Origin of the sequence: Rhodococcus sp. IEGM 1366 (genome assembly GCF_033142425.1) — a bacterium.
Taxonomy (GTDB): Bacteria; Actinomycetota; Actinomycetes; order Mycobacteriales; family Mycobacteriaceae; genus Rhodococcus_F; species Rhodococcus_F globerula.
Window position 1 is genome coordinate 266,385 of the sequence record NZ_JAWLRZ010000006.1, and the last position, 115,343, is coordinate 381,727.

110 protein-coding genes, 2 tRNA genes and 1 pseudogene (1 of these 113 only partly in view) are annotated in these 115,343 nt (G+C 61.7%); 69 read left to right on the top strand and 44 right to left on the bottom strand.

What is annotated here, in order from left to right; genetic code table 11:
- Positions 1-54: 54 nt before the first annotated feature.
- On the bottom strand, positions 55-1,485 hold the full coding sequence (locus R4P64_RS19575; protein ID WP_045069219.1) for a gamma-aminobutyraldehyde dehydrogenase: 1,431 nt from the start codon (positions 1,483-1,485) through the stop codon (positions 55-57).
- A gap of 169 nt (positions 1,486-1,654) precedes the next feature.
- On the opposite strand from R4P64_RS19575, the gene R4P64_RS19580 reads away from it, so the two are divergent.
- Complete coding sequence (locus tag R4P64_RS19580) at positions 1,655-3,172, top strand: PucR family transcriptional regulator (RefSeq protein WP_033234223.1); 1,518 nt, start codon at positions 1,655-1,657, stop codon at positions 3,170-3,172.
- 33 nt (positions 3,173-3,205) lie between these two features.
- Here R4P64_RS19580 and R4P64_RS19585 read toward each other — a convergent pair whose 3' ends face one another.
- From R4P64_RS19585 to rpmB, 7 genes are all read right to left on the bottom strand, one after another.
- On the bottom strand, positions 3,206-4,567 hold the full coding sequence (locus R4P64_RS19585) for a flavin monoamine oxidase family protein (protein ID WP_095888441.1): 1,362 nt from the start codon (positions 4,565-4,567) through the stop codon (positions 3,206-3,208).
- 159 nt (positions 4,568-4,726) lie between these two features.
- Positions 4,727-5,191: a hypothetical protein gene (locus R4P64_RS19590; RefSeq protein ID WP_317540818.1), complete on the bottom strand. Its 465-nt coding sequence runs from the start codon at positions 5,189-5,191 to the stop codon at positions 4,727-4,729.
- A gap of 19 nt (positions 5,192-5,210) precedes the next feature.
- Entirely contained in the window at positions 5,211-6,146 is a 936-nt protein-coding gene (locus tag R4P64_RS19595; protein WP_045069227.1) for an AEC family transporter, read from the bottom strand.
- Between the two features lie 111 nt (positions 6,147-6,257).
- Entirely contained in the window at positions 6,258-6,515 is a 258-nt protein-coding gene (gene rpsR / locus R4P64_RS19600) for a 30S ribosomal protein S18 (RefSeq protein ID WP_003946414.1), read from the bottom strand.
- 9 nt (positions 6,516-6,524) lie between these two features.
- A complete protein-coding gene (gene rpsN, locus R4P64_RS19605; protein ID WP_317822298.1) occupies positions 6,525-6,830 on the bottom strand; it encodes a 30S ribosomal protein S14 in 306 nt (101 codons plus the stop codon).
- Positions 6,831-6,832: 2 nt separating this feature from the next.
- Entirely contained in the window at positions 6,833-6,997 is a 165-nt protein-coding gene (gene rpmG, locus R4P64_RS19610; RefSeq protein ID WP_003946358.1) for a 50S ribosomal protein L33, read from the bottom strand.
- A 4-nt stretch (positions 6,998-7,001) separates the two neighbouring features.
- Positions 7,002-7,238: a 50S ribosomal protein L28 gene (rpmB, locus tag R4P64_RS19615; protein WP_317822299.1), complete on the bottom strand. Its 237-nt coding sequence runs from the start codon at positions 7,236-7,238 to the stop codon at positions 7,002-7,004.
- A 105-nt stretch (positions 7,239-7,343) separates the two neighbouring features.
- On the opposite strand from rpmB, the gene mrf reads away from it, so the two are divergent.
- The 8 genes from mrf to R4P64_RS19655 all read left to right on the top strand — a co-directional run bounded on the left by mrf (position 7,344) and on the right by R4P64_RS19655 (position 14,105).
- Complete coding sequence (mrf, locus tag R4P64_RS19620) at positions 7,344-8,597, top strand: ribosome hibernation factor-recruiting GTPase MRF (protein ID WP_317822300.1); 1,254 nt, start codon at positions 7,344-7,346, stop codon at positions 8,595-8,597.
- The gene (locus R4P64_RS19625) at positions 8,594-8,848 is read left to right on the top strand and encodes a type B 50S ribosomal protein L31 (protein WP_317822301.1); all 255 of its coding nucleotides are present in this window, start codon (positions 8,594-8,596) and stop codon (positions 8,846-8,848) included. Before mrf ends, R4P64_RS19625 begins: the two co-directional genes overlap by 4 nt.
- Positions 8,848-9,021, top strand: coding sequence for a 50S ribosomal protein L32 (gene rpmF, locus R4P64_RS19630; RefSeq protein ID WP_092806957.1), 174 nt, complete (start codon positions 8,848-8,850; stop codon positions 9,019-9,021). The genes R4P64_RS19625 and rpmF overlap by 1 nt, the downstream gene beginning before the upstream one ends.
- Before the next feature lie 18 nt (positions 9,022-9,039).
- The gene (locus R4P64_RS19635) at positions 9,040-9,651 is read left to right on the top strand and encodes a trimeric intracellular cation channel family protein (RefSeq protein ID WP_033234231.1); all 612 of its coding nucleotides are present in this window, start codon (positions 9,040-9,042) and stop codon (positions 9,649-9,651) included.
- A 71-nt stretch (positions 9,652-9,722) separates the two neighbouring features.
- Positions 9,723-10,409, top strand: a complete 687-nt coding sequence (locus R4P64_RS19640; RefSeq protein ID WP_033234232.1) for a response regulator transcription factor — start codon at positions 9,723-9,725, stop codon at positions 10,407-10,409.
- A 68-nt stretch (positions 10,410-10,477) separates the two neighbouring features.
- Positions 10,478-11,857 (top strand): sensor histidine kinase, encoded by a 1,380-nt coding sequence (locus tag R4P64_RS19645; RefSeq protein WP_202025801.1) that lies wholly within the window; start codon positions 10,478-10,480, stop codon positions 11,855-11,857.
- Positions 11,858-12,048: 191 nt separating this feature from the next.
- Positions 12,049-13,527, top strand: a complete 1,479-nt coding sequence (locus R4P64_RS19650; protein WP_233363390.1) for a S1C family serine protease — start codon at positions 12,049-12,051, stop codon at positions 13,525-13,527.
- 80 nt (positions 13,528-13,607) lie between these two features.
- Entirely contained in the window at positions 13,608-14,105 is a 498-nt protein-coding gene (locus R4P64_RS19655) for a molybdenum cofactor biosynthesis protein B (protein WP_179300869.1), read from the top strand.
- Positions 14,106-14,349: 244 nt separating this feature from the next.
- Here the strand turns inward: R4P64_RS19655 and mscL are convergent, their stop codons facing one another.
- The 4 genes from mscL to R4P64_RS19675 all read right to left on the bottom strand — a co-directional run bounded on the left by mscL (position 14,350) and on the right by R4P64_RS19675 (position 16,747).
- Positions 14,350-14,772, bottom strand: coding sequence for a large conductance mechanosensitive channel protein MscL (gene mscL, locus R4P64_RS19660; RefSeq protein WP_033234234.1), 423 nt, complete (start codon positions 14,770-14,772; stop codon positions 14,350-14,352).
- Positions 14,773-14,869: 97 nt separating this feature from the next.
- Positions 14,870-15,613, bottom strand: a complete 744-nt coding sequence (locus tag R4P64_RS19665; protein ID WP_033234235.1) for an SAF domain-containing protein — start codon at positions 15,611-15,613, stop codon at positions 14,870-14,872.
- A gap of 91 nt (positions 15,614-15,704) precedes the next feature.
- On the bottom strand, positions 15,705-16,013 hold the full coding sequence (locus R4P64_RS19670) for an FmdB family zinc ribbon protein (protein ID WP_033234236.1): 309 nt from the start codon (positions 16,011-16,013) through the stop codon (positions 15,705-15,707).
- A 158-nt stretch (positions 16,014-16,171) separates the two neighbouring features.
- Positions 16,172-16,747, bottom strand: a complete 576-nt coding sequence (locus tag R4P64_RS19675; RefSeq protein WP_317822309.1) for a 5-formyltetrahydrofolate cyclo-ligase — start codon at positions 16,745-16,747, stop codon at positions 16,172-16,174.
- Between the two features lie 59 nt (positions 16,748-16,806).
- Between R4P64_RS19675 and R4P64_RS19680 the strand changes: the two genes are divergently transcribed.
- The 5 genes from R4P64_RS19680 to R4P64_RS19700 all read left to right on the top strand — a co-directional run bounded on the left by R4P64_RS19680 (position 16,807) and on the right by R4P64_RS19700 (position 20,941).
- Positions 16,807-17,718 (top strand): UTP--glucose-1-phosphate uridylyltransferase, encoded by a 912-nt coding sequence (locus R4P64_RS19680; RefSeq protein WP_033234238.1) that lies wholly within the window; start codon positions 16,807-16,809, stop codon positions 17,716-17,718.
- A gap of 125 nt (positions 17,719-17,843) precedes the next feature.
- Positions 17,844-19,103, top strand: coding sequence for a gephyrin-like molybdotransferase Glp (glp, locus tag R4P64_RS19685; protein WP_033234239.1), 1,260 nt, complete (start codon positions 17,844-17,846; stop codon positions 19,101-19,103).
- A 57-nt stretch (positions 19,104-19,160) separates the two neighbouring features.
- Positions 19,161-19,796 (top strand): GNAT family N-acetyltransferase, encoded by a 636-nt coding sequence (locus R4P64_RS19690; protein WP_033234240.1) that lies wholly within the window; start codon positions 19,161-19,163, stop codon positions 19,794-19,796.
- A gap of 243 nt (positions 19,797-20,039) precedes the next feature.
- Positions 20,040-20,777 (top strand): gephyrin-like molybdotransferase receptor GlpR, encoded by a 738-nt coding sequence (glpR, locus tag R4P64_RS19695; protein ID WP_033234241.1) that lies wholly within the window; start codon positions 20,040-20,042, stop codon positions 20,775-20,777.
- Between the two features lie 88 nt (positions 20,778-20,865).
- Positions 20,866-20,941 (top strand) — tRNA-Ala (locus R4P64_RS19700).
- A 335-nt stretch (positions 20,942-21,276) separates the two neighbouring features.
- On the opposite strand, the gene R4P64_RS19705 is transcribed toward R4P64_RS19700, so the two are convergent.
- Entirely contained in the window at positions 21,277-21,579 is a 303-nt protein-coding gene (locus R4P64_RS19705; RefSeq protein ID WP_219111438.1) for a hypothetical protein, read from the bottom strand.
- Positions 21,580-21,606: 27 nt separating this feature from the next.
- Here R4P64_RS19705 and R4P64_RS19710 point away from each other — a divergent pair, with 27 nt between their 5' ends.
- From R4P64_RS19710 to R4P64_RS19720, 3 genes are read left to right on the top strand one after another with little or no spacing between them, the layout of a single operon-like run.
- Entirely contained in the window at positions 21,607-22,419 is an 813-nt protein-coding gene (locus tag R4P64_RS19710; protein WP_317822314.1) for a hypothetical protein, read from the top strand.
- 46 nt (positions 22,420-22,465) lie between these two features.
- Positions 22,466-22,927: an ImmA/IrrE family metallo-endopeptidase gene (locus R4P64_RS19715; protein WP_045069236.1), complete on the top strand. Its 462-nt coding sequence runs from the start codon at positions 22,466-22,468 to the stop codon at positions 22,925-22,927.
- Positions 22,924-23,937 (top strand): hypothetical protein, encoded by a 1,014-nt coding sequence (locus R4P64_RS19720; RefSeq protein WP_033234243.1) that lies wholly within the window; start codon positions 22,924-22,926, stop codon positions 23,935-23,937. The genes R4P64_RS19715 and R4P64_RS19720 overlap by 4 nt, the downstream gene beginning before the upstream one ends.
- Before the next feature lie 49 nt (positions 23,938-23,986).
- On the opposite strand, the gene R4P64_RS19725 is transcribed toward R4P64_RS19720, so the two are convergent.
- Positions 23,987-24,403: a helix-turn-helix domain-containing protein gene (locus R4P64_RS19725; RefSeq protein WP_033234244.1), complete on the bottom strand. Its 417-nt coding sequence runs from the start codon at positions 24,401-24,403 to the stop codon at positions 23,987-23,989.
- Positions 24,404-24,904: 501 nt separating this feature from the next.
- Between R4P64_RS19725 and R4P64_RS19730 the strand changes: the two genes are divergently transcribed.
- The 3 genes from R4P64_RS19730 to R4P64_RS19740 all read left to right on the top strand — a co-directional run bounded on the left by R4P64_RS19730 (position 24,905) and on the right by R4P64_RS19740 (position 26,570).
- A complete protein-coding gene (locus tag R4P64_RS19730) occupies positions 24,905-25,060 on the top strand; it encodes a hypothetical protein (protein WP_165826315.1) in 156 nt (51 codons plus the stop codon).
- Positions 25,061-25,177: 117 nt separating this feature from the next.
- A complete protein-coding gene (locus R4P64_RS19735; RefSeq protein ID WP_033234245.1) occupies positions 25,178-26,026 on the top strand; it encodes an SDR family oxidoreductase in 849 nt (282 codons plus the stop codon).
- Positions 26,027-26,078: 52 nt separating this feature from the next.
- The gene (locus tag R4P64_RS19740) at positions 26,079-26,570 is read left to right on the top strand and encodes a DUF2505 domain-containing protein (RefSeq protein ID WP_033234246.1); all 492 of its coding nucleotides are present in this window, start codon (positions 26,079-26,081) and stop codon (positions 26,568-26,570) included.
- A gap of 7 nt (positions 26,571-26,577) precedes the next feature.
- Here the strand turns inward: R4P64_RS19740 and R4P64_RS19745 are convergent, their stop codons facing one another.
- The gene (locus tag R4P64_RS19745) at positions 26,578-27,063 is read right to left on the bottom strand and encodes an FABP family protein (RefSeq protein ID WP_092806975.1); all 486 of its coding nucleotides are present in this window, start codon (positions 27,061-27,063) and stop codon (positions 26,578-26,580) included.
- 61 nt (positions 27,064-27,124) lie between these two features.
- Here R4P64_RS19745 and arcA point away from each other — a divergent pair, with 61 nt between their 5' ends.
- A complete protein-coding gene (gene arcA / locus R4P64_RS19750; RefSeq protein WP_033234247.1) occupies positions 27,125-28,342 on the top strand; it encodes an arginine deiminase in 1,218 nt (405 codons plus the stop codon).
- Between the two features lie 3 nt (positions 28,343-28,345).
- On the opposite strand, the gene arsC is transcribed toward arcA, so the two are convergent.
- The gene (gene arsC, locus R4P64_RS19755) at positions 28,346-28,699 is read right to left on the bottom strand and encodes an arsenate reductase (glutaredoxin) (RefSeq protein ID WP_317822318.1); all 354 of its coding nucleotides are present in this window, start codon (positions 28,697-28,699) and stop codon (positions 28,346-28,348) included.
- Between the two features lie 95 nt (positions 28,700-28,794).
- On the opposite strand from arsC, the gene R4P64_RS19760 reads away from it, so the two are divergent.
- From R4P64_RS19760 to R4P64_RS19775, 4 genes are all read left to right on the top strand, one after another.
- On the top strand, positions 28,795-29,478 hold the full coding sequence (locus tag R4P64_RS19760) for an SDR family oxidoreductase (protein ID WP_033234400.1): 684 nt from the start codon (positions 28,795-28,797) through the stop codon (positions 29,476-29,478).
- Complete coding sequence (locus R4P64_RS19765; protein WP_033234249.1) at positions 29,478-29,840, top strand: GntR family transcriptional regulator; 363 nt, start codon at positions 29,478-29,480, stop codon at positions 29,838-29,840. The genes R4P64_RS19760 and R4P64_RS19765 overlap by 1 nt, the downstream gene beginning before the upstream one ends.
- 47 nt (positions 29,841-29,887) lie before the next feature.
- Positions 29,888-30,319, top strand: coding sequence for a DoxX family protein (locus R4P64_RS19770; protein ID WP_033234250.1), 432 nt, complete (start codon positions 29,888-29,890; stop codon positions 30,317-30,319).
- Between the two features lie 84 nt (positions 30,320-30,403).
- Positions 30,404-32,044, top strand: a complete 1,641-nt coding sequence (locus tag R4P64_RS19775; RefSeq protein ID WP_045069245.1) for a BCCT family transporter — start codon at positions 30,404-30,406, stop codon at positions 32,042-32,044.
- Position 32,045: 1 nt separating this feature from the next.
- On the opposite strand, the gene R4P64_RS19780 is transcribed toward R4P64_RS19775, so the two are convergent.
- The gene (locus R4P64_RS19780) at positions 32,046-33,605 is read right to left on the bottom strand and encodes a dolichyl-phosphate-mannose--protein mannosyltransferase (protein ID WP_287160189.1); all 1,560 of its coding nucleotides are present in this window, start codon (positions 33,603-33,605) and stop codon (positions 32,046-32,048) included.
- Between the two features lie 23 nt (positions 33,606-33,628).
- On the opposite strand from R4P64_RS19780, the gene rsmI reads away from it, so the two are divergent.
- Entirely contained in the window at positions 33,629-34,459 is an 831-nt protein-coding gene (rsmI, locus tag R4P64_RS19785) for a 16S rRNA (cytidine(1402)-2'-O)-methyltransferase (protein ID WP_033234253.1), read from the top strand.
- Positions 34,460-34,466: 7 nt separating this feature from the next.
- On the opposite strand, the gene R4P64_RS19790 is transcribed toward rsmI, so the two are convergent.
- The gene (locus tag R4P64_RS19790) at positions 34,467-35,636 is read right to left on the bottom strand and encodes a DUF2786 domain-containing protein (protein WP_317822324.1); all 1,170 of its coding nucleotides are present in this window, start codon (positions 35,634-35,636) and stop codon (positions 34,467-34,469) included.
- 151 nt (positions 35,637-35,787) lie between these two features.
- The gene (gene metG / locus R4P64_RS19795) at positions 35,788-37,386 is read right to left on the bottom strand and encodes a methionine--tRNA ligase (RefSeq protein ID WP_095888448.1); all 1,599 of its coding nucleotides are present in this window, start codon (positions 37,384-37,386) and stop codon (positions 35,788-35,790) included.
- Between the two features lie 21 nt (positions 37,387-37,407).
- Between metG and R4P64_RS19800 the strand changes: the two genes are divergently transcribed.
- From R4P64_RS19800 to R4P64_RS19810, 3 genes are all read left to right on the top strand, one after another.
- Positions 37,408-38,235: a TatD family hydrolase gene (locus R4P64_RS19800; RefSeq protein WP_033234256.1), complete on the top strand. Its 828-nt coding sequence runs from the start codon at positions 37,408-37,410 to the stop codon at positions 38,233-38,235.
- 77 nt (positions 38,236-38,312) lie between these two features.
- The gene (locus tag R4P64_RS19805) at positions 38,313-38,750 is read left to right on the top strand and encodes a DUF6578 domain-containing protein (protein WP_317540831.1); all 438 of its coding nucleotides are present in this window, start codon (positions 38,313-38,315) and stop codon (positions 38,748-38,750) included.
- On the top strand, positions 38,747-39,172 hold the full coding sequence (locus R4P64_RS19810; protein ID WP_095888449.1) for a DUF6578 domain-containing protein: 426 nt from the start codon (positions 38,747-38,749) through the stop codon (positions 39,170-39,172). Before R4P64_RS19805 ends, R4P64_RS19810 begins: the two co-directional genes overlap by 4 nt.
- Positions 39,173-39,208: 36 nt before the next feature.
- Here the strand turns inward: R4P64_RS19810 and R4P64_RS19815 are convergent, their stop codons facing one another.
- Positions 39,209-39,976, bottom strand: a complete 768-nt coding sequence (locus tag R4P64_RS19815) for an amino acid ABC transporter ATP-binding protein (protein ID WP_080711718.1) — start codon at positions 39,974-39,976, stop codon at positions 39,209-39,211.
- Positions 39,973-41,421, bottom strand: a complete 1,449-nt coding sequence (locus R4P64_RS19820; RefSeq protein ID WP_051730475.1) for an amino acid ABC transporter substrate-binding protein/permease — start codon at positions 41,419-41,421, stop codon at positions 39,973-39,975. The genes R4P64_RS19815 and R4P64_RS19820 overlap by 4 nt, the downstream gene beginning before the upstream one ends.
- Positions 41,422-41,657: 236 nt before the next feature.
- Here R4P64_RS19820 and R4P64_RS19825 point away from each other — a divergent pair, with 236 nt between their 5' ends.
- The 3 genes from R4P64_RS19825 to rsmA are packed head-to-tail and all read left to right on the top strand — an operon-like array spanning position 41,658 to position 44,852.
- Positions 41,658-42,782 carry a resuscitation-promoting factor gene (locus tag R4P64_RS19825; RefSeq protein WP_045069253.1) on the top strand — a complete coding sequence of 375 codons (1,125 nt, stop codon included), beginning with the start codon at positions 41,658-41,660 and terminating at the stop codon, positions 42,780-42,782.
- A 35-nt stretch (positions 42,783-42,817) separates the two neighbouring features.
- Complete coding sequence (locus R4P64_RS19830; protein ID WP_317822330.1) at positions 42,818-43,945, top strand: transglycosylase family protein; 1,128 nt, start codon at positions 42,818-42,820, stop codon at positions 43,943-43,945.
- Positions 43,946-43,955: 10 nt separating this feature from the next.
- On the top strand, positions 43,956-44,852 hold the full coding sequence (gene rsmA, locus R4P64_RS19835; protein WP_033234261.1) for a 16S rRNA (adenine(1518)-N(6)/adenine(1519)-N(6))-dimethyltransferase RsmA: 897 nt from the start codon (positions 43,956-43,958) through the stop codon (positions 44,850-44,852).
- A 60-nt stretch (positions 44,853-44,912) separates the two neighbouring features.
- Here the strand turns inward: rsmA and R4P64_RS19840 are convergent, their stop codons facing one another.
- Genes R4P64_RS19840 through R4P64_RS19850 form a run of 3 tightly spaced genes read right to left on the bottom strand, consistent with a single transcriptional unit; the run spans position 44,913 to position 47,529 of the window.
- A complete protein-coding gene (locus R4P64_RS19840) occupies positions 44,913-47,150 on the bottom strand; it encodes a heavy metal translocating P-type ATPase (protein ID WP_141486339.1) in 2,238 nt (745 codons plus the stop codon).
- Positions 47,147-47,314, bottom strand: coding sequence for a hypothetical protein (locus R4P64_RS19845; RefSeq protein WP_155276682.1), 168 nt, complete (start codon positions 47,312-47,314; stop codon positions 47,147-47,149). The genes R4P64_RS19840 and R4P64_RS19845 overlap by 4 nt, the downstream gene beginning before the upstream one ends.
- Positions 47,315-47,319: 5 nt before the next feature.
- Positions 47,320-47,529: a heavy-metal-associated domain-containing protein gene (locus tag R4P64_RS19850; RefSeq protein ID WP_233363404.1), complete on the bottom strand. Its 210-nt coding sequence runs from the start codon at positions 47,527-47,529 to the stop codon at positions 47,320-47,322.
- 313 nt (positions 47,530-47,842) lie between these two features.
- Here R4P64_RS19850 and R4P64_RS19855 point away from each other — a divergent pair, with 313 nt between their 5' ends.
- Positions 47,843-48,046, top strand: a complete 204-nt coding sequence (locus R4P64_RS19855) for a cold-shock protein (RefSeq protein WP_033234264.1) — start codon at positions 47,843-47,845, stop codon at positions 48,044-48,046.
- Between the two features lie 98 nt (positions 48,047-48,144).
- Here the strand turns inward: R4P64_RS19855 and R4P64_RS19860 are convergent.
- A pseudogene (locus R4P64_RS19860) lies at positions 48,145-49,115 on the bottom strand (helix-turn-helix transcriptional regulator).
- 98 nt (positions 49,116-49,213) lie between these two features.
- Here R4P64_RS19860 and R4P64_RS19865 point away from each other — a divergent pair.
- From R4P64_RS19865 to R4P64_RS19880, 4 genes are read left to right on the top strand one after another with little or no spacing between them, the layout of a single operon-like run.
- The gene (locus R4P64_RS19865) at positions 49,214-50,200 is read left to right on the top strand and encodes an ABC transporter ATP-binding protein (RefSeq protein WP_233363407.1); all 987 of its coding nucleotides are present in this window, start codon (positions 49,214-49,216) and stop codon (positions 50,198-50,200) included.
- Between the two features lie 26 nt (positions 50,201-50,226).
- On the top strand, positions 50,227-51,003 hold the full coding sequence (locus R4P64_RS19870) for an ABC transporter permease (protein WP_045069262.1): 777 nt from the start codon (positions 50,227-50,229) through the stop codon (positions 51,001-51,003).
- A gap of 58 nt (positions 51,004-51,061) precedes the next feature.
- On the top strand, positions 51,062-51,997 hold the full coding sequence (locus tag R4P64_RS19875) for a 4-(cytidine 5'-diphospho)-2-C-methyl-D-erythritol kinase (protein ID WP_317822333.1): 936 nt from the start codon (positions 51,062-51,064) through the stop codon (positions 51,995-51,997).
- Complete coding sequence (locus R4P64_RS19880; RefSeq protein WP_033234268.1) at positions 51,997-53,805, top strand: ABC-F family ATP-binding cassette domain-containing protein; 1,809 nt, start codon at positions 51,997-51,999, stop codon at positions 53,803-53,805. Before R4P64_RS19875 ends, R4P64_RS19880 begins: the two co-directional genes overlap by 1 nt.
- A gap of 195 nt (positions 53,806-54,000) precedes the next feature.
- Here R4P64_RS19880 and R4P64_RS19885 read toward each other — a convergent pair whose 3' ends face one another.
- A complete protein-coding gene (locus tag R4P64_RS19885; protein WP_317822335.1) occupies positions 54,001-55,332 on the bottom strand; it encodes an HNH endonuclease signature motif containing protein in 1,332 nt (443 codons plus the stop codon).
- A 212-nt stretch (positions 55,333-55,544) separates the two neighbouring features.
- The gene (locus R4P64_RS19890) at positions 55,545-57,032 is read right to left on the bottom strand and encodes an acetyl-CoA acetyltransferase (protein ID WP_317822337.1); all 1,488 of its coding nucleotides are present in this window, start codon (positions 57,030-57,032) and stop codon (positions 55,545-55,547) included.
- Between the two features lie 152 nt (positions 57,033-57,184).
- On the opposite strand from R4P64_RS19890, the gene R4P64_RS19895 reads away from it, so the two are divergent.
- Complete coding sequence (locus R4P64_RS19895) at positions 57,185-58,009, top strand: AraC family transcriptional regulator (protein WP_033234271.1); 825 nt, start codon at positions 57,185-57,187, stop codon at positions 58,007-58,009.
- Positions 58,010-58,032: 23 nt separating this feature from the next.
- Here the strand turns inward: R4P64_RS19895 and R4P64_RS19900 are convergent, their stop codons facing one another.
- From R4P64_RS19900 to R4P64_RS19910, 3 genes are read right to left on the bottom strand one after another with little or no spacing between them, the layout of a single operon-like run.
- Complete coding sequence (locus tag R4P64_RS19900) at positions 58,033-58,500, bottom strand: SRPBCC family protein (RefSeq protein ID WP_317822338.1); 468 nt, start codon at positions 58,498-58,500, stop codon at positions 58,033-58,035.
- Between the two features lie 25 nt (positions 58,501-58,525).
- Positions 58,526-60,283, bottom strand: a complete 1,758-nt coding sequence (locus R4P64_RS19905) for an ABC transporter ATP-binding protein (RefSeq protein WP_317822340.1) — start codon at positions 60,281-60,283, stop codon at positions 58,526-58,528.
- Positions 60,280-61,941: an ABC transporter ATP-binding protein gene (locus tag R4P64_RS19910; RefSeq protein WP_317822342.1), complete on the bottom strand. Its 1,662-nt coding sequence runs from the start codon at positions 61,939-61,941 to the stop codon at positions 60,280-60,282. Before R4P64_RS19910 ends, R4P64_RS19905 begins: the two co-directional genes overlap by 4 nt.
- A gap of 224 nt (positions 61,942-62,165) precedes the next feature.
- On the opposite strand from R4P64_RS19910, the gene R4P64_RS19915 reads away from it, so the two are divergent.
- The 7 genes from R4P64_RS19915 (at position 62,166) to R4P64_RS19945 (ending at position 68,817) form a co-directional block, all read left to right on the top strand.
- Positions 62,166-63,053 carry a siderophore-interacting protein gene (locus R4P64_RS19915; protein ID WP_245005955.1) on the top strand — a complete coding sequence of 296 codons (888 nt, stop codon included), beginning with the start codon at positions 62,166-62,168 and terminating at the stop codon, positions 63,051-63,053.
- A 2-nt stretch (positions 63,054-63,055) separates the two neighbouring features.
- Positions 63,056-64,138, top strand: a complete 1,083-nt coding sequence (locus R4P64_RS19920; RefSeq protein ID WP_045069828.1) for a Fe(3+)-siderophore ABC transporter permease — start codon at positions 63,056-63,058, stop codon at positions 64,136-64,138.
- The gene (fepG, locus tag R4P64_RS19925) at positions 64,135-65,184 is read left to right on the top strand and encodes an iron-enterobactin ABC transporter permease (protein WP_317822344.1); all 1,050 of its coding nucleotides are present in this window, start codon (positions 64,135-64,137) and stop codon (positions 65,182-65,184) included. Before R4P64_RS19920 ends, fepG begins: the two co-directional genes overlap by 4 nt.
- A gap of 42 nt (positions 65,185-65,226) precedes the next feature.
- Positions 65,227-66,075 carry an ABC transporter ATP-binding protein gene (locus R4P64_RS19930; protein WP_317822345.1) on the top strand — a complete coding sequence of 283 codons (849 nt, stop codon included), beginning with the start codon at positions 65,227-65,229 and terminating at the stop codon, positions 66,073-66,075.
- On the top strand, positions 66,072-67,100 hold the full coding sequence (locus R4P64_RS19935) for an ABC transporter substrate-binding protein (RefSeq protein ID WP_317822346.1): 1,029 nt from the start codon (positions 66,072-66,074) through the stop codon (positions 67,098-67,100). Before R4P64_RS19930 ends, R4P64_RS19935 begins: the two co-directional genes overlap by 4 nt.
- Positions 67,101-67,657: 557 nt before the next feature.
- Positions 67,658-68,161: a nuclear transport factor 2 family protein gene (locus tag R4P64_RS19940; protein WP_033234278.1), complete on the top strand. Its 504-nt coding sequence runs from the start codon at positions 67,658-67,660 to the stop codon at positions 68,159-68,161.
- The gene (locus tag R4P64_RS19945) at positions 68,158-68,817 is read left to right on the top strand and encodes a pyridoxal 5'-phosphate synthase (protein WP_317822349.1); all 660 of its coding nucleotides are present in this window, start codon (positions 68,158-68,160) and stop codon (positions 68,815-68,817) included. The genes R4P64_RS19940 and R4P64_RS19945 overlap by 4 nt, the downstream gene beginning before the upstream one ends.
- Positions 68,818-68,826: 9 nt before the next feature.
- Here the strand turns inward: R4P64_RS19945 and R4P64_RS19950 are convergent, their stop codons facing one another.
- The 3 genes from R4P64_RS19950 to R4P64_RS19960 all read right to left on the bottom strand — a co-directional run bounded on the left by R4P64_RS19950 (position 68,827) and on the right by R4P64_RS19960 (position 71,950).
- Entirely contained in the window at positions 68,827-69,429 is a 603-nt protein-coding gene (locus R4P64_RS19950; RefSeq protein WP_317822351.1) for a hypothetical protein, read from the bottom strand.
- 176 nt (positions 69,430-69,605) lie between these two features.
- Positions 69,606-70,256, bottom strand: a complete 651-nt coding sequence (pnuC, locus tag R4P64_RS19955; protein ID WP_317822353.1) for a nicotinamide riboside transporter PnuC — start codon at positions 70,254-70,256, stop codon at positions 69,606-69,608.
- Complete coding sequence (locus R4P64_RS19960) at positions 70,256-71,950, bottom strand: peptide chain release factor 3 (protein WP_033234282.1); 1,695 nt, start codon at positions 71,948-71,950, stop codon at positions 70,256-70,258. The genes pnuC and R4P64_RS19960 overlap by 1 nt, the downstream gene beginning before the upstream one ends.
- A 191-nt stretch (positions 71,951-72,141) precedes the next feature.
- Between R4P64_RS19960 and R4P64_RS19965 the strand changes: the two genes are divergently transcribed.
- Positions 72,142-73,776 (top strand): fatty acyl-AMP ligase, encoded by a 1,635-nt coding sequence (locus R4P64_RS19965; RefSeq protein ID WP_033234283.1) that lies wholly within the window; start codon positions 72,142-72,144, stop codon positions 73,774-73,776.
- A gap of 3 nt (positions 73,777-73,779) precedes the next feature.
- Here R4P64_RS19965 and pth read toward each other — a convergent pair whose 3' ends face one another.
- The 4 genes from pth to R4P64_RS19985 all read right to left on the bottom strand — a co-directional run bounded on the left by pth (position 73,780) and on the right by R4P64_RS19985 (position 78,058).
- Positions 73,780-74,352: an aminoacyl-tRNA hydrolase gene (gene pth, locus R4P64_RS19970; protein WP_033234284.1), complete on the bottom strand. Its 573-nt coding sequence runs from the start codon at positions 74,350-74,352 to the stop codon at positions 73,780-73,782.
- 108 nt (positions 74,353-74,460) lie between these two features.
- Positions 74,461-75,057, bottom strand: a complete 597-nt coding sequence (locus tag R4P64_RS19975) for a 50S ribosomal protein L25/general stress protein Ctc (RefSeq protein WP_033234285.1) — start codon at positions 75,055-75,057, stop codon at positions 74,461-74,463.
- A gap of 268 nt (positions 75,058-75,325) precedes the next feature.
- Positions 75,326-76,789, bottom strand: coding sequence for an FAD-dependent oxidoreductase (locus tag R4P64_RS19980; RefSeq protein ID WP_317822356.1), 1,464 nt, complete (start codon positions 76,787-76,789; stop codon positions 75,326-75,328).
- 87 nt (positions 76,790-76,876) lie between these two features.
- Entirely contained in the window at positions 76,877-78,058 is a 1,182-nt protein-coding gene (locus R4P64_RS19985; RefSeq protein WP_141486326.1) for an aminotransferase class V-fold PLP-dependent enzyme, read from the bottom strand.
- Positions 78,059-78,114: 56 nt separating this feature from the next.
- Between R4P64_RS19985 and R4P64_RS19990 the strand changes: the two genes are divergently transcribed.
- From R4P64_RS19990 to R4P64_RS20015, 6 genes are all read left to right on the top strand, one after another.
- Complete coding sequence (locus R4P64_RS19990; protein WP_317822357.1) at positions 78,115-79,347, top strand: APC family permease; 1,233 nt, start codon at positions 78,115-78,117, stop codon at positions 79,345-79,347.
- Between the two features lie 94 nt (positions 79,348-79,441).
- Positions 79,442-80,647, top strand: coding sequence for an ergothioneine biosynthesis glutamate--cysteine ligase EgtA (gene egtA / locus R4P64_RS19995; RefSeq protein WP_317540846.1), 1,206 nt, complete (start codon positions 79,442-79,444; stop codon positions 80,645-80,647).
- Positions 80,647-81,954: an ergothioneine biosynthesis protein EgtB gene (gene egtB / locus R4P64_RS20000; protein WP_317822360.1), complete on the top strand. Its 1,308-nt coding sequence runs from the start codon at positions 80,647-80,649 to the stop codon at positions 81,952-81,954. The genes egtA and egtB overlap by 1 nt, the downstream gene beginning before the upstream one ends.
- Position 81,955: 1 nt before the next feature.
- The gene (egtC, locus tag R4P64_RS20005) at positions 81,956-82,720 is read left to right on the top strand and encodes an ergothioneine biosynthesis protein EgtC (RefSeq protein WP_317822362.1); all 765 of its coding nucleotides are present in this window, start codon (positions 81,956-81,958) and stop codon (positions 82,718-82,720) included.
- The gene (gene egtD, locus R4P64_RS20010) at positions 82,717-83,682 is read left to right on the top strand and encodes an L-histidine N(alpha)-methyltransferase (protein WP_033234291.1); all 966 of its coding nucleotides are present in this window, start codon (positions 82,717-82,719) and stop codon (positions 83,680-83,682) included. The genes egtC and egtD overlap by 4 nt, the downstream gene beginning before the upstream one ends.
- A 52-nt stretch (positions 83,683-83,734) precedes the next feature.
- Entirely contained in the window at positions 83,735-84,874 is a 1,140-nt protein-coding gene (locus R4P64_RS20015; protein ID WP_317822547.1) for a PQQ-dependent sugar dehydrogenase, read from the top strand.
- A gap of 24 nt (positions 84,875-84,898) precedes the next feature.
- Here R4P64_RS20015 and R4P64_RS20020 read toward each other — a convergent pair whose 3' ends face one another.
- From R4P64_RS20020 to R4P64_RS20040, 5 genes are all read right to left on the bottom strand, one after another.
- On the bottom strand, positions 84,899-86,479 hold the full coding sequence (locus R4P64_RS20020; protein ID WP_317822365.1) for an SLC13 family permease: 1,581 nt from the start codon (positions 86,477-86,479) through the stop codon (positions 84,899-84,901).
- Positions 86,480-86,580: 101 nt separating this feature from the next.
- Positions 86,581-87,249 (bottom strand): hypothetical protein, encoded by a 669-nt coding sequence (locus R4P64_RS20025; protein WP_072782650.1) that lies wholly within the window; start codon positions 87,247-87,249, stop codon positions 86,581-86,583.
- 249 nt (positions 87,250-87,498) lie between these two features.
- Positions 87,499-88,479, bottom strand: coding sequence for a ribose-phosphate diphosphokinase (locus R4P64_RS20030; RefSeq protein ID WP_033234295.1), 981 nt, complete (start codon positions 88,477-88,479; stop codon positions 87,499-87,501).
- Complete coding sequence (gene glmU, locus R4P64_RS20035; RefSeq protein WP_045069304.1) at positions 88,476-89,975, bottom strand: bifunctional UDP-N-acetylglucosamine diphosphorylase/glucosamine-1-phosphate N-acetyltransferase GlmU; 1,500 nt, start codon at positions 89,973-89,975, stop codon at positions 88,476-88,478. Before glmU ends, R4P64_RS20030 begins: the two co-directional genes overlap by 4 nt.
- Before the next feature lie 10 nt (positions 89,976-89,985).
- Positions 89,986-90,056, bottom strand: a tRNA-Gln gene (locus R4P64_RS20040).
- 184 nt (positions 90,057-90,240) lie between these two features.
- On the opposite strand from R4P64_RS20040, the gene R4P64_RS20045 reads away from it, so the two are divergent.
- The 11 genes from R4P64_RS20045 to R4P64_RS20095 all read left to right on the top strand — a co-directional run bounded on the left by R4P64_RS20045 (position 90,241) and on the right by R4P64_RS20095 (position 104,135).
- Positions 90,241-90,873 (top strand): TetR/AcrR family transcriptional regulator, encoded by a 633-nt coding sequence (locus tag R4P64_RS20045; protein ID WP_219113189.1) that lies wholly within the window; start codon positions 90,241-90,243, stop codon positions 90,871-90,873.
- 188 nt (positions 90,874-91,061) lie between these two features.
- Positions 91,062-91,703: a ScbR family autoregulator-binding transcription factor gene (locus R4P64_RS20050; RefSeq protein ID WP_033234297.1), complete on the top strand. Its 642-nt coding sequence runs from the start codon at positions 91,062-91,064 to the stop codon at positions 91,701-91,703.
- A 335-nt stretch (positions 91,704-92,038) separates the two neighbouring features.
- Entirely contained in the window at positions 92,039-92,512 is a 474-nt protein-coding gene (locus R4P64_RS20055; RefSeq protein ID WP_317822369.1) for a holo-ACP synthase, read from the top strand.
- Positions 92,509-92,751 (top strand): acyl carrier protein, encoded by a 243-nt coding sequence (locus R4P64_RS20060; RefSeq protein WP_033234563.1) that lies wholly within the window; start codon positions 92,509-92,511, stop codon positions 92,749-92,751. The genes R4P64_RS20055 and R4P64_RS20060 overlap by 4 nt, the downstream gene beginning before the upstream one ends.
- A complete protein-coding gene (locus R4P64_RS20065; RefSeq protein WP_045069307.1) occupies positions 92,748-93,938 on the top strand; it encodes an acyl-CoA dehydrogenase family protein in 1,191 nt (396 codons plus the stop codon). Before R4P64_RS20060 ends, R4P64_RS20065 begins: the two co-directional genes overlap by 4 nt.
- Complete coding sequence (locus R4P64_RS20070; RefSeq protein ID WP_317540854.1) at positions 93,935-94,891, top strand: amino acid--[acyl-carrier-protein] ligase; 957 nt, start codon at positions 93,935-93,937, stop codon at positions 94,889-94,891. The genes R4P64_RS20065 and R4P64_RS20070 overlap by 4 nt, the downstream gene beginning before the upstream one ends.
- Positions 94,891-95,877 (top strand): DUF1839 family protein, encoded by a 987-nt coding sequence (locus R4P64_RS20075; protein WP_172937384.1) that lies wholly within the window; start codon positions 94,891-94,893, stop codon positions 95,875-95,877. Before R4P64_RS20070 ends, R4P64_RS20075 begins: the two co-directional genes overlap by 1 nt.
- Positions 95,877-98,420 carry a glycosyl hydrolase 2 galactose-binding domain-containing protein gene (locus tag R4P64_RS20080; RefSeq protein ID WP_317822373.1) on the top strand — a complete coding sequence of 848 codons (2,544 nt, stop codon included), beginning with the start codon at positions 95,877-95,879 and terminating at the stop codon, positions 98,418-98,420. The genes R4P64_RS20075 and R4P64_RS20080 overlap by 1 nt, the downstream gene beginning before the upstream one ends.
- Before the next feature lie 103 nt (positions 98,421-98,523).
- The gene (mfd, locus tag R4P64_RS20085) at positions 98,524-102,150 is read left to right on the top strand and encodes a transcription-repair coupling factor (protein ID WP_317822375.1); all 3,627 of its coding nucleotides are present in this window, start codon (positions 98,524-98,526) and stop codon (positions 102,148-102,150) included.
- The gene (locus tag R4P64_RS20090; protein ID WP_317822377.1) at positions 102,147-103,076 is read left to right on the top strand and encodes a MazG family protein; all 930 of its coding nucleotides are present in this window, start codon (positions 102,147-102,149) and stop codon (positions 103,074-103,076) included. Before mfd ends, R4P64_RS20090 begins: the two co-directional genes overlap by 4 nt.
- Positions 103,077-103,352: 276 nt before the next feature.
- On the top strand, positions 103,353-104,135 hold the full coding sequence (locus R4P64_RS20095) for a glycosyltransferase family 2 protein (RefSeq protein WP_317822379.1): 783 nt from the start codon (positions 103,353-103,355) through the stop codon (positions 104,133-104,135).
- A 271-nt stretch (positions 104,136-104,406) separates the two neighbouring features.
- On the opposite strand, the gene R4P64_RS20100 is transcribed toward R4P64_RS20095, so the two are convergent.
- Both R4P64_RS20100 and R4P64_RS20105 read right to left on the bottom strand, forming a co-directional pair.
- Positions 104,407-106,215 carry a hypothetical protein gene (locus R4P64_RS20100; RefSeq protein ID WP_317822381.1) on the bottom strand — a complete coding sequence of 603 codons (1,809 nt, stop codon included), beginning with the start codon at positions 106,213-106,215 and terminating at the stop codon, positions 104,407-104,409.
- A gap of 219 nt (positions 106,216-106,434) precedes the next feature.
- A complete protein-coding gene (locus R4P64_RS20105) occupies positions 106,435-107,370 on the bottom strand; it encodes an endonuclease/exonuclease/phosphatase family protein (protein ID WP_317822383.1) in 936 nt (311 codons plus the stop codon).
- 229 nt (positions 107,371-107,599) lie between these two features.
- Here R4P64_RS20105 and R4P64_RS20110 point away from each other — a divergent pair, with 229 nt between their 5' ends.
- The 6 genes in view from R4P64_RS20110 to R4P64_RS20135 are tightly spaced (at most 38 nt apart) and all read left to right on the top strand, a layout consistent with a single transcriptional unit that may run on beyond the window.
- Entirely contained in the window at positions 107,600-108,595 is a 996-nt protein-coding gene (locus R4P64_RS20110) for a glycosyltransferase family 2 protein (RefSeq protein ID WP_317822385.1), read from the top strand.
- A 38-nt stretch (positions 108,596-108,633) separates the two neighbouring features.
- Positions 108,634-109,866 (top strand): hypothetical protein, encoded by a 1,233-nt coding sequence (locus tag R4P64_RS20115; protein ID WP_317822387.1) that lies wholly within the window; start codon positions 108,634-108,636, stop codon positions 109,864-109,866.
- Positions 109,867-109,870: 4 nt separating this feature from the next.
- Positions 109,871-111,658 (top strand): glycosyltransferase family 2 protein, encoded by a 1,788-nt coding sequence (locus R4P64_RS20120; RefSeq protein WP_317822389.1) that lies wholly within the window; start codon positions 109,871-109,873, stop codon positions 111,656-111,658.
- Positions 111,655-113,430 carry a hypothetical protein gene (locus tag R4P64_RS20125; RefSeq protein WP_141486311.1) on the top strand — a complete coding sequence of 592 codons (1,776 nt, stop codon included), beginning with the start codon at positions 111,655-111,657 and terminating at the stop codon, positions 113,428-113,430. The genes R4P64_RS20120 and R4P64_RS20125 overlap by 4 nt, the downstream gene beginning before the upstream one ends.
- The gene (locus tag R4P64_RS20130) at positions 113,423-114,580 is read left to right on the top strand and encodes a glycosyltransferase family 4 protein (RefSeq protein ID WP_317822391.1); all 1,158 of its coding nucleotides are present in this window, start codon (positions 113,423-113,425) and stop codon (positions 114,578-114,580) included. The genes R4P64_RS20125 and R4P64_RS20130 overlap by 8 nt, the downstream gene beginning before the upstream one ends.
- Positions 114,577-115,343 carry the 5' portion of a glycoside hydrolase family 16 protein gene (locus tag R4P64_RS20135; protein WP_317822393.1) on the top strand. It continues 73 nt past the right edge of the window, so 767 of the gene's 840 nt are visible here — the first part of the coding sequence; its start codon is at positions 114,577-114,579; the stop codon falls past the right edge of the window. Before R4P64_RS20130 ends, R4P64_RS20135 begins: the two co-directional genes overlap by 4 nt.

Genomic DNA, 115,343 nt, shown 5'->3' on the forward strand with positions numbered 1-115,343 from the left:
CCTTTGTTAACCGCGGGCGGTTAACAAAGGCGCACAGCAGGAAGGGGCGGCGACTCAGTCGTGCGAACTCATGACGTGCTTGAGGCGGGTGTAATCCTCGACTCCGTAGGCGGAGAGATCCTTGCCGTAGCCGGAGTACTTGAAGCCGCCGTGCGGCATCTCGGCGACGAGCGGGATGTGGCAGTTGATCCACACCGCTCCGAAGTCGAGGGCCGCGGAGAGCCGTTGGGTGACACCGTGATCCTTGGTCCAGATGCTCGAGGCAAGGCCGAACCGAACGTCGTTGGCGAGGGCGATCGCCTCCTCTTCGTCGGAGAAGCTCTGGACCGTGAGGATGGGACCGAAGGTTTCTTCCTGCACGATGTCGTCGGACTGCGCGACACCGGTGATGATCGTCGGCTCGAAGAAGAATCCGGTTTCGCCTGAACGCTTTCCACCGGTCACGATCGTGGCCGACGCCGGCAGGTTCGCGATCTTGTCGCTCACGGTGTTGAAGTGGTTGATGTTGTTGAGCGGACCGTAGAACGCATCAGGGTCGGAAGGCGCGCCGGGGCGCAGCTTTTCGGCGTTACGCACCAGTGCGTCGACAAGCTGATCGTGAATGGATTCGTGGACGATCACGCGGGTGGCTGCGGTGCAGTCCTGGCCGCCGTTGAAGAACGCGGCCTCGGCGATGCCGGTTGCGGTCTTTTCGATGTCGACGTCGTCGAACACGATGGCCGGTGCCTTGCCGCCCAGTTCGAGGTGGGCGCGCTTGAGTTGCTGCGCTGCGGATACGGCGACCGCGATGCCTGCACGTACCGAACCGGTGATGGAGACAAGACCGAGGGCCGGATTCTCCACCAACGTCGCGCCGGTACTGCCGTTGCCGAGCACGACGTTGAACACGCCGTCCGGCAGGATTCCCTTGGACAGCTTGGCCAGTACCAGCGTGCTGCCCGGTGTGGTGTCGCTCGGCTTGAGGACGATCGTGTTGCCGGCAGCGAGTGCGGGCCCGATCTTCCACAGCGCCATCATGAACGGGTAGTTCCACGGCGTGACCTGACCGACGACGCCGATGGGCTCACGACGGACGTAGGAGGTGAAACCCTCCATGTATTCCCCGGCGGCCTTACCTTCGAGGAGGCGGGCAGCGCCGGCGAAGAAACGCATCTGATCGGCCCCGACCTTGACTTCCTCGTCGGCGATCATCTGGTGAGCCTGGCCGGTATTTGCGCTCTCGGCGGCGACGATTTCGTCGCTGTGCGCTTCGATCGCGTCGGCGAGTTTGAGAAGCGCGGCCTGACGGACACTCGGCGTTGTCTTGCCCCACGTCTCGAATGCGCGTTGTGCGGCTTCAACGGCGGCGTCCACATCGGCTTTGGTCGAGATCGGAGCACGCCCGACGATGCTTTCATCCACCGGGCTGATCAGGTCGAGCGTTTCCGTCGCGGACGAGGCGACAAATTCACCGTTGATGTAGTTCTCGAGTACGACGATCGACATCGGTACCGGTTCCTCTCGCGGTCGAACGAGTTCGCAGTCCAGACGAAGCGCCACGAACCCGCACTGTGTGGGGCTGTGTCAGCAAGTGTGCGCTGACTCACAGATTTCGACAGCTGCCAAAAAGTCGAAATCTTTTGGGATCGACGCGCCGAGTTGTACAGTCCAGCGCATGACGATCCCCGTGCGGTGGATGTTGGCGCAGGAAGACCTTGCTTTGGAACTCAAAGGCGGGGCAGAAGGCGTCGGTCGAGAAATCACGTTTGCGCACGCCACGGAACTGCTTGACCCGTTCCGTTGGCTGACCGGAGGTGAATTCATCCTCACGACCGGCATCAGATTGCCGTCGACTGCGCAGAAACGTGGGCGGTATCTCCGCATGCTCGACGCGGCCGGCGTGGCCGCTGTCGGATTCGGCACCGGGCTCTCGTACCCCGAGGTGCCGGTCGACCTGGTTACCGTCGCTGACGAAATCGGCCTGCCGTTGATCGAGGTGCCGTTGCCGACTCCCTTTGCCGCTGTGGTGAAACGAGTGATGAGCCGGTTGGCCGAACAGGAATACGAAGCGGTTCTGCGGGCATCGCGGGCACAGCCGAAGATGACGCGCGCCGTTATCGCCGGTGGAACCGCCTCGACGGTGCGTGAACTCGCCATCGCGACGTCGGCGACCGTCCTGTTGCTCGACGTGGCCGGTCGGGTGCTCGAGAGTTACCCCGAACTGCCGGCCGACGACGTGATCGAGGAACTGCGGGGGACTCTGGGCGGCGGCGCGTCCAGCAGCGTCACCCTCGCGAGTTCGGGGGCGTCCATCGCGGCGCAACGGATATCCGTCGGCCGAACACTTCACGGATACCTGGCGGTGATCAGCGCGTCGTCACTGAGCTACGTCGACCAGATCCTACTTGGTCACGCAAACTCGTTGCTGGCGTTGGACTTCGAGAAGCCGGCTAGGTTGCAGGCAACGCAGAATCAACTGAACTCGCACGCGCTTGGCCTGCTGTTGACCGAGGATCGCGATCCCGCGCCGGCGTGGCAGCAGATTCGGGCAGCGGCAGACGGGGACGGCATGATCCGTGGTCTCACGGTGCTGGCCGACACGCCCGACATTGCGACGCGCGTCGCGGGAGAAATTGCGTCGTTCCTGAACAAGGCCGGCCGGCAACTCTTCTCACGTATCCACGATGCCCGGGTCACGGTTGTTCTGCGTGGAACCGACGACGTCGACTTCGTTCGAGCGCTGCTGCGAGATGTGTCGACCGGTGACCGCCGTTCGTTGCGGGTGGGACTGAGTGGTAAACGTGAGGTTCTGGCACTAGCGGACACGGTCGAGCAATCACAGCTCTGCGCGTCGGCGGCGGAAACCGGTGGGGAGCCTTTGGAATTCGCAGCTCTCACAGGGAGCGTGCTACTCGCGTTCAGTTCAACCCGAGAAGTGCTGAACACGTTGGCGGAAACGATGATCGCCCCGCTCGATCGCTACGACCGCGACAACGGCACCGAACTGCTGGCGTCGTTGCGCGCTTTCCTCGAAGCCAACGGGCATTGGGAAGCAGCGGCTATCGCCATGGGCGTTCATCGGCATACGTTGCGCAGCCGAATTGCCAAGGTGGAGACGCTGATCGACTGCAGTCTGGACGTGGCACGGGTGCGAGCGGAGTTGCTACTCGCGATCATTGCCCGGCAGTCGTGACCGCTGAAACGAGCGGTCACGACTGCGATCGGGTTATCCCTTGACTCGGGAGACGATGTCGGCCGCCGTCCGTTGTCCCATCCGCACAGCGCCGTCCACGTGCTGGTAGCCTTCGGCCGCAATGTCGGAGCAGGAGAAGTGAATCGGGCCGACCGGTGTCCGTGAATCGGCGCCGTACCGGTGCAGACCACCGAGATCGAAGCTCGCGGCGTACGCGCCTCGGGTCCATTCCTCCGAACCCCAGTCGGATTCGTAGTACACGATCGGCTCTTCTGCCTTCGGGCCGAGGAAGCGGGCGATCGACCCGAGAATCGTGGCCTTACGCTCTTCGGCGGAAAGCTCGAACATCGCGTCCGCCTTCTCGTCGGAGACGAAGGCGACCAGGGTGCCTCGAGTGTCCTCGTGGTTGGTGTTGTCGTACACCTCCTGAACGACCTCGGACGCGCCGAAACCGGTGCCGGACAAGCCGTCTTCACGCCAGAACGGCGTCTCGTACACGGCGTGCACCTTGATGACCAGACCAAGGGACTGGTGCTGGTGCATCTGGTGCTGACGGCGCGGCAGCGGGGGATCGTAGGAGATCCGAGAGTAGAGATTGGGCGGGACAGCCAGGATGACCTTTTTTGCCTCGACGCGAACGTCACCGTCCGCCAACACAACTGCACCGTCTTCGGTCCACTGCACGGTACGCACGGGAGCGTTGAGGAAGACATCGTCGCCCAGGGCGGCGGCCATGCGGATGGATACCTGCTGCATTCCGCCGACCACACGCTTGTCGAGAATGAAGTCCTCGTCCACCAGGTTCGAGAACGAACCGGCGGAGGCGGCCATGAGAACGGCCTGCAGCGCGGAGAACGCGTGGGCAGGCTTGGTGAGCATGCCACCTGCAATGAAAAGTCCGATGTTGTCGCGAGCTTCGGCGTCGTCGGACTGATTGATCAGCCACTGCTTGAACGAGACGGTGTCGAGGTCACGGGCAAGTGGATGAGCCCACGGCTCCTCCGCGCCGATCTGTGCGGCGAGATCGTCCATCTCGTCGATGAGGCGGTCCATCTCTTTTTTGGTGGTGTCGTTCGTGGGGAAGGAGTCGCCGGTGTAGCGGGTGCGTTCGCCTGCGGTGGAGATGTAGACGGATTCGCCCTCGCGGTATCGGTCGAACGTAGTGAGGCCGAGTTCGTCGAGAAGCTCGATCAGCGCGGTCTGGTCGGGGGAGACCCACTGGCCGCCGATTTCCAGGACCGCGCCGTCGACGGTGTCGGTCCAGGTGCGGCCGCCGACGCGGTCGCGTGCCTCGAGAACAGCGACGGACAAGCCGGCTTTGCGCAGCGCGGTTGCGGCTGCCAGGCCGGAGGGGCCGGCGCCGACGATTGCGACATCTCTCTGAAGAGTAGGCACTTGCGAGCTCCTTCGTAGTTGAGCACCGCTCGAGTCGAATAGAAGCCGACGCGTGAACAGTGAACGGGTGACTGCTCACAGTCTGCCGCGAAGAGACCCACGCCACACCTGACAAAACGGAGTGTTAACCCGTGGAAGTTGTGACGAAAAGGCGTGCGACTATCCGTTGACCACGACGCGATCGCCGAGCGGTCTACTCAAATGCACATCGAGGGAACCGAACACGGCCACAAGAACGCACATCCTGTCCGCAGCTTCGGGCAGAGCCCCGGTGTGGAGCGTGATGACCACCGCGTCGTCCGTCTCGTCGAGAGTTGTGTACGCGCCGTAACATTCCGGCGTTCCGGTCACGAAATGAACGGCAACGGTGTTCTCGTCCACTTCCGACCACGACTCGAACATGGTCTCCCCGGCGCCGACGATGTCCGGCCGATCCTCGAACATCGTGCCGATATCGGTGTCGTCGACCTCCGTGGGGACAGGCGATTCTCGTGCCCAATCGGCGGGAACAGCACCCTGCGCTGCAAGCACTTTCGGGGTCCCGACGCCGGCATTGGTACTCGTGCCGATGGCACATCCCGCCAATGCCAGGGCGGCCAGAACGGCGAGGGTGATTACGCGCATGCATCCACCGTAACCCTGGTCATGCGAGTAGCGCCGTGACCAGCGCGATTGCCGGAATTGATGCCAAAGTGGTGACAAATGCGCTGTCTCGGGCCAACACCATTCCGCGACGGTAACGGCTCGCGTAGATGAAAACGTTCTGGGCCGTCGGCAAGGTGGACACGACGACGATCGCAAACAATTGATGACCGTCGATGCCGAGCAGGTAATGCGCCATCAGATAGGCGAGCACCGGTTGGACGACGATCTTGAGCGTCGAGGCCAGCGCCACGTCCCGGCGGGGACTCGAGCCTTTCTCGAGCACGCGCACGCCGTACAAGGACAGGCCGAAGGCAAGCAAGGCGCCGGGTACCGAGGTTGCCCCGATCAATTCGAACGGCTGCATCAGCGGTCTCGGCGGCACCCAGCCGATCAACGCGACGATCAAGCCCGCCGCACCTGCGAGCACGATCGGGTTCTTGAACGGAGCGGTGACAGTGTCGATCAGTGACAGTTTTTCGGCTTCGCCCCGCAATGCCGTGAGATCGAGGATCGTCAACGCGATGGGGGAGTACACGACAATCTGGAACAGCAGAAGTGGCGCCACGAACGTTGCGTCACCGAGGACGAACACTGCGATCGGGATACCGAGGTTCGCCGAGTTCACGTACGACGCGGACAGCGCGCCGATGGTCAGTTCGGGAAGCGGTCGACCAAGCCAGAGTTTTGCGATCACTACGTACAAGGCGCCGACGGCAAAGGCAGTGGCCGACGCGACCGCCAACGTAGGCGAGAAGATCACCGACAGATCGGACGACGCGAGGGTCGTGAACAGCAGCGCGGGGGTTGCGACGAAGAAGACGAGGCGGCCGAGAACAAATTGGCCTTGGCTGCCCAACGTGCCGAGGCGACCGAGGAGAAAGCCGACCGCAATGACAACAAAAATAACGGTGAAACCCGCAATAACTCCCGACACGCTGCGGGCACCTCTCGACTGGAATGAACGACTTCGGGAAATCTTAGTCCGGGCAACAAAAAGGCCGCGCAGTCGAGTGACTGCGCGGCCTTTCCGGTCTTCTACGTGTGACTACCGTGCGGCGGTGAAGGGAAGCAACGCCATTTCGCGTGCGTTCTTCACTGCAACGGCGACCTGACGCTGCTGCTGCGGGGTCAGGCCCGTGACGCGGCGGCTACGGATCTTGCCGCGGTCCGAGATGAACGTGCGAAGCAAGTTGATGTCCTTGTAATCGACATGCGTGATCTTCGCTGCGAACAACGGGTTCTTCTTGGGCTTACGTCCCTCTACGGGGCGTGGCTTCTTCGACGGTGAACGCTTGACTGCCATCCGACTTCCTTACCAGCTCGACTTGTGTACGCCAGGCAGTTCCCCACGGTGCGCCATTTCTCGCACGCGAATCCGGGATAGCCCGAACTTCCGCAGGTGGCCGCGCGGACGTCCATCCGCAGCGTCTCGATTGCGCAATCGTACCGGACTCGCGTCGCGTGGTAGACGTTGCAGGGTCGCTTGGGCCTGTGCGCGTTCCTCGGGGGAGCTTTTCGGGGAGCGAATCGTCTCCTTCAGGGCCGACCGCTGCTCGCGGCATCGCTCGACGATGACCCGTCGTTGGTTGTTCTTGGCGATCTTCGACTTCTTGGCCACGGCTATTTCTCTTCTCGGAAATCGACATGCTTTCGGAGCACTGGGTCGTACTTCTTCAGCACGAGTCGATCGGGGTCGTTGCGACGGTTCTTGCGGGTCACGTAGGTGTAGCCGGTGCCTGCGGTGGACTTCAGTTTCACGATCGGCCGGATCTCGTTGCGGGCCATCAGCTCAGATCTTCTCTCCGCGTGCGCGGATTCGGGCGACGACGGATTCGATGCCGTCGCGGTCGATCGTCTTGATGCCCTTCGGGGACAGAGTGAGGGTGACGCGACGCCCTTCGCTCGGCAATACATACGTCTTGCGCTGGATGTTCGGATTCCAGCGGCGATTCGAACGCTTGTGGGAGTGCGAGACGGTTTTTCCGAATCCCGGCACACGTCCGGTCACTTGGCAGCGAGCCGACATGGGTGTTCCTTTCTAATTGCAGATGACAATCGTTTTCGACAATGGAGTGACATCAATGTAGCGTTCAGTCTCGGTAATGACAATCATTCCCAGAAAGGGCGCGCTGTGAACACGATCCTGGACGGCAGGACTCCGCTGGTCCTGGTTGCCGGCATGAGCGAAACCACCACACCGACCGCGCGCGCACTACTGCGGGCCGGAACAGTGCTGGTGCATCACGACCTGAGTCACGTCCGCGAAGGAGTAGTGCGACGGACAATCACGACAGTGGCCGGGACGACAGTGGCCGGCAACACGGTCTCGGAACGGGAGACCATCCTCGAACTCGCGCACGGCTGCGTGTCCTGCACGCTCAGCCAGGATTTGCTACCGCTGCTGCGTCGGTTACACGCTCGCAGTTCGGTTGAGCGCATCGTCGTGCTGCTGGACCCGCAACTCGAACCCGAAGCGCTGTGCTGGGCGATCGAGCACGTCGTGGTGGCCGGAGTAGTCGGCCAACTGGACGGTCCGGCCGAGCGAGATGTTCGCGTCGACGCCGTTGTGACGTGCATCGACGCCGAAAGCTGGCTTTCGGACGCCCTCAGCGACGAAGCCCTCGACGACGATCGAACGCTGGCTCAGGTTGTTGTCGGCCAGGTCGAGTTCGCCGACGCACTAGTCGTGCGGGGAATGGCAGATCTCGACAGTTGGCGACACACGCGTCTGCGGGCTGTCCTGGCGCGGCTTGCGCCCCGGGCTCCCGTCGTCGATGCGGGCGGCGACATCGAGAAGGTGCTCCTCGCAGTGCCCGAGGATTCCAGGCGCGGTGAACTTTCCGACGCTCACTCACCGCTGCTGCGTTTTCAGCCACCGCTCGAGGAAGACAGCGGAGTGATGCTCGTGGAGTTCACCGCCAATCGCCCGTTCCATCCCGGACGTCTACATGACGCGATCGACGTCCTGCTCGACGGCGTCGTGTGCTCGCGCGGGCGAGTGTGGGTCGCGACGCAACCCGGGGAGGCGCTCTGGCTGGAATCCGCAGGCGGCGGCCTCCGGGTCGCAAGCGCAGACACGTGGCTGGCTGCCATGACTCCCGAGGAACTGGAGGGCGTGCCGGTCGAGCGACGCGCACTGGCCGCACTGAAATGGGACGACCGTTTCGGCGACCGCGACACCTCGATGGTGGTGCTGGTGTGCGACGCCAACCCCCTCGAGATCGACCGAACGCTGCAACATGCGTTGGTCACCGACGAGGAACTGGCCGACGAAAAATCGTGGTCTACCTGGGATGACCCGTTCGGCGAGTTCCACGAGGACCCATGCGACGAATCCCAATCACCCTACGCAGAAACCGAATCGACCCGAGAGGCAAACGAATGAAAAAGCAACTGCACCCCGACTACCACCCCGTTGTGTTCCAGGACGCCAGCACCGGCAAGAGCTTCCTCACCCGTTCCACCCTGACGAGTGACCGAACCACCCAATGGGAAGACGGCAACACCTACCCGCTGCTGGTTGTCGACGTCACGAGCGACTCGCACCCGTTCTGGACGGGAGCGCAACGCGTCATGGATACCGCTGGCCGCGTCGAGAAGTTCGAGCGTCGCTACGGAAAGCGCACGGCGCGCTGATGGCTGTTCCCAAGCGGAAGATGTCCCGCTCCAACACACGTAGTCGACGGTCCCAGTGGAAAGCGACGCCGCCCGATCTGGTCGAGGTCACCGCCTTCGGCCACACCCACAAGGTTCCCCGACGGTTGGTCAAAGCAGTTCGACTCGGGGTGATCGATCCTCATCGCCTCTGACCGTGCGATCCTTGGCCGGTGCTGCTGTCGATCCTCGAACTGGTGGGCATCGTGGCATTTGCCGCTTCCGGTGCTCTGGTGGGCGTCACCAAGCGTCTCGACATCTTCGGGGTGTGCTCGGTGGGCGTGTTCACCGGCATCGGCGGCGGCATCGTCCGCGACGTCCTACTCGGCGTTCACCCGCCGAGTTCGCTGAGTAGTTGGCCGTACTTCGGAACGGCCGCGCTCACGTCGCTTGCGGTGTTCTACCTGCACGAGCCGCTCAACCGACTGCGCCGTGAAATCCTGGCGCTCGACGCACTGGGCATGGGCCTGTTTGCCAGCACCGGAACCGTCATCGCCCTCGAGAACAACGCCAGCGGACTGGCTGCCACGCTGATCGGTGCCACCGCGGCGATCGGCGGCGGCGTGATCCGAGACGTCCTCGTCAACGAGGTGCCCTTGCTGCTCCACAAGGACCTCTATGCCGTCCCGGCGCTCCTCGGCGCTGCGTTGGTGGTCACAGTCTCGGCGTGGGGGTTGTCCACGAACGGGGCGCTTGTGGTCGGCACCGCGTTTGCCGCCGTCTTCAGATTGCTTGCGCTGTGGCGTCATTGGAGCCTGCCGGGACCACGCCGCACTGAAGACTGACCGCGACACGCCGAACCTCCCGAACGGGACCCTCTCAGCCCTATCTCAGCACTTCAGTCCAAACTGTCGGTATGCGTATTTTGGTGGTCGACGACGACCGGGCGGTTCGCGAGTCGCTCCGGCGCTCGCTCAGCTTCAACGGCTACACGGTCGAACTGGCGGTGGACGGACTCGACGCGCTCGAGAAGATCCTCGCGAACCGGCCGGACGCCGTGGTTCTCGACGTCATGATGCCGCGCCTCGACGGACTCGAGGTGTGCCGCCGGCTGCGCAGCGCCGGCGATGATCTCCCGATCCTGGTGCTCACCGCCCGCGATTCCGTCAGCGAACGCGTCGCCGGTCTCGACGCCGGTGCCGACGACTACCTTCCCAAGCCTTTTGCACTGGAAGAGCTGCTTGCCCGATTGCGCGCGCTGCTCCGGCGAACCGCACCGGATCCCGACGCAGACTCCGAGATGATGACCTTCGAGGATCTCACCCTCGACCCGGTGACCCGTGAGGTTCGGCGAGGCGAGCGATCCATCAGTCTCACCCGAACCGAGTTCTCGCTTCTCGAAATGCTGATGGCCAACCCACGTCGCGTCCTCACCCGTGGACGCATTCTCGAGGAGGTGTGGGGATACGATTTCCCGACCTCCGGCAACGCTCTCGAGGTTTACGTCGGCTACCTTCGTCGTAAAACCGAGGCCGACGGCGAACCGAGGCTGATTCACACCGTGCGCGGTGTCGGCTACGTCCTGCGGGAGACACCACCGTGATCGCTGCACCCTTCGGCAAGAACGCGGAGCCGAAGACCTCTCCCACATCGAACGGCTCGGCGGCCGGGATGCGCCCGCCCATGCCGTTGACCCGATCGGTGTCGCTGCGATGGCGAGTCACATTGCTGGCCGCGTCCGTCGTTGCGGTAGCCGTCGCCGTCATGGCCATCGCTGCCTATGCGGTGGTCTCACGTGCGCTGTACGCCGACGTTGATCACCAGTTACGCACTCGCGCATCGGTTCTCATCGACAGCAACATCGTGCGTTTCGATCCCCGGTACATCACCGGCGCCACCCTATACACCACCGATATCAGTGTGGCCCTCGTCTTTTCGAACCTCGATACGTATCAGCCGCCAGGTTCCGACGTGCCGATCGGCGAACCCGAACTCGCCGTCGCGCGGGGCACCGCAGAGTCGTCACTGCGGACCGTCGAAGGCCAGCGCGTGCTGGCACAACGAACCCACGACGGAAGCACATTGGTGATCGCGCAGCGGTTAGAGCCGACCGTCGCAGTGCTCGATCGACTTGCCTGGGTGCTGTTTGTCGTCGGTGGCTGCGGCGTCATACTTGCCGCGGTAGCCGGTACGACGGTGGGGCGCACAGGTTTACGACCTATCGCCCGGTTGACGGATGCCACCGAACGCGTTGCCCGCACCGACGATCTCACGCAGATCCCCGTATCCGGCAGCGACGAACTGGCGCGCCTCACCGAGAGCTTCAACACCATGCTCCGGGCACTTGCCGAATCCCGGGAACGACAGAGTCGCCTCGTCGCCGACGCCGGTCACGAACTGCGCACACCGCTGACGTCGCTCCGCACCAATATGGAGCTGCTGATCGCGTCGAGCCGGCCAGGGGCACCACAAATTCCGGACGAGGACATGGCGGAACTGCGAGCCGACGTCGTGGCACAGATCGAAGAGCTGTCGACTCTTGTCGGTGACCTCGTCGATCTCGCGCGAGAAGACGCACCCGAAACGGTGTACGAGCGCGTTGATGTCAGTGACGTCGTCGAACGATCACTCGAACGTGCGCGTCGACGCCGCAACGAAATTGAATTCGAGGCCGTGACAACGCCGTGGTTCGTCTACGGCGATCAAGCGGGACTCTCGCGTGCCGTACTCAACGTCCTCGACAACGCTGCGAAATGGAGTCCCAAGGGCGAGCAGGTGCGCGTCGAGATGCGCCCAGTCGGTCAAGGACTGTTGGAATTGACCGTCAGTGATGCGGGACCGGGCATTCCGGAGGAAGATCGGGAGTTGGTGTTCGATCGTTTCTACCGGTCCACCGCTGCGCGTTCCATGCCGGGATCCGGTCTGGGACTTGCGATAGTGCGCCAGGTGGTGATCAAGCACGGTGGCACCATTGCGATCGAGGAATCCGATCGTGGTGGGGCACTGGTTCGGATCGTGCTTCCCGGGGAGCCGGGTCCGATCGCCGAATAACTGGACACCGTGGGTAATGTGTTCAGCGAGAGCGCTTTTCGAAAAGTGAGCAGGGTGCACAGAATTATCGGTGCAAACTCTGGGCAAAGTGACAGGTGAGTCTCAGCGGCTTCTCAGCAGCGCAAGGCAGTCTTGTAGTCAACAGAGTTGTGACCAACCAATACGGTGGTCACCGAGACGAAAGCGAGCCGATGACCGAGGACCGTAACACTGGGCCTGACCGGCCCGAGCAGCCAAGCAACGAGCCCCAGCCGACGCAGGCTTACCCGACCCAGCAGAATCCTGCCCAGCCTAATCCTGCCCAGCAGAACCCCACGCAGGCTTACCCGACGCAGCAGCAGCCTTACCCGACCCAGCAGCATCAGGCGCCGGGCTACGGGCAGCAGCCCACGCAGTCGTTCGGGCAGCACTACGGCGCACATGAGGCTGCTCACCAGCAGCAGTCGCCCTATCAGAGTGCAGCGAGCCCGGCCGGCCCCGCCGGACCAGGTGGCGCTGCCGGACCCGGCGGACCCGGCGGACCGATCCCCGCTGCGCTGCGCGGACCCAACGCTGATCCCGAACCGGCCAAACCGAAGTCGAAGCGCATGGCACTGGTAGCCGGCGCGCTTGCGCTGGTGCTCGTCAGCGGCGGTGTCGGCGGTGCGGTCGGCGCGATTGTGGCGGACAACAACGGTGGCAGCGGAACCGTCACCAATTCGCTCAACGCTGCCAAGCCGACAGCAACCAACACGTCCAACGCACCGGCCGGTTCGGTGCAGGCCGTGGCTCAGAAGGTCGTGCCCAGTGTGGTCCAGATCGAGGTGGCCACAGCTCAGGGTTCCGGTGGGGAAGGATCCGGCGTGATTCTGTCCTCCGACGGTCTCATCCTGACCAACAATCACGTTGCCGGCGCCTCCGGTGCGCAGTTGAGTGTGTCGTTCTCCGACGGAAGCAAGGCATCGGCAACCCTGGTCGGTGCCGATCCGGTTTCAGATATCGCCGTCATCAAGGTCGAGGGTCGCAATGATCTGACGCCGATCGACCTGGGCAATTCGGCCGAGGTAGTGGTCGGTCAGCAGGTTGTTGCAGTCGGTTCACCGTTGGGGCTGGCCGGAACGGTCACCGAGGGCATCATCTCGGCGCTCAATCGACCGGTGTCCACCAGCGGCGAGTCGGGCAACCAGAACACGGTTATCGATGCCCTGCAGACCGACGCGGCCATCAACCCGGGTAACTCGGGTGGCGCACTGGTCAACATGGACGGACAGTTGATCGGTATCAACACGGCCATCGCGTCACTGGGAGCCTCGTCGGGCACGCAGGGTGGGTCGATCGGACTCGGCTTTGCCATCCCGATCGATCAGGCCAGGCGTGTTGCCAACGAGTTGATCGAAACCGGCAAGGCCACTCAGGCCATGATCGGCGTGACGGTGCCCTCGCAGGACAACGCGGATGGTGCGACGGTTATGGACGTCACCGCTGACGGTCCGGCAGCCAAGGCCGGAATCCCGAAGGGTGCCGTCATCACGAAGGTCGACGATCGTGTTGTCGCAGACGGTGATTCGCTCATCGCGGCAGTGCGGTCGCACGCTCCCGGCGACACCGTGTCGATCACGTACACCGACGGTGGCCAGCAGAAGACCGTCGACGTCACGCTGGGAACCGCCCCGGCGCAAGGTGGGCGGTGACAGTTGGCGACCGGCCGACGATCACCCCGATCTTCGGCCGGACCGCAACTGATTCGGGGCGCGGCACTACGGTAGGAGTCATGGAACTCGAAGCCACATCGGCCGGCCGCGCCCTGGTTGTCATCGTCGACGATCGCACCGCTCACGGTGATACCACCGACTCCATCGGTCCGTTGGTTACGGAACTGCTGAACGAAGCAGGTTTTCACGTCGACGCGACGGTTGCAGTTGCCGCCGACGAGGTGGAAATCCGGAACGCTCTCAATACCGCGGTGATCGGTGGTGTCGACTTGGTGATCTCGGTCGGCGGTACCGGAGTGTCACCGCGCGACGTGACACCGGACGTGACGGCCGAGGTGCTCGATCGGGAGATCCCGGGAATTGCCGAGGCGCTGCGGGCGTCCGGGTTGTCCGCAGGATCGCTCGAAGCGGGCTTGTCCCGCGGCTTGGTCGGTGTCTCGGGCAGCACCGTCGTCGCCAATTTGGCGTCGACGCGCCCCGCGATCCGTGACGGCATGGCAACGTTGACGGCTTTGGCGGGCCATGTGATCGCCGAACTGTCCAGCCTCGAGGGCTGAGTAGAAGTTGTCCGACGAACAGAGCGCAGAAAAGAAGCCTGTCGATAAAAAGGCTTTGGCGCGCATTTTCGGGGATGTGTTCCCGGAGACGACATCCGACGAGCGTGACCCGCAAGGACCTTCCGGTTCGTCGGATGACGAGTGGTTACGCAGGCAGGTTCCGCCGCATCACGGCGGTTGACGCATCAGACAGATCAGGCCCGTCCCGGAATGTCCGGGGCGGGCCTGATCTGTCAGGTGGACGCTAGTCGAAGCTCTTGGCGTGGGCGCCGGAGTCGGGGTCGGTTACACCGGAAGCGAGGATGTCGCGGATCTGGATGAGCAGATCGGTTTCGCTGGCTTCCTTGTCCTCGGGTTCGGTGACGAACTTCTTCTTGGCCGCGTTCGCGGGAACGATCAGCACGAAGTAGACAACTGCCGCGATGATGACGAAGTTGATGATCGCGGTGACCACGGCACCGATGTTGACGAAGGTTTCGGGATTGCCGGCAATGATCTCCTTTCCCCAGCCCAATTCGTCGGATCCACCAATGGCGGCGATGAGTGGGTTGATGATGTTCGACGTGAAGGCCGTGACGATCGCGGTGAACGCTGCGCCCACGACCACTGCAACGGCCAGGTCGAGCACGTTTCCGCGGAGCAGGAAGTCTTTGAATCCCTTGAGCATTTCGGTGTCCCCCGAATTGTGTGTGAGATGAACGTGTCGGTTCTCTGGAGAGAGCCGAATGCAAAAATCCTAAAGGAGCAAGCATCAATGTGTTTGCTTACTTGAACGTCACGGTGATGGCGTTGACCAGTGATGCGGCCGCGACGCGAGTAGCCGCCTCGGTGGGCAATGCCAGCATGATCACCTGTTCTTGCTGGTTACGTGTACTTTCCGCAGCGGTGACCATGACAACAACGGCGCCCGACGCAAGAATCGTGGGTTTGTTGTCGTTTGTCTGCTCGTTCGGAGTGTCGGGCTCAACTGTGAGCACATCGACAATGTCGCCGCTACGGACAATGTCCGAAACTGCGGCATCCGCTAGCCGGACCGGGACAATTCGCGCGTCGTCGGTTCCCGTGGACTCACGGGCCAGACGCGACCCGAGAACTCGGACGTCTGTGACGATTTCTCCGCGGCGAACAGGCCCGGCGACGGTGCTGCCCACAACGTCGGCGAACTCGGTAAGCGTCCCGTCGGGAAGGTGATCGGCAGAGAACTCGCTGATTCCGAGATCGTCGTCGGTGACAAGTTGTCCGGGAGCGACATCGCGGGCCGCGGTGACAACCCGGACGGTATCGGAGTCCGGATCGCCGCGAAACAGCAGCGCAATCCCGAGCACGGCAAGAGTGAGTGCGGCGATTTTTCGAACTGCCGAGCCTCGTGCGCGGTTGGGCTTTGCAATCGCAACCAGGCGGTCGACGACGCTGGGCGTGAGGTCGACTTCACCGAAATTCTGCGGTCTGGATCGGCCGTGACTCCGAGATCGTGCGCGGAACAGCCCGGACGGTGATGGTGGTGGCATAGACGAACGGTAGGGCCGAAAGCGTGCGTTTCGGCCCTACCGTTATCTGCCTGTGGACAACCTCGCGGTTGTGGAGAAAGTCGTGCTCGAACTAGCTGGCTGCAGCCTTTGCCGGAGCCGGAGTGCTGGTCGACGAAGAGGACGACTCGGACTTGGTCGACGACTCGGACTTTGCGGCCGGAGCGGAATCGCTCTTGGCGGGTTCGCTGGCCGTGCTGGAGCCACCTCGGCTGTCGGTGCGGTAGAAACCGCTGCCCTTGAACACGATGCCCACCGAGTTGAACAGCTTGCGGAGCTTGCCGGAGCAGGCTGGGCAGACCGTCAGCGAATCTTCGCTGAACGACTGGACGATGTCGAAACGGTTGTCACATTCCGTACATGCGTATGAGTAGGTAGGCACCGGGCTTCCTCCGCATTGTGATCTAAGTGCTTCATCAGGGCTGGCGAGTGCTGTCGAGCCAGTTCTGACACCGCAGCCCTTAGCACTCTACAAGTGACAGTGCCAACAGCGCTAATTACGTGTCTATTCCCACTGCGCGAGAAATGGTGGCGGCCGCCTCATCGGTCCAGTCGGGTCCAACCCGCAGTCGGGGTCAGCGCCCAGCCCATCGGAATGTCGTGCGGATCTGCGGGGAGCTGTTCGACGAGCTCCGAGTCGCGAACTACCACGACGAGCCTGGCAGTCGGCGACGCCAATCCCAGCGTGCGGTCGTAGTACCCGGCGCCGCGTCCCAGCCGAGTGCCTCGCCGATCCACGGCGAGGGCCGGGACGAAGACAGTGTGGGCGAGCGCGATCGTTTCCGGTGGTAGTACCGGTCCGACGGGTTCCCGTAGCCCGTACGCAGCGGGGCGAAGTGCGTCGACACCCGTGTACTCGACCCAGGACAGCGGGCCGGGTGCGCCGGTGATCGGCAGGAGAACGCGATCTACGACGGCTGCCAGCGCGTCCAGCAGGTCAGTGGTTCCAGGTTCGGTCCTGGTCGGAACGTAGGCGCAGACAGTCGTCCCCGGGATTGTCAGATCAAGCGAGTGCGCCGTGAGTGCCGACGATTCGGTGCTCCGAGTTTGCTCCGATATCGCACGCCGCTCGGCCAGCACTGTTTGTCGCCATTGCTCTTTTTCTCGAGGTTCCACCACTTCACGATATGCATCGTGCTGACCATCGGGTAACAAGCTGCCGTTAGGGTGTTGGCATGACAGACGTGGTCGCTAGCAACAAGAAGGCCTTTCGTACGGCCGTGGTTCCTGCTGCCGGATTGGGTACCCGCTTCCTGCCGGCCACCAAGACCGTTCCCAAGGAATTGCTGCCGGTCGTCGACACACCGGGTATCGAACTGGTTGCCGGGGAGGCCGCCGATTCCGGCGCTGAGCGCCTGGTCATCGTGACCTCGCCCGGCAAAGACGGGGTTGTCGCGCATTTTGTCGAGGATCTTGTCCTCGAAAGCAAGCTGGAAGCGAGTGGAAAGCTCGCTCTACTGGCCAAGGTGCGTAAGGCACCCGGACTCCTCGAAGTCGACTCCGTGATCCAGGATCAGCCACTCGGTTTGGGGCACGCGGTCGGTTGCGCCGAGGCTGTCCTCGACGACGACGAGGATGCGATCGCGGTTCTTCTGCCCGACGATCTCGTGTTGCCTAGAGGTGTGCTCGAAACCATGGCCAAGGTACGCGCCAAGCGCGGCGGTTCGGTTTTGTGCGCCATCGAAGTTCCCAAGGACAAAGTCAGCGCATACGGCGTCTTCGACGTCGAAATCGTGCCGGACGCCACCAACCCCGACGTGCTCAAGGTCATCGGGATGGTCGAGAAGCCGGCTATGGAGGACGCGCCGTCCACGTTTGCTGCCGCTGGTCGATACCTGCTCGATCGCGCCATTTTCGACGCACTGCGACGCATCAAGCCCGGAACCGGTGGTGAATTGCAGCTGACCGACGCCATCGCGCTTCTCATCTCCGAAGGCCACCCCGTGCATGTCGTCGTTCATCGCGGTACTCGACACGACCTCGGAAATCCCGGCGGTTACCTCCGCGCTGCGGTTGACTTCGCACTGGACATGGATGACTACGGCCCGTCGTTGCGAGAGTGGTTGGTTGCTCGTCTCGAACGATAGGGATAGTTCGGACATCTCCGCACAGCAGTTGACGCAGGATCGAGATGACCGGCCAATCGTGTGGCAAGGCATCATGGGCTGCGGGTAACACGAGTTTCGCGACAAAGTAGGAGGACGCAGTCCATATGCGGTCGGTTGAGGAGCAGCAGACCAGGGTCACAGCCGCTGCAGTTGCGCCCCGGCCGGTTCGTGTCGCCATTTCGGAGGCACAGGGGTTGCTCTGTGCCGAGGAAGTGGTCACCGAGCGGCCGCTGCCAGGGTTCGATCAGGCTGCCATCGACGGATACGCAGTCCGTAGCGTCGATGTTGCGGGTGCCGGCACGGATCTGCGTGGCGAGGACGGCGAGCCGATCGACTTGAGCCTGCCTGTCGTCGGTGAGGTCACGGCCGGTTCGCGTCAGCCGATCCGGCTACAGCCACGGCAAGCTGTGCGCGTCGACACCGGCGCGCCGCTGCCCACGTTGGCCGATGCGGTTCTCCCGCTGGAGCAGACCGACGGTGGCCGCGCCCGCGTGCGAGTCTTTGCGCCGGTGCGCTCAGGAGACTACGTACGACGCGCGGGTGACGACGTGCAACCGGGCGATGTCGCTGTTCGGGCGGGAACCATCATCGGCGCTGCCCAGGTCGGACTTCTCGCGGCAGTGGGCCGTGACAAAGTTCTGGTGCATCCGCGTCCACGGCTATCGGTCATCAGCGTCGGGGGCGAGCTGGTCGACATCGACCGAACTCCGGGACCCGGCCAGGTTTACGACGTGAATTCGTATGCTCTGGCTGCGGCTGCTCGTGACGCCGGAGCCGACGTCAACCGGGTTGGCATTTCCGGATCGGATGCTCGCCGGTTGCGTGAGGTTGTCGAGGGGCAATTGATCCGATCCGAGATCGTGGTCATCGCGGGAGCTGTCGGCGGTGGAGCGTCCGACGAGGTCCGCGATGCGCTGTCCGAACTGGGAACGCTCGAGGTCGAGCGGGTCGCGATGCATCCGGGATCAGTTCAAGGGTTCGGTCAGCTCGGGCGTGACGAGGTACCGACCTTCCTGCTCCCATCGAATCCGGTCAGTGCGCTCGTGGTGTTCGAGGTCATGGTCAGGCCGCTCATCCGGATCGCGCTCGGTCGTCGCCAGCCGATGCGTCGCATCGTGAAGGCCCGAACGGTGGGAACGATTACGTCGATCGCGGACCGTAAAGGATTCCTTCGTGGGCAGTTGATGCGCGACGAGGCAACGGGGGAGTACCTGGTCCAGGCTCTCGGTGGCGCCGCGGGCGCGTCGTCCCACCTGTTGGCGACGTTGGCCGAAGCAAATTGCCTGGTACTCGTCGACCGGGATGTCACCGAAGTGCAGATCGGTGAAGAAGTCGACGTCGCATTTCTCGCCCAACGTGGCTGAGTCACGGCTGGCTCACTTCCGGTGCGCCGCTTCGACTTTCCAACCGAATGAGGTGTGATGTCAGTCCATCCCGGATGGCCCGAGAAGCTGGGCCCGATTCGTGTGGCTGCCGGTGTGGTCACCGTCCGGCCGATTCGGTTGCGCGACGCGTCCGCGTGGAGCAGATTGCGCATTCGGGATAGAGAGCATCTCGAGCCGTGGGAACCGACCGGTGAATCGCCGTGGGATGCCCGGCATCACATCACCGTGTGGCCGTCGTTGTGCGGAAGTCTTCGATCCGAGGCGCGCAAAGGCCGGATACTTCCGTGGGTGATCGAGCTGGACGGCAATTACTGCGGGCAGATCACCATCGGCAACATCGTTCGCGGCGCGTTGCGTTCCGCTTGGGTGGGTTATTGGGTTGCGTCGGATGTCACGGGTGGTGGTGTGGCGACAGCTGCGGTGGCGCTCACGTTGGACCATGCCTTCTCGCAGGTGGGATTGCATCGTGTCGAGGCAACTGTTCGTCCGGAGAATTCGTCCTCGCGCGCCGTGCTCCACAACGTCGGCTTCCGTGAAGAGGGACTCCTACGCCGGTACCTCGACGTCGACGGGCAGTGGCGCGATCATGTGCTTGTGGGGATGACGATTGAAGAGATTCCCACCACAGTTGTGGATCGGCTTGTGCGCTCCGGTCGTGCGTCTTGGGTATGAAGTCCCTAGTTAAAAGGTAGTTACCGCCCGAATTGTCATCAAAATTGCTAGGCCGGGTCATTGCGAGTTCAACTTTTCCTCCGACAAATTCCGGCGGATCGGTCAGTTCGGTTCGGTACGCGTGTGACACATGAGTAAGGTGGGGTTCGGCGCGTCGGCAACGATGCGAGCCGGTCGGCCGTTAACCTTGATTCATCAACGGCTGGCATAGGTGCTGGTAGGTGATCGGGAGGAGGTCGCGGCATGCCTAGTTCATTCGTGTGGATCGGGCTCGTGGCCGTCTGGTTGTTCGTGCTCGTGCCCATGCTCGTGAACAAGCGCCCCCGGATCCGTCAGACCAGCGAAGCGGCTCTTGCGACTCGCGTACTTCACCGCGGCGACAGCAATCCTGTGCGACGCGGACCGGCAGCCGGACATCGAAGCGATCCGAACTGGCAACCAGAACCAGTGCGCAGCAGCTACGACGCGGAGGACCAGATGGACACTCACGCAGAAGACAGCGACTACAGCGGTGGCCGTGCCCCGGTCAGGGAGTTCGTGCCTGTCCGACGCGGCCGCGGTGGATTCGATCCCGAAGCCGATGCCGTCGCCCGAGAAGCGCGCTACACGTTTCGCCAGCGCACCCTTCTCGGACTTGCCTTCGTCTCGATCATGGCCGGTGCACTCGCGCTGATCGTCTCGCCCCTGGTGTGGTGGCTCTGTGCCTTGTCGTTTGCCGGTCTCGTCGGCTACTTGGCATATCTGCGCCGGCAAGTGCGCATCGAGCAGGAAATTCGCCGCCGTCGCACTGAACGGCTCAACCGTTCACGTCTGGGCGTCGAATCACACACAGACGAGGAATTGCGCCTGATTCCTTCTCGTCTGCGCCGACCGGGCGCAGTAGTCCTGGAAGTTGACGACGGAGACCCGGCGTTCGACCACCTCGATCACTACGAGGAAGTGCCGATGCAGTCGGAAATGCGACGCGCATCGGGTCAGTAAAACGTTCATCGTTTCGGAGGCGGGTAACTCGAGGCTCGGACTTCGGTCCTGCTAGAGTTGCCGAGCACACGCTTTCGGGCGGTGGCAAGGGGCTGTGGCGCAGTTGGTAGCGCGCTTCGTTCGCATCGAAGAGGTCAGGGGTTCGATTCCCCTCAGCTCCACCACGTAATCAGCTCCATCCAGTAATCAGTTCCACCCAGTAATCAGTTACCGATCAGGTCCTTCAGCTAGCGCTGAGGGACCTGTTTTGTTACAGACCGGTCGGTCGACAAATCGCCGCGACTCGCGAAGAATGTGCGGGTGTGTGCAGTTTCATACAGCCGCTGGGGCCCACCGAACCCGGTTTCGAACCGGTTGAGGCATGATCCTTGGTGGGCCAGTTATTTTCTGGACATGTAACGACCGTGACGTCGCGACGATAATCTCACTGTGTCGCTGCGCCTGTGCATGCAGCTAGAACGTTTTTGTCGGGAGGAATTTGATGAGCCAGCCACGACGGCTAGTCATGGCGCTTGTAGCTGTCTTGTGCCTGACGGGTGTGGGGTTCCTCGCTATTTCTGTATTTCCGACTGTCGTTTCGGCTCAACCCGGTGCAGGTGAAAACAGCGATGACAGCGCTGACACCACCGTCACCGACGCCACCGACATTCCCAGTGCTGATGCCTTGGATAAACACGGCAATAACGGCAACGGCAATAACGGCTGCGGCAATAACGGCAATGGTTGGGGCAACGGGTGCGGCAACGGGTGCGGCAACAACGGCAACGGCAATGGTTGGGGCAACGGATGCGGTGGTTGCCACCACCACTGCACGACGACGAGTCCAGTCGTGACCACGACGACCGATCCCGTTATGACGACGACCACTGATCCGGAAGTAACGACGACGGACCCGACTGAACCAGAGGTCCCGACCACGACTACTGATCCGGTCGTAACGACGACCACTGATCCGGAAGTGACGACCACGACCACTGATCCGGAAGTGACGACCACGACCACTGATCCGGAAGTGACGACGACTACCACTGATCCGGAAGTGACGACGACTACCGATCCGGTCGTAACGACGACTACCGATCCGGTCGTAACGACGACTACTGATCCAGAAGTGACGACCACGACTACCGATCCGGTCGTAACGACGACAGACTCGACGGAACCCGGGGAGCCGAGCAATTCGACTGAGGTGTCGACAAGTGCTGAGGCAACTACAAGTTCAGAACAGTCCAGCGAAACTTCGGTGGCGGCGGCTCCGGCCGGACCGGAAAATCCTCAGGGCCCGTCCGCCGAAAGTGGGTCGCCGGTGTCCGGGCCGTCCGGCGGCGTAGGCGGCGCCGCCACACCGGCAGCACCTCAAATCTTGGCTGCACCGGCACCGATCGCTGCTGCGGTGCAAACGGATGGCCCGAATTCCTCGGCTTCGGCACAAAGTGACGACCCGCAAGCTTTCCCGGTGGTCTTCACCTCAGGATTGCCACCAATTCAGAATGCTGCTGCGGTGGTAGGTGGCCTCGCGGGAATGACGTTGGTTGCGGCGGGTGCAGGCGCATTGACGTTCAGGGGCGCTTCGATGCAGAAGGCTCGATTGGCAGCGGCGCGGGCTGAGTTCCTGGCACCCCGATCAGGAAGAGGTGTGTAGGACAGTGCCGACAAACAGGCGTTCGCATCGTCGAGTTCTTGCTGCGGTGGACGCGGTGTGTGATGCTGCTGCGTCGTCGGAGGCGGTGAATTTGTTGACGGTGGTGGAGGCTGTGGCGCTCGAGCGTGAGCGGCCGATCGAGATCGATCTGCAGACTCCGTTGGCGACGGGTGTGTGCGGTCAACGGCGCGCGTTCGACGATCATGACGTTATCGTTCTGGCACCGGGCTTACCCAATGTCGAGCGAACTCTTGCACATGAGTTGGGGCACATCGTGTTTCGGCATGAAGGGGCGGAGATCGCGGAGGCGACGTTGGAAGCCAGCGATGATCTGATCGCGTACATGCTCAGCCAGCGATCGCTGCGCCGCAACGAGCCGGTGCCGATGGATGACCTTGCAGAGTGGGAAGCGGAGACCTTTGCGTCGATGCTGTTGATGAGGTTGAAGACGATGAGCGGTCGTGGGACCCCGTTGTCGGTGCTGCGGTACGACGAGGCGATCGGATGATCGCTTGGGCAATTGCCTTGGTGGTGTGGATTGCAGCAGGTGCAAGGCTTGGGCGCGTGGTGGCGCGAGTTGCCACGCCGCTGCGTACGGCCATGGTTATCGCCGGATTCGGTGTTGCGTTGATGGCTACGGTGCTTGTCCCCGGGGTGTGGGACATCGTGGACAGAATTGCGCCTGATCAGCACTTTTCAGCGATGGTTGTTGTCGTGTTGTGGGTGTTCTTGTCGGCAGCAAGCGCGGTTGGCGCGGTGTCTGCGTGGCCTGTGATGACGCGTTCTGCGATGCGCGTCGTGGCAATCGTGTTGTATACGGTCGGCTTGCTTGTGTCGATTTCCGTGGGCGTCGGTTATCCGATGCCGGCTTTGCTCTTTGTGGTTGTCGCGCTGGCGTTGGTTATCTCGACCGGACTGCGGCACGTTGCGTGGGCGCCGTTGGGCCGCGGAATCGGACTCATCGTCGTGGGTTCGATGATTCTGCTGATTGTTGTCGTGGTCATGCTGGTCGAGTCGGTGCGTGGGGCGAACGCACTCGAGTCGGGGATCTGGTCCGGCGCCGGCGTGCAATTCGTATCGGTGGCGGGGTTGCTGATCGCGCTGGGCATCACGTGGATGTTGACCGAGACATGGGTTCGAGCGCGCTTGGACCTGAAGCGTTTAGGGGGCATACACGGTCTGCTGGTGAAGCGATTCCCGGAGGTTGTGGATGTCGACAGTGCGGCAACTACAACAGTGCTCAAGGCGTCGGACATGATCGCGCAGATCATGGACGCCATGTACATCCAGGCAGGTGCCGGGTTGTTCGACGTCGGTGGAAGGGAGCCGCCGAGGTCGCTCGCCACGCATTCCGAGATATTGACGGAGTGGATTGTGAATCCACTGGAATCAGATGTTCTCGATACCCGTTGGATTGCGCCTCCTGACGGTATGTCCGCCAGGAGATGGGTCTTGGTTCTGGCTAGGGACTACGAAAAGTTCGAAGCCCAGCCGAATACGACAAAAGCAGGCCGATAGGTGTCGATCGACCTGCTCAGTGTCGTCTAGGGACAGCCCTAGCCTCGCGTCAACGTGACGCGTCTGGTGGGACTTCGGGTAGTCCTTCGCTTGCACGGAGCTTTTCGGCCATAGTCGTGAGAAGGTTCTGCGACTCTTCCGACAGATCGAACGCTCGGCTCGAGAGTCGACGCAGACCGTAACCCTGGAGCTGTGCGAGCAGTTCGAGGTCGTGATCGATCTTCGCGGCGTAGATGTCGTTGAAGAAGTAGTCGGGCTTCACCTTGAAGAAGCGCGCAAAAGCAGCGACAGTCTCGTCCGACGGGTTGGTGCGTTGTCCCGAGCGGAGCTGTGAGATGTACGGCTTGGAGATCTGGTGGCCGTCCTCGATCAACGCGGAGGCGACCTCGGCGTTGGTGTGGGGCTTGCGCCCGGGAGGATGGACACTGTCGAACAGTTTGTTCAGTCGTTCTGCAAAGTCAGCCATTGTGAACCGCCCCGTAATCCTCTCTATCAGCGATTGTTCGTTCAGCGAATCCCACGATATCACGCGGATAACCGATTGGTAGCTCGCTGTAGTCCATTCGGTGGGCTTTGGGTGCAGGGTTGAGTTCGGTATTTATGGGAACTCGGGGGATGCTTCCGTCGAGTTCGCGGGTAATTTCGGGCCGCTCGATATCGCAATAGGACCAATTATGTGGGCAGTAGAGACCTACCGCAGTGCTGCATATTGTCACCATAACGAACCGTTTACCCGTTTTGCCTGCAGTAGCTATACGTTAACCCGGTTTTGGTGGTTCTTACTGTGTGAATAATCGCAGTTCAGGCCTCGGTCGACTCCAGTTCACCTCTGGAGTGCGTATTGTCGGGACCTTTGCCCCGATTTGCTCAAATGTGGCACGAAGTTTGTCGGATACGGGGTGTCTGTGGCTCGTCGTAACGACGTTCGCCACTAGCCATGGCCTGATAGTTGGCGCAAGATTGTGACATGAAACACATCATGAGTGACGAAGAGTTACGCCGGGCGATTCGCGCGCTCCAGGATCGTGCCCTCGATGCGCGCAAGCGTGGAGACCGCGACGCGGCAGACGAAATCGAGCGCACCATGCGTGACTACCAGGATCAGATGGCGCAACGCCTGTAGCGCAGCTGGGCCGAGAACTTCGGCTTGGAATGAAGCGGACATAACCCCTGCCGGTAGATGCTGCGTGCGTACACTTCCCTGCATGTCCACAGTGCTACCGCGGGGGAGTGTAAAGCCATGTCGATAAGGTCGCTCGATGGAAAGAAGTGCCTGATCACGGGTGCGGGTAGCGGTATCGGTCGAGCTACAGCGATTGCGGCGGGCGCTGGCGGGGCAGAGTTGTTTCTCACGGATATCAACGGTTCCGGTCTTGATGAGACCGTCGAAATGGTGTCCTCGGCCGGCGGTACCGTCAGTGTGGCGGAGGCATTCGATGTTTCCGATTACGACGCCGTATCCAAATTCGGCGCAGAAGTGGCCGAGCAGTTCGGATCGATGGATGTCGTGATGAACATTGCAGGCATATCGGCCTGGGGAACAATTGAGAACCTCGAGCATCGTCACTGGCGATCAATGGTGGACGTCAATCTCATGGGGCCCATTCATGTCATGGAGACGTTCATTCCGCCGATGATCCGCGCCGGAAAAGGCGGTCATCTGGTCAATGTCTCGTCGGCCGCCGGCCTGCTGGCTCTGCCCTGGCATGCGGCGTACAGCGCCAGCAAGTTCGGGCTACGAGGCGTTTCGGAGGTACTTCGGTTCGATCTGAAGCGTCACGGCATCGGTGTGAGCCTCGTTGTTCCGGGTGGGGTGAAGACTCCATTGGTGGGCACCGTCGACATCGCGGGCATCGATCGGGACGACCCGCGAGTCAAGTCATTGGTGCATCGCTTCGAGAAGCGTGCGGTTTCGCCGGAGAAAGTGGCGGAGTGCATTGTCTCCGGTATCGAGAAGAATCGATATCTGGTCTATACATCCAATGACATCAGGTTCGGTTATTGGTGGGCTCGTAAGTTCTCTCCGCCCTATGAATTTGTTATGCAGAAAGCGAATGACCAGTTCGCCAAGCTGTTACCGCGCTCGTAATTAGCTGCCTTTCAGAACCAGTGCCAACTCGCATAGGGACCAAGGTCACCAAATGTCAAAGAGTTTTCGATTTGGTATCGAATTCAACTTTCCGCCCGAGAAGGTTCATGCGGCATTGACAGATACTCGGTATTGGATGATCAGACTTGGCGACCTGTATTCCAAGGCAGTTATCGAAGACGGAGGCGGAGCGATAGCGGTGTCGCTAACCGACGAGCTCGAATCGTCGGCACTGCCGGGGTTGGTTGCAAAGCTGGTTCCGGACCGCCTCGGTGTCGAGCGAGCCGATCGGTGGGGTCCGCTATCCGACGGCCGGGCGGTCGGATCAGTGACCGGGAGAGCGCACGGATTGCCTATTCGTATCGAGGTCGACCTGGAATTGGCCGAAGCAGGCGACGCTCGCTCCGTGCTGAACGTCGACGGCTGGGCAGAGGTGAAGATTCCGGTTCTAGGCGGCCAGATCGAAAGGCTGTTGAAGAATATGGCTCAGGATCTGTTGCGCCGCGATCACGACGCCGTCGAAGCGTTCCTACTCAATCCGTGAAAGAGCGTTAATCGTCGACGCGCTGGAGCTCGGCATGCAGATGATGAGTGAGCGGTGTCTGATCGTGTGCCATCCAGATGTCGTACGTCAGTGTGTCTTCGTGAACCCGCACTACGCGTCGCACATCGGTGACGGGCTTGGAATCCGGTGACGCCGCAAGTGTCAACAGTGTGAAGGCAAGAGTGCCCTCGGCGTCGATGCTGCCGCGGTGGATCTCCACAAAACCGGTCGGCTGGGTGATCAGCAACTCGAGCTTGTTGCCGGGGACCGGGCGCAGGTATCCAGATTCCATGTGAAGTGGGCGGCCGTCGGGCAAGCCACGTGTGCGTGAGCTGTACGTCAGGAACGGTTTGGGGGTCGGAGCGAAGACGATTTCCTCGGAGTACTCGAAATCGTCGATCGTCGGAAAGTGTCCGCTACCGGTGCCGGCCCAGCGTCCACACAACAACTCGACCCCTCGGTGTTCGTTCTCGGGTCGCTGTGGTGCCGTCATGGTGGTTCCTCTCACTGGTGTCGGCCATCAGATTACGCACCGACGGGAATACTGTTTATCCATGAACGGTTCTGGATCCGTCTCGCTCGGTGTCGACTCCGAGGTAGGTAGGTTGCGTTCGGTCATCTTGCATCGTCCCGGCGACGAATTGAAGCGGCTCACCCCGCGAAACAACGATCAACTGCTTTTCGACGGTTTGCCGTGGGTTGATCGGGCGCAGGACGAGCACGATCAGTTCGCGTCGGTGCTGCGTGAGCACGGTGTCGAGGTTCTGCTGCTTGCGGATCTGCTCGCCGAAGCCTTGACGGTCAGCGGTGCGGCCCGGATTCAGGGAATTTCGGCTGCGGTGGACACACGGAAGATCGGGCACTCGCTGGGGCAGCATCTGTCGTCGTACCTACGCAGTGTGCCGCCGGCGGAGTTGTCGTCCATCCTCACCGCCGGTATGACTTTCGACGAACTCCCGATCGACGCGTCGTCGACGTCGCTGGTGCGGCGGATGCACCACGGCGGGGACTTTGTGATCGATCCGTTGCCCAATCTGCTGTTCACGCGTGATTCGTCGTTCTGGATCGGGCCGCGGGTGGTGATTACGTCCTTGGCGTTGTCTGCGCGGGCGCGGGAGTCGTCGATCACCGATCTGGTGTATGCGCATCATCCTCGGTTTCGGGGGGTGCGGCGGGCGTACGAATCGCATACCGCTCCGGTCGAAGGTGGTGATGTGCTGCTACTCGCTCCCGGCGTGATTGCCGTCGGTGTGGGTGAGCGGACGTCGCCGGCGGGGGCGGAAGCATTGGCGCGCAGTGTGTTCGACGACGATTTGGCGCATACGGTGTTGGTGGTGCCGATCGAGCAGCGCCGCGCGTCGATGCATCTCGATACGGTGTGCACGATGGTGGAGGCCGACGCCGTAGTCATGTATCCGGCGATTCAGAACACATTGTCGGCCTTCACTATTCGGCGTGAGGATGACGGCGTGAGCATACGAGGTGCTGACCCGTTCCTCGAGGCTGCCGCCGACGCGATGGGGATCGGGAAGCTGCGGGTCATCGACACCGGATTGGACACGGTGACTGCCGAACGTGAGCAGTGGGACGACGGAAACAACACTCTGGCAATTGAACCCGGTGTGGTGGTCGCATACGAGCGCAATGTCGAGACCAATGCGCGGCTGGAGGCGTCGGGGATCGAGGTGCTCCGGATCGCGGGGTCGGAACTGGGATCCGGCCGGGGTGGTCCCCGGTGCATGTCCTGTCCGATCGCCCGCGATCCGTTGTGATGCCTAGAGGATTTCTTCGACCTTGTCTGCCGGGCGGGCGAGGACAGTGCCCTTGTCAGTGACGACAAAGGGGCGTTCGATGAGAATCGGGTGTTCGATCATGGCGTCGAGGATCTTGGACTCGGATGCGTCGGCGAGCCCGAGTTCCTTGTACTGCGATTCACGCTTACGAACTGCCTGGCTGGGAGTGAGGCCGGCGTCGGAGAGGAGTTTATCCAGTTCCGAACGGGTAGGCGGTGTATCGAGGTACATGACGACGGTCGGTTCGATGTCGTGTTCACGGAGCCGGGCGAGAACAGTTCGTGAGGTGTTGCACCGTTGATTGTGGAAGATCGTTGCAGAGGCCATGGTCGTCATTGTGCCTGGCGTGATCAGCTGCCCGGTCGGGAAGTGGGAACAAACGGCCCCTTCCGGTGCGCTGGACTGAAGTACCGACGTACGAGGAGTGGATGATGACGGAACATCGAAGTGTCGACGAACGGCGAGTGGCGATTGCCGGAGGTCACGGCAAGATCGCGCAGCACCTCATATTTTTGCTGGCCGGACATGGTGATCGGCCGGTTGCGCTGATCCGCAATCCGGATCACGAGGGTGCGGTCCGGACGTTGGGCGCATTTCCCGTAGTGATCGACCTGGAAACGGCCACCGTCGACGAACTCGCGAAGGTGCTGGCCGGGTGCGATGTTGCAGTTTTTGCGGCGGGAGCCGGTCCGGGGAGTGGAATTGCGCGTAAGGACACAGTCGATCGGGCGGCAGCGGTACGGCTTGCAGACGCGGCGGAAAAAGCGGGTGTTCGTCGTTTCATCCAGATCAGTGCGATGGGCGCCGGCGAACCGGTTGCGGAGGGGACCGACGAGGTTTTTGCCGCGTACCTCGAAGCCAAGACGGCCGCCGAGGACGATCTGCGTTCTCGCACGGGCTTGGAGTGGACGATCATTCGTCCGGGGCTACTCACCGATGACGATCCGATCGGTGAGGTAACTCTGGCCGAGCCTCCGGTTGCGCGTGGATCGGTCAGTAGGGCTGATGTAGCGGCGGTGATCGAGGCGTTGATCGATGCGCCCGCGAGTGTCGGCAAGACGTTGGTTCTGACGTCCGGCTCCGATCTTGTTCGCGACGCGGTTGATGCCTTGTGATGACCGGTATCGTGATCGACCACGGTTCGTCCGTGGCGCCGTACGACCAACTACGCCAACAGATTATCGAACAGGTGCAGACCGGGGGGCTGATAGCGGGGGCCAAGATTCCCACGGTTCGGGCGCTGGCAACGGACCTGGGTTTGGCGGCGAATACCGTCGCAAAAGCGTATCGGGTGCTCGGCGAGCAGGGGGTGATCGAGACCCGCGGGAAGCAGGGCACCTTCATTGCGTCGGGAAGTGATCCGGTACGAGCGCAGGCGGAGCAGGCGGCGACGGCTTTCGTGAAAGATGTGCGTGCGCTCGGATATTCGGATGACGAGATACTGACTATGGTCGAGGCCGCATTGAGAGGCGCGTGACGCAGCCTTAAGTTGACGCTTCAACTTAAAGCTGTCAGGCTTGCACCATGAATTCGTCGATCGTCCGTGACCTCGGACTCCTCATCGCTCGCATCGGCCTTGGCATCATCTTCATCGCCCACGGTTGGCAGAAGTTCTTCACGTACAAGATCGCCGGAACGCAGGCGTCATTCGAAATGATGGGCGCGCCCCTGCCCAAGGTGTCGGCGATTCTTGCAGCCACGATCGAACTCGGCGGCGGAATCCTGCTCATTGCCGGCGTCCTGACTCCGCTTGTCGGTGTGCTGCTGTTCCTCGACATGGTGGGCGCCTTCTTCATCGTCCACTCGGGCAACGGCATTTTTGTCGACGCTGGTGGCTACGAACTGGTACTTGCGCTCGGTGTCGGCTCGCTGCTGATCGCCACGATCGGAGCCGGTCGTATTAGCGTGGACGGATTGATTGGCAAAGGCAACGGTTGGTTGAAAACCGCAGCGTAAGGCGTATTTCGGGGCGGGTCCGGCAGGTGTCGGGCCCGCCTTCGCTATTGCTTTTGTTCGCGCGAGTGACCAACGTATTGTCCTATGGTGACGAAATCTGATCCTTCAGAGCAGAATTCCGGTGCCAACGAGGACCGACCGACGAATGGGTTCACACGAGTAGGTGTGCGAACCGATTACGTGGTTTTTTCCGTAACGGCAGTGGCGGTCTTGGCAATTCTCGTGTGGGGCCTCGTTGCCCCCGACAATCTGAACTCGGTGACGGGGAGCATTCTCGACTGGCTCGTCGTCAACATCGGCTGGCTCTTCGTTCTCGCGGCGTCGGCTTTTGTGCTGTTCTCCATCTACCTCGCCGTCAGTCGGTTCGGAGACATTCCACTCGGCAAGGACGGTGAGAAACCGGAGTTCCGGACCGTCAGTTGGATTGCGATGATGTTCAGCGCCGGAATGGGAATCGGCCTGATGTTCTTCGGTGTCGCCGAACCATTGGCGCACTACGTCAATCCACCACCTGGCACCGACGGCGGTATCGGAACCGCTATGGCAACCACCATGTTCCACTGGGGGCTTCATCCCTGGGCGATGTATGCCGTTGTGGGCCTTGCCATTGCGTACGGATCGTATCGGCGTGGACGCAAGCAGCTTTTCAGCTCGGCTTTCATCCCACTGCTCGGGCGTCGGGCTGAAGGTCCGATCGGCAAGATCATCGATATTCTTGCCATCTTCGCGACTCTCTTCGGCACGGCCGCATCACTGGGACTCGGCGCCCTGCAAATCGGCTCGGGATTCCAGGTGGTCGGGTGGATGCAAGAAGTGAGTGTCTTCCTCCTCGTTTCCATTGTCGCGGTGTTGACCCTGGCCTTTGTCGCATCGGCAGTCTCGGGCGTTTCCAAGGGAATTCAGTGGTTGTCGAACATCAACATGGTGCTCGCGTTGATCTTGGCGCTCTTCGTGTTCGTACTCGGACCGACAGTTCTGATCCTCAACCTTCTGCCCACCACCATCGGCGCCTACGCGTCGGATCTCGCCCAGATGTCGGCAAGGACCGGAGCGTCGTCGAATCCCGAGACAGGAGAGTGGCTGTCGTCCTGGACCATCTTCTACTGGGCCTGGTGGGTGTCCTGGACACCGTTCGTGGGAATGTTCTTGGCGCGCATCAGTCGTGGGCGCACTATTCGTCAGTTCATCGTTGGTGTCATTGTCGTCCCGACGACGGTGAGCCTGTTGTGGTTCTCGATCTTCGGCGGTGCCGGGATCGGTGAGGAGCGAGACGGAATCGATCTCGCGAGCCGGGGTTCCGAGGAAGCGCAGTTGTTCGGGATGCTCGACAATCTCCCGCTCGCGGGCGTCACGACCGTCCTGGTCATGCTGCTCGTAGCTGTGTTCTTCGTCTCGGGTGCAGACGCCGCGTCGATGGTGATGGGCACTCTCTCGCAGCGGGGAACTCTCGAGCCGAGTCGGTGGGTCGTGGTGTTCTGGGGTGTGTTGACCGGTGGCGCCGCGGCGCTATTGCTGTGGACCGGCGGTTCCGAAGCGCTCGAGGGTTTACAGACGATGACGATCATCGCGGCCGCGCCATTTGTCGTCGTGATGATCGGCCTGTGCTTCTCGCTCTACCGAGATCTGTCACACGACCCGATCATCGTCGCTGCCCGAGAACAGAAACGAGCGCTTCTCCAAACCCGACGGGTCCGACGAGGCACTCGCGCTCGGCGCGATACCTGAGCTATTTCCAGCTCGGCAACCACAGATGGTTCTGCCACGATTCCGGAGTGATCGGCATCGCGGTCAAGATGGGCCACAGGTAGACGAAGTTCGCGACAACCAGCCCGATGTACAGGCTGACCGCGAGCAATCCCGTGGTGCGTCGCTCGACGGAATCCGTTGCCTTGCCAAGTACATCGCCGAGTGTCAGCGCAAATCCCATGACCATGAACGGTGCGAGCGCAACGCCGTAGAAGAAGTACATCTGACGGTCCATCGTGGCGAACCAGGGGAGGTAGGCGGCGGCGTATCCGGTGAGAACAACGGCATAGCGCCAGTCACGCCGAACGAACGTCTTCCAGATCGCCCACGCCAACATGGGCAGCGCCAGCCACCACATCGCCGGCGTGCCGATCAGCATGATCGCCTTGACGCAGGTGGCCGCCCCACAGCCCGTCACCTGCTCGCCGTCGGCGTAGTAGTAGAGCATCGGACGAAGACCCATGGGCCACGTCCAGGGTTTCGATTCCCACGGGTGGTGGTTGCCCGCGGAGTTCGTCAGGCTCGAGTGGAAGGTGAGCACGTTGCCGCTGTAATACCAGAGGGAACGCAGCGCCGACGGTATGAAACTCCACGTTCCGCCCTCGCCGATCTCGTTGCCGACGGCGTGGCGATCGACGCCCGTCTCGCTCGCAAACCAGGCCCAGTAGCTGGCCAGGTAGACGCCGATCGGGATGACGACCAACGCGTACAGAGCGGGGCCGATGTCGCGGACCGCGGTGCCGAACCATGGCCGCTGCACACGGTAGGCGCGGCGTGCGGACAGGTCGAACGCGACGCTGAGGAGTCCGAAGAACAAGATGAAGTACATCCCGGACCATTTGGTGCCGCAGGCCAATCCGAGCAGGATGCCGGCGCCGAATCGCCACCACCGGAATCCGAGCCGTGGACCCCATTCGGAATCGCCGATCCGACCCTCGGCGTAAGCGGTGGCCATCCGTTGCCGAACCTGGTCACGGTCGACGATCAGGCAGCCAAGCGCGGCGAGAACAAAGAATGCGAGAAAAATGTCGAGCATGCCCAGGCGGGACGAGACGAACGTGACTCCGTCGACGATCAGCAGAATGCCGGCAATCGCGCCGATGAGCGTCGAACGTGTCATCCGTCGAACGATCCGAATGATCAGCAGCACCATCAAGGTTCCGACCAATGCCGACGAGAACCGCCAACCCCAGCCGTTGTAACCGAAGATCGCTTCACCGATTGCGATCATCTGCTTGCCGATCGGCGGGTGCACCACCAATCCGTAACCGGGGTTGTCTTCGATCCCGCCGCCTGTCAACACCTGCCAGCCTTGCGGCGCATAGTGCTTCTCGTCGAATACGGGAGTGCCGGCGTCCGTGGGATAGGCGAGCATCGTGAACCGGGTGATTGCGGCGATCGTGGTGATGACGGCGGTGACGATCCAGCCACGCAACCGGTCCGTGGGGCCGAAGTCCGGGGCGGGTACGAGCGGCGCTGGACTACGCACTACCCGATCGCCACTGGCGGGCGTTGGCCGCTCGTCCGTCTGCACAGTCACTCGGCAATCGTAGGCTGTCAGGTATGACTGGTCGCTTGGTACTCGCCGCAACACCCATGGGAGACGTCGGTGACGCGTCTCCGCGTCTGCGCGACGCTCTCGCAACCGCCGACGTCGTAGCGGCCGAGGACACCCGACGCACCAAGTCGCTGGCCTCGGCACTTGATGTCACGATCACCGGAAAGGTGGTCAGTTTCTACGATCAGGTGGAGATTGCGCGACTTCCCGCGCTGGTCGCCGACGTTGCCGGCGGCAAAACCGTCCTCCTGGTGACCGACGCCGGTATGCCGTCGGTCAGTGATCCCGGATACCGCCTTGTTGCTGCATGTGTGGCTGAGAACTTGAAGGTCACCTGCCTGCCTGGCCCGTCCGCAGTGACTACTGCCCTCGCGCTGTCAGGGCTGCCCGTCGAGCGCTTCTGCTTCGACGGTTTCCCGCCGCGCAAGGGTGGACAACGCAAGACCTGGTTCGCGGGACTGCTCACCGAGCAGCGCGCGTGTGTGTTCTTCGAGGCGCCGCATCGCCTGGCTGATTGCCTGGCCGACGCCGTCGAGGTGCTCGGCCCGGACCGGCGTGCTGCCGTTTGCCGCGAGTTGACCAAGACCTACGAAGAGGTGAAGCGCGGAACTCTCGGCGAACTCGCTGCGTGGGCTGCCGAAGGTGTGCGCGGCGAAATCACAGTAGTGCTCGAAGGTGCTGTTCTGGTGGCCTCCGATCCGGCCGATCTGGTCGAGGAAGTGGAACGCCTGGTCGAGGGCGGAGCACGTCTGAAAGACGCGTGCGCCCTCGTCGCCACCCCCGGTGTGTCGAAGCGCGAACTGTACGAAACGGTGCTGGCTGCTCGTAAGGACTAGCGCTGGGCTAACGGCGCACTGCCGGTGCTCCCGGCCGGAGGTTGGCGTCGTCGGCAGCCGCTTGGCCGGCGTGCCACCCTTCGGCGTCGACGGACCGTCCGCGAGCTTTGCGGGTTCGCGGGAACAACCGATCGAATTCGGTGTCGACGGCAGCCGACGTGGTAGCGAGAATCGGCAGGAGATCGGCCACATCCATCGACGCGGCGTCGGCGGCTTCTGCGGTGGCTTTGGTGCCGGCGTCGCGGAGACGTTGACCGATTCGATTGGCGAACCCGGTGAGGAAGCCTTTGCGGAACGACGTGGTTCTGGAGCCGCCGCGATTGCTGGTGTCGGCGAATTGCATTGCGCGGGTTGCCTGCACGAGCAATGACGTGAAGAGCATGTCGACCTGCTGGAGATCGACGGGCGTGCCGATGACCGTGGCGATGGACACCTCGCTGAACCACACGGCGCGCACGCGGTTGGAATCACCGATTGCAGTGAGGAGATGGACTTTCTCCTTCACGTACGGGTTGTCGAGGTGGATGCGACGCCCGTTGACGGCGGTATCGGTGATGCCGGTGCGATTGTGCAGAAGTGCCGCATCGATGGCGTACCGCGTCATCAACTCCTGCGCCTTCTCGGTGAAGGATTCGGCCTCTTCGGCGAAGTTGGTGGCCTCGGCTTTGGCGAGTAATCCACGAATTCGCTTGAGTACCTTGGCGTCAACTTCAGCGCCAGTGCCCGCGTAACTGGTGTCCGTTCGCTGCGGCGGCCAGGTGGACGGCGGCGCGAGCAACAGATTCCACGGCGCGAGTCGCGTCCAGTGCAACGACACCTCGGCAATTTGGGAGACGAGGAAATAGGGATCTTCGAACAGGAGTCCGGCCGCGAGGGATCGAAAAACGTCCTCGTCCAGAGTGATTCGTGACGCGATGCGATCGGCATTGGGGAACTGCTCCCGAATGGACGCAAGTTGCCCAACCCATTCGAGGGGTGCGCGGTCGGAGGCCCTGGTTCGGGCGGCGTCGAGTAGGACGGCGGTGGCAACAAGATCGGCGTTCGAGGGATCTTTGCTGCGACGGGCAAGGTGAACAAGATCGGCAGGTTGCCACCCTCGTTCGTAGACGCCGGCAAGTTCGGTGATCAAGGCCTCGGCAGCTGCGACAGATTGAGGACTGACTTCGTGAGAGGACACGCGGGTTCCGTTCCATGGCAGCGTCTGCGAGGAGGCAGCAGATCGAAAGTATGTTCTATCGGGTGTCATGGACGCAGTGTGCACGTGGGGTCCGACACAACTGGCTCAGGCCAGATGCGGCGGACCCCACGAAAGGCGTCACACGGCTACGTCACTCGTCGACGAAACGAGGGAAAACAGGTGCCGGAGCAGGCAGTTTACGGTTCGCGTCGATGCGTACCGCGATGTCGGTGAATTGACGGCTCTCTTCGCTCTGGCCAAGCAGATCGAGGATCCGCGACGCCGCGTCGGGCATGACCGGCTGAACGAGAATGCCGACGATACGGACCACTTCGATCGTCACGTAGAGGACGGTTGCCATACGCGCCGGATCGGTCTTGCGCAGGACCCACGGTTCCTGCTTGGAGAAGTACCGGTTGGTCTCGCCGAGCACGCCCCAGATGGCTTCCAGTGCGAGGTGTAGAGCCTGCACGTCGAACTCGCTGCGGCACTTGGCAAGCAAGGCGTCCGCAGACGCCAGCATCGCCAGGTCGTCCTCGGTGAACTCACCGGGGGTGGGTACCTGGGCGTCGCAGTTCTTCGCGACCATTGTCAGCGAACGTTGTGCGAGATTGCCGAGTTCGTTCGACAGGTCGGCGTTCATGCGTGTCACGATCGCCTCGTGGCTGTAGCTGCCGTCCTGGCCGTACGAGATCTCACGGAGCAGGAAGAAGCGGACTGCGTCGAGACCGTACTGATCGACCATGGCGATGGGGTCGACGACATTGCCGACCGACTTCGACATCTTCTCGCCCTTGTTGTACAAGAAGCCGTGAACGAAGACCCGCTCCGGCAGCTCGATGCCCGCGGACATGAGGAACGCCGGCCAGTAGACGGTGTGGAACCGCGTGATGTCCTTGCCGATGATGTGCAGGCTCGCGGGCCAGAACTTCTTGAACTCCTCCGAGTCGGCGTTCGGGTATCCGACGCCCGTCAGGTAGTTGGTGAGGGCGTCTACCCAGACGTACATGACGTGGTCCGGGTCGCCCGGAACCTTGACGCCCCAGTCGAACGTGGTGCGCGAGATCGAGATGTCCTTGAGGCCGCTCTTGACGAAGCTGACGATCTCGTTTCGGCGTGTCGTGGGGGCGATGAACTCGGGGTGCTCTTCGTACAGCGCGAGTAACCGCTCCTCGTACGCCGAGAGGCGGAACGTGTAGTTGGACTCCTCGGTCCACTCCACAGGGGTGCCGGTCTCGGTGGACTGGCGGGTGCCGTCCTCCAGAAGCGTGGTCTCGGCTTCGGTGTAGAAGGCCTCGTCCCGAACCGAGTACCAACCCGAGTACGTGTCGAGGTAGATGTCGCCGGATGCGGCCATCTTCTCCCAGATCGCCTTGCTGGCGACCTGGTGATCAGCGTCCGTAGTGCGGATGAACCGGTCGTACGAGATGTTCAGGACCTTGTCGAGGTTCTGGAACACGTCGGAGTTCCGAGCCGCGAGTTCCCGAACGTCGATGCCCTCTTTGATCGCAGTCTGCTGCATCTTCAGACCGTGCTCGTCGGTACCGGTCATGAAGAACACTTCATGTCCGTCCAACCGCTTGAAGCGGGCGAGCGCGTCCGAGGAGATGTACTCGTACGCGTGGCCGATGTGCGGAGCGCCGTTGGGATACGCGATCGCTGTCGTGATGTAGAACGGCGATCGTTCCGCGCCTTCCGGGGCGGCGGAGTCCGGGCGCGGGGTCTGGGAGGGCGAGGCAGGCACAGTCATGGTGCGCTTACTCTATCGGGCGTGAGCAAAGACCGTCCCGCCCCCGATGCCCCTGAGCCCTTGTCGCCTCTGATCGACGCCCATACGCACCTCGACGCGTGTGGCGCGCATGACGCTGCGAGCGTGGCCGAAATAGTCGACCGAGCCGAGGCCGTCGGCGTCGGGAGGGTTGTCACGGTGGCCGACGACCTCGACGCCGCCCGCTTTGCCGTCGACGCTGCGAACTGGGATTCCCGCGTGTACGCCGCCGTCGCAATCCACCCGACCAGGGCGAACGTTCTCGACGCCGATACTCGCGCCGAGATCGAGCGGTTGGCGTCGGATCCGCGGGTCGTCGCCGTGGGGGAGACGGGCCTCGACCTTTACTGGCCCGGCAAGCTCGATGGGTGCGCCACCATCGAGGAGCAGGTCGACGGTTTCCGGTGGCACATCGATCTGGCGAAGCGGTTGGGCAAGACGCTGATGATTCACAACCGCGAAGCCGACCAGGACTTGCTGCGCGTGCTGAACGAGGAAGGCGCGCCGGAGACAGTGGTGTTCCACTGCTTCTCCTCGGATTCGGAGATGGCGCGGGCATGCATCGACGCCGGGTACGTGCTCAGTTTTTCGGGAACCGTGAGTTTCAAGAATGCGAAGGCTCTCCGCGAGGCTGCGCTATTGGTGCCGTCGGATCAGCTGATCGTCGAAACGGATGCGCCGTTCCTGACGCCCCATCCGTTCCGTGGCGCCCCCAACGAGTCGTACTGCCTCCCGTACACCGTGCGCGCATTGGCCGATATCCGCGGCGAGGATCCGGAGGCCCTGGCAGCGGCGTCGACTGCGACAGCGGAGCGGGTCTACAAGCTCTGAGCGCTATTCTGAGCTGACAGGTAACTCCGCGCCCGGGACCGTCGTGTCCCGGCCCGTCTACTGCGCGGAGTATTCAGATGAATGACTGCATCTATCCCGGCGACATCTATCCCGGCGACATCTATCCCTACGACGTCGTCACAGTCCGCATCGAAACGTGGGAATTCGAGTGCTGTGCGCCGCTGCCGGTCGTCGGCGAAGAATCTTCGTGGGCTTTGCGCCCGATGCGTGACTCGTTGTGGTTCGACGGGCAGTGGTTCGACGGGTCGGTCCACGGCGGTATCTATCCAGATTTAGAACGCACGGCAGGGACCGTTCTCTCGATCAGACTCGAGCGTGGCGAATTTCTCGAACAAGGGTCCGGGCATTGGGCGCTGGTGCCGGGGACCCTCGATCACGTTCGCGTCGAGAAAGTCCCGAGCCACTTTCGGGGAATGCCGTCGCTGGTTAGTGGTAGTCGCGGATGGATGGAGACGGCCGTCGTCGTCGAGTTGGCTGTTCCTGCGAGGGCGTGAGGACGCACAGCTACACCGAGCCGACTCCGGTGGAATCCTCGGTCGAGATCCTCACCGTTCACATCGACATGGGTGAAATCGAATGTTGCGGGCCATATCCGGTTGTCGGAGACGAGTGTTCGTGGACGCTGACTCCGCGCGCCGACACCGGCAGGTTCGACGGTTGGGTTCACGGCGGGATGCCGGCGTCAGGAGTTAGGACCGCAGGCGTAGTCCTCGGGATTCTCGTGGTCACGACGACGTACGAGGAAGTCGGAAGCCCACGCGTGTGGTTGCCCGTCGCAGACAGTGAGACCTATCGACGGGTCGCTGCGAGTCCTCGGTGGTTCCGGAGGTTCGGTGATTTCGACGTCGGCCCACAGAACCGGATCGAGACTGGCGTGGTCGTCGAGTTGGCCACCCCCTGTGCGCCTTTCCGGTAGTCGGCGCTACCAGAAAGGCGCACAGGGGCGGAGCCCCTAAAGCACCTTCCCCAGGAAATCCTGGGTGCGCTTCTGCTGCGGATTGCCGAACAGGTTTTCCGGCTTCCCTTCCTCGACGATGTAACCGTCGGCCATGAAGATGACACGATCGGATACCTCGCGGGCGAATCCCATTTCGTGGGTCACGACGACCATGGTCATGCCCTGCTTCGCGAGGTCGCGCAACACCTGCAGAACCTCGCCCACCATTTCGGGGTCGAGGGCGCTGGTGGCCTCGTCGAAGAGCATGATGTCCGGGCTCATGGCGAGTGCGCGGGCGATGGCAACACGCTGCTTCTGACCGCCGGACAGACTCGCGGGCTTGGCGTCGGCCTTCTCGGCGAGACCAACCTGACCTAGCAGTTTCGCCGCGATCTCACGTGCCTGTTCCTTGGTGGAACGGCCCGTCTGGATCGGAGCGAGCATCACGTTTTCGATGACGGTCATGTGGGGGAAGAGATTGAAGTGCTGGAACACCATGCCGATGTGTTGGCGCACTTTGTCGATATCGACGTTCTTGTCCGTCAGGTCGAACTGGTCGACGCGCACGGTGCCTGCGGTGATGTCCTCGAGGCGGTTGAGGCAGCGTAGGAAGGTGGACTTGCCCGATCCGGACGGCCCGATGACGCACACCACTTCGCCGTTCTTGATGTCGACGTCGAGGCCTTTGAGGACCTCGTTGTCGCCGAACGACTTTTTCAGTCCCTTGACTTCGATCTTGATTTCGGTGTCTGGCTTGCTCATGTTGACGGCTGTTTCGGTCACTTGTTGATCCTCTTTTCGAGGCGGTTCGAGAACTTGGTGAGCGCCATGATGATGATGAAGTACATGGCGCCGATGATCAGCCACATGTTGAAGGACTGGAAGTTGCGCGCGATGATGATGCGCCCGGTCTGAGTGAGCTCAGCCAGTCCGATGACCGACAGGATCGACGTGTCCTTGAGGGTGATGACGAACTGGTTGATGTACGACGGGATCATCGTGCGAATTGCCTGCGGCATGATGACTTTCCGCATTGTCTTCATGTAGCTGATGCCGAGGCTGCGTGATGCCTCCATCTGGCCCTTGTCGACGGCCAGGATTCCGCCGCGCACGATCTCGGCCATGTAGGCGCCGGCGTTGAGCGAGAGCGTGATGACACCGGCGGTGAATGCCGACATCTGGAAGTGCAGAGCGGCCGGGATGCCGAAGTAGATGAAGAACGCTTGCACCAGAAGCGGCGTGCCACGGAAGATATCGACGTAGGCGGTACCGATTCCGCGGACGACGATGTTTGTCGATACGCGGCAGAGTCCGAAGATCGCACCCAGGACAAGAGCGATCGCGATCGAGACGACCGACAGAACGATGGTCAGCCACAGACCTTTGAGCAGTTGTGGGTATGTGCTCTTGATCAGCCCGATGATGGAGTTGTCGGACGAGGTGGCGTCCTGGCCGAGGAACTGCGAGAGGATCTCGTCGTACTCGCCGCTGTCCTGCAGGTTCGCAAGTCCGGCGTTGAACATCTCGAGCAGTTCGGCGTTCTGGCCCTTGTTGACGGCAAAGCCGTAGCTTGCGCCGGCTTCCTTCTCGGTCACGGTTTTGAGTCCGTTGCCCTGGGTGATGCCGTAGGCCAGCACGGGGTAGTCGTCGAACACCGCGACGGAGTTACCCGTGCGGACCTCGTCGTACATGCTGGCGGAGTCGGCGAAGTAGACAGTCGTGAATCCGTATTGATCCTTGATGGATTCGGCGAACGTGGCGCCTTCGGTGCCGTTCTTGACGGCGACGCGTTTGCCCTTCAGGTCCTCGTAGGACTTGACGTCGTTGTTCGATTCGAGCACTGCCATCTGCACGCCCGACTCGAAGTACGGGTCGGAGAAGTCGAAGACCTGCTTGCGGGCGTCGGTGATCGACATGCCTGCGATGACGCCGTCTGCCTGGCCGGCCTGGACTGCTTGCAGAGCGGCGTCGAATCCCAATTGCTTGATCTCGACGTTGAATCCCTGATCCTCGGCGATGGCCCGGATCAGTTCCATGTCGATGCCGGTGAGATTGCCGTTTTCGTCCTCGAATTCGAACGGGGCGAACGTGACGTCGGTGGCGATGATGTACGTCCGGCCCGGCTGCGCCGACGCGATGCCTGGAGCGAACAGCGCTGCGATGAGCGCCAGAAGGATGGCCAGGATCGGCCACCTCGGGTTACGGGGTTTGTCGACTTTTCTTCGCACTCTCGCCCAGCTTTCGTATGTCACGCCCGGGATCGCCGGACTGCTTATGACCAGACGAGAACATACTGCGCGCCGCGCTGAATCGGTACACCGTTAACTGAGGTAAAAAGTTACCGACCTGCGACACGCCGTGTTTATTCCGTGACAAAAGTCGCAATTCGTGACCGTTTGGTTGCCGAAGCGGTGTGTGGCCGTTACCGTATTGTGATCGAACGTCGTCTGCCTTGGGATTTCCTGTGTCGCCTTTTGCCAAGATCAACTCCACGAAGTCACCACTTCTCTATTCGATGGTGGCGGCGCTGCTCCTGACGCTTGTTGTCGGTGGGCTGCTCGTGGTGGTTCAGCACAAGACGATCACGCTCGACGTCGACGGCGAGATGATCTCGCTGTCCACCATGTCGAGCAGCGTCGGTGGCGCTTTGGACAAGGCCGGATACGAGGTGGATCCGAAGGACGCACTTGCGCCCAGCTCCGACGCCTCTCTGGCCGACGGCGACACTGTCGTTCTGCGACGCGCACGTGAGCTGGACTTGACCGTCGACGGCAAGCAGCAGACGGTGTGGACCACTGCGCTGACCGTGGACGAAGCGTTGAAGCAGTTCGACGTGGCCGACGACTTTGCCGTATCGGCGTCACGCTCGCATCGTTTGCCGCTCGAACGCACGGAACTCGACGTGATCAGCCCCAAGGTAGTCAACGTTGCGGACGGCGGTGCGCCCGCTACGGAAATCAAGCTTGCCGCCGCTACTGTCGGTGATCTTCTGGCCGCACGAAATGCTCCGCTCGAGCAGGCCGACACCGTTGTTCCGCCCGCCGAGACGCCTGTCACTGACGGGCTCACCGTCGAAATTACCCGGTCGCGCACCGACACCCGCGTCGAGAACCAGCCGATTCCCGCGCCGGAGAACAAGATCGACGATCCGTCGCTCGAGAAGGACTCGACCGTCGTCGAAAACCCGGGAGTTCCCGGTGAGCGCACGGCGACCATCGAGGTCAAGACCGTCAATGGTGTCGAGGCAGCGCGTACGGAGCTTTCTGCGACCGTGGTCAAGGAACCTGTTGCCGCGGTAGTGAAGGTCGGCACCAAAGAACCTGCGGTACCGGCAATTTCCAATGCGGCGACCTGGGATGCGATTGCGCAGTGTGAGGCCACCGGCAACTGGGCGATCAACACCGGCAATGGCTTTTACGGCGGATTGCAATTCACCCAGAGCACCTGGCAGGCATTCGGCGGTGGCGAGTACGCATCGCGTGCCGACCTCGCAACCCGTGAGCAGCAGATCGCGATCGGCGAGAAGGTTCGCGCCGGTCAGGGCTGGGGCGCATGGCCTTCGTGCACAAGCAAATTGGGTCTGCGCTAACCGCGCACTGACCCCGGACCAGAAGTCAGGAACCTATGTCACCGCTTGCGAAGCTCAACTCGACGCGATCACCGCTGTTGTATTCGATGATCGCCGCGTTGCTTCTCACGCTGGTGGCCGGTGGAATTCTGGCTGTGGTCAACCACAAGACCATCACTCTCGATGTCGACGGTGAGCAGATTCGCCTGAGCACCATGGCGAGCAACGTCGACGGCATTCTCGAAGATGCGGGCTATTCGATTGGTGACAAGGACGCTGTTGCACCGGCATCCGACGCGTCCGTGTCCGACGGCGACACCGTGGTGCTGCGTCGTGCCCGCGAGATCACCTTGACGGTCGACGGTCAGCAGAAGTCCGTGTGGACAACAGCTCTCACAGTCGAAGATGCCTTGAAGCAACTCGATGTTGCTGCAGATGTTCATGTTTCGGCTTCACGTTCGCAGCGTCTTCCGTTGGACGGCACAGCGCTCGATGTCCTCACACCTGTTGTCGCAAAGCTGACTGACGGAGCACATGCGACGACGGATGTCCGGCTCGCAGCTCCCACTGTCGGTGAGTTCTTGACCGCAAACGGAACTCCGCTCGCAGCTGCGGACACCGTTGTTCCCGCCGCAGATGCGCCGCTCACCGAAGGCCTCGAGATCACGGTGACGCGCAATATCACCGAAAGCCGAGTGGAGACCTTGCCGCTCGATCCGCCGGATCAGCGCATCGAGGATCCGACCATGAATCAGAGCCGAACGATCGTCGAGAACCCGGGAGTGCCCGGCGTTCGTGACGTCACATTTGCGGTCAATCTGGTCAACGGTGTCGAAACCGGTCGCACGCCTGTTGCCGAGACGATCACCACACCCGCGCAACCCAAGGTTGTCCGCGTCGGTACCAAGCCGGGCACCGAGGTGCCGCCGGTCGAGAACGGCAGCACGTGGGATGCGCTCGCTCAGTGTGAGGCCACCGGCAACTGGGCTATCAACACCGGCAACGGTTTCTACGGCGGCGTGCAGTTCGACCAGAACACCTGGGAACGACAGGGCGGGCTCAAGTACGCTGCCCGCGCCGACCTCGCGACCCGCGAGGAGCAGATCGCCATTGCCACGCAAACCCAGCGTACCCAGGGCTGGGGCGCATGGCCGTCGTGCTCGGGTCGTCTCGGACTGGGTTAAGTTCTTACCTGTGTCAGACGCCGAATCGAACCAACCCATCGCCACCCCTCGCGGGCAGGCAGCGCTGCTCGGCCCGGCCGAGGTGCGCGCTCTTGCCGAGGAGTTCGGTGTGCGCCCCACAAAGCAGTTGGGGCAGAACTTCGTTCACGACGCCAACACCGTGCGACGCATCGTCACTACCGCCGGCGTCACCCGTGACGACGTGGTTCTCGAGGTCGGACCAGGTCTCGGCTCACTGACCATGGCCTTGATGGACGTCGTGGATCGTGTCATCGCGGTGGAGATCGATCCGAATCTGGCGGCTCGTCTGCCCAAGACGGTGTCCGAGCGCGCTCCTGAACTGGCAGATCGTCTGACGGTGGTGGAGGCCGACGCCATGCGTGTGTTGCCGTCGCAGATCCCGGGGGAGCCGACGGCTCTGGTCGCGAACCTTCCGTACAACGTGGCGGTGCCGGTGCTGCTGCACCTGTTCGCGTCGCTGCCGAGCCTGCGTACCGCGCTGGTGATGGTGCAAGCCGAGGTCGCTGATCGCCTGGCTGCTGATCCGGGAAGCAAGATCTACGGCGTCCCGAGCGTCAAGGCCAATTTCTTCGGTGAGGTCCGCCGTGCCGGCGCCGTGGGACGCAATGTGTTCTGGCCGGCGCCCAAGGTGGAGTCCGGTCTGGTACGGATCGACCGTTACGCCGAGCCGCCGTGGCCGATGGACGAGCAGCACCGCAAGCGTGTTTTTGCCGCGATCGACGCAGCTTTTGCTCAGCGTCGCAAGACCTTGCGAGCAGCGCTCAGTGGTTGGGCGGGTTCGCCGGCTGAAGCGGAGCGCAGGCTCCTTGCTGCCGGAATCGAGCCGCAGACGCGTGGCGAGATGCTCGACGCAGCGGCGTTTGTGCGTTTGGCAGGAGTCGAATAACCCTGTGCGCCTTTCTGGTAGCCATCGCTACCAAAAAGGCGCACAGGCGCCGAAGGCCCCTTACTTGAACCGGCGTAGCCTCAGGCTGTTGCTCACCACGAACACGCTGCTGAATGCCATCGCGGCACCGGCCAGCATCGGGTTCAGCAGTCCCGCCGCCGCGAGGGGGATAGCTGCCGTGTTGTAGGCAAAGGCCCAGAACAGGTTGCCCTTGATTGTTTTCAGTGTCTTGCGAGACAACCTGATTGCATCCGCTGCCGAGCGAAGGTCACCGCGAACCAGTGTGATGTCGCTGGCTTCGATTGCGACATCGGTACCGGTACCCATCGCCAGACCGAGATCGGCCTGAGCCAAAGCCGCCGCGTCGTTGACGCCGTCGCCGACCATGGCCACGACGCGTCCCTCCGCCTGCAGTTTCTTGACGGCGTCGACCTTGTCGGCTGGCATGACCTCGGCAAATACCGTGCTGATGCCCACCTGGTCTGCGACGGTCCGGGCGACGGTCTTGTTGTCGCCTGTCAGTAGGATCGGTTCGAGGCCGAGTGCCTTCAACTGCGCTATCGCCTCGGCGCTGGTGTCCTTGACGGCGTCGGCTATCACGAGGACGCCGCGCGCCGCTCCGTCCCAGCCGACTGCGATGGCGGTGCGGCCCGCCTTTTCTGCTTCGGTCTTTGCAGCCCGCAGGTTCTCGGGCAACGTCATAGCCCAGTCTTCGAGCAATGCCTCACGGCCGGCTACTACAGCGTGGCCGTCGACCATTCCCTGAACGCCTCGTCCGGCGACGTTCACGAAGTCGGAGACCGCGGGAAGTTCGCCCACTGTTTCCTTGGCACCCTTGGCAATTGCCGCAGCAATCGGGTGCTCGGAGCGATGTTCGAGAGCGCCCGCCAAACGCAAGACGTCATCGATACTCGTTCCGTCGGCTGCGATGGTGTCGAGCAGAGTCATCTGGCCGGTGGTGACGGTGCCGGTCTTGTCGAGGACGATGGTGTCCACTGCGCGAGTCGATTCCAGCACCTCGGGGCCCTTGATCAGGATTCCCATCTGGGCGCCTCGACCGGTGCCGACCAACAGCGCGGTGGGTGTTGCCAATCCGAGCGCACAGGGGCAGGCGATGATCAGGACGGCGACGGCCGCGGTGAACGCCATCTCGATTCCGTTGCCGCTACCGAGCCAGTAACCCAGTGTGGCAACGGCAATCGCGATGACAATCGGAACAAAGATGCCTGCAATGCGATCGGCGAGACGCTGAACGTCAGCCTTACCGTTCTGTGCGTCTTCGACAAGTGCTGCCATTTGGGCGAGTTGCGTGTCGCTGCCGACTCGGGTGGCCCGGACGGACAGGGTGCCGCCTACGTTAACGGTGGCTCCGACAACGCTGTCGCCGACGCCTACCTCCTCGGGCACCGATTCGCCGGTCAGCATGCTCAGGTCTACGGCGGAGCGGCCTTCGGTGATGACTCCGTCGGTGGCGATCTTCTCACCTGGGCGGACGATGAAGACGTCGCCGGTGACAAGATCTTCGGCCGGGATTCTGACCTCGGCACCGTCTCGCAGGACTGCAACGTCCTTTGCGCCGAGTTCCATGAGTGCACGCAGCGCCGCACCCGAGGTGCGCTTGGACTTGTGCTCGAAGTAGCGTCCGGCCAACACGAAGGTGATCACACCTGCGGCGACCTCGAGATAAATGTTGGCGGTGCCGTCCATTCGGTCGACGGTGAGCGAAAACGCGTGTTTCATCCCGGCTTCGCCGGCTGTGCCGAAGAACAGCGCGTACAGCGACCACAGGAACGCGGCAATGGTGCCGATGGAGATGAGGGTGTCCATCGTGGCTGCGCCGTGTCGGAGGTTGATCCAGGCGGCGCGATGGAAAGGCAGAGCCGCCCAGACGATGACAGGGGCCGCCAGTGTGAGGGAGAGCCATTGCCAGTTCGTGAACTGAAGTGCGGGGATCATCGCCATCGCGATGACGGGAACCGAGAGTAGGGTCGAGACGATCAGCCGGGCGCGCAGTTCGCGGAGGTCACGATCCTGTGGGGTCTCCACGTCTGCGTCGGCGGTGCTGGCAGGCGGCGTGGGGAGCGCTGCCGAGTAGCCCGCATTTTCTACGGTGGCGAGCAGTTCATCTACCCCGACGGTGTCGGGGTACGAGACCTTGGCCTTCTCCGTGGCGTAGTTGACCGTGGCACTGACGCCGTCGATCTTGTTGAGTTTCTTCTCGATTCGAGCGGCGCACGACGCGCAGGTCATTCCCGTGATGGCGAGTTCGACGCTACCGACGGTGGTGGGTGTACTCATCGGTGACCTTCCTCATGGGGTGCGGGCGTGTTCGATGTGCTGGACGCCGGCGCGTGGCTCGGGCTCTCGACAGGGTTTCCGACGGCCGCCCCCACGCCGAAGGCGGCGCCGAATACGACGACAAGGCCTCCGGCGTAGGCGGCAAGTGTTGCCGATGTGCGCATGGCCGTCAGCTGTCTACGACGGCGTAGCCGGCTTCGTCGACTGCCGCGGCGATGTCGGTTGCGGATACGGGTGTGTCACTCGTGACGCTGACGCGGCCGCTGGCCAGATCGACGTCGACGGCGGTAACTCCGGCGATGTTGCCGATCTCTTCCTTGACGGATCCGACGCAGTGTCCGCAGGTCATTCCGGAAACGGTGTATTCGGCGGTGGTCATGGGAGATCCCTTCGGTTGACTGGCTCTATTGTACGGATACCCCGTGTAGGTATCGCTTCGAGATTCAAGGTACCCCCAGGGGGTATGCCTGTCAATGGGCTGGACTGTGATCTGACACTCGAGCGAGACAAAGTCGAGGATCTATGATCTACTTGTGTTGGTCGTAAGTGTTTGTGTTTGTGTTTCCACGCTCGCAAATGGTTAAGTTGCGAGCGTTTGGACATCCTCCACGGATTTGTCTCAGAACGGTCGTAGTAAGTGACCCGGGCGGTCGCAGTGACAGCCTGTAGACACTGTGTTAGAGGAGATTTACATGGCAGAGGGCATCGTGAAGTGGTTCAACTCCGAGAAGGGGTTCGGCTTCATTGCTCCCGAAGACGGCAGCGCTGACGTCTTCGTTCACTACTCCGAGATCCAGAGCGGCGGCTTCCGCACGCTCGAGGAGAACCAGCGTGTTGCGTTCGAGATCGGTCAGGGCAACAAGGGCCCGCAGGCCACCGGCGTTACCGTCGTCTAAGACGTCCATGTGAGCCGGGCAACCGGCGCATGACGTACTCGACAAAACCTCAACTCTTTTTGGGTTGGGGTTTTGTTGTATCCGAATGAAAAGTGTTGTCAGGCATTACGATAGCGGGCGGTGATCACAGCCTGCTCCTCGGCGATTATTCGACATTCCGCGCGTAGCTCGGGTGGATTCAGCACTGTGAAGTCCACCTCGAAGGCCCGCAGCCATTGTGCGACGGAGCGCAGTGTGAATTTCCGGAAAGTGCTATGACGCAGCGATTTTCGCCGTCGGATTCCACTGATCCCCACTGATTGCTGACCATCGGCGCGATCTGTTCGATGGGCGCATGGAGCAGAACTGTTGCGCGCGTGGACGAAAAGGCGCGGGCGACTCCTCGGGACACGAATTCCGCTGCCCCGCCCTGAGGTAGCTCTCGAGGCGAAAAACGTGGTCCGGTAGGAATTTTGGGTTCCATTCGGTCGACGCGAAATGACCGCCAGTCTTCCCGTGAGAGATCCCACGCCACCAGGTACCACCGCACGCCCGACCGCACGAGGCGGTACGGCTCCACTTCGCGGCGGCTCTGCGTGCCGTCATGTGTGGCGTAGTCGAACCGAAGTCGCTCGTGGTTGTGGCACACCGATGCGATGGCGGACAGGATGGACGCGTCCACTGCGCTTGTGGCCGGTTCACGCGGCACCACATCGATCTGCAGCGATTCCAAGCGATAGCGCAGCCGGGGCGGCATGATCTGGCGGAGCTTGGCAAGAGCACGCATCGAGGCCTCGCCGATGCCGACCACCGAGCCGGTGGCGCCGGACTGTAATGACAACGCCACCGCAAGTACTTCTTCGTCGTCGAGTTGAAGGGGAGGCATCTCGGCCCCGGCGCCGAGACGGTATCCACCACCGACACCCACCGTCGCGTCCACCGGATATCCGAGGTCGCGTAGGCGGTCGACGTCGCGGCGAACGGTGCGCGGTGTGATTGCAAGCTTGTCTGCGAGTTCGGCGCCGGACCAGTCTCGACGGGTCTGGAGTAGCGACAGCAACCGCAGTAGACGAGCTGATGTCTCCTTCATGAAATTCAGTGTCGCAGAGATTGAGGACTGTAACGGTCCTCAATTGATTCTAGGTTTATCCGCATCCGGGAAATCGAGAAGAAATGTGGGGCTCAATCATGAATCACAGCAGTCCGATGATCGAGACGAAGTCGCTCACCAAGCACTTCTCGCAGGGTAAGAACCTTGTCGAAGCGGTCAAAGGCGTGACGCTCGATGTTGCGGAGGGGGAGTTGGTAGCCCTGTTGGGGCCGAACGGCGCCGGCAAGTCGACGACGCTGCGCATGTTGACTACTTTGCTCGAACCGACCTCAGGCAGTGCGCGCATCGCTGGCTTTGATGTGTCCGATGCGCGAAGCGAGGTGCGTTCGCGTCTCGGATACGTCGGACAGGGCAATGGCGCCGGCCACAACCAGCGGGTTCGCGACGAATTGGTGACGCAGGGACTGTGTTACGGAATGTCCAAGCCGGATTCACAGGGTCGGGCTGACGAACTTCTCACCGATCTGGAACTCGCGGATCTCGGAACTCGCAAGGTCAGCACGCTGTCAGGAGGTCAGCGCCGACGGCTCGATATTGCACTCGGCCTGGTACATCGGCCGCCGCTACTGTTTCTCGACGAGCCCACGACGGGCATGGACCCGCAGAGTCGGGCCAATTTGTGGGATCACATACTCCGGTTGCGGCGCGAGATGGGCACGACAATCGTGTTGACGACGCACTATCTCGAAGAAGCGGATTCGATGGCGGAGCGAGTCATCGTCATCGACGAGGGGACCGTGATCGCCGACAACACGGCCGCCGCGCTGAAGGCGGACCTTGCGGGCGATCATCTGTCGCTGACGTTCGAGACCGAAGAGGCTGCCGCAGTTGCGGCGTCGGTGGCGCAGCAACTTGTCACGGTGCGGGAGACTGCCGTCGACGGACTCATGGTGAGTATCCGTGCGAGCGAGGGCGATTCGACGCTCCCGGTGCTTCTGCGCGAAGCGGATGCGCGGGGTGCCCGCGCTCTGGCCGCCGATATCACCCGCCCGACGCTCGACGACGTCTTCCTCACCCTGACCGGACGCAGCCTGCGCGAGAGCGCTGCCGCAGTCGCTTCCTAGAGCACTCGAGAAAGTAGGACTTTGCCATGACACTCACACTCGATACCCCACGCGCTGTGCGCGGCAATATCGTTCGCGACAGCGCGATAGTGATGGGGCGTGAACTGCGCCCGATGTTGCGTGACCCGGTCAGTGTTGTCTTCAGTCTCATTCAGCCACTGATTCTGCTCGCATTGTTCGGTCCGCTGCTCAAAGGCGTCCCGGGCACCGGTGACGGCGTGTGGAATTGGTTCATCCCCGGCGTGCTGGTGATGATCGCGATCTTCGGCACGACGATGACAGGCTCGAACCTCCTGATCGAAATGCAGCAGGGATCGCACGAGAGAATGCTGGTGACGCCGCTACGACGCTCGTCGTTGTTGATCGGTCGGGCATGCAAGGAGATGGTTCCACTTGCGGCGCAGGCGATTCTGATCATTCTCGTGGCGTTACCACTCGGATTGGACGTGAATGCTGCCGGCGCGGCAGTCGGGATTGTTCTGCTCGGAGTATTCGGCGTCGGGCTCGGGGCCCTGTCCTATGCTTTGGCTCTGGCTGTGCGGGAGCAGGATTGGATGTTCTGGGTGGTGCAGCAAACGCTGATGTTCCCGCTCCTGATTCTCTCGGGGACCATGCTTCCGCTCGACGATGCACCGGGTTGGATGAAGGTACTCGTGAATATCAACCCGCTGGGATATGTCGTGGATGCGGAGCGTGCACTATTTGCCGGGGACTTCGCGTCGGGCAGCGTTCTGGCCGGGGTTGTCGCCGCCGTGAGTGTGGCAGTTGTCGGGCTTGGAGTAGGTGTCCGAGCCGTCAAATGAGGCGTCAGCCGGTTGTAGGTTTTCGCCCAGGTGTTCGCAGCGCCTATTGTTGTACCTTGTGCTCTCCGTCGTTCCACGCCCTGTAGTAGTCCGGGCCCCGTCCAAGGTGAATCTGCATCTGGCTGTCGGGGACCTGCGCGACGACGGCTATCACGATCTGACCACCGTATTCCAGGCATTGTCGCTGGCAGACACGGTAACGGTGTCGGCCGCCGACAGTTTGTCCGTCAGTGTTGTGGGCGATGACGCCGCCGCCGTGCCCACGGACCGGACCAACCTTGTCTGGAAGGCTGCAGAGCTGCTGTCGGCCGAAGCCGGAGTGGAGACGGACGTCGAGATTCTCATCGACAAGGGAATCCCCGTCGCCGGCGGTATGGCCGGTGGCAGCGCGGACGCAGCGGCGACGTTGGTTGCGCTCAATGCGTACTGGAAATTGGATCTCTCGCGGCGTGAACTGGACGGCTTTGCCGCGAAGCTGGGTAGCGATGTCCCGTTCTCACTGCATGGCGGCACCGCGCTGGGAACCGGGCGCGGCGAGCAGCTTGTTCCCGTGCTGACTCGAAACACTTTTCACTGGGTGCTGGCGTTGGCCAAGGGCGGGCTGAGCACACCGGTCGTGTTCCGCGAACTCGACAAGCTGCGGGCCGAGGGCACCCCGAACCGACTCGGTGACGCGGACGATCTGATCCACGCCCTCACCACCGGCGATCCGCGACAACTGGCACCACTACTCGGAAACGATCTGCAGGCGGCGGCGTTGTCGCTCAATCCGGCGCTGCGCCGGACACTGCGCGCAGGCGTCGACGCCGGCGCTTTGGCCGGCATCGTCTCCGGGTCAGGACCGACCTGCGCTTTCCTCTGCAGCGACGCACAGTCTGCCGTGGATGTCAGCGCTGAACTTGCGGGAGCGGGGGTGTGCCGCACCGTTCGCGTGGCGAGCGGACCCGTTCCCGGAGCACGAATACTCGACAAAGCGGCAAAGGGACAGCACTGATGGCTAACTTGATCAATCTGGAAAACGTGTCGAAGTCGTTCGGCGTCAAGCCGTTGCTCGACGGGGTGTCGATGGGCGTCGAGGAGGGCGAGCGTATCGGCGTCGTCGGCCTCAACGGTGGCGGCAAGACAACCATGCTCGAAGTCCTCGCGGGCGTCGAGGAACCTGATTCGGGTCGGGTCAGCCGCGTCGGTGGACTGCGGATGGCGGTCGTGACGCAGCGCGGTGTGCTGCCTCCCGGATCCACTGTCGGCGATATCGTTCTGGGTCCGCTGGGTGTCGCTCAGCATGAATGGGCAGGCAATGCCCGGATCCGCTCCGTTCTCTCCGGAATCGGAATCGACAACCTCGGCGCCGGCGGCGAGCGTTCCGCATTGGACGCGCAGGTCGACGGACTCTCCGGTGGTGAGCGTCGACGCGTCGCACTGGCCGCGGCCCTCGTTCAGGATCTGGACCTGCTGGTACTCGACGAGCCCACCAACCACCTCGACGTCGAGGGCGTGCAGTGGCTGGCCGAGCACCTCGTATCGCGTCGTAGCGCACTGGTGGTCGTGACCCACGATCGTTGGTTCCTCGACACAGTTGCCACGCGAACCTGGGAAGTTGTCGGCGGCGGCGTCGAAAGCTACGAGGGTGGCTACAACGACTGGGTATTCGCCCGCGCCGAGCGCTCCCGTCAGGCCGACGCTTCCGAGGAGCGTCGACGCAACCTCGCGCGCAAGGAATTGGCGTGGCTGCGCCGCGGTGCGCCGGCCCGAACGTCCAAGCCGAAGTACCGCATCGAGGCCGCCGAAGCGTTGATCGCCGATGTCCCGGCACCTCGTGACGCCGTCGCATTGGCGTCGTTCGCGCAGCGGCGACTCGGCAAGGTTGTCATCGAACTCGAAGACGCTCGGCTCGAGACTCCGGACGGCCGCGTTCTGGTCGAAGATCTGACGTGGCGTCTTGCTCCCGGAGAGCGCGTCGGCCTCGTCGGAGTCAACGGATCCGGCAAGACGACGTTGCTGCGCACGCTCGCCGGTGAGCTGGAACCTGCTGCGGGACGGCGTATTCAGGGTCAGACCGTGCATATTGGTTGGCTCAAGCAGGAACTCGACGATCTGCCCACCGATATGCGGGTGCTCGACGCGGTCAAGGATGTGGCTGAACGAATCACCTTGGGAGACAAGGAAGTTTCTGCCGGTCAGTTGGCGGAACGTCTGGGCTTCACGCCGGCACGTCAGCGGACACCGGTGGGGGATCTCTCCGGTGGTGAGCGTCGACGCTTGCAGTTGACGCGAGTTCTCATGGCAGAGCCCAACGTGCTGCTCCTCGACGAGCCCACTAACGACCTCGACATCGATACGCTCCAGCAACTCGAGGATCTGCTCGACGGCTGGGCCGGGACGATGGTCGTCATCTCGCACGACCGTTACCTGATCGAACGTATCTGTGACACCACCTGGGCGCTCTTCGGTGACGGCAAGCTCACCAACCTACCCCTCGGTATCGAGGACTACCTGCGTCGACGGGCAGCGATGGGCGACGGCGACAACCCGTCTGTGGCATCAACGGCCAGCGGCGCGACCAAGAGTAAGCAGGTTCGTGACGGGGCAGCGGATCGCGCTGCACGTAAGGAACTTTCGAAGCTCGAGCGTTCCATCGCCAAGCTGGACGATCGGGAGAAGAAGCTGCATGCGTCGCTGGCCGATGCGGCCACTGACCCCGACAAGTTGCAGAGCCTCGGCGCTGAACTCAAGACTGTTCTCGCGGACAAGGAAGCTGCTGAAGAGCAGTGGATGGAGTTGTTCGAGGAGCTTGACGGTTAGAGGGCATCTGCCACATCGGCGGTGATTCACCCGTGAACCCGGTGTCGTGAGTTTTCTTGCGATGCCGGGTTTTTGCGTGAATAGGCACTGATCCGGGACGCTGATCTTTGAACCCGCACATGCGTGTGGGCTTCGCATCGTCTTGACTGGTGATGCGAAGCTCTCACACGGTATTCAGTTCCGGCAGAGCCGGATTCAGTCTCGGTGGACTGGACCTTGGCGGGTGGTGGAGCGTCGGCGTCGTTGTTTCGGGTCAATCGCAGCTGGTGGGATGAACCACGGTTTGTGATCATCGCCCATTTTGATTTCCCAGATGCCGCGGAACCCGCTGGTGCTGTGGATCAATCGGTGGTGATTTCGGCAGAGGAGGGTGAGGTTGTCCATTACCGTCAGTCCGCCTGCCGACCAGGTTTTTATGTGGTGGGCGTCGCACCAGGCGGGTACGGCGTCGCAGTTGGGGAAGGCGCAGCCTTTGTCCCGGGCAATCAGCGCCGTTCGTTGTTCTGCTGTGACGAGGCGTTTGTGCGGTGTCGCATCGAGCGGTGCGCCGTTGCCGTCCATCAGGACGGTGGAGAGCATGCAGTCGCAGGCGAGCATCCGGGTCAGGCTCACACTGAGTGGTCCCATCCAGGGCATGTATCCGACGTCCAGATCTTCGAAATCAGGCTCTGCGTCCCGGCTGGGTCTCGTAGTGGCGCATTCGCGATGCTCGGCAAGGTCTTTCGCGGTGATGTGCACATTCACGTGCGGACGCTGGCCACCGTCAACACCGGTCATGGCATTGTCGAGGTAGCGGCGGATCAGTTCCGTGAAGGCGTCGGCGGTGCGTTTGGCTGCCGATCGCTGATCCGGGGTTCCGTCCGCTGCTGGTTTCGGCATCGACAGACCTGAAAGAGCCGATAACAGCATTTCACCGGTGAGTGCGTCGAAATCGCCCTTGATCGCGACCCGACCGTTAAGCGTCGGCGAAATCCGCAAGACGTTGAGGTCGTCGTCCTCACCGGGCGGAGTGTCGTCGGATTCGAAGATCCGCTGCAAAACCGCAATCGCGTACCGCAGTTTGATGGTGGTCGCCTCCACGCCGGATGCGGCAGCGAGAAGGGTTTTCATGCAGGACGGTAACGCCCTGTCGGGCATGCCTTTTGGCGGGGATTCGCAGAATGCGGCAATTATTGCCGCATGATCGAGCGAGAGATCACCGGCCTCGAATTGGGCAGTAATATCCGGCAACCCCCGCAACGCGGCACCGAGGGCGGCGATCTTGTTACCGGCCGCGTTCTGCAGCATCGTGTTCGCCGCCAACCACCGACCGACGCCCCGGTAGCAGAGCACCTGCTCGTCCGGACTAAGCGCCAACGCGTCGACCGCGGCAACTCGAATCGCTTCCAGCCGAAGGATTTCCGCAGATACACAGACTGCAACGTCCCGAACCTCGGCCGGTCGTAGCCGCCACAACCTGCCACGCACACCCGCAGCCGAACCGGCTACAACATCCTCCACCGAAACAAAATCGCTCACCGTAGTCATCAAGGCCTCCCCACCCTTGACTCAGTATACTCGAACACATTTTCGATTCAAGGGATATTTCGGACACATTTCGACCAAAGTTGGGAGAATGATCGCGATCAACGCGTTGAAAAGTGGCTCTAGTCAAGCGGATCCGTCGGTTCTATGCGATGTTGGCTGGAGATGTAGTTGTCGACTAGGGTGGCGCGAACGCGAAGGCAACCCGACTGCGGCTAGAACTTCAGGGTGAGTCGACCGTTCTCGTCGCTGATGTGAACGTGACGATCCACCGCTGGGGGATTGGTGCCGCTGAGTTGAGTCAACTCGGCGGCGTTCTCGGGGCCGGTGTGGCCGGCGAGACGTCGGCCGTCCGGCGTCGTAGCGATGACAAACCCGGTTTCCGGTTCGCCCATTCTGTTGTATTCGACTGTGGCGGTGACGATCTTGGCACTTCCGACATAGCCGGTGACCAGGTCGGGTGCATGGGGTGTGAGGGTGCGGGCCTGGGGATCTCCGACATATCCGCGTTCATGTGCGGACGCGGAGAGCAGTACGGCATGTTGGTAAGTGAGAAATCCGCCGTTGCCGTGAACCAAGGCGAGTTGGTCGCCTGATCGGAGTCGGCGTGTCACCTCGGTCAAGGAATGGAGGGTGTAACTGTTGAGCGGTCCGCCGAAGAACGAGTGACCACCGGTGACGCTGGGGACGGTGTCACCCGGCAGTCCGAGTTCGTGAATCAACAGCTTCGGCACGATCGGAAAACAACTGTAGGCGTCCACGATATCGAGGGCTTCGGCGCTTACTCCGGCGTTGCCGAGTGTGCGGTCCACGGTATCCTGCAAGGCTTCGGATCTGTGAAAGTTATTTCTGTGCAAGATGTCCAGCGGATCAACGGCCCCGGCTCCACCCCACAGATAGACGAGCCTGTCTTGGTCGATGCCGAATTCGAGGGCCCTCGCCAGGGAGCAGATCACCACGGCAGCAGCCTGATTCACGAAGGGCATGGCGTTGAGCATCAAAGGATAGGGTTCGGACACCATCCGGTTGCCCGGCCCGACGGTGCTGATCTTTTCTGCGGTACGTACTTCCGATGTCCACGACGCCGAGTTCTTCGCGGCGATAGTTGAGAACTCGGCATACATCTGCGCTGACCAGTCCAGGGATGCTTGGGCGTCGTGGCCGATCGATGCGCTGAAACTGTTCTCGAACAGTGGGTAGACGCGGGTGGGCACGATGAATCCCGCGCGCTGCATCTCGGCGCCGCCCAGATCGGCGGGATCGAAGCCGGGAGGTCCGCCGGGTTCGGTGGCCCACCCGAGAGAATCGGGAGCGACGCCCGATTTTCGCAGTGCGGTTGTGGTGGCGTGTGATTCACCGCCCACGAGCAGCGCGACGGAGGATGTGCCGTCTGCAATGGCAGCGCCGATTCGATCGAGAAGTGCTGCAGGCCAGTGCCCACCGATCGGTGAGGTGGTGGTGATCGCGGGGGTGGCGCCAAGTCTGGTGGCCAGAAGTTCGGGGAGGTTGTCGTATGCCCAACTGACGGTCTTGATCGCGTAGATCGTGTCGATGTGGCTACTGAACGAGGGCTCTCCACTGTCTGTGAGGGCGGCAATTGTCGCTTTGTAGATCAAGTCGAGCGGTTCGAGGTGCCCGTCATCCGGATTCCATCGCAGATCCCCTACGCCGACGATGACGGGAATCCGTGATGCGTCAACCATCGTGTCCTCTTTCAGCCAGTTCTCGTGTGTGCCCGACGTCGGGAGTTCCGCCACGATAGCGCTGCGATAAGTACGTGTAACCAGGGGGTCACATTCAGAAACTTTCGGATTACTATTTAGGTATGCCTAACGAAAGTCCTATACTCGTTTGCATGACAGCTGTTGCGGAGAGAATGTTGGTGCCCGTGGGGCCTCGGGTCATCGACGATCCGTATTCGATGACCACCGTGACATTGAAGTTGTCGCATCAGCGTCAGTGGGCGGCGCACCGACACCCGGAACATGAGCTGATCTGGGGTAACTCTGGCGGAATGCTCACCGTTGTTGCCGATGGCATCACGTGGGAGGTGCCGCCGTCGGCGGGCCTGTGGTTGCCGGCCGGAGTGCTGCACTCGGTCAAGGCAGGTCCGGGTACCGAGTTTTTCTGCACCTACTTCCGCCCTGAGGCGCACGCTGCGCCCGCCACAGTGCCCGGGCTCTTCGGGGTGAGTGCCTTGTTGCGGGAGGTTCTGCTGCACATGCATCGTCGCAACATGCCGGACGAGGCTCGCAGTCGTGCCGAGCGAGTGGCGTTCGACATGCTGCAACCGCTCGAGGTTGCCGCTGTCGAGGTTCCGATGCCGACGGATCCGCGAGCGTTGTTTGTCGCCCAAGCACTGGTCGCCAATCCAGCGGATCAGCGGTCACTGTCCGAATGGGCACTGACTGCCGGCGGGAGCGTCAGAACGTTGACCCGCGTCTTCACGCAGGGAACGGGAATGACCTTTGCCCAGTGGAGAATTCAGGTGCGCGTACGAGCGGCTCTGACCTATCTCGCAGCCGGGGTTCCGGTTTCCGTGGTCAGTCGACGCGTGGGATACGAAACCCCGAGCGCGTTTGTCGCGGTCTTCCGCAGGGTCACCGGCCGGACCCCGGGCGCCATGATGAAGCACCCGAATCGTGGCTCTCATGCACCGCAGGAGCTTCTGCGCGCCTGATCTGCGGTCGCCGCTGATCTGAATCAGCCGCGCCCTTCGACGTACGATGCCAGGTTAGCCAACGAGGAGGCGATCCCCGTCTCGTGCACCGCTTGATCGATGCCGGGTGGCACATCCGTGGCTGTGACGGTCACCTCGGTCCCGTTAACAGCGGCAGCGAGGTCCCAGGTCATCGTCATGGTTCCCGCGTACGACGGGTCGTCGGACTCGAACACCGCCCGCTGCACCACACGCTCCGGCGGCACAAGTTCGGCGAATCCGACATCGACGACATCCGTCGCGGCTGACGTCTTGCCAGGGCTGTCGGCGGAGTCCAGATAGGTGAGAACCATTCGAAACCCGCCACCTGGCCGCGGATCCCACAGCTCGATCCGCCCGCGCATACCGTCCGGTGGCAACCAAGCCTCGAGAGACTCTCGGTCGAGGAGGGCGTCGTAGACGACCGTCGGTGGTGCCTCGATCACCAGGCTGGCGCGGTCGATCCTGTCCATAGTCCGATTCTAGAGCCACAGGCTCTCAACGCCGCGGTGTCGACCACGCCTCCCACAGTTGCGCGTACCGGCCGCCGAGGTTGACCAACTCGTCGTGGGAACCCTGTTCCACGACGCGTCCGCCATCCATGACAAGAATGTTGTCGGCGTCGACAGCCTGTGAGAGCCGGTGGGCCACAGTGATCGAGGTGCGCCCACGGGTCAGCGCGAGAGCGGCGTCGTCGAGTATGCGGGCGCCGGCGCTGCCGGCTTCTGCCGTTGCCTCGTCCAGAATCAGCAGGGGTGGATTCAGGAGTTCGATCCGTGCGAGTGCAAGCTGTTGCGCCTGGGTCGCGGTGAGGCGATGCCCGCCGTCACCGACTACTGTCTCGATGCCTTCGGGCAGTGCTCCGACCCAGTCCGAGGCGCCGACGGTATCGAGGGCGGAGGCGATGTCGGCGTCGGTTGCTGCCAGGGCGGCCAGACGCAGATCCTCGGCCAACGTGCCTGCAAAGACGTGCACTTCCTGGGTAACCAACGCAACGGCACTCCGAGCGGTGCTCCGCGAGAGTTGATCTCGGGGAACGGTGCCGATTCGCACGGAGCCCTCGGTGGGCCCGTAGGTGCCGGCGAGAAGTTTTGCCACCGTGGACTTTCCGGCGCCGGTGGCTCCCACGAGCGCGGTGACGGTACCGGCCGGAATGGTGATGTCGATATCGCGCAACACGGGGGCGTCGCCCGGGCGGTAGGAGAAAGTCACGTCCTCGAGCGACGCGGAGCTGTCGACGGGTTCACGGGGATCGGCCGGAAGCGGAGGTACCGGTGCCAGGGTGACGCCGACAAGGCGAGCCAGAGCGATTGTGCCCTCTTGTAGTTCGTCGAAGACACTGAGAACGGCTCCGACGGGGTCGAACAACCGATGGAAGAACAGGGCCGCTGCGGTGGCGGCTCCGATGGTGGCATGCCCGTTCTTCACGAGCCAGAATCCCGTGATCAGAACTGCTGAGAGCCCGATGAACTCGGCGATGTTGAGACGACCGAAAAACCTGGTCCGTAGTCGTGTTGTCTTCAGGCTGAGCTGTACCGCGGTCAGTGAACGGGATTCGATCTGCTCGAGATGTGGCTTCGCCAACCGTAGGGATCCGACGGTGTCGGAATTACTCAGTGAGTCGAGGAGCTGTTGTGCGCGGGCGCCTTCCGCCTCACGTTCTTGTCGGTAGACGGGGGCTGACTGTGTGAGGTACCAGCGCAGGGCGCGTACCTGGATCGGTGCGGCAATCACTGCAGCAACCGCAAATCGCCAATCGAGTGCGCCCAACCCGACAAGAGTCAACGCAATGGTGAGCGCAGCGGTGGCAAACACCGGCAACGCCTGTGACACGGCTTGCGTTACCAGGCGGACGTCACCGGTGATGCGGGAGACGAGGTCGCCCCGCCCGGCGCGCTCGACATCGCTCTGGGGGAGGTCGAGCACTCGGACGACTACTTCTTCGCGAAGGTCCGCTACGACGCGTTCCCCGACCCCGGCCAGAAGATATTCGCTGGCACCGACCAGCAGCGAGGACAGAACGGCAACGGCAACCAAGGCCCCGGTCAATGTTCCGATGCTGGAGACGATGTCGGCTCCACCAGACGTGACGGTGTCTACCATCTCGCCCAGAATCAGCGGGGTGAGAAGGCCGATTGCCGTGGCTGCGGTCAAGGTGACCACCGCACCGCTCGCGGCGAGGCGGTGCGGACGCAGCAACCGAAGTGCCTCGGTACGAGCCTGTTTGGGAGTTGCGGTGGGGAGTAGGTCGTTCACAGTTCGATCACCCGATCGCAGATATCGAGCAGCGCGGGGCTGCTGGTGAGAAGAATTGTCGCGTGAGCACTGCGAACCTCGGATATCCCGCGGGCAATGCGCGCTTCAGTGACGGAGTCGACGGCAGTGGTCGGATCGTGCAGTACCAGTACCGGCACGTCGCTCGCCAACGCGCGCGCGAGCGCAACTCGTTGACGTTGGCCGCCGGACAGTGAGTTGCCCTGCTCGGTGACGGCGGTGGCAAGGCCCTTCGGGAGAGCATCGATCACTTGATCTGCGGCGGCGGCGGAGATGGCGAAGTCGGTTCGGTGGCCGACCGGAGCCAGGGCATGGATGTTCTCACCGACAGTGCCGATGAAAAGCGCGGAGTCATGCGGCGCAGCAAGGATGTGTGTGCGAAGTTCGTCGATATCCAGTTCGTGGATAGCGTTGTCACCCAGATGAATTGATCCTTCGATGGGATCTGTCCGGCGCGCCAGCACGTCCATGAAAGCATCGACCCAGGCCGTGTTGTCGCAGGTGATACCGACGATCTCGCCGCGCTTGACATCCAGATCGACCGGCGCCGAACCGGCCAGGACAACGTCACGAAGTGTCAGAGACTCCGAATGATTCAGTGCTACCGGGTCGCTTGCGGGGGCGACGGCGCGGCTCGTCCCGATAAGCGCCGCAACACGATTCGCGGACGCTCGGGCACGGGCCAGTCCGGCGCCGAAATAGATGATGTCGATCAGCGGTCCGCGAAGGAACTGCGCCAACCCCACCACCGCAATGAACTCGCCGATCGAAATACTGCCGGACGCTGCCATTCTGCCGCCGACGTATGCGATGACGGCAAGGTAAGCGCCCGCGATGGCGACGTTGGCTGCCGAGTACATCGCTTGGTAACGCTGGGCGCGCAAGGTGGCATCAAGCGATGTCCGGCTGGCACCTCGATAGCGCTGCGCCGCAGCGTCTCCGGCACCGATGCCGGAAAGAATGCGTAGACCCGCCAGCAAGTCGGCAGCGAGTGCCCCGGCGCGCGCGCCTTGCCACTGATCCGTTTCGGCTCGACGTTCGAGTGGGCGGCTCACGACCTGCATCAGTGCTAGCACCGGGGGAGTGCTGAGGATGACAAGAAGTCCGAGCGGCACTGAGATGACCAGTAACGAGATTGCTGCGGTCAGCACTCCGCAGGCAGCGCCGAGTTTGGTGCTGAGAGTGTGAGTGAATCCGGCCACGGAACCGGCGTCGGAGGTGGCGATCGAATAGACCTCACCGGGCATCCTGCGTGGATTCATGCCGTGCGGATCGAGGCCGCGTCTGGCGATGTCCATCCGAAGTCGATGAGCGCCGTACTCGGCGACCGAGTCTGCGATACGAGCGGCAATTCTCCAGCTGAGCAGCAGGCCTGTGAACAGGATGCCGAGAACCAGAATCCACTTGCCGAGCGCCGCAGCGTCGCTGGTTGCCACAGCGCGGTCGATGACCGCACCGATCACGACCGGGACCAGAGCTTCGGCCACCTGGTGCCCGGTGAAGCCCACTGACGCGGCGGCCAGCTTCGGCCCGCGCCCTTCGGCTGCGATGGCACGCGTGATCACCTGACGTGGCGTGATCGCCTGAGGCAGCGGCGGACCGTCGGTATCGTTACTCGGATGAAGCGGCGTTGATGACACTCGGTCCACGCTAGGGATCGACAGCGCTTGTTATGAAGTCACGCCGATGCCAAAACTTGTCGTGAACAGGCCATATAGGGCGCACTGGCCAAATTGCGATACTAGTTGACCCCGTTGTGACGGAGAATTTGTCGACGTGGCCTCGGCTCTGCAATAAATTAAGGTCTGCCTTACCTTTGTGCGGTTGTTGTGCGTTTCGTGTTTCACCGATGTTGGAGATTGTCGTGAGTCTTGTGTTCGGCGAGGTGCTCTTCAAGGAGTACGTGACCCCGGGAATGGTCCGGATCGTGTTCGGTGGGGAGGGCTTGACCACGTTCCGATCAACAGGTGTCGGTGACGAGTATCTGCGCCTCCATTTCCCGGTTCCCGCAACGGGTAAGTTCGTTCTGCCGGAAGAAGATCCGCACGCGCCACGCGGATGGCGATACCCGGAAGGGGAGGAAGCTTCGCCGTGCCAGCCTTACACGGTGCGACGGTTCGATTCCGAAACCAGCCGTATGACTGTCGATTTCGTGGTTCACGACGGTGGGATAGCCAGCGATTGGGCGCAGAACGCCGCGATTGGTGACGCGCTGGCGATCGGCGAGTCCCGCGGTCTGTACGAGCCACCGGTCGGTGCGTCCTGGCAGGTGTTTGTTGCCGACGCAACCGGACTCCCGGCATTGGGCCGCCTGATCGAAGAGTTGCCTGCGGGCATGTCGGCCAAGGCGATAGTCGAGGTGGTGGACGAGTCGCACAAGCAGCAGATCGAGTCGGCCGCGGATGTCGAATTCATCTGGTTAGTGGGCAGTGGCAATGGCATTGCGCCGTCGAAACTACCGGACGCGGTGCGTGCACTGAATCTGCCCACCGACCCCGGATACGTCTGGGTGGCAGGGGAAAGCACGATGCTGCGTGACATCCGCAAGTATCTCCGACATGAACTGAAGTTGCCGGCAGAGCAGTACAAGGTGATCGGCTACTGGACGTACAAGGCCGAAGTATGGAATGCGAAATACGAAGCGCTCGACGAGAGGATTCGGGCGCAGTTGGATGCGGCGTGGCAATCCGATCGTGACGAAGAGGAAATTCGTGACGAAGTCGAGAAGACGCTCGAGAGCGCGGGCTTGTGACTATCGCAGTCAACGAGAGCGAGAAGACTGCGGAACTGATCGACGAATCGCTGGCGGAGAAACAGAAGCAACCGGCCGGACTTGTCGAAACGAATTCGCGTCGAACCTTGGGGCTTGTTGTCTGCCTGGCAGTTCTCGGATGTGTTGTGCTCGTGAGTATCGCTGTCGGATCGAAGACCATTCCGTTCGGGACCGTCGTCGACGCATTGATCAACTATGACGATTCCAACGATCACGTGATCATTCGTGATCTGCGATTGCCTCGCACACTGCTGGGCCTGCTGGTGGGCATGGCGTTAGGCGTAGCCGGTGCACTGATTCAGGCGATGACTCGAAACCCATTGGCGGACCCTGGAATTCTGGGTGTCAATGCCGGTGCGGGATTTGCGATGGTGGTTGCGGTCGCGGTGTTCGGGTTGACCAGCATCTGGTCGTACATCTGGTTCGCGTTCATCGGCGCGGTGATCGCGACCGTTATCGTGTACACATTGGGCTCGATCGGACGAGGCGGCGCCACACCGATCCGGCTCACCCTTGCCGGCGTGGCAATCGGATCGGTGCTCGGCGGCATCTCGTCCGGAATCACCTTGCTCAACCCGACGGCATTCGACCAGATGCGTCAGTGGAACGCAGGTTCTCTCAGCGGTCGATCCTTGGACATCGTGCTGGCTGTGACACCGTTCATCCTGATCGGGCTCGTACTGGCGCTGGCTCTCGCGCGGCAACTCAACGCCGTCGCTCTCGGTGACGATCTGGCGCGTTCCCTCGGTGCCAACATCACCCGTACCCGTGTGATCGGGGTTGTTGCCGTGACCCTGTTGTGCGGCGCGGCCACTGCAGCTGCCGGTCCCATCGGGTTTGTCGGACTGATGGTTCCACACGTTGCCCGCTGGTTCGTCGGACCGGATCAACGCTGGATTCTTCCGTACACGATGGTATGCGCGCCGATCCTGCTCCTTGCCTCCGATGTGGTCGGACGAATCGTGCTGCGCCCCGGTGAACTTCAAGTCGGCATCGTCACGGCCTTCATCGGTGCTCCGGTACTGATCCTGCTGGTGCGCCGAAGCAAGGTGAGCGGCCTGTGAGTATCGATTTCGGGCGCTCCACCACGGTGGTGCGCTCACCCAAGGATGGCTGGTCGGCTCGGGTCGACGTCCGCACCGTCACCGTGTGCGTCGTACTTGTTGTCATCGGGTTGGGGATCGGCGTTATCGCCCTGGGCAGTGGCGACTATCAGGTGCCGATCACCGATGTCCTTGGCGCGTTGTTCGGTGAGGCACCGGCGCGCATCCACATGGTTGTCGTGGAATGGCGTCTGCCACGGGTGTTGTTGGCGTTGATGCTCGGTGCGGCATTGGGTATGAGCGGTGCGATCTTCCAGTCGCTCACCCGAAATCCGTTGGGTAGCCCCGACATCATCGGCTTCAATTCCGGTGCATACACCGGCGCGCTTGTTGTCATTCTGCTGGTAGGCGGAACGTACTACGAGATCGCGGTGGGCGCGCTGGTCGGCGGAATCGCCACCGCGGCAGTTGTATACCTGCTCGCGTACAAACGCGGTGTGCAAGGTTTCCGTTTGATCATCGTGGGAATCGCGATCAGCGCGATGCTGGGATCGGTCAACACCTGGTTGATTCTCAAGGCCGAACTCGACGACGCGATGGCTGCCGCCGTGTGGGGAGCCGGTTCGTTGAACGGACTGGGATGGACCCAGGTGTGGCCGGTTGTCGTAGTCCTGATTGTGCTGGTTCCGCTGATCTTGGTACTGGGCAGGCGGATGCAGATGCTCGAGATGGGTGACGACGCGGCCAAGGCACTCGGGGTTCGAGCTGAACCCACAAGGCTGTCGTTGGTGGTTCTCGGTGTTGCGCTCACTGCGATGGTGACGGCGGCGGCCGGTCCCATCGGGTTTGTCTCCCTTGCCGCACCACAATTGGTGCGCCGACTGACCGGCAGTGCGGGTGTGACGCTCCTGCCTTCTGCCGCAATGGGTGGGGCGCTGCTGATGATCAGTGACTGGGTCGCACAGCGAGCTTTTGCCCCGACACAGTTGCCTGTCGGAGTTGTGACAGTGTCCATCGGCGGTATCTATTTCGTCTGGCTCCTCGCACGTGAGGCCCGCAAGCAGTGAGCCCCGCCCATGCGATCCCCGCAAGCAGTGACCGGCGTAGGAATGAGGAAGAGCGTGAACGAAACCAGCGGGCAGAAGACAAATCGGCTGCGCGCCGAGGGCGTCACGATCGGGTACGACAAGCGCGTCATCTCGCAGAACCTCAACGTCGACATCCCCGACGGCGGCTTCACCGTCATCGTCGGGCCGAATGCCTGCGGCAAATCGACGCTTCTGCGGGCGCTCTCGCGCTTGCTCAAGCCCAGCACCGGCACTGTCCTGCTCGACGGCAAGGCGATCACGTCGTATCCAGCCAAGGAAGTTGCTCGTCGGCTCGGGCTGCTACCGCAGACGTCGATCGCACCCGACGGCATCAAGGTCGCCGATCTTGTTGCGCGCGGCCGGTATCCGCATCAGAAGCTGATTCGGCAGTGGTCGCGCGAGGATGAGGCAGCAGTCATCACTGCTATGGAGGCCACGAAGGTAACGGACTTGTCCGCCCGACTCGTCGACGAACTGTCAGGCGGGCAGCGTCAACGAGTGTGGGTTGCCATGGTTCTCGCGCAGCAGACGCCACTGGTGTTGCTGGACGAGCCGACTACTTTCCTCGATATCGCGCATCAGATCGAATTGTTGGAGCTGTGCCGAGACCTGAACGAGAACGACGGTCACACGTTGGTAGCAGTGCTTCACGATCTGAATCACGCGTGTCGCTACGGAACTCACATCATCGCCATGAAAGACGGCGCGGTTGTAGCCGAAGGCCCACCGGCCGAGATCATCACGGAAGAACTGGTGCAGGAGGTGTTCGGCATGGCGTGCCGCATCATCGACGATCCGGTTTCCCGTACGCCACTGGTCATCCCGCTGGGACGGGAGCGGCAACGACGCATCGAAGGAGTGAAGGTATGACACTCGTTTTGGACACGCAGGTCACCGATTTCGAGTGGGCGCAGATAGTCGACCGCATCTCGCGACGTCAATTCTTCGGTGGCGCAGCAGGTGTGGCAGCGGCACTCGCACTGAGCGCCTGCGGAACCTCGGATGCGGAATCCGAGGCGGTCGGGGACACTGTTCCGTACACTTGGGCGGAGTTCAGCGGCGACGTTCCGCGCAGCCCCAAGCGTGTAGTGGTTCTCGACGGCCGGGTCGATCTCGAGTTCGCGATGATGATGGACTACCCAATCGTGGGGTCAGGCAATTTCTGGTTCCCCGATGAAAGCGCCGGGTTTCAATTCCCCGGACGCGCTATCGAGGATGCAAGCTTCGTCAACGTTGCCGGCGATTTCTCGACGAACTTCGAGGCGGTACTCGGCCTCGATCCCGATCTGATCGTGATGACTCATATCGGATACTCGAGCGACTGGTACGGCAACGAACGCTTGGCGTCCATTGCACCGCTCTTGGTGGTCGGAGACGATATCGAACCGATTGCGGGACACCCGGTTGATTGGCGGGGTGCGTTGCTGGCGCAGGCGCGTCAACTCGATCGTGTTGCCATCGCCGAGGCATCTATCGCCGACTACGAGCGCAAGCTCGCCGAGTTGCGTCCGTTGTTGCAGGACAAGCTCGGTGGGAAGAACCTGGTCTTCGGCGTCCAGACGCCGACGGGTTTTGTTGTACACCAGCGAAATCTGCGGATCAGCGTGGCACTGGACGCCGGACTCGATGTTCTCTTCCGTGACGACAACAATTCCGAGAACTCGTTCGAGGTGTCGTTCGAGCAACTCGATGTTCTGGCACCGGCCGACGTGATCATCGCGCAGGCCAGAAACCAGGAAGCGCTTGACGTCATCAAGACGCAGCCGACGTGGCAGCGGTTACCCGTCGTGCAAGCGGGCAATGTGATCACGACGGACGCGCGGTACAACCAGGGATTTGCGCTCACATCGGCGATCTTCCTCGACGTTCTGGCGGATGCTGCCGGACGCTTCTGACCCCGGCGCCCGAGATACGCACAACCACGATCGATCCGTCAGTCGACAACCAGACTCGCTGCCACTAGTTCCGGCCTTATTGCCTAGAGACCGTGAATGACGCCCTGCTCGTGATCGCGCCATGCCGCAGGTGGCGAACGCTGATCAGATCGTTGTACCGAGGACCGTTGGATCGGTCGTAGAAGTGGGTATCCAACGTCTCACCCACGGCCCGGTGGTAAGTGCGCGGATGAATCAACGCCATCGAAACAGGATGGCGGCAGTCGGAAAGGTTGTGCGGATCGTATTGTGCGCCTGATGGTGTGGGCGTTTGGCGCTGCAGGCGCGCCAGGACGGTAGGAATGCATCCGATACATCGGCTTGGAGAGAGTTGGTGGCGAATCGACGTGTCGCGGGAAGGCTTGGCTTTACGACAAGATCACGATCATGCTCGACGGCCTCGAAAGGCGTGTGGTCCGGTGACTTATCTACTAACTTAGAAGGTAATGCCCGATTCATTCCGTTGCGGGTTATGGTTCAGATTGATTCGGGTGGTTGCTCCACGAGAGGCGAGGATCATGGATCTCGAAGCGATTGTGCACATCCAACGGCTCAAGTACCGATATGCGCGTTCGTTGGATACTAAATCCTGGGTCGAATTCGCAGACACCCTGACGGTTGACGCCACCGCAATCTACGGTGAGCAACTCAGTTTCGACTCCCGTGATTCTTTTGTGTCTTTCCTCGAGAACACTCTCGGCTCCCATGTCATCACCGAGCATCAGTGTGGCCAACCGGAGATCGACGTCGACGGTGACACAGCGACCGGGGTGTGGTGCCTCGCCGATACCGTCGTGGTGCCGGAGGACGGCATGCTGATGCGCGGTTCGGCTTTTTATCACGACAGGTACGCCTTGTGCAGCGACGGTAAGTGGAGGATCTCGCATACCAGTTACGAGCGGACCTGGGAGTCGGTGATGTCGTTGTCGGACATGCCGAGCTTTCGGCTGACGTCGAACAAGTGGGCCATGTTGCAGCCGAACTCGTACGGTAACTCGATTCCGGCTGTGTCCGCAGGGTGACGGGCGAAGATATCCGGTCCTGGATTCGAGGACTGCCCGCGCTGACCGGGACACCCCCGCAGGCACCGTCGACCTTTCCAGACCGTCCGAACGACCTGTTCGTGGACTGGCTGCGTGAAGCCGTAGCCGCCGGTGTTCGCGAACCACACGTGTGCGCGCTGTCCACCGTCGACGAAAGCGGTGTCCCCGATACCCGCTACTTGATCCTCAAAGATGTGACGGACGCTGGATTTTGGTTTTCCGGCAGCTCGGTTTCCATGAAGGGGATTGAGCTGCAAGCGAATCCGCATGCGTCATTGGCGTTCTACTGGCGCGAGCAAGGGCGTCAGATCCGAATCAGGGGATCAGTGGAAACCGAAACCGGGCCGGTCAGGGACGCTGACTTTGTCGAGCGCTCCGTCACAGCGAGAGCCGTGGCGGCAGCGAGCCGGACAAGTCAGGTACTGACCGACCCGGACGAGTACAACCGAGTTGTCGAAGAAGCCGTGGCGCGCATCGACAAAGATCCAGGCTATGTCTGCGAGAACTGGCGTGCATGGTGCCTGGTTCCCGAAACGGTCGAGTTCTGGCAAGCGGACCAAGGCCGTCGGCACCAGCGGTGGCAGTATCGCCGCACCGAAGACGGCGATTATCTCCGTGAGGTCCTGTGGCCCTGACGGGTCGTGCTACGTCGCGCTGATCTCCGGCGACACGAGGTTGACGACGATGGACTGCCCGCCGAGCTTTGCGTGAATCTCGGGATGCTCGAACCCCGACGAGAGCAGGTAGCTGCCGAGCATGGTCAGTAGCTCGTCCAGATCAATCGTCGGATCCGATGAATGCGAACTGGACGGCGATGCCTGATTGGCAAGAAGTTCGGTGTGGGTGAGGCGTCCGGCAACACGAACTGCGGCTACACCCATGGCGTCGCGTCGGACAACGGTGCGGCTACGAGTCTCGAGGTTGCGCGACGATTCACGGGAAGGTGTGGGTGTTGCGGCAGGCATGGACGGGTCCTCTCCGCTGCTGTGTGCTGCGGTGCTGTAGGTGGGGAGTGCAGTGTCGTGAGTCGGAAGTGCAGTGCTGTCGGTCGGAAGTGCAAAGCTGAAGGCGTCGGTCGGCTTACTTGGCGCAGGGTTGGCTGTTGCTGTGGAACTGGCGGAGCCGTTTGTGAGCCCACCATGTGATCCATTTGCGGGTCGATGTGCGGAACCGTTGGTGGCCCCGTTTGTCGACCCGTTTGTCGACCCGGTGGGGTTGCTTGCTCCATGCGAAGTCGTGTCTTCCATCGTGCGCTCCTGATGCTGTGTGCTCCTGGTGCCCGTAGTCGGACAGGCCCGTAAACAGACCATAGGTTTGCACAGTTTCAATAAACATACCAGTAGTCGGTTTTGTCCTGCGCGCCTTCGGCAGTGATCGTTACGCGGGTACCGCAGTGATCGCTACGCGGGTACCGCAGTGATCGCTACGCGGGTACCGCAGTGCGCCGTTGAATCTTCAGCCACGCCAGGAATCCCCACACGACAAAGAAGGCGTAAACGAGATAGAGGATCGCCGACGGGTAGTAGCCGGCGCGGAAGAGTAAGGGAACGCCCACCGCGTCGACGCCGATCCAGATGAGCCAGAACTCGGTCCAGCCGCGGGCCATGCCGTAGGTGGCGAGGATCGACCCGGTGAAGATCCAGGCTTCTGCCCATGCGCCGTACGAGCCGAGGACCGTGAAGACCCAGGCGAAAATCGCTGTGCCACTTGCCATGACAGCGACCATGGCCAGACGTTGGCGCGCGCTCGCCCAGTGTGGCAACACCGCGTCGCCGGAACTGCGTGCACCGCGCCGCCACTGCATCCACCCATAGATGCTGACGGTGATGAACAGCAACTGGCGGCCGGCTTGGCCGTAGAGATTGAGTTCCTGCGGCGTATGGAACAGCGCACCCATGAACACGGTGAACAGCAAGGCATTTCCGGCGATACCGACAGGCCATGCCCACACTGAACGCCGGGCCCCGGCAATTGCCGAGCCGATGCCGAAGGTGTTCCCGATGATCTCCCGCCACAAGATCGTGGCGCTGCCGATGTGAAGTTCGGCGTCGAACAGCGCCTCGATCAGGCTCATCAGTCTGCAGCGGCGACGAGTGGTTCGAGCGTCAGATCGGGGAGTTCCTTCTGGATGTACTGCAGGCGCCACTTGTCGCTGACCAAGGCGAGCAGGACACCGTCCGAGCGCGTGAAGACCTCTACGCCGCGCTGACGGTTCAGCTCGACCTCGGATGCGGCGTCGGTGCGTCGTGCCAGTGCGTAGCCGAGCGGTTCCATCTTGGCTTCGACGTTGAATTCCGCCTTCATCCGAGCAGCGACGACCTCGAACTGCATGGGGCCGACAGCCGCCATGACGGGCGACGCGTCGCCACGGATGTCGTTGCGGAGAATCTGCACGACGCCCTCGGAATCGAGTTGGTCGACGGCACGGCGGAACTGCTTGTACTTTCCGGCGCTCTCGGCACGCAGGATCGAGAAGTGTTCCGGCGCGAAGGACGGGATCGGCGGGAACTCGGTCTTCTTTTCGGTGTACAGCGTGTGGCCGGGTGCGAGTGCGGTGGCGTTGACCAGGCCGACGACGTCGCCGGGGAACGCGGATTCGACGGTGGAACGTTCACGGCCGAATACCGTCTGCGCGTACTTGGTCGTGAAGGGCTTGCCGGTTTGGGCGTGCGTGACAACCATTCCGCGCTCGAAGACGCCCGAGACGATGCGCATGAACGCCAAGCGGTCACGGTGCGCGGTGTCCATGCCGGCCTGAACCTTGAAGATCACTGCACTGAACGGATCGGTGACCTCGCGCGGCTTGCCGTTGATGTCGTCGCGGGCACGCGGCGGCGGCGCCAACTCGACCAGGGTGTCGAGGATCTGGCGGACACCGAAGTTGAGCATGGCGGACGCGAAGATCACCGGGGACGTCTGCCCGGCAAGGAACATTTCCTGATCGTGGTCCTGGCCGGTAGCCGAGAGCAGTTCACTCTCCTCAGCCGCGGTTTCCCACTCGGAGCCTTCCTTGGCGAGGGCGGCGTCGGCGTCCATGATTTCTTCGGGAGCGATTTTTGCGCCACCGGCGGTGCGGGTGAACCGGACGTATTCGCGAGCTTCGCCGTCCTCGCCGCGTCGCAGCAGGCCGCGGAAGTCTCCGGCGATGCCGACGGGCCAGTACAGGGGAGTAGGTGTGAGGCCGATGCGCTCACTGATCTCGTCCAGCAATTCGAGCGGGGTCTGGCCGGGACGGTCCCACTTGTTGATGACCGTGATGACGGGGATGCCGCGGTGACGACACACCTGGAACAGCTTGAGCGTCTGCGGTTCGAGGCCCTTGGCGGCGTCGATGAGCATGACAGCCGCGTCGACGGCAGTCAGGACGCGGTACGTGTCCTCGGAGAAGTCGGAGTGGCCGGGGGTGTCGACGAGATTGATGACGTTGATCTGATCGTCGGGGGTCTCGGACGAGTGGTAGTTGAACTGCAGCGCGGTGGAACTGACGGAGATGCCGCGGGCTTTCTCCATTTCCATCCAGTCCGAGACCGTCGACTTGCGTCCGGCCTTGCCGTGGACCGCGCCGGCTTCGGAGATCTTTTTTGCGTGCAGGGCCAACGCTTCGGTGAGCGTCGACTTACCGGCGTCGGGGTGTGAGATGACGGCAAAGGTGCGACGACGTGCAGCTTCGGCCGCGAGGCCCTTCGTGCTGACCGGAGCGGATGTGGCACCGGTGTCGGACTGGACAGTCGAGTCGGTGGGGACAGTCGAGTCGGACGGGGTAGTCAACGAAGAACCTCTCGCAGTGGGAGTAGTGGGCGTAGCGCGATGAAGCACGGGTGCGGACGCACAACAGAGAAAGGATACTCGCCCACGAATTTGCGGTAACACTCGGCGAACTTTGTCTGATTATCCAGATAGGTGTGCGCTGGATCACATGACGGGTTCGGCACTGTATTCAGGCGTTCTGAGGAGCAGCATTGAGCAAATTCACCGACGAGATGTACAAGAGTGCCGCTGTCAGCGATCACGGCATGGTGACGGGCGAACCGGATAGCCCGTTGCGACAGACCTGGAGCGACATTCATCGGCAAGCGCGCCGGATGGCGGGTGGATTGGCCGACGCCGGGATCGATCACGGGGTCGCGGTCGGAATCCTGGCCGGTCAACCGGTGGACATCGCGCCGGCCTGTCAGGCGAGTTGGATGCGCGGCGCTTCCGTGACCATGCTGCACCAGCCGACACCGCGAACCGATCTGGCGGTGTGGGCGCAGGACACCCAGAAGGTGATCGACATGATCGCCGCGCGGGCGGTCATTGTCGGGAGCCCGTTCGACGCGGCAAAACCACTCCTCGAAGCCAGCGGCATCACGGTGGTTACGATCGACGAACTGCGAACGGGTCGGGCGATCGATCCGGTCGACACCGCGGAATCGGATATCGCTCTGCAGCAGTTGACGTCAGGCTCGACCGGTTCGCCGAAAGCTGTGCAGATCACGCACGAGAACTTTCACGTCAACGCGTACGCGATGGTCAATCGCATCAAGTTCTCGATCGACGAGGACGTCATGGTGAGTTGGCTCCCGCTCTTCCACGACATGGGGATGGTCGGATTCCTCAGTGTTCCCATGCAATTAGGGGCCGAGGTCGTCAGCATCACGCCGTTGGACTTTCTCCGCAGCCCGATCCTGTGGGCGGAACTGATGGGAAAGTACGGTGGAACGGTCACGGCCGCACCGAATTTCGCGTACTCGCTTCTTGCTCGACGGCTGGCGCAAGCGGAGGACGGCGCTGTGGATCTCTCCACGGTCCGCTACATGTGGAACGGGGCAGAACCCGTCGACCCCGACACCTTGGACGCCCTCACCAAGGCCGGGGCACGGTTCGGATTGAACCCGACGGCGCTCGCACCGGCCTACGGCATGGCCGAGACAACTCTGGCGGTGTCCATCCCAGACCCGGGTCAAGGGGCGATCGTCGACTATGTGGATCCCGATTTTCTCGATGCGATGTCGCGGGCGGTTCCTTCGAACCGGCCCAACGCGCGGGCTCTCGCGACTCTGGGGAGACTTGTTCCGGACTTGGAGGGCCGCGTCGTCGACGGAGATGGGGAGGTGCTGCCGGCTCGAGGCGTCGGAATCATCGAGGTTCGAGGCAAGGCCGTCACACACGGGTACATCACCACCGAAGGTCGCCGATCCGCGCATGGCGCCGACGGCTGGTTCAACACCGGCGACGTCGGCTACCTCACCGAAGAGGGCCTCGTCGTGGTGTGTGGGAGGGTCAAGGACGTCATCATCATGGGCGGCCGCAATGTCTATCCCACCGATATCGAGCGGGCAGCCGCGACGGTGGTCGGGGTGCGACCCGGAAATGCGGTGGCTGTTCGGCTCGACGCCGGACGGAAGCGAGAGAGCTTTGCAGTTGCCGTCGAGACCAACGCGTTCGAGGACCCCGAGGAAGTTTCCCGTATCGAGCACGATGTGATCCGGGCGGTGTTCTCCGAAGTGGGTCTGCGGCCACGCGCCGTCGCGGTTCTGGGGCCCGGCAGTATCCCGAAAACGTCGTCGGGAAAACTGCGACGGTCCAACTCCGCCGCCCTGATCGGAAAGTGAAGGTCAGTGCAGGCGATTCTGCGCTGCTTCGAGTCCAAGTTCGAGGAGTAACTCCACTGCGTCTGCGGCTTCTTCGCAGACCAGATCGAGTTCTTTGCGCTCGGCTGCGGAGAACGGCTTGAGTACGTAGTCGGCCGGGTCCATCCGGCCGGGCGGGCGGCCGATGCCGACGCGCGTACGCAGGTAGTCCTTGGTGGAGAGTGAACTCGAGATGGAGCGCAAACCGTTGTGGCCGCCCTCGCCGCCGCCCAGCTTGAGGCGGATGGTTCCGAAGTCGAGATCCAGCTCGTCGTGAACGACGATGATGTTCGACGGGTCAACCGAGAAGAACCGGGCCAGGCCGGCCACGGCACCACCGGAGAGGTTCATGTACGAGCGCGGCTTGCCGAGGATCACGCGTCGGCCGGCCAAGCGCCCTTCGACGATCTCGGCCCCACTCTTCTTGTGCGCGTTGAACTTTCCGCCCATCCGGCCCGCCAGGGTGCCGGCAACCATGAACCCGATGTTGTGCCGGGTCTTTTCGTACTGCGGGCCGGGGTTACCGAGTCCGATCACCAAGGCTGTATCTGTGCTCATCGGAGATTTCCTTTACCGACAGGGGAGTGGACGCGCAAACGGCGCGTCACTCCGAAACTCGGAATGACGCGCCGCGCACAAGCTGTGTTCTCGAGGAGAACGCGAGGATCAGGCCTCTTCGGTTGCTGCCGCTGCCGCTGCTGCTTCTTCCGAAGCTTCGGTAGCTGCTGCGGTGACGTTGACGATCAGCACGTCTGCATCTGCCTGCAGGGTCGAGCCCTTGGGGAGTTCGAGCTGGCTTGCCAGGATCTGGGTGCCGGCTTCGAGGCCCTCGACCGAAACCTCGATCTGCTCGGGGATGTGCAGCGCGTCAGCTTCGAGGGAGATGGTGGCGGCATCCTGCGCGACCATGGTGCCTGCAGCTGCGTCACCGGTGACGACGACGGGAACGTCGATCGTGACCTTCTCGCCCTTCTTGATGACGAGGAGGTCAGCGTGCTCGATGTAGTTGCGGATGGGGTGCACGACGACCGACTTGGTCAGTGCAACCTGCTCCGTGCCGTCGATGTCGAGCGTCAGCACAGCGTTGGTGCCGTGTGCGCGGAGGATGGAAGCGAAGTCGCGAGCGACGACGTTGAGGTGCTTGGGGTCTTCACCGTGGCCGTACAGAACCGTGGGGACCAGGCCGTCGCGGCGTGCGCGGCGAGCTGCGCCCTTGCCGAATTCGGTGCGGACGACAGCGACGAGGTTGTTCTCTTCAGACATGATGAAACGGCTCCTACAACTCACGGGGTTCGTGCTCGGTTTACTGACGTGTGGTTCTGTCGGCGACGAGGACAGGCGCGCACACGGCCAGGAGCGAAACGCTCGAGCTGAGCCGTAGCCGCGTCGATCACGGAAAACCTGCAGTTAGTGGAGCAGCTGCGATTCACCCTCGCCGAGACAACGTTCCATACAGTACCGGAACTCGCGCGTCGCCGCGAATCGCCGCACGAGTTCCGGTAGTTCCCGCTGTGTTCAGTTCACTGCTGCATCAGGAGCGGGCCGCGCTGATTCCGGCGCGACGCCCGAAGAAGCTGCCGTCGCCGAGGCTGGTTCCGCTGGCGTAGCCGCCCGCGCAGACACCGGACGTGCAGCGGCCCGCAGCGAACAGTCCGGGGATCGGCTCGCCGGAGACGTGCAGAACTTCGGAATCGACGGTTGTCTTCAACCCGCCGAGTGTGAAGCCGCCGGTGCGACCGCGCAGGTCGATCGCGGCGAACGGGCCGACGATCGGCTTGACCCACTCGGGCTTCTTGCCAAGCACCGGGTCGGAGTTCGACTCGGCGTGACGGTTGTAGAGATCGACAGTGGATTGCAGCGAGCCGGCGGGAAGCCCCATTTCGGCTTCGAGTTCCTCGACCGTTTCCGCTACCCAGGTCGGCTGCGCTCGCAACTGCGCACTGGACGATTCGGCGGCGATGCCTTCCTCGTATGCGGCTTCGTCGATGATGAGGAAAGCCTGATTGTCCTGCTGGAACAGCGTTGCCTGGCCGATGTGGCCCGGGTAGGTGTCCTCGGGGATGTATCGCTGACCACGGCCGTTGACGAGAATGCCGCGCACCATCAACTGCGGGTCGCAGAAGAACGCAACCTCGGTGGCGTCCATATGTGCGGTGTCGGCGCCGAGTGCCTGGCCGATCTGGATCGCGCGACCGTCGTGCGCCTCGATGGAAGCGGCCGGATGGCCGAAGATACGCGGCGCGTTGGAGCGCACCATCTCGTTGTTGTAGGCAAAGCTGCCCATCGCCAGCACAACACCCTTGTTGGCGCGGATCGCGACATCCTTGCCGTAACGCTTGGCGACAACGCCGACCACGCGGGGGCCGTCGACCACCAGAGTCTGGACGCGCAAATCGTATTCTGCTCGGACGCCGAGCTTTTCGGCCGTCTCGACGAGCGGCTTCATCAGCATGTAACCGCCGCCCTGCTCGCCGGTCTTCTTCTCGGACATCTGCGGAACGTGTCCACGGGGCGCGGGGTCGACCAGCGTGTTGAACGGCGCGGCGTTCTCACCGCCGGAGTACATGAGGCCGTCGTCGAAGGGCGGTTCCCAGCCGGGCTGACCCCAGAACGACTCCTTGAACGGAACGCCGGCGTCGACGAGCCAGTTGTAGTGATCGACGCTGCCTTCGCAGTAGGCATCGATCTTGGCGTCGTCGGTTCCCGGGCCGAGTGCGGCTTTCATGAATGTCTTCATGTTGTCGACGGTGTCGTCGAATCCGCATGCCTTCTGCAGCGCAGTGCCGCCGCCCAGGTAGATGAAGCCGCCGGCCAGTGACGCGGCACCGCCCCAACCGCCGGTTCGCTCGAGCACGAGCACGTCGGCGCCCGCGCGGGCAGCCTCGATTGCCGCGGTGACTCCGGCGATTCCGTAGCCCGCGACAACCACGTCGGCTTCGAAGTCCCAGCTAGAGATGTCGGAAACGGAAATCGGGGAAATTGTGGCGTCGGCCATGGGCGGCGTCCTCTCGCAAAAAATGAACTGATCAGGTGAGAGTCAAGATTTGCAGCTCCGCTCGTCTCCTGCCCGCTGTGATCCCGGTCATCGGGAGACGCTCAAATCCCGTACCGCGCCGAGAAAACTGTCCAGATCATTCTCGTCGACAAAACAGTGCGGGGACGCTCTGACGACGGCGTCGAGCCCGCGCGCTGTCATGTCGAGGAGTGTCGATCCGCGGCTGCTCACCGTCACAGTGATGCTCTGCATCGCAAGTCGACTGCGGACTTCGGCGGCCGGAACCGCGTCCAAGGTGAACGAGACGATGCCGCTGAGGATGGGTCCACGATCCTGGACTGTGACACCGGACAGCGCGCCCAGGCCCGCCCGAAGATAGTTCGCCCTCGATTCGATCTGCTGCGCAACGGTTTCCGTCCCCAGCGCCAAGAGGTAGTCCGCCGCGGCGCCGAGTCCGAGGCGAGCCGCGACACTGGTTTCCCACAGTTCGAATCGTGTGGCATCCGGCGCGGGCACATAGGAATCGGGGTGGGTCCAGTCCGCTCCGTGCAGGTCCATCGCGGCAGGTTCGAGCGCGGTCGCCAGTCCGGGACGCACGTAGAGAAACCCCGTTCCCCGTGGGCCCCGAAGCCACTTGCGGCCCGTGGCGCTCAACGCGTCGACGCCGAGGGCAGCCACGTCGATGGGAAGTTGACCGACCGATTGGCACGCGTCGAGAAGAACCAGTGCGCCGTGGCGCGCGGCCAGTTCGACAACCTCACGGACCGGGTTGACCAGGCCGCTGTTCGTGGGGGCGTGGACAACCGAGATGACGCGGACACGGTCGTCGAGCATCGCTTCGAGTGCGTCGAGGTCGATCCGGCCGTCGGAATCGCTCGGAATCACCTCGACCTTCGCGCCGGTCGACCGCGCCCGCCCCAGCGCGGCGATGGCGTTGCTGGCGTACTCGACACCGCAGATCAGGACGCGGTCGCCCGGGCTCAAGGGCACGGCTGCAAAAAAGTCGTTCCAGGCGCGGGTTGCGCTGTCGGTCAAGGCGATATCCGAAGGCTGGGCGCCGATCACCCGGGCCAGTGAGTGTGGAACCGCAGCCAGGGCATCGCTGCGGCGATCTGCGGCGACGTAGCCGCCGACGTCGGCTTCCAGACGCAGATGCTCGATCATCGCCGTCAATACCGGTTCGGGCGGTAGCGAGGATCCGGCGCTGTCGAGGAACGCCTTGTCGAGGCACCCAGGGGTGTCGCGGCGGATCGAGGTGAGATCGAACATGGCACCATCCGTTCACTTCGGTGTGGTTCAAAGGCTCTGTGAACGAAGCTATACCGATGGACCGCACCCTGGGGACGTTCGACGCCGTGGTGATCGGCCTTGCCGCGATGATCGGTGCCGGAGTGTTCGTGGTGTTCGCGCCGGCAGCGGCAGCGGCCGGCACGGGATTGTTGTTCGGTCTGGCGATCGCGGCATTCGTGGCGTACTGCAATGCCACGTCGTCGGCGCAACTGGCCGCGCGTTATCCGACCTCAGGCGGGACGTACGTCTACGGACGTGAGCAACTCGGGCCGTGGTGGGGGTTCATTGCGGGGTGGTCGTTTGTGATCGGAAAGATCGCGAGCTGCGGGGCGATGGCGTTGACCTTCGCGACTTACGTTGTACCCGAACCGTATCGGAAGCCCGTCGCCGTGGCGCTGGTGGTGCTGCTGGTCGCGGTGAACTATCGCGGTGTCACCAGGACCGCGCAGATGGCGCGAGTGATCGTCGCGATGTCCGTGACGGCAATCGGCGTGGGTTTGTGTGTATCGCTGTGGGGGCCGGGTGCTCATCGTGCGATGCCTGACGTTGTCTTCGGCTCCTGGTACGGGGTTCTGCAATCGGCGGGGTTACTGTTCTTCGCCTTTGCCGGGTACGCCCGCATCGCGACTCTGGGGGAGGAAGTCCGGGATCCTCGGCGCACAATTCCACGCGCAATCCTGATAGCACTGGGAGCTGCGGTAGTCATCTATGCACTGGTAGCGGTGGTTCTTCTGGTTACTCTGGGGCAGGAGAGACTTGCGGAGTCGACCCGTCCGCTCGCGGATGCCGTCGCGCTTTCCGGGTGGGGGTGGGCTGAACCGATTGTGGTCGTCGGCGCCGCCGCCGCATCCGCTGGTGCGCTGTTGGCGCTGATCGCGGGAGTGAGCAGAACCGCGATGGCGATGGGCCGGGAACGGGATCTGCCCCCGACTTTCGCAGCGATTCACCCCAAATTTTCTGTGCCACATCACGCTGAACTGGCTGTCGGAGCGATCGTGATCGCACTGGTCTCGATGGTCGATCTGCGTGGTGTGATCGGGTTTTCGTCGTTCGGGGTGCTGGTGTACTACCTAGTGGCAAATGTCAGTGCGTATACCCAAGGCGGCGCGGATCGGATGTTCCCGCGCTGGCTTCAGGTTGTCGGAGCGCTGGGATGTGCGGTCCTGGCGTTCACGCTGCCTACTTCGGCAGTTGCGGCGGGGACAGGTGTTGTTCTTCTGGGTTGTGGGTACCGGTGGATACGACTGAAAAAATTTGGCGACACGTAACACGGCAAAGGGTGCAATCGGTGTGTGCGGGCTCTATCGTCGGTACAACCGCTAGAGCCCGCGAACCGCTAGACATACCCAAAGGGGAAGTCGAATGGCAACCGCAGTACTGGAAACGACGCTGGACTCACGTCCCGCCGCCGAGGCATACATCGGTGGGGTGTGCTTCAAACAGGGCCCGCCGCGACTCATCGGGACCGAGGTCGAATGGCTGACCAGGGATGCCGGTGGTGGCCGTCCGTCGCTCGAAGCGCTGGCCCACGCGCTGGGGAAACATACGCCCACCAGCATCGACCCGGAATCTCCTGGCGCCCCACTTCCGGGCGGAAGTTATGTGACCGTCGAACCGGGCGGTCAGATCGAACTCTCCTCGGCGCCGCGCACGTCAGCCCGCGAAGTATGCGACTACCTGGGTGAAGACCACCGCGTGTTGAGTGCGCTTCTGCACGATCAGTCCATCGAGATGTACGACGGTTCGGCGGATGAGCTGCGTGAACCACACCGCTTGCTGCGACTGCCCCGATACTGCGCCATGGAACATCAGTTTGCCTCTATCGGGCCGTACGGAACCCTCATGATGTGCAACACCGCCGCCGTGCAGGTGAGCGTCGATGCGGGTGGCAGCCAAGAAGCTATAGCGCGGCGGTGGCGACTCCTCGGCGACATCGGACCGGCTCTGATCGCCGCATTTGCGTGTTCGCCACAGCTGGAAGGGATTCCGCGAGGTGAGTGGGCGTCGCAACGGATGCGGACGTGGCTCGAACTTGATGCCAGGCGCACTATGCCCGTCGTCGATGCCGCCGATTATGCGCAGTGGGCCTTGAACGTCCCGCTGATGTGTGTCCGGAACAGTTCCGAAGACTGGACTGCGCCGCGGGGCGCCACGTTTGGCGACTGGATCGACGGGGCACTCGGATCCGACATAGGTCGTGCGCCCACGTCCGAGGATCTGGACTACCACCTGTCCACGATGTTTCCGCCGGTCCGTGCGGCAGGACATCTGGAGGTGAGGTACATCGACGCTCAACCCGGCGATCTGTGGCGCGTGCCGATAGCCGCGATCGATGCGCTGCTGTCCGGGCCTGCAGTGATGCAGGAAGCAAGCGATGCCGCGGCATCGACGGCGGGCCGCTGGCGTGATGCCGCGGAATACGGGCTGGTGGACGTCGAATTACGTTCGGCAGCAACATCTCTGATGTCGCTCGCAGCGTCGTATGCGCCTGATCCCGAGTTTGTTCGTCTCCTCGATCGTGCGGCCGAGCGGTGTTGTCGGGGCCTGGCACCGGTCGAGGGAACCTGATGTCGGCAGAGGTCACCAAGGAGGCGGTCGAGACCGTCCTGGATCGGGCACGAGCGCGTTCGCTGCTGCTCACCGATTGTGTCGACGACACCGAGTTGATCGCCCAGCACTCGCCGCTCATGAGTCCGCTGGTGTGGGATCTTGCCCATATCGGCAACCAGGAGGAACTGTGGCTGGTACGCGATGTGGGCGGGCGAGAACCGGTCAGGCGCGATATCGACGACATGTACGACGCGTTCAAACACTCGCGGCCCACGCGGCCTGAGCTTCCACTGTTGGACCCGGCCGAATCGCGTCAATACATACGTACGGTTCGAGGCAAGGTGTTGGACGTCCTGGCTGACAGCAACTTCGACGGAAAACCACTCGAACGCAGCGGGTTTGCGTTCGGCATGATCGCCCAGCACGAACAGCAACACGCCGAAAGTATGCTCGCGACACACCAATTGCGTTCCGGCCCTGCGGCACTCGTGGCCACACCAGCTCCCGCTGTGCGGCGCAAGCCCCTTCATGACGAGGTGGTCGTTCCCGCCGGGCCGTTTGTGATGGGTACCGATGACGAACCGTGGGCACTCGACAACGAGAGAACCGCTCACCAGGTGTATCTGGGCCCCTATGCCATCGACCGATTCCCGGTTACCAACGGTGAGTTCATCGAATTCATCGACGACGGCGGGTATTCCCGGCCCGAACTGTGGTCGCGGGTCGGGTGGCGTCATCGCATCGATGCCAAGCTCACTGCGCCCTTGTTCTGGGAACGCGACGGATCAACGTGGTGGCAGCGGTCTTTCGGCACCGACAAACCGGTAGCGATTCGCCGCCCGGTGGTGCATGTCAGCTACTTCGAAGCCGAAGCCTATGCAACCTGGGCCGGCAAGCGACTTCCCACTGAAGCCGAATGGGAGAAAGCGGCACGGTGGGATCCCGAATCCGGGCGGTCCCGCCGATTCCCGTGGGGCGATGACGCACCGAACGAGACTCGCGCCAATCTCGGCCAACGGCATCTGTCTCCGGCTGATGCGGGGGCATATCCCGACGGCGCGTCGGCGTACGGCGTGCAGCAGTTGATCGGGGACGTGTGGGAATGGACGTCTTCCGGTTTCCATCCGTACCCGGGGTTTCACGCGTTTCCCTACCGTGAGTACTCCGAGGTGTTCTTCGGCGGTGATTACAAGATGCTGCGCGGTGGTTCGTTCGGAACCGACAGCGTTGCGTGCCGTGGCACCTTCCGCAATTGGGATCATCCGATCCGGCGTCAGATATTCTCCGGATTTCGCTGCGCCAGAACACTGTCCGGGCACGTCTGACATGTGCCGACATCTCGGCTACCTCGGACCGCCGCGCTCTGTCCGAGATCTCCTGCAGGGCGGAACCCATTCGCTGGTGAAGCAGTCGTGGGCGCCCCGTGAGATGCGCAAGGGTGGAGTCATCAACGCCGATGGCTTCGGCGTAAGTTGGTGGACGGCCGGGCAGTTGGGGCGGTATCGAAGTAGTGCCCCGATCTGGTCGGATCCCACTGTCGAGGAAACGCTTTCACATATCCGCAGCGGATCGGTTCTGGCCGCGGTGCGGTCCGCGACCGAGGGAATGGCCGTCGAAGTCGGCGCGTGCGCACCCTTTGTCGACACTACCTACGCATTCAGTCACAACGGAGTCCTCACCGGGTGGCCGGGTTCGGTTGCCACTCTTGCACAGGAGGTTCCGACTGCCGCGCTGCTGACCATGTCGGCGCCAACAGATTCGGCACTGCTGTGGGCCCTGTTGCGTCATCGCTTGCAGGACGCATCTTCGTTGACGGGCACGCCGGTGGAAGCCGCCTTGACCACCGTCATTCACGACGTCGAAGCAGTGGCGCCAGGTTCGCGTCTGAATTTCCTGCTCGGCGACGGGAACGAACTGTGGGCCAGCACCTGGGGCCATACGTTGTACGTTCTCGTCGACGAGTTGCAAGCACTGGTCGCGTCCGAACCCCTCGATGATTCACCCCAGTGGGAACAAGTTCCTGACAGGCACCTCGTCTGCGCCCGCCCCGGGCATTTGATCATCACCCCGATCCCGATGGGAGAACGATGAGCACCCCGATTCTCGAGATCTTTCTGACTCCGGACGACCTTGTCGAGCAACTACGGTCCGACGCTCGCTCCGGCCTGACCGCGCAGGCGAAGTGGCTTGCGCCGGTGTGGTTCTATGACGCCCGAGGCAGTGAACTCTTCGAGCAGATCACCGAGCTGCCCGAGTATTACCCCACCCGCACGGAACGCGCTTTGCTGGCCGAGTGCGCCGGCGAGATCGCATCGTTGACTACACCGAAGATGCTGATCGAGTTGGGTTCCGGTTCCTCGGAGAAGACGCGCCTCCTGCTGGAAGCGATGTCTGATTCACTGCATACCTATGTCCCGCAAGATGTTTCGGTGACTGCGTTGGAAGGTGCGGCCAAGGCGATCAGCGCGGAGTTTCCGGGTATCGACGTCATCGGAGTGGTCAGCGACTTCACCGGTTCGCTGCATCATCTTCCCAGCGGCGGCAGGCGAGCGGTCGCGTTTTTGGGCGGCACGCTGGGGAATCTGATTCCGGGCGAGCGCGCAGAGTTCCTCGCCGGTGTCGCCGAGGTCCTCGGCCAGAGTGAGAGCTTGATCCTCGGCGTGGGGTTGGTGACCGATCCGGCCGTGCTGGTTCCCGCATACGACGACAGCGCGGGAGTAACGGCGCAGTTCAACCTCAACGTGCTCAGCGTGTTGAACAAGCAACTCGGCGCGAACTTCCCGCTGGAAGCGTTCAGGCACGTCGCACTCTGGGATGCCGAGAACCAGTGGATCGAGATGCGGTTGGAAGCACTCCGCGATCTTTCGGTGCGAATCGAAGACTTGGATCTGGACATCACCTTCGCTGCGGGCGAGCAATTGCGCACGGAAATCTCCGCGAAATTCACCGTCGACGGGATCACTGCCGAGTTGGAGGCTGCGGGCTTTCGGTTACAGAAAGTGTGGACCGACGCCGATCAGCGGTTCGCGTTGTTGTGTGCGGAGCGAGCCTGACTTGGGTGCACTCGTATCCGGGCGCGCTGTCCTGATTGCAGCGACAATCGTGATGCTCACGATCCCGTTGGCACAATGCTCCGCTCAGACGGCTCCGCCGCCCGGGAACCTCGAATCTGTTGGCAGCAGTTCGGAAGTCCCCACCGAGGACACGTTGCCGGAACTCGTGGTGACCACCCTCCTCGACGGACTGGACCATCCCTGGGATGTTGTGCAGGCGCCCGACGGAACGGTTCTCACCGGGCAACGGTCCGGAGGTTTTGTCGTTCGCCGCAGCGACAACACGACCGGCCCCGTCACTGCAGACCTTTCGGATCTCTACGCTCGGTCCGAGACCGGACTCATGGGAATCGCGCTTGCCCGCGACTTCGCTCAGTCCCGTACCCTGTACACCTGCCAGGGATTCAGCGCTGGGGGAGTAACGGATATTCGAGTGATCTCGTGGACGGTCGACGCCGGATGGACTGCACTCACGCGAACCGGAACCGTGGTGTCCGGCCTCCCGGTCTCGACGGGGCGACACGGAGGTTGCCGAATACTTGCATCCGGAGACGGAACGCTGTTTATCGGCACGGGTGACAGCGCGACGCCCAGTGTTCCGCAGGATCCGAACTCGCTGGGCGGCAAGGTCTTGCACGTCAACGCGGACGGCACGCCGGCGGCGGGCAACCCCAACCCGTCGAGTCCCGTGTACACACTCGGCCACCGGAACGTTCAGGGATTGGCCGTTCAACCCGGAACCGGCAGGCTCTATTCGGTGGAGCAGGGCACCAGCGTCGACGACGAGCTGAATCTACTCACCTCCGGCGGAAACTACGGCTACCGACCGGACCGGTTGCCCGGAACATACGACGAGTCGGTGCCGATGACCGATCCGTCCCGCGTGCCGGGCGCGATCGAAGCGGTATGGAGTTCGGGTAACTCGACCCTGGCAACTGCGAGCGCGGCATTTACCTCGGGCCCGCAATGGGGTTCGTGGGACGGCAGCGTCGTCATCGGCGGACTCAAGAGCAAGAAACTGATCTTCGTGCGACTGAGCGACGACGGCCGCAGCGTCGACGCCCAGACGTACGGGTTGGAAGACCAGTACGGACGCCTGCGTTCGGTCACGCCAACGGCCAACGGATCTCTTCTTGTCACCACGGACAACGGCGAGAACGACCGGGTGCTGCTCGTGACGCCGTCTCCGTAGCCGAATTACCAGCCGTAATAGGTGTCAGAAGCTCCAGATCAGCGGAATCAGAACCGTCGCAACCACGAGGAACCACACGAGCATCGGGAGTCCGAGCTTCCAGTAGTCGCCGAACTTGTAGCCGCCAGGGCCCATAACCATCATGTTGGCGGGGGTTGCGACGGGAGTCAGGAACGACGCGGCGGCCGCGACGGTCACGGTCATCAGGAGCGGCACCACCGAGATGTTCAGCTCGGAGGCGACGGAAATTGCGATCGGCGTGATGATCAATGCCGTCGCGGTGTTGCTGATGAGCTGGCCGAGCGTTGCGGTGACGAGGAACAGCCCGGCAACAACGACGTACGGGCTGGCGCCGCCGATGACGTCGACAAAACCGTGGGCGAGTTTCTCGGCAGCGCCGGTCTGTTGAATTGCCGTGGAAAGCGGGATCATTCCACCGACCAGGATGAGGGTGGTCCACGAGATCGAGCGGTGGGCCTGTTCGACGCTGATCACGCGCAGCAGGACCATCGCGCAGGCGGCAAGAAGACCCGCGACGGCGGACGGGAACAATCCGAACGTCAGCATGATCACCATGGCGGCGACAACGACCAGGGACATGATCGCGCGGGTTCCGAGCGGCGCGGCCTGCTTTCGGATCAAGGCAGGCGGGTCGACAACAAGGACGTTCGGGTCCACGGACGTGTGAGTGTCCAGGTCGTCCCAACTGCCCTGCAGCAAGAGTGTGTCGCCGGCAGCGAGCCTGATACCGCCAGGCCCACAGGGCTCGCCGGCTCGCGCTGCGGCCAGAACCACCAGATCGCCACTGTCGGTAACCATGCCGGGGAAAACCTTGTCGCCGATGATCTCCGAACGAGGCGGAACGATCACCTCGACAACACCGTCGTCCTTGGTGATCAGCGGCGCGTCGGATTGATCGCAGCCGCCCGCGACGGCGTATTGCTGTGCGAGTGTTTTGGCGTGCCGGCTCAGGTCCGGTGACATCGACGTCCCGGCGCGGTGGGGCAACACGCGAGGACCGAGAAAGACTGCGATCGCAATGGTTCCGAGAACCAGTGGCGCGCCGATCAAGGTGAAGTCGAAGAAGCCGAATGCGCCGACACCGGCGTCGGCGGCGGCGTCGGAGACGATGATGTTGACCGGTGTGCCGGTGAGCGTGAGCATCGAACCGGCATGCGCGGCAAAGGCGAGCGGGAGCAGCAGTTGCGATGTGGACCGGCCGAGTCGGACCGCGAGGACGACCACCATCGGGATCAATGCGGCTACCGCACCGTTCACACTGATCAATGCTGTCAGTGCGGCGACCAGCAACATGATTGCGCTCACCAACCGAACGCGTGAATCGCCTACCTTCGTCAGAAGTTTCTCGCCCGCCCACGTCGTGACTCCTGTGGCGTCGAGCGCTTCGCTGACGACAAAGAGTGCGGCGATGAATATGACTGTGGGATCACCGAATCCGGCCAGTGCCTGTTCCACCGAGATCACCCCGGTTGCGGCCAGCGCCAGTGCGGTTCCGATCGCGATGATGCCGACCGGAATTCTGCCTATGACAAACAGAGCCACAACCACGGCAAGCACGACAAAGGTGATGGTGATGTCATTCACGATTCGTAAAGCTACCTCCCACCACGGCTACCGCCCTGCATCGCATACAGAACGACCCCGTCTCGGAAGGAGGCGGGGTCGAAAGGACGGACGCGGTGGAATTAGTTGGAGGCGGCGATGCGCGCCTTCTCGAGAGCAGCGAGTGTGCGGAGCACGGTTGCCTTCTGCTTGTTGAGATCGCTCAGGCGAGCACGAGCAGGCAGACCCTGGGCAAGTTCGGCGACCTTGATCTGCTCGTCGATGGAACCGAGCTGATCGAGAAGCCCCAGAACGCGCGTCTGCAGCGTGTTGATGTCGACGGTGTCCGTCTTCACCGGAGCGGCAACGCGAGTCGCAGTGCCCGTGCTGGAGGGGCGAGAAGCGCGTGCCGGTGAGGTGTCGGCAACAACGGTGGCCGCGCGCGGGCGGATGGCCTTGCGGACAGCGGCAGCGTCGGGGAGAACGTCCATGCGGATTTCGTTGAGGACGCGGCGAGCTTCGCGTGCCGTGACGCGGTATTCACGCTCTTCGTCGTCGTCGGACTGCAGCGTTCCGCCGAGCGGACGCAGGCCGTACATGCCGAGGAATCGCTTGGCGTCGTCGATGATGCCTTCGTTTTCGCGGCACCGTTCGCAGCGCGGTTCGTTGCGGAACATTTCTACGGAGTTGTCGTCACCACACCAGACACAGGATCCTGGGCGCCACCGCCGGACCGTCGGAGCTGAAGAATTCGGTGAATGAGATTCGGGCCGGGATGCCGAACGAGATTCCAGGGTTTGCGCGTCGATCACGACGAGCCACATTAGGCGAAGATTGCGGGCAGGTGAACACCAGCTCGGCGTCGACCTGGGATTCTCTCCGGAGGCGTGACCAAGATCATGCCGATTGTCCGATTCTCGGGTATTTGTGTGTCGCACAAATGGTTTCGTGAAGACCTCTCGGTCTGGTTCAACAGATGAGCGTCCCCGTGAAACACGAAGGGCGCGTACCCGTGACCGTCTGGTCACAGATACGCGCCCGCCCCGCGGTAACGCGAAAGACTATGCGCTGCCGTTGAACAGTGAAGTCACAGAACCGTTCTCGAAAACTTCCTTGATGGTCCGTGCGAGCAGAGGTGCAATCGACAGAATCGTCAGCGTCGGGAACTGCTTCGACTCGGGGATCGGCAGCGTGTTGGTCGTGATGACCTCCTTGGCGCCGCAGGCAGCCAGGCGCTCGGCTGCCGGATCCGAGAAGATGCCGTGGGTGGTGGCAATGATGACGTCGACAGCACCGGCGTCCTTGAGTACCTTGACGGCGCCGGCGATGGTGCCGCCGGTGTCGATCATGTCGTCGATCAGCACGCAGGTGAGGCCGTTGACGTCACCGACGACGCGGTTGGACTTGACCTGGTTCGGGACCAGCGGATCACGCGTCTTGTGCACGAACGCCAGCGGCGCGCCGTCGAGGGCATCTGCCCACTTCTCGGCAACCTTGACGCGGCCGGCATCAGGGGAGACGACGCAGATGTTGTCGGTGCCGTAGTTGTCGCGCACGTACTCGGCGAGCTGGCCCTGAGCGTGCATGTGGTCGACCGGACCGTCGAAGAAACCCTGAATCTGATCGGTGTGGAGGTCGACCGTGATGATCCGGTCGGCGCCTGCGGTCTTGAGCAGGTCCGCGATCAAGCGAGCGGAGATCGGCTCGCGTCCGCGGTGCTTCTTGTCCTGGCGGGCGTACGGGTAGAACGGCAGCACCGCGGTGATGCGCTTTGCAGATCCACGCTTGAGGGCGTCGATCATGATGAGCTGTTCCATCACCCACGTGTTCAGCGGCGCCGGATGGCTCTGCAGCACAAACGCATCCGATCCACGCACGGACTCTTCGAAGCGAACGAAGATCTCACCGTTCGCGAAATCGCGGGCAGTCTGCGGGGTGACTCGGATGTCGAGTTCCTTCGCAACCTGCTCAGCCAACTCGGGATGCGCACGACCCGAGAACAACATCAAGTTCTTCTGGTTGTCGATCCAATTCGCAGTCACTGGTTCATGCCATCCTTTTGTACTTGCTGATCTGTGCGCTCTGATTCCGAAGCCGTTGCTGCATCGGCCGCAGGAGTACCGGGACGATTTTTCTCGACCCAACCCTCGATGTTGCGTTGCTTACCGCCCGAGACCGCAAGAGCCCCAGCCGGAACGTCGAATCGCAAGACGGTGCCGGCGCCGGTGTACGCGCCGTCCCCGACGTGAACCGGAGCGACGAACATGGTGTCCGAGCCGGTTCGCACGTGCGACCCCACCACAGTACGGCGCTTGGTCACCCCGTCGTAATTGACGAAGACGCTCGACGCTCCGATGTTGCTGTGATGGCCGATGGTGGCGTCGCCGACGTAGGTAAGATGCGGAACCTTCGAGTGTTCGCCGATCTCGGCGTTCTTGGTCTCCACGTACGCACCGAGTTTGCCGTGAGCGCCCAGGGAAGTGGCCGGACGTAGGTACGCGAAGGGGCCGACGGTGGCGTCGTCGCCGATTGTCGACTCGCTTGCGTGCGAGCGGACGACAACGGCCCTTGCACCGACAGTGACATCGGTTAGAGTCGTATCCGGGCCGATCACAGCGTCTTCGCCCACTGACGTGGTGCCGGCCAACTGCACGCCGGGAAGCAGCGTCACATCTTGCTCGAGAGTGACGTCGCAATCGATCCACGTACTTGACGGATCGACAACGGTGACGCCCGCCCGCATCCACTTCTCGAGGATTCGACGATTCTTCTCACGTGCCAACGTCGACAGCTGCACGCGATCGTTTGCACCGGCGACCAGAACCGAATCAGCGATGTGCTGAGCGCGGACTCGCTTTCCGGCGCGACGGGCGATCATGATCACATCGGTGAGATAGAACTCGTGCTGAGCATTGTTGGAGTCGAGGGACGACAACGCATCGCGAAGCGTCTCGACATCGAATGCGTAGACGCCGGAATTGACCTCGGTGATCGAACGCTGCGAGTCCGTCGCTTCTTTTTCTTCGACGATCGCGTTGACTTCACCGTCGGTGGTGCGCAGGATCCGGCCGTACCCGGTGGGGTCGGACGCCGTGGATGTCAGGACTGTCACCGCGGCTGCCGGCGCGCTGATGTGGCGCTCGAGTAGATCCGCGATGGTGGTGCCGTCCAGGAGCGGGACGTCGGCGGCAGTCACGAGTACCGTGCCGCGGAAATCTGCAGGCAGCCCTTCGAGTCCACAACTGACCGCGTGGCCCGTGCCCTTTTGCTCGTCCTGCACGGCGATGGTGATCGCGCGATCCAAGTCGGTGGCGACGGATGCCACAGCTTCGGATACCCGTTCGCGATCGTGGCCGACGACGGTCACCAAATGCGTCGGATTCAACGACGCGGCAGCGTGGAGGGAGTGCGCGAGCATGGTGCGGCCGGCAAGAGTGTGGAGCACCTTGGGGGTCTTGGACTTCATCCGAGTGCCTGCACCCGCTGCGAGAACGATCACGGCGGTTTGCACTTGTTTGAGCTCCCTCTTGTCGATCATCAACTACCGGCTCCGCCGCCAGGACTCGAACCTGAACTATCTGAACCAAAATCAGAGGTGCTGCCATTACACCACGGCGGATTGCCACGCTCTCCGAACCTTGCGGCGGATTACGCGCAAGAATAATCGCATGCCGACCCGGTCTAGGTCGAACCGCTCCTCCGTTTTCGGGTCGAGCAGTGCCGATAGGCTTGCCGAGAGCGGTGCGGTGACAACCGTCCGCCGTGTGGGGAGAGAGGCAATGATGGCGACGGTTCCCAATCCGATGGGCAGTGATCGCGCACCTGAACGGGCAGCTCGGGTGCGGATGACGGGAACACAGCGTCGTCAGCAGTTGATCGAGATCGCCAGGGCACTTTTTGCCGAACGAGGATACGAAGCAACCTCGATCGAGGAAATCGCGCAGCGGGCGAATGTCTCGAAGCCTGTCGTCTACGAGCACTTCGGCGGTAAAGAGGGCTTGTACGCCGTGGTCGTGGATCGCGAGATGTCGCGACTGTTGGAGATGATCACGTCGTCGTTGTCGCAGAACCGCTCGAGAGTTCGAGTCGAGCGAGTAGCGCTGGCGTTGCTCACATACGTCGAGGAACACACAGACGGCTTCAGGATCTTGGTTCGTGATTCGTCCGTCGTGGCGCCGAGCGGCACCTATTCCAGTCTCCTCAACGACGCCATCAGTCAGGTGGGATACCTGTTGGCCGGAGACTTCTCGCGGCGCGGATTCGACCCGGGACTTGCAACGATGTACGCGCAGGCACTGGTTGGGATGGTGTCGACCACAGCCACGTGGTGGCTCGACGAGCGCACTCCGTCCAAGGAAGTTGTGGCCGCGCACCTCGTGAATCTGTGTTGGAACGGCCTCACCAATCTCGAGGCCGATCCGCAATTAGAGGGTTAACGCAGGCGTGCCTGTCGCCGAAGTATGGAGCGCAGTCTAAGCTGTGTTGGCTGTATCACGATCGTTCGATGGGCAAATGTGGTTTGTTTGCGTGGGGTGTTCTTTGTTGCAAAGCGCCTTCCATTTTGACGCTGTGAACGGGTAATGGTGAGGATTCGTTCGATGTGTGGTGACTGGAGGCCGGATCGATGGTGAGGCAGGAGCGGGCGGAAGCCACTCGTGATTCGGTACTGCGCGGTGCAGCGGGGGTTTTCCTGCGTCTGGGATATGCAAACGCCAGTCTGAGCGAGATCATCGCCGAATCGCAGGTGACCAAAGGGGCGCTGTACTTCCACTTCGGTTCCAAGGAAGAGCTCGCCCGCGCGGTAATCGACGAAGGGTCTGCTCGTTTCGACGCCAAGTCGGAATTGTGGCTGGACCGCCGAACACCAGCACTGGAATCGCTGATCGGTGTCTCGTCGGTGGCAGTCGATACTGCCGCACATGACGTACTTGTTCGTGCCACGTTCCGTTTGCTGGTCGAAATCGGTGACTACCGTGGATCGGGTCCGGCAACGTTCGACGTTTGGCTCGATATTTTCCGGGAACTCGCCACCAGAGCTGCCGATGAAGGTGACCTCAAATCCGACGTCGACTCTTCGGACATTGCGCGCTTCTTGTTGCAAATGGTGACGGGTGTCCGATTGATAGCTTCGGCTACGGGAACAATGCGCGATTTGTCTGAGTCGATGAAGACGTCCTGGAACATCATTCTTCCGGTCGTCGTTCCGGAATCGAAGGTCGAATACTTCCGCCAGTTTGCTGCTCGGCGTCTAAGTAGTGACCACTGAGTTAATCCGGTTTCGACGGTCCGAATGGCGTTCGGGTCGGTGACCTGGACAGTTGGTGGGATGTATCTCCCATTTGTGTGGATCTAATCGTGTCGCGGAAGTGGTATTGGCCTATATTGGGCTTTTGAAACAAACTCAGAGTATGTTTATCCCGTAACTAAATGTCCGATGGTCCGATCTTGCCGACCTGCTCGACGTTGCGGTATGTTCTTCCAGTAGCTGAACAATTGCTGCAACCTGTCGATCGGTCAGGGAAGCTCGATTGTTCGAGACGAAGTCGGTGTACCGGGCGGGGTAGGGGGTCGCCCGGTCCATCGATGAAAGGGGTATCGAAGATGGGTGAATCTGTACCGTCGAGGACTTCGGCAGTTTCGGCTGTTTCGTCAGCAACATTCGATGCGGCCCCCCGGATCGGCTGCGACGTCGTCAATGTCGTGGATGTCAGTCGAAGTATCGATCTGTTCGGGAGCCGATACCTCGAGCGGACGTTCACTGCACGCGAGTTGGAGATCTGCAGCGGGGCTGCCAGGGATCAGCGACTCGCGGCGCGCTTTGCCGCGAAGGAAGCAGTGGTCAAGGTTCTCCGGCCCGCGGACACAGCAATTCCATGGAATTCCATCGAGATTACGCGTGAGCTGTGGGGGGGATGTGGGGTAGAGCTTTTCGGCGAAGCAGCAAAACTTGCTGTGGCGCAGGATCTTCAGGATTTTCAAGTGTCTATTTCGCATGAGGCCGACGTCGCTATCGCCATGGTGATTGCCATGCATCGCGGCGGTTCGCAACAAACAGAAGGACTAAGTCACCGATGAGTGATCAGGCAATTCGCAAAGTGCTCATGGAGCATGGTCGGCTTGCAGTCGACGTCGGCACAATCGACATCGACGCCGATCTGTACGCGTTGGGTTTGACCTCCCATGCGAGTGTCAATGTGATGCTGGCGCTGGAAGATTCGTTCGATATCGAATTCCCGGACGAGTTGCTCCGGAAGAGCACTTTTGCCAGCGTCAGGGCGATCGAGAGTGCGTTGATCGGCCTGGGTGAAGCGTGAGCATTCCGCATCCCGACGTTATTGTCGAGCCTGCCCTCGATCGGGCACGCCGTGTCGCAGACGAAGTTGCCGCCGTGTGGGCGGCCGAGGTGGACGAAGACTCTCGATTCCCCGTCGAGGCGGTTGCTGCGATGCGCGAGCAGCGCCTGCTCTCTGTCGCCGTTCCCGCCGAGCTCGGTGGCGACGGCTTGTCCTTGCGTGAGGTTGCCACCATCGCGCGGATCATCGGATCACGCTGTGCGTCCAGCGGAATGATCTTTGCGATGCATCAGACGCAGATCTACTCCCTGGTCAAGCACGGCAACACCGAGGCGCTGCGGGCGTTCGTGGTCGAATCCGTCGAAAAGCAGTTGCTGCTCGCATCGGCAACAACGGAGTTGGGAATCGGCGGCGACGTCAGCCGAAGTTACTGCGCTGTAGAGGATCTCGGTGGCCATCTGCTGCTGATCAAGAACGCGCCGGTGATCTCGTACGGCGAGCATGCAGACGCGATTCTGGTCACCGCCCGACGTTCGCCGGAAAGTCAGCCGAACGATCAGGTTCTTGTTGTCTGTCGCAGCGGGGATCTCACACTGGAAAAGACTGCCGAATGGAACGCATTCGGGTTGCGGGGAACATGCAGCCTCGGGTACATCCTGCGGGCGACGTCCACGCCGGACATGATGATCGATACTCCGTACGCCGACATTTCCACCAACACCATGTTGCCCGTGTCGCACGTCGTGTGGAGTTCGGTGTGGCTCGGCATCGCTGACGCGGCACTCGACAAGGCGCGTAAGTACGTGCGCGCCGCGGCGCGCAAGCAGCCGGGAGTCTCGTCGCCGGCAGCGCTGCGACTGGCTGAAACAGCTTCCACTGCGCAACAATTCGCGGACCTGGTTGACGCATCCGCCAGTCGCTACGACCGCGCCGTCTGCGCTCGCGGCGAACTGGATGGGGCGACGACAACCGACAGTGTCGGGTTCTCGCTGTCGATGAACAACCTGAAGGTCGCCACATCGAGATCTGTGGTGGAGATTGTCGGTCAGACGATGTTGATCTGCGGTATCTCCGGATACCGAGAAGACAGTGAGTTCTCGCTCGGGAGGCATCTCCGTGATGCCCACGGGGCTGCCGTGATGGTGAACAACGATCGCATCATGGCTGGGTCCGCTCAAATGGCCATCGGATACCAAGGAACAATGTGACTACCGACTTCGTGAACGCCGAGACCGATTCCACCCCTTCCGAACTCGATCTCGCCAGGGCCGAGTTTCAGCGTGAATTGCTGAGTGCGGGAATTCTCATCGAGACAGATGTCCTAGGTCTTTACGGACGTTCCGGGTTGTTCGAGGACATCATCGACGGAATCGACCGCGTGGTCGTTGCTGCGGGTCCCGGATCGGCAGCAACGCGTCTGCGCTTTCCACCGGTGTTTCCTCGCACGAGTTTCGAGCGCACCGATTACATCGCGTCGTTCCCCAACTTGACCGGTGCCATCAATACTTTCAACGGAAGCAATCGTGATCACTCACAGTTGCTCGCAGATCGCGCCAACGGTGAATCGTGGGATCGCTATCTCGAACCGACCGAGACGATGTTGGTGTCGGCCGCGTGCCACCCCGCCTACGCTCAGTACACGGGTGAGTTGCCCGAAGGCGGAGTGCTTCTTGATATCTACGGATTCTGCTTTCGGCACGAACCGGCCATCGATCCAGCCCGTATGCAGGCGTTCCGCATGCACGAGTTCGTGACGATCGGCGACGCCGACGCCGCTGCAGCTCACCGCAAAAAGTGGATCGAACGCGGAATGGGAATCTTGGGCGACCTCGGCCTCGATGCCACGCCGGTCATTGCCAACGATCCGTTCTTCGGAAGGGCCGGCCGGATGTTGGCGGCCAACCAACGCGATGAAAACCTGAAGACGGAGTTGACAGTTCGGTTGTACGGCGATCTCGACGAGGGTACGGCAATCGTGTCATCCAACAACCACCTCGATCACTTCGGCAAGACATTCGACATCACTACCGCCCACGGGGAGGTTGCACACAGTTCCTGCGTCGGTTTCGGAATGGAGCGAATCGCTCTGTCTCTCTTGCGAACACACGGTCTTGACATTGCTGCCTGGCCAGGCGGCGTCCGTGGACATATGGGTTTGTGATGGCCAGACTCCTCGATATCACCCCCGATCGCTACAACCCACATGCCGTGCATCACGAGGACCGGGTGTGGGCGCAGACCAACTGTTACCTGGATCTCTGGATCGAGGTTCTGCATTCGCTCGGCCTCGACCCGGTTCCCGCCATGGCATGTGCGTTTGCGTCAAGGTTCGACGGTGCTCAGTGGACGTTCCTCAAGTTCAAGGCCGAGGATATCTTTGCGCTCTACGGGATCGACGTTGCCGAGATGAACGTCTGGCGCGCGCCACTGATACACGTCGAGGACAACCTCGAGGCAGGAATGCTGTCTACGGTGGAGGTCGACGGTTACTGGCTGCCAGACACATTGGGTACGAGTTACCATGAGACGCATACCAAGACAACAATTGTCCCCAACCGGATCGATCGAGTAGCGGGAGAACTCGAGTACTTCCACAACAGTGGATATTATGTGCTTCGGGGCGACGATTTTTCCGGGGTGTTCGATCTCGATCGTTCGAGCATCCCGCCTTTCGTTCCTTACGTCGAGCAGGTCCGTCTTTCGCCCGTTCACGAGATGAACGCGGGAAACATCGCAGAAGTAGCTCGTCGGAACGCGGCAGTTCGGCCTCCGGGAAATCCGGTACGCGAGCTGGGGCGCAGGGTCGTCGAGGATTCGGAGTGGATCCGCACAGCCGGCATGGAGGCATTCCATCTGTGGTCGTTCGGGTTGCTGAGGCAGTGCGGCGCCAGCGCTGAACTTGCCGGCGATGTCAGCGAATTTCTCGATGCGTCAGGGTTTTCCGGTACAGCGCAGGCGGCGGCGGGGTTCCGCAGTGTCGCTGCGGGCGCCAAGAGTGTGCAATTTCAGATGGCGCGTGCGGCGAGGGGGCGCGTCGTGGATCCCCGTGATCAACTCGACGAGATGGCGGTGTCCTGGACACAGTCCATGGACATCATCACCTCCATTGTCGGAGTTGATTCCCAGCGACATCTCAGGTTGGTGTGATGCCGCGGAAATACGCTACAGATCTTCTCGAGGAAGCGCAGTGGCGCTGTATCGCAACGCAACCCGGCGAAATCGTGAATCCCGCGCAGCTGTCGGGAAAGACGGGATGGCTACCGGCTACGGTGCCGGGCACGGTGGCCGGGGCGGTCCGCGAAGCCGACGGCTCCGCTGCGGCTCGTCGGGTGGCTGCCGACGCCAGTGATTGGTGGTTCGTCACGAGGGTTGCCACGGCCGGTGAGGGTTCGTGGCTGCTCCACCTCCAGGGGCTGACGGCGGGCGCGGACGTCTGGGTCGATGACACTGTCGTCTTGTCTTCTGAGTCCATGTTCGTTCCCGGTGAGGTAGTCGTAACCCGTGAGGCGGCCAAGAGTCGTGAATTCACACTCTCGATCCACTTTCATTCTCTGGCAACAGTTCTGAGTACGCGTCGGCCTCGTGGCCGATGGCGTTCGTCGTTGGTGCGTGAGCAGGGCCTGCGATGGATACGCACAACACTGCTGGGGAGTGCACCCGTATTCGCCGGTGTGCCGGTGCCGGTGGGGCCGTGGCGGGGTATTCGATTGTTGGACGTCGGCAAGGCAAGCGTCGTTTCCCGGACTCTTCACGCTACCGTCGATGGAACGTCCGGGGCCGTCGAGATCTCGGCGCGTCTCACAGGTCTGCCCCGCACTGTCACGGCAGTGCCGGTGACCGTCGGAAACGTTCGTGGTTCCCTCACCGTGACATCGCGAGACGGTGGACTTGCCGTCGTATCCGGCGTCGTCGAAATTCCTGATGTGGATCTCTGGTGGCCGCATACGCACGGTCGGCCGCATCGATACTCTGTGTCGATCGACGTGGGCAGAGATGTGCTCCACCTGGGGCACATCGGTTTTCGTAGTCTCGAGGTAGATCGAACCGGCGGTGGATTTCGAGTATCGGTCAATGGGGTCGACGTGTATTGCCGGGGATCGGTGTGGGTGCCCACCGATCCCGTCTCCTTCCGCGGCGAGGCGCAAACAACGTCGGTGCTCGAGCGTTGTGCAGCGTCCGGCGTGAACATGCTGCGTATTCCGGGAACCATGGTCTACGAGAGTGATCACTTCTGGAACGAATGCTCGAGGTTGGGCATTCTCGTCTGGCAGGACGCGATGCTCGCGACGCTCGATCCGCCAGACACCGACGAGTTCTTTGCACTCTTTGCCGCCGAGGTACGTGCGTTCCTGCAACAGGTCGGTGGCAACCCGGCGCTCGCGGTTTTCTGCGGAGGAAGTGAAACCGAACAGCAACCGACCATGCTCGGTCTGGTCGATCAGCACATCTCGATCATTCATTCCCGCTTGCCTGCGATGCTCGAGGAACTCGCACCGGGACTCGAGTACGTCACTTCGTCTCCGTCCGCACCGCCCGACCGTGAAACATTGGCGACTCACGTAGGCACCGGTATCGCCCACTACTTCGGAATAGGCGGGTACCGGCGTCCACTCGACGATGTGTTGAGCGCGCGGGTGCGATTCGCAACCGAGTGCCTGGCGTTCTCCATTCCGCCGTCGAACACTGCCGTCGAGAACGAGTTCGGCTCTGTGTCCGTAGCCGGCCACCACCCGTCGTGGAAGGCTGCTGTGCCACGGGACAACGGGTCGTCCTGGGACTTCGAGGACGTTCGTGATCACTACGTCAGAACGTTGTTCGGCGAGGATCCGAGTGAGGTTCGCTGGTCCGATCCGGAACGCTATCTCGACTTGGGGCGTGCGGCGATCTGCGAGGCCTTCGGCGCAGCACTCGGTTACTGGCGTCGAGCAGATTCCGGTTGTGACGGTGCGTTGACCTTGGCTTTGATGGATCTCGAACCTGGGCCAGGGTGGGGAATCCTCGACTGGCATGGCACACCGAAGGCTCCGTGGTACGTGCTACGGCGGTACTCGAAACCCGTGGCCCTTATTGTCACCGACGACGGTCTGGACGGACTCCGGCTCGACGTGATCAACGAGACCGGTGACCCGTTGGTTGCCGAAATCCGTATCCGAGCGCACAACAGGTCTGGTGTGGTCCCGGTGGATGTGGTCGCGCCCGTCAAGGTCGACGCCCACGGGAAACGGAGTCTGACGGTCGACGAGGTAGTGGGGCGATTCACCGATCTCACGCACGTCTTCAAGTTCGGGCCGCGCAACTACGACGCAGTCACCATCACTCTCGAGAACGAGGAAGGCGTGGTTATCGACGAAGTTGTGCATCTGTTGGGAAGCCCGGCCAGACCCCTGGAACGCACCGTCGGCCTCGCCGCCATTGCCCGCAGTGTCGGCGACGACTGGTTTGTCGACGTCACCTCGGAAGGTACGGCGCAATACGTGTCGCTGGACCTGCAGGGGTTCGAGCCCGAAGATTCCTGGTTTCATCTCGCACCAGGCGGTGCGCGGACGGTGAGGTTGCGTCGCACCGGTCAGGCGAAGATGGTGATCGGTCGCGTTCGAGCACTCAATTCCCATTCCAGCGCCCCGGTCAGCCCGCCGTTGGTTGCCGATCCACCTCGGCAACCGTCGACCAAGCGGGTTCCGCGGAGGTAGGGCACGCTCGCGGATAGAATCGACTCGGCGTCACGCCACTGCTGGTGGGTGACGCTCGGGTTGTTCGTCCGCAGCTCGCCGTCACCGCCGAGGAGCGCATTCGTTGACTGCCTTGCCCGCCGCCCAGACTTCGCTTGCCGGCCTTGCCGAGGCCGCGCTCGCAGACGCGGCCTTCGCCTCGGTGACCGAGGCGATCGGTAGAGCCACCCTCGACATCGTTGCGCCGAAACCGGCGAGGCCGTTCATCGCGGCCGCGCTTGCATCGCGAACGCCAGTGCTGTTGGTGACCGCAACAGGTCGTGAAGCCGACGATCTGACGGCCGAACTCACCGAGATGATCGGCGGATCGGTTGCACAGTTCCCGTCGTGGGAAACGTTGCCTCACGAGCGGCTCTCGCCCAGCGCGGATACCGTCGGGCGGCGTATCGAGGTTCTCCGACGCCTTGCTCGTCCTGACGATTCCTCGTACGGTGCGCCGCTGCGGGTTGTGGTCACGACCGTGCGCTCTCTGGTTCAGCCGATGGCCCCCGGGCTGGGTGAGATCGAGCCGATCACACTGCGCGTCGGCACCGAGATCGACTTCGAGTCGGTTCTGGTCCGGCTGGTGGAAATGGCGTACACCCGCGTCGACATGGTCGGCAAGCGCGGCGAGTTCGCAGTGCGGGGCGGCATTCTCGACCTTTTCTCACCCACCGCGGATCACCCTGTTCGCATCGAGTTCTGGGGCGACGAGGTTTCGGAGCTGCGCTACTTCTCCGTTGCCGACCAGCGTTCGCTACCGGATATCGACGTCGACCTCGTCATCGCGCCGCCGTGCCGTGAATTGTTGTTGACCCCCGACGTTCGGGATCGGGCTGCCGCGATTGCCGCAGAGAACCAGGCCGACGCCTCGCTGGTGGAGATGCTGGACAAAATCTCGGCGGGTATTCCGGTGGAGGGCATGGAGGCGTTGCTTCCGGTGCTGAAACCTGGTGAATTGCAATTACTTTCCGATGTTCTTCCCGCCGGAACCCACATTCTGCTCTGTGACCCGGAGAAAGTGCGCACCCGCGCAACGGATTTGGTTCGCACCGGGCAGGAGTTCCTGGAAGCGTCGTGGACTGCGGCGTCTATCGGCGGCGCGGCACCCCTCGATACCTCCATCCTCGCCGGCGGCGACTCGGGGCTCGGCGCGTCTGCCTACCGGTCGCTGCGTCAGGTGCGCGAATCCGCAGAAGCGGGTGGGCGTCCGTGGTGGACCGTCAGCCCGCTGGCATCGGGGAGTGGTGAAGAACTCGAACTCCCGATTCAGCCTGCCCCGCAGGTGCGTGGGTCGGACGATCTTCTTGCCGAACTGTTCGTCAGCCTCCGTGCGCACGTGACCACGGGTGGACGCGCGGCCGTGGTTGTTGCCGGTGCCGGCACGGCAAAACGAGTCCTCGAACGACTCGGTGAGGCCGAGGTTCCGGCCACAATGGCTGAGCCAGGTGCGGTCCCGGCACGCGGTCAGGTCTCGGTATTGCGTGGATCGTTGCACGACGGTCTGGTTCTGCACGGCGACGGCGACGTTCCCGGAATGGTTGTCGTCACCGAGGCTGACCTCACCGGCAATCGAGTTGCGGCAGTGGGCGACGGTAGACGGTTGCCGGCCAAGCGTCGCAACCAAGTGGATCCGCTTGCACTTGCCGCAGGCGACATGGTCGTTCACGACCAACACGGTATCGGCCGCTTTGTCGAGATGGTGGAACGCACCATCGGCGGGGCCAGGCGTGAGTACCTGGTCATCGAATACGCTGCCAGCAAGCGAGGCCATCCGGGGGACCGGTTGTTCGTGCCGATGGAATCGCTCGATCAGCTCTCCCGCTATGTCGGCGGTGAGCTGCCCGCGCTGAGCAAGCTCGGTGGATCCGATTGGGCGAACACCAAACGTAAGGCGCGCAAAGCGGTTCGTGAAATCGCGGGCGAACTCGTGCAGCTCTATGCCGCGCGTCAGGCAGCACCCGGCCATGCATTCGGCCCCGACACTCCGTGGCAGAAGGAACTCGAGGACGCCTTTGCGTTCACCGAGACGGTCGATCAGCTGACCGTGATCAGTGAAGTCAAGGGCGACATGGAGAAAGCCGTCCCGATGGACCGCGTCGTGATCGGTGACGTCGGATACGGCAAGACCGAGATCGCTGTGCGAGCCGCCTTCAAAGCGGTACAGGACGGTAAGCAGGTGGCTGTCCTGGTTCCGACAACTCTGCTGGCGCAGCAGCACCTTCAGACGTTTACCGAACGGATGGCGTCGTTCCCGGTGAAGGTACGCGGATTGTCGCGCTTCACCGACGCCAAGGACTCCAAGGAAATCATCACTTCCATGGCCGAGGGCGAGATCGACATCGTCATCGGCACACATCGCCTTCTGCAGACCGGGGTTCGGTGGAAGGACCTCGGTTTGGTGATCGTCGACGAGGAACAGAGATTCGGCGTCGAGCACAAGGAACACATCAAATCCTTGCGGACCCACGTCGATGTTCTGACTATGTCTGCAACGCCGATCCCTCGTACGCTGGAAATGAGCATGGCCGGCATCCGCGAGATGTCTACCATTCTGACCCCGCCGGAAGAGCGTCATCCGATTCTGACGTACGTCGGGGCGTATGCAGACAAGCAGGTCGCGGCCGCCATCAGGCGCGAGCTCCTGCGCGACGGTCAGGTGTTCTACGTTCACAACCGCGTCAGCTCGATCGACAAGGCTGCCAAGCGAATCCGTGAACTGGTACCGGAAGCGCGGGTTGTGGTCGCCCACGGTCAGATGAACGAGGACACTCTCGAGAAAACGGTTCAAGGATTCTGGGAGAGAGATTTCGACGTCCTGGTGTGTACCACGATCATCGAGACGGGTCTCGATATCTCCAACGCGAATACGTTGATCGTCGAGCGCGCTGATTCACTCGGCCTCTCACAGCTCCACCAGTTGCGAGGTCGCGTCGGACGCAGCCGGGAACGCGGATACGCATACTTCCTGTATCCGCCGGAGAAGCCGTTGACCGAAACGGCATACGATCGCCTTGCCACCATTTCGCAGAACTCCGATCTCGGCGCCGGTATGGCCGTTGCCATGAAGGACCTCGAAATCCGCGGCGCCGGTAACGTCCTCGGCGCCGAGCAGTCCGGACACGTTGCCGGCGTCGGGTTCGACCTGTACGTCCGCCTGGTCGGCGAGGCGGTCGAGGCCTACCGCGCCGCCGCTGACGGGCTCCCGATCACGACCGACGAGGGCCCGAAAGAGGTTCGCATCGATCTACCCGTCGACGCACATATTCCGCCGGACTATGTCACCAGTGATCGGCTTCGTCTCGAAGGTTATCGAAAGATTGCTGCCGCAACGGATTCCGAGGGCATCGCTGCCGTCGTAGAAGAACTTGTTGACCGGTACGGCCCGATACCGGAAGAAGTGCGTCGACTCGTATCGGTGGCGAAGCTGCGGCTGCTGTGCCGCGAGTACCAACTCGAGGAAGTGGCGGTAACCGGTACTCAACTCAAGATCTCGCCAATGTCGCTGCCCGATTCCAAGCAGATCAGGCTCAAGCGGATCTATCCGAGCGCGCAGTACCGGGCGACGACAGGCTTGGTGCAGCTGCCACTGCCGCGAACCGGGGGAGTGGGTTCCGATCGCCTGCGCGACGTGGAATTGCTGCAATACATTGCCGATTTCATCCTGGCGATCGACGGTCGCGCCGCAAGTGCCGTGGTGATGGAGGCATGAGTTACGAGTCGGTTGTCGTCGTACTGGACGCGACACGTCCGGATTCAATACCAGTGAACGCGTTGACCGTGCTACGCGATCCGATCGAAATAGCTGACGATGTGCCACATTCGACTCGTCGTGCACTTCCGACGTCCGTTCCGGGAGCCGCTGTCTATGTGACGTCGAATCCAAACGGTGAGGGCGCCGTCGAAAGAGTTGGGCGAGGTGCACGGCTGATCGCAGGTGAAGCACTCAAAGGTGATGAACTTGTCGCGGCAAGTCGCCTGATGGATCGTTTGTGGAGCTATGAGGGCTGGGAAGTTGCTCAGACGCATGAATCGTTGGTTCGCTACCTTCTCGAAGAGACATACGAGGTGCTCGACGCGATCGTGGACGGTGACCGCCAGACATTGCGGGAAGAATTAGGCGACCTACTGTTGCAGGTTCTGTTTCATTCACGAATTGCCGAGGCTGTACCAGGTGAGGAAGCTTTCGATATCGACGACGTCGCTCGAGGACTGATTGTAAAACTGACTCATCGAACTCCCCATCTGGCGACTGATCCGTCGGGTGATATCGACGTCGCTGCGCAGGAGCGTGCGTGGGAAGAGATGAAAGCCATAGAGAAGAGGCGCGCCTCCGAATTGGACGGTGTCGCAGTGAGTCAACCTGCATTCAGGCTGGTCGAGCAGTATGTGTCCAGAGTGTCTCGTGCCGGGTTCCCGGAGGAACTGATACCAGTCGAGTTGATTGCGATGGCAACACAGATGCGCGACCTCGACGGGTTGCTTCGGATGAAAGCGCTCAGCTTCGCGGACCGCTTTCGAGTGGCGGAGCAGTACGTCAAGAACCACGTCGACGAGGTCGATCGTGCCCCGGTGGATTGCTTGACACCACCTCTCGATCGTTGGAGCGCGGCATGGCGACTGTCAGCCACTGAATGATTTGGATTGCCATTTCGTAACTGGGTGCGGGATCACGTTGATTCTAGGCTGCAAATAAAACAAGCCTGAGGTATGTTTACGTTCGAAACGCAAACCGGTGCACGCTTATTTGGGGATTTTGGGTACCGGACGTTGAGTTCGTTAGAGGTGGGGCGAGCTGTCGAGTGTCACCATCGGGCAGTCAAAACCAGGCTGGCCATCAAGGTGATTGCTTGAGAATTACTACGTTATCCGCGGTCTAAGCCGTCGGGGGTCGAAACGGGGAGATGAGTACCAATGAGCGTGGACACCAGTGAGAGCATCCGAGCAAGCCGGCAGGCACATGGCACGAGCCCTCGACGTCCGAGTGTGACGGTTGTAGTTCCAGCTATGAACGAGGCCAAGAACCTTCCACACGTTGCAGCGCGGATGCCCGACAGCATCGACGAGATCGTATTCGTGGACGGACATTCGGTGGACGATTCGATAGAGGTTGCCAGGAAGCTGTGGCCGACGGCCACGATCGTCACGCAGACTCGGCGAGGAAAAGGCAACGCACTCGCGTGCGGATTCTTGGCCGCAACATCGGACATCGTCGTGATGATAGATGCGGACGGGTCTACGGATCCGGCTGAAATCCCTCTGTTCGTATCGGCGCTCATTGCCGGTGCTGACTTCGCGAAGGGGACGAGGTTCGCACTGGGTGGAGGTAGTGACGACATCACGTTCTCGCGAAAGCTTGGCAACAAGGCGTTGAACGGAATCGTCAACATCAAGTTCGGCGCAGCGTTCAGCGATCTCTGCTACGGCTACAATGCTTTCTGGCGTCATCACATCCCCGTCATGGACCTCCCTGAAACCGCTGCTCCCGATGCTCAATGGGGGGATGGCTTCGAGATCGAAACGTTGATCAACGTTCGTGTTTCCAACGCAGGTCTGAAAATCACAGAAGTCCCGAGCTATGAGCGGGACCGCATTCACGGTGAGAGCAATCTGAATGCTGTTCGCGACGGGTTCAGAGTGCTTCGGACTATTCGTAGCGAGCGACGTGTCACAGGCAGAAAGTCCACCAAACGTTAACAAGTACTTGCGTCGTCTCGCCCCGCCCATCGTTCGATCGAGGGCGGGGCATCCGTCTCATTTATGCTTTGAAACACCCTCTTGGATCGTTTCACGGGAACGCAGCTATTAATGTGTGAATATTGTCCCATGCCACTGTTTCGTGCATTTGATCCCGACCGCCGATGCCGCTGCGGCCATCCGCAATCTGCTCACCAACATCTTCGCTCAGGCAGAGACTGTGGTCTGTGCCCATGCCTACAGTTCCGTGGTGTTGGACTTCTGTCCGGAATCAGCGGGCGATTCCGACGGCGTTAGCGAAGTCTTGAGGTTCATTGGGCAGGGTGGTTTCGCGGATGCCAAATGCGTCAAGAATTGCAGATGTCATTTCGGCTCGCGCAGATTCCCGGATCGGGTAACCGATGAGTGGGTGATCGCCTGCGGGGAGTAATCGTGTGTCTACCGATCCCGGAAGTTGTTGCAGTCGGGAGAGTCCGGTGGGTCCGCGGTTCTCCAAGAACCATCGGTGATCACCAGGTGACAACAGCACAGTGGCATTCACGCCGGCGATGCTCAGTGGACGCAGGAGCACCTCTGGCACTTGGACCAGACCGATTTGTCCCAACTGAAGCCATAGGCGATAGGGGAGTCGATCTCGTATGACGTCCTTGAAGCGGACAGCAGCATCATGCGCGCGGAGTGCCAGAGATCGCTTTCCTGGGACATCGCCTGCGAGCTCGTGACTTCGAGTGAACTCAATCTGGCGTGTAGTCCATCGTAGGGGGTTAACGAGTATTGCGTGACGAGCGCCGACTTCGGCCGCAGCGATCGCTGCGCTCCAGGATCCCGAGCAGAGTCCGGCGACAATAAGATTCTCGGCTGGTGCGCCAGCAAGCTCGACCACATCAACCGCGTCTGTTCGTTGTTCGGGTGTGTAGATTGTACTGATCTCGTGATCGTCAGCAGGCCAGGTTTCGCCGGTTGACGCGCGATCGAAGCGAATGGTACTGACGCCGTGAGCAGCCAACGCGCGGGCGAGTTCTACCCACAGGCGACTGGGGCCAACTCGATGTTCCGATGCTGTTCCATAAACGACCAGCGTCGGTCCACCAGGCGCGCTTCCTGCCGGTGTCGTTTGGATTGTGAACATGTTGTGGGTTCCGCGGTGTGAAAGCTGTTCTGTCACAGTTCTTCCGGACCGGGGGTCGACAAGGTTGGCCGAGTCTCGAAGCTGCACTGCCACGGATGAACGTTGGCGGGTGGTTGCCGCGTCGATCCAGTCGGCGATCGACGTGATTGTCTTCGCCGGTACTCGTACGGCGAAATCGGCTGGCTCGATGAACTCGATCTGCTCATCCACGACGAAGTGCTCGGCGTCGGTCTGCTCGACCAAATGTGTAATTCCGCGGTTGTCCGCGTGTTCTGGACGGGTGGCGATCAGGACGCGCACCGACGAATCGATCGGCGTTGATGTGAGGTCCATATTTGAAAGTTGTTGTGCGGCGGATCGGTGGAGAGCCATCCCGATGAGTGAAACATACTTCTGCTCGGGGTCTGTCCTGCCCGTGAGGCTGACAAGAGCTTTCTGTCGGTGCAGGAACTTGCGGCCGGAGACCACCGGATCCCACAGGACAAGTGCATTGACCCCGTCGATGTCAGCTGCCGCTCGCGCACCTACCAGCGCACCGACGCGAAGTCCGAGAACGGTCACCGTGTCGGTTCCGCACCGGCGAAGATATCCGGCCGCCTCGCGAACGCTGGACTCCCAGAGTTCGACCGCGTTTGCCTGGGTTTGCTCCCCCGAAGAATCGCCGGTGCAGTAGTAATCGAAGCGGAGCACGAGATGGCCCTGCGCGCATAGTTTTTGTGCCAGTAAGGCGAGGCCACGGTAGGAATCGACGTGTTCTTTCCCGACAGGGGGGCACAGCACGACCCCTCCGCGCGCTGTACCCCCCGCAGGAACATGAAGAGTGCCGAGTAGTGGAGCGGTCGTGGGACCGAACCATGTGGTGAACTTTCCACCGCCGACAACCGGGTGAATCTTGTATGTCACCCGACCGGTGAGACCAGGCTGATTCTGCGCCATCGATCGGGATTCCATCGCGCGGGATGGTGAACCGGATCGATCGTCTGCTCGAGCTGACAGCATGTGAGTCCTCTGTGCCTCGTCATGTCGCCATCGACAGCGAACCCGCACTCGACACTGGAGATGTCGATGCCGTAATCGCCCGTAAACTCGATGACTTTTTACCTACGGAAGAACAATATACAGGTTTGTTTTAACATTGCTGAATGATTGCCCCGGTTGCGAAGCACTGTGTCAGCGGGACCCCCGCGATGACAAGGTGGAGACGATTCCGAGATGGTCGGATCCCGTCACGCGCACCGTTCGGAAATCGGTAGCGCGAAGGGGCTTCGGCACCAGGATGTGGTCGAGTGCGGTGAACGGAGGAAGTGACCAGTCGGCCGGAAATGTTCTTGCATACGAGCGTCCGGCTTGTCGAGCAGCATCCGCGGTTTCCAGGTGAAGTACATCGCGGAACTGTTTGTGGTCCAACGTCGAGTTGAAGTCGCCGGCGATGATTGTGGGGTACGGATTCGATTGGATCACATTGCCGATTTCCGCGAGGTCCGAGACCCATGTGGAGGAATCTTGATCCTGGACGGGCGCGGTGATGTGGGTCGCGACGATGTCGAACATGGCACCGTCGAATTCGAAGGTAGCGGCGACACACGCGAATCCGAAGTTATCCAACTCTCGGGTGTGAGCGAGGGGAATCCTGCTCCAAAGTCCGGTGCCGGTGGCTCCCTGGCCAGCTCGAACAATGGAATAAGGGAAAGCGTCGTTGATCCCACCCTCGGTCAGCCTTTGTTGGAAGGCTGGTGTCAACTCTTGAATGGCGACGATGTCCGCATTCTGTTCGCGTGCCGTGGTCAGTGTCGATTGTGACTCGGCAGTTCCCTTGGCGACATTAATCGACAGGACTCGTAGCTGGTCCCCTGTGGGAGGGGGTGATCCGGGGATTGTGAGTTGAGTGCCGAGGGTGAGTGTGATCAGGGTGATGCCGATGGCCGAACCGATCCACTCGCGGCTTGCCAGCAGCCCGACCGTCGCCGGCAGCATCACGAACGGCAAGTAGGGCACGGCGACGACGAGCGAGATCAGGCCGGGGTGGCGGAGTGGAAGGTATCGAAGTAGGAGCAGCCCGCCGGTTACAGCCAACATGGCCCAGCCTATCCATCTGAGAAAGGTCACCAGTCGGTTGTACCCGACTTTGCAAAGATGATCGCTGGAACATTACTCGGGTATGTTGTGGTGACACCTTAAACGGGGAGATTGAATGTGTTAAACGAGACAAACAAACCAATAGTTTGCTTATTGAGGTGCTGAGGGCGTTGTGCCCGACTCGATTCCGAGCAGAAATGGGTGATTTGCCTGTGAACAGCCTCGAAGTTCAGTCGGCAAAGAGTTCAGAGGGGTGATCATGCTCACACAAAATGACAGTGCTCGACAAGGCTGCGCGTCGACGGCTGGCGTGGATCGGGTGTCCACAGCTGTCAGTGTGGTGATCGCCTGCTACTCGATGACGCGTTGGCATGGGATCACGAACGCAGTTCGATCGGTTGTCGCCCAGTCCGTACCAGTGGACCAGATCATCGTTGCCGTCGATCACAATCCCGAACTCGTGGAGCGGCTTCGATGTGAGTTGCCCGAAATCTCCGTTGTGTCATATGAGAATGGTCCAGGAGGAGCGTCGGGTGCGCGCAATGCCGGTGTCGAACTTGTGGCTACGCCGTATACGGCTTTCCTCGACGATGACGAGATCGCGGAGCGCGATTGGTTGGCGGCGTTAATGGCGCCGTTCGTCGACGGGGCGGTTGTGGGCACCGGCGGTCGGTACCGCGCGGTCTGGGCATCGGCCAAGCCGAACTGGTTCCCTGACGAGTTCGGTTGGGTTGTCGGAGAGTCGTTCCTCGGAATGCCGGTCGTTACCTCGAGGGTGCGAAACGTGTGGAGCGGCAACATGGCGGTCCGAACCGAGGTCTTCCGCGCGGTCGGTGGCTTTCGAGTGGGGTTTGGCAAGCAAGGAAATCGGTCTCAACCAGAAGACACCGATCTATGCATCAGAATGTCGGAGCACGGTCAGGATTTTCACTGGATCTACGTGCCCACTGCCGTGATCGATCACGAAATTCCGCAACACAGGAGCACCTTCCGGTTTTTTCTGAGGCGCTGTTACTCGGAAGGAAAGGGAAAGGTCGAACTTCGTCACGACGAGAACAATTCCGACGAACTCTCCGACGAGCGTAGTTACGTTCGAACCGTCTTGACCCAGGGCGTCAGAAGGTATGCCGGTGGCCGAAATGCGTCGGCGTCCAAGGCTGCCGCGCTGATGGCGGGAATTGGTTCCGCGGGACTGGGTGCTGCATCAGCAACTGCAATCGGCCTTCGGCGCTCACGGTTTCCAGGGCCGTCGTGATGGCGGACGGACCACGAATCTATTCCGATGCAGCGTCGATGGCATCAGCGCAAGTCATCAATGCTGCTCTGGGAATGGGATTTTGGGCTATTGCCGCGCTGATCCTGCCGCCCGCGCAACTTGGCGTTATGACCGCATTGTTGGCATTGGTAACCGCACCTGCCATGGTGATCGGGACGGGTGTTGGCGACGTGTTCAACTCGATGATGCCGGCAGCTGGCCCTGAATTACCGTCAGTGTATCGACGCGGTCTGCGGGTTTTCTACCTATTGTCCGTTCCTGCAGGCATTATCGCAGCGGGCGCAGCCGTGGTGTTCATTTCCGAGGTCAGATTTTCGATCCCCGTTGCTGCGATGGTATTCGCGGGAGTAGTCGTCTGGGGACTGTTCGTTCTGCAGAACAGCACATTGACCAGCCTGGACGAAGCACGGAGACAACCACTGGTCAACGGCGCCGTCAGTTTGGGCCGAATCGCAGTCCTTCTGCTGCTCGTGTGGTTGGCGAACTGGCAACCGATTGTCATGGCGACAGTGTTGGTAGGCGGGGTCGCAGTGGTGGCGATGCGCGTGTTCATCGGGCGCATCGTGTCGGAGCGCACCGCGAGTGCACGCCAAGGAACGTGGACGGCAGAGGCAGCGGCAACCGAGGTTGTCCGAATGTGCAAGCAGGCGGTGCCCACGCAGGCGATGGGAATCGGTGTCATTCTGCTGATGCCCTTCCTGGTGACGGCATACGCGGGGCCTGTGCAGGGTGCGGTCTTCTCTCTGTCGATGAGCATCGCTCAAACACTGGAGTTCGTAGGTTCTGCGATGGGAACGTCGCTCGTGGTTCACGCGTCGAAGAACCCCCGTGAAGGTTCGAAGATGGCGCTGGTGTTGTTCGTTCGTGTTTCGGTCCTGGTAGCGGTGGGAGGCATTCTCCTGTCGCTGGCGGCGCCCGTGATCTTTGGAATTCTCAATCCCGAGTATCTCGATCTGAACGCGGAACTCGTAGTTGTGCTGCTCGCACTCGGATCGTTGTTGCGGACGATGTTCGTCGTGTGGTCGGCGTTGCAGCGTGCACGACGCGAGATCGGCCCGCTTGTGGTGATCAACGGTCTGTTCGCCGCTGTTGTGATGGCAATTTTGCCCTTCGCCTGCCATTTGTGGGGAGCTGTGGGTGCTGCGCTCACGGTTGGTATCGCGCAGGCAGCGGCAAGTATCGCGGCGGTATTCGGCGTAGCGCGGCGTCGGGATTCGATAAGAAAACGGGTATTTCAGTATGAGGTTTGATGGCATGAATCGCGATGACAACTCCGGCAATGCAAGTGCCGCTGATATGACGAAAGAGATTGTGGTGCAGAATCATCGATCCGACGGGATCACGATCCTACAACCTGTCATGGCGCCCACACCGAACATCGAACTATGGGCTGGTGCGATCTGGATTGGACAGGTCGACGAATGGGAGCTACTCGCTGCGCCCTTCGTAGCACTCGCAGGCGGGCACCGCTACATCCGGGCTCGACTCCTGGTGTCTCGTCTGAATGGATCGTCGACTTTTGTCGAAGTGCACGTGGCGGACGGAGTGATCAGGTCCCGAGAGGCGTTGGATCTGTTGCCACAAACCGGCGCCGTAGCTTCCCCGCCCCTTCCTGAAGTGCTGGTGACGCTGATTATCTGCACCATGAATCGACCGGAACTGCTTCGGGAAGTACTCAATTCGCTTGCGGACCTCGACTACAGCAGCTACGAAGTCCTGGTGGTGGATAACGATCCGTCGTCGGGTCTGACACCGCCTGTGGTTGCAGAATTCGAAGGAATCCGGTTGGTGGGCGCGCCCGAACGAGGGTTGTCGAAGGCACGCAATATCGGATTGACAGCCGCCACCCATGACATCGTCGCGTTCACCGACGACGATGTCGTGATCGACCGTAATTGGCTCCGCGGGATAGTCGGTGGATTTGCTGTGGCCGGCGACGTCCAGTTGGTTACCGGGCTCGTGCCAACAGGTGAAGTTTCGACGGCTGCGCAAGCGTACTTCGACCGACGCGTCAGTTGGTCGAAGAACTTGGTGCAGAAGACGTATCGGATGGCGGCGCCACCACCAGCTGATCCGTTGTTCCCCTTCGAAGTGGGAAACTTCGGAACAGGCGCGAACTTCGCAGTACGTCGCTCCGCGGTACTTGCACTCGGCGGATTCGACGAGGGACTCGGAGTGGGTTCGCCCTGTGGCGGCGGCGAGGACATCGACATATTCGTGCGCATACTTCTCAGTGGCGGAGCGTTGGTTTACGAACCTGCTGCGCGTGTGTGGCACAGGCACCGGATCGACAACGCAGGCCTCGACAAGCAGATGGCGGACTACGGACTCGGATTGGGGGCATGGATCACGAAACTGATGCTGAACCCGCGCACGGCCTTGATGTTGGCGAGTCGCTCTGTCAAAGGGCTTAGACATTTTGGCGCAGTGTCCAAACCGGTTGCAGGCCGAGTACCTCTGACTCCGGATCTCGACAGACTGCCCAAGCTCGAGCGGTGGGCAGTTCTGCGAGGACCCGCCGCATTGATTCGTTCTCGCCGCGCAGGCCTGAAGAGTAAACCCCTCGCATCCGCCGGCGAAGATGTCCGCTCGAGCCCGATAATCCGAGGTCCGCACCTATCTGGTCCATTTACGCACCTGGTCAAGAAGATTGAAAATCGTTTCCCTACAGGTGAACACAAGCTTGCCGCCCTCGGAGTGGTTGGCGGTGTCAGTGGCCTGCTGGCCGCGATAATGGGCGCGACTGGAACTCTCAGCGGAATGCTGGTTCTCTTCTTTGTCATAGTGGGACCAGGCGCTGCCATCATGTCCTTCTATCCGAATCAACCCGGGTACGTGCGGACTGCAGCTGTTCCTGCGCTGGGTATTTCGATCATCGTTCTGATGACGCTGTTCATGACAACGATCGAGGAGTATTACCCCTTCTCGCAGTTAGTGATTCCCAGCCTTGTGACAGTAGTTCTGGCGTCACTACGCATGTACCTTCTCGTCGCACGTCCGCGGATGACGGTGTCTATTCCTACGCTGCGCAGACGGTCATGACTATCTTGGAGAAACCTGTAGGTGCCGCACCAGTCGATTCATCCGGTGACCCGACTGATGTGCTTTCTGTCATCGAAAAACCGGCAGTCCAAAGCCGTGACCGGATCTCGTGGTCGATTCTTGCTGCGGCCGTGACGAGTTGGTGGATTTCGACCCCATCGCTATCCACTGCGGAACCCTCCGATTTCGGGTTGCTATTCGCGGCCTCTCCCTTCTTCGTGGTATCGATCGTCCTGTCCGTGATCGGGTTTGTCGTCGCAATGTACCGACGGAACAACCGGTCGTCCTTCGCAGCCGTGATTGTGATTGCGCTGATACAACGGACAGCCACACTCATTGCATCGGACGTTCCGCTCTACACATGGACCTACAAACACCTCGGTGTGACCGACCTGATCCAACGCAGTCACTTTCTCGCTCGTGGGGTTGACGTGTACAACGGTTGGCCCGGGCTTTTTACTGCGACAGCGTGGTTTTCGCGGGTGACAGGAGTCCCCGACATCACGATCGCGAACTGGTTCGCAATCTGTGCGCATTTGCTCATGGTCGTGTTCTTCTACTGTATGGGGCGGGCGTGGCGACTCGATGTACCGACGGCGATCTCCGCGACGTTCCTGTTCGAGGTCCTCAATTGGGTTGCACAGGACTACTTTGCGCCGCAATCGCTCGCGATGATACTCGTTCTTGCCTTCCTGACGCTCGTCGGAGCATCCAGAGATCGCCCAAACCTGGTCCTCGTGATGGTCGTCATCTTCTGCGCAATCGTCGTCACGCATCAACTGACTCCGTACTGGATGGGGTTGATCATCGGAGCGCTGACGATCTCTCGGATGTTCCGGCCTTGGTGGCTTATGTTCGTGTTTGGCAGCGTCGCAGTCGGTTTCCTCGTATACAACTGGGACAGCGCAGGAGATTTCGCCAAGTTCTCGTTTGATCTGGCGTCGAATGCGAAGTCCAATCTGGCCGGGGCGAGTCTCACTCCTACCCCCGGACAGTCCTTTGCGAGTTTGACGATGCGCCTACTGACCGTCGGTTTGCTGGCGGCATCGGCTGTCACCGCGATCATCATGTGGCGCAGAAAGCTACCCGTATTCGCCTTGGTGATCATCGCTTTTGCGCCGTTGGCGATTCTGGCTGGGCAAGGCTACGGCGGGGAAGCGATATTCCGGGTATACCTCTACTGCCTGGTGGGGTGCTGCCTGCTATTGGCATTTCCGCTCACTTGGATGCTCCGCGCAAGGCGAGTGCCGCGCACAAAGATGATAGTTGTCGCCATCATGCTTCTGGGCGCGACCTTGTCGTCGTCAGAGGCATACTTCGGCGCGTGGTTTGCCTATCTGACCAAGCCTGTAGTTGTGAAAGCAGCGTCGGAAGTCCTGGAAACCGCCGATCCGAACGGTGTGCTGAGGGCTCTGTCGCCTGCGTGGCCCGACCGGCCGACACAAGCCTATTTGAGGCTTGCTGGCGTCGACCCGAAATTCGATATTCAGCCTGAGGCTTCGACGCTGTTCTACGGGGTGGACTTCAATACCGATGAAGAGTATTCGACATTCAACGAGCACTTCGTGGCCGAAAGCCGGGCGACGTACTTTGCGATCTCCGATCAAATGGTTTTCTACAACTGGTATTTCGGCTTGTCCCCGGAGGATGCACTGCCGAATCTCGAGACCCGGATGAGGGCGGATCCCGCATGGCATGTCTTTCTCGAGGGCAACGGATTTGTAGTATTCGAGCGCGCGCCAAGCCTGCAGAAAGGTGGGGACGGTGGCTGACGGAACCCTCCGGGTCGTGACATCTACCCTGACTCGTGACGTCACTGGTATCGAGCACAGCGTCATTCGACTCCTTCCGCACCTCCGCGAACGCGGTGTGAACGTCGTGATGGCAGCTCCTGCCGGGGGCGGACTCGAACGGGCGTGGACGGCCATGGGCCTCGAGTTTGTGGGCATGCCAGATGAACAACGCGTGGGTTTGCGTGATTCGTCGGGTGGATCCGCGCCGGCCTCTGCGTTGTTGTCTCAGATTCCGCGATCCGCATCGTGGATTTCGGCGTTTCGAAGACAGGCGCTGCGCGCGGATATAATTCACTCGAATTCTCTTCTGTCCCATCTGGATTGTGTTGCGGCGGGTCGATTGACACGAACGCCGGTGGTGCTCGAAATTCATGACATCCTCAACGAGGGGAGAGGGCGCTCGTTGCTCAGTGCAGCGGTGCGGGGTGCCTCCGCGTCGATTGCCGTGAGCAATGCCGCACTGGAACAACTGTCGGTTCGGGCACAGCGGAAGGCGAGTGTCGTCCCACAGGCGGTCGACACGGCGATCTTTACTCCCGGTCGCGGATCGGTGCGAGCAGAATTGACCAACTCGCCGGACTCTGTGCTGGTTGCGGTGGTCGGTCGAATGGATCCGGTGAAGGGCATCGAAACGCTGATCGAGGCAGTGTCCGAGATCCGTTCTGTCGGAGGAGACTTGCATTTAGTTGTCGTTGGTGGACCAACAGACGGGAATGCCGACTACGCCACAGGACTTCGGCGGCTGGCTGAGGCGTTGCTACCAGGTGCTGTCCGGTTTGTCGGTCAGCGTGACGACGTTGCCGAGATCCTACGGTCAGTCGACATCTTGTGTGTACCTTCGATGCGAGAACCGTTCGGGATGATCGCGATTGAAGCCATGTCGGTCGGAACTCCTGTGGTGGCCAGTCGGACCGGCGGTTTTCTCGACTACGTGGTCGACGGTCAAAACGGTCTGTTGACTACGCCGGGTGACGCGTCCGATATTGCTAGAAAGGTTCTCTCGCTGGTATCGGACGGTAATCTCCGAACACAATTGGTAGAACGCGCACACGACACGGTGTCACAGAATCACGAGGCTTCGGCACGAGCTGAGCGGGTGATCGAGATATATCGAAAGGCTATGAAATGAGTAGGAATTCGGCGGTCGCCGTGCGTTCGGGTGTCGTACTCTCGCTCACGTCACTGCTCCTTGTCACCTCCTGCGTAAACGACGTCACGCGAAGTCCGGAGATGCGAATGATGTTGGGGGCACTCGGTTCCGACGAATTCGATGGAGCGGCAGGACAACCGCCGAATCCTGCGTTGTGGGGCTTCGATGTCGGGGGTGGTGGTTGGGGAAACCAGGAGAAGCAGGTCTATACCGATTCCGTCGATAACGCCTCGCTGGATGGCAACGGCAATCTTGTACTGCAAGCGCGTCGTACGGACAAAGGATTCACGTCGGCGCGAATCGTGACCAGGGACAAGTTCACGTTTACCGAGGGGACACTCGCGGCACGCATCAAGTTTCCTATGTCCCCGGGGATTCATCCCGCCTTCTGGTTGCTTGGTGAGGATCTTGAAACGGTTGGATATCCAGAAAGTGGCGAGATTGACATCATGGAGTTGGTCCATGACGGCGCAGAGTTTCACAATGCCGTGCACGGGCCGTGGGTTGATCCGGCCGCACATTCCGAGGGCAAATGGAAGATGTCGTCCGACGGACCACTGGGCAGTGATGCCTCCGAAGACTTTCACATCTACGAGGTGATGAGAACTGTTGACTCGATTTCCATCGTCATCGACGGGGTCGTTGTTGGTGACTACTTGCGTAGTGAGGCACCTGAGGGCGCCAAATGGGTATTCGACAAGCCTTTTTACGTGTTGATGAATATCGCTGTCGGCGGTGAATG

Bases quoted from the DNA above. Each gene is read 5' to 3' on its own strand.
- R4P64_RS19575 (WP_045069219.1), bottom strand. From the start codon at position 1,485: ATGTCGATCGTCGTACTCGAGAACTACATCAACGGTGAATTTGTCGCC.
- R4P64_RS19580 (WP_033234223.1), top strand. From the start codon at position 1,655: ATGACGATCCCCGTGCGGTGGATGTTGGCGCAGGAAGACCTTGCTTTG.
- R4P64_RS19590 (WP_317540818.1), bottom strand. From the start codon at position 5,191: ATGCGCGTAATCACCCTCGCCGTTCTGGCCGCCCTGGCATTGGCGGGA.
- rpsR (WP_003946414.1), bottom strand. From the start codon at position 6,515: ATGGCAGTCAAGCGTTCACCGTCGAAGAAGCCACGCCCCGTAGAGGGA.
- rpmG (WP_003946358.1), bottom strand. From the start codon at position 6,997: ATGGCCCGCAACGAGATCCGGCCGATCGTGAAACTGAAGTCCACCGCA.
- rpmB (WP_317822299.1), bottom strand. From the start codon at position 7,238: ATGTCGGCTCGCTGCCAAGTGACCGGACGTGTGCCGGGATTCGGAAAA.
- R4P64_RS19625 (WP_317822301.1), top strand. From the start codon at position 8,594: ATGAAAAAGCAACTGCACCCCGACTACCACCCCGTTGTGTTCCAGGAC.
- rpmF (WP_092806957.1), top strand. From the start codon at position 8,848: ATGGCTGTTCCCAAGCGGAAGATGTCCCGCTCCAACACACGTAGTCGA.
- R4P64_RS19640 (WP_033234232.1), top strand. From the start codon at position 9,723: ATGCGTATTTTGGTGGTCGACGACGACCGGGCGGTTCGCGAGTCGCTC.
- R4P64_RS19645 (WP_202025801.1), top strand. From the start codon at position 10,478: ATGCGCCCGCCCATGCCGTTGACCCGATCGGTGTCGCTGCGATGGCGA.
- R4P64_RS19650 (WP_233363390.1), top strand. From the start codon at position 12,049: ATGACCGAGGACCGTAACACTGGGCCTGACCGGCCCGAGCAGCCAAGC.
- R4P64_RS19655 (WP_179300869.1), top strand. From the start codon at position 13,608: ATGGAACTCGAAGCCACATCGGCCGGCCGCGCCCTGGTTGTCATCGTC.
- mscL (WP_033234234.1), bottom strand. From the start codon at position 14,772: ATGCTCAAGGGATTCAAAGACTTCCTGCTCCGCGGAAACGTGCTCGAC.
- R4P64_RS19665 (WP_033234235.1), bottom strand. From the start codon at position 15,613: ATGCCACCACCATCACCGTCCGGGCTGTTCCGCGCACGATCTCGGAGT.
- R4P64_RS19680 (WP_033234238.1), top strand. From the start codon at position 16,807: ATGACAGACGTGGTCGCTAGCAACAAGAAGGCCTTTCGTACGGCCGTG.
- glp (WP_033234239.1), top strand. From the start codon at position 17,844: ATGCGGTCGGTTGAGGAGCAGCAGACCAGGGTCACAGCCGCTGCAGTT.
- R4P64_RS19690 (WP_033234240.1), top strand. From the start codon at position 19,161: ATGTCAGTCCATCCCGGATGGCCCGAGAAGCTGGGCCCGATTCGTGTG.
- glpR (WP_033234241.1), top strand. From the start codon at position 20,040: ATGCCTAGTTCATTCGTGTGGATCGGGCTCGTGGCCGTCTGGTTGTTC.
- R4P64_RS19720 (WP_033234243.1), top strand. From the start codon at position 22,924: ATGATCGCTTGGGCAATTGCCTTGGTGGTGTGGATTGCAGCAGGTGCA.
- R4P64_RS19725 (WP_033234244.1), bottom strand. From the start codon at position 24,403: ATGGCTGACTTTGCAGAACGACTGAACAAACTGTTCGACAGTGTCCAT.
- R4P64_RS19730 (WP_165826315.1), top strand. From the start codon at position 24,905: ATGAAACACATCATGAGTGACGAAGAGTTACGCCGGGCGATTCGCGCG.
- R4P64_RS19735 (WP_033234245.1), top strand. From the start codon at position 25,178: ATGTCGATAAGGTCGCTCGATGGAAAGAAGTGCCTGATCACGGGTGCG.
- R4P64_RS19740 (WP_033234246.1), top strand. From the start codon at position 26,079: ATGTCAAAGAGTTTTCGATTTGGTATCGAATTCAACTTTCCGCCCGAG.
- R4P64_RS19745 (WP_092806975.1), bottom strand. From the start codon at position 27,063: ATGACGGCACCACAGCGACCCGAGAACGAACACCGAGGGGTCGAGTTG.
- arcA (WP_033234247.1), top strand. From the start codon at position 27,125: ATGAACGGTTCTGGATCCGTCTCGCTCGGTGTCGACTCCGAGGTAGGT.
- arsC (WP_317822318.1), bottom strand. From the start codon at position 28,699: ATGACGACCATGGCCTCTGCAACGATCTTCCACAATCAACGGTGCAAC.
- R4P64_RS19760 (WP_033234400.1), top strand. From the start codon at position 28,795: ATGACGGAACATCGAAGTGTCGACGAACGGCGAGTGGCGATTGCCGGA.
- R4P64_RS19765 (WP_033234249.1), top strand. From the start codon at position 29,478: ATGACCGGTATCGTGATCGACCACGGTTCGTCCGTGGCGCCGTACGAC.
- R4P64_RS19770 (WP_033234250.1), top strand. From the start codon at position 29,888: ATGAATTCGTCGATCGTCCGTGACCTCGGACTCCTCATCGCTCGCATC.
- R4P64_RS19775 (WP_045069245.1), top strand. From the start codon at position 30,404: ATGGTGACGAAATCTGATCCTTCAGAGCAGAATTCCGGTGCCAACGAG.
- rsmI (WP_033234253.1), top strand. From the start codon at position 33,629: ATGACTGGTCGCTTGGTACTCGCCGCAACACCCATGGGAGACGTCGGT.
- metG (WP_095888448.1), bottom strand. From the start codon at position 37,386: ATGACTGTGCCTGCCTCGCCCTCCCAGACCCCGCGCCCGGACTCCGCC.
- R4P64_RS19805 (WP_317540831.1), top strand. From the start codon at position 38,313: ATGAATGACTGCATCTATCCCGGCGACATCTATCCCGGCGACATCTAT.
- R4P64_RS19830 (WP_317822330.1), top strand. From the start codon at position 42,818: ATGTCACCGCTTGCGAAGCTCAACTCGACGCGATCACCGCTGTTGTAT.
- R4P64_RS19840 (WP_141486339.1), bottom strand. From the start codon at position 47,150: ATGAGTACACCCACCACCGTCGGTAGCGTCGAACTCGCCATCACGGGA.
- R4P64_RS19845 (WP_155276682.1), bottom strand. From the start codon at position 47,314: ATGCGCACATCGGCAACACTTGCCGCCTACGCCGGAGGCCTTGTCGTC.
- R4P64_RS19850 (WP_233363404.1), bottom strand. From the start codon at position 47,529: ATGACCACCGCCGAATACACCGTTTCCGGAATGACCTGCGGACACTGC.
- R4P64_RS19855 (WP_033234264.1), top strand. From the start codon at position 47,843: ATGGCAGAGGGCATCGTGAAGTGGTTCAACTCCGAGAAGGGGTTCGGC.
- R4P64_RS19865 (WP_233363407.1), top strand. From the start codon at position 49,214: ATGAATCACAGCAGTCCGATGATCGAGACGAAGTCGCTCACCAAGCAC.
- R4P64_RS19870 (WP_045069262.1), top strand. From the start codon at position 50,227: ATGACACTCACACTCGATACCCCACGCGCTGTGCGCGGCAATATCGTT.
- R4P64_RS19880 (WP_033234268.1), top strand. From the start codon at position 51,997: ATGGCTAACTTGATCAATCTGGAAAACGTGTCGAAGTCGTTCGGCGTC.
- R4P64_RS19885 (WP_317822335.1), bottom strand. From the start codon at position 55,332: ATGACTACGGTGAGCGATTTTGTTTCGGTGGAGGATGTTGTAGCCGGT.
- R4P64_RS19890 (WP_317822337.1), bottom strand. From the start codon at position 57,032: ATGGTTGACGCATCACGGATTCCCGTCATCGTCGGCGTAGGGGATCTG.
- R4P64_RS19895 (WP_033234271.1), top strand. From the start codon at position 57,185: ATGACAGCTGTTGCGGAGAGAATGTTGGTGCCCGTGGGGCCTCGGGTC.
- R4P64_RS19900 (WP_317822338.1), bottom strand. From the start codon at position 58,500: ATGGACAGGATCGACCGCGCCAGCCTGGTGATCGAGGCACCACCGACG.
- R4P64_RS19930 (WP_317822345.1), top strand. From the start codon at position 65,227: ATGAGGAAGAGCGTGAACGAAACCAGCGGGCAGAAGACAAATCGGCTG.
- R4P64_RS19935 (WP_317822346.1), top strand. From the start codon at position 66,072: ATGACACTCGTTTTGGACACGCAGGTCACCGATTTCGAGTGGGCGCAG.
- R4P64_RS19940 (WP_033234278.1), top strand. From the start codon at position 67,658: ATGGATCTCGAAGCGATTGTGCACATCCAACGGCTCAAGTACCGATAT.
- R4P64_RS19950 (WP_317822351.1), bottom strand. From the start codon at position 69,429: ATGGAAGACACGACTTCGCATGGAGCAAGCAACCCCACCGGGTCGACA.
- pnuC (WP_317822353.1), bottom strand. From the start codon at position 70,256: ATGAGCCTGATCGAGGCGCTGTTCGACGCCGAACTTCACATCGGCAGC.
- pth (WP_033234284.1), bottom strand. From the start codon at position 74,352: ATGAGCACAGATACAGCCTTGGTGATCGGACTCGGTAACCCCGGCCCG.
- R4P64_RS19975 (WP_033234285.1), bottom strand. From the start codon at position 75,057: ATGTCTGAAGAGAACAACCTCGTCGCTGTCGTCCGCACCGAATTCGGC.
- R4P64_RS19980 (WP_317822356.1), bottom strand. From the start codon at position 76,789: ATGGCCGACGCCACAATTTCCCCGATTTCCGTTTCCGACATCTCTAGC.
- R4P64_RS19985 (WP_141486326.1), bottom strand. From the start codon at position 78,058: ATGTTCGATCTCACCTCGATCCGCCGCGACACCCCTGGGTGCCTCGAC.
- R4P64_RS19990 (WP_317822357.1), top strand. From the start codon at position 78,115: ATGGACCGCACCCTGGGGACGTTCGACGCCGTGGTGATCGGCCTTGCC.
- egtA (WP_317540846.1), top strand. From the start codon at position 79,442: ATGGCAACCGCAGTACTGGAAACGACGCTGGACTCACGTCCCGCCGCC.
- egtB (WP_317822360.1), top strand. From the start codon at position 80,647: ATGTCGGCAGAGGTCACCAAGGAGGCGGTCGAGACCGTCCTGGATCGG.
- egtC (WP_317822362.1), top strand. From the start codon at position 81,956: ATGTGCCGACATCTCGGCTACCTCGGACCGCCGCGCTCTGTCCGAGAT.
- egtD (WP_033234291.1), top strand. From the start codon at position 82,717: ATGAGCACCCCGATTCTCGAGATCTTTCTGACTCCGGACGACCTTGTC.
- R4P64_RS20015 (WP_317822547.1), top strand. From the start codon at position 83,735: ATGCTCACGATCCCGTTGGCACAATGCTCCGCTCAGACGGCTCCGCCG.
- glmU (WP_045069304.1), bottom strand. From the start codon at position 89,975: ATGATCGACAAGAGGGAGCTCAAACAAGTGCAAACCGCCGTGATCGTT.
- R4P64_RS20045 (WP_219113189.1), top strand. From the start codon at position 90,241: ATGGGCAGTGATCGCGCACCTGAACGGGCAGCTCGGGTGCGGATGACG.
- R4P64_RS20050 (WP_033234297.1), top strand. From the start codon at position 91,062: ATGGTGAGGCAGGAGCGGGCGGAAGCCACTCGTGATTCGGTACTGCGC.
- R4P64_RS20055 (WP_317822369.1), top strand. From the start codon at position 92,039: ATGGGTGAATCTGTACCGTCGAGGACTTCGGCAGTTTCGGCTGTTTCG.
- R4P64_RS20060 (WP_033234563.1), top strand. From the start codon at position 92,509: ATGAGTGATCAGGCAATTCGCAAAGTGCTCATGGAGCATGGTCGGCTT.
- R4P64_RS20075 (WP_172937384.1), top strand. From the start codon at position 94,891: ATGGCCAGACTCCTCGATATCACCCCCGATCGCTACAACCCACATGCC.
- R4P64_RS20080 (WP_317822373.1), top strand. From the start codon at position 95,877: ATGCCGCGGAAATACGCTACAGATCTTCTCGAGGAAGCGCAGTGGCGC.
- R4P64_RS20090 (WP_317822377.1), top strand. From the start codon at position 102,147: ATGAGTTACGAGTCGGTTGTCGTCGTACTGGACGCGACACGTCCGGAT.
- R4P64_RS20095 (WP_317822379.1), top strand. From the start codon at position 103,353: ATGAGCGTGGACACCAGTGAGAGCATCCGAGCAAGCCGGCAGGCACAT.
- R4P64_RS20100 (WP_317822381.1), bottom strand. From the start codon at position 106,215: ATGGAATCCCGATCGATGGCGCAGAATCAGCCTGGTCTCACCGGTCGG.
- R4P64_RS20110 (WP_317822385.1), top strand. From the start codon at position 107,600: ATGCTCACACAAAATGACAGTGCTCGACAAGGCTGCGCGTCGACGGCT.
- R4P64_RS20115 (WP_317822387.1), top strand. From the start codon at position 108,634: ATGGCATCAGCGCAAGTCATCAATGCTGCTCTGGGAATGGGATTTTGG.
- R4P64_RS20120 (WP_317822389.1), top strand. From the start codon at position 109,871: ATGAATCGCGATGACAACTCCGGCAATGCAAGTGCCGCTGATATGACG.
- R4P64_RS20125 (WP_141486311.1), top strand. From the start codon at position 111,655: ATGACTATCTTGGAGAAACCTGTAGGTGCCGCACCAGTCGATTCATCC.